Consider the following 115,343-nt stretch of genomic DNA (forward strand, 5'->3'; position numbering starts at 1 on the left):
GGAAGAAGTGGATTCGAAAAAAAGATATATGGATGAAATAGGAAGAAACGCCAGACAAGTTTCGAAAATAATTGATTCCTTAAGAGCTACAGGAAAGCTTCATGAAAAAATACCTCTGCATAATGGTGGAGCTCTCCGAATTGAGTTGAATCATAGAAGTTTCCATCAACTGCAGGAAATTTTCGTGGAAAAGACCAATGATAACAGGATTCTCGCAGTGGCGAAAAATCTTTCGTTGGAAGAGCAGACAAAAGAGGATGGGCGTACCGTCATTTTGGTGAGTAAGGATGCGTTAGTTCGCGTGAAGGCCGATGCAATCGGGTTAATTTCTGAGGACTTTTTAAATGATCGTGTCGTGGAAGTAGATCATATTTATAAAGGATTTCTCGAGATTTATGTTCCGACAGATACCCTTAACACTTTTTATGTAAAAGGAGAAATCAGTGCCGCAGAATTAGCCAATCACCCATTTTATGCCAATCAATTCGTAATCATGAAGGATGCATTGGGCGGTTCGGCTTCAGCAGTTGGTATTATTGACTCCACTGGGAAAAAAGTAAAAAAACTTATTTTTGATCAAGATCATATATGGGGAATTCGACCACGTAACGTGCAACAAACGATGGCGTTTGAAATGCTTTTACGGTCAGATATACCACTTGTTACATTGACGGGTAAGGCAGGAACGGGGAAAACTCTCTTGGCGTTAGCTGCAGGACTTATGCAGACCGAGGATTTGAACCGTTATAAAAAACTGCTAGTGGCACGTCCGATTGTACCTGTTGGAAAAGATATCGGCTTCCTTCCTGGGGAAAAAGAAGAGAAGCTAAGACCATGGATGCAACCAATTTATGACAACTTGGAATATTTATTTAATACAAAGAAACCGGGAGAACTTGATGCTATCCTTGCAGGTATGGGTTCCATCGAAGTGGAAGCTTTGACCTATATAAGGGGAAGAAGCATTCCGGAGCAGTTCATTATTATTGATGAGGCCCAGAACCTAACGAAGCATGAGGTGAAGACCATTTTAACGAGGGTAGGGGAGCGGAGTAAAATTGTTCTGATGGGTGATCCGGAGCAAATTGACCATCCTTATCTGGATGAGTATAACAATGGTTTGACTTATGTAGTGGAGCGGTTTAAGGATCAAAAGTTGGCTGGCCATGTGAAGCTTGTAAAAGGGGAGCGTTCCATGCTTGCAAAGCTCGCCGCTGACCTATTATAAATGATAGTGGTTTGTTATCACCGCTGTTGATTTCCGCAAAAAAAGTACCGCCGTAACTTTTGTCACGGCGGTACTTTTGGGGAGTCCCATCTTATTTTACAATGATTTTATGAACATTTTTAAGTGGTTCTGTATGATTCGAACCGTCCTCGAAATAAATGTGGACTGGCCCATCTTCTTTTAACGGTTTGCCGTTTTTGGAAAAGGCAAGAATGATTTCCTGAGCAGTTGGGATGTCTACTTCTAGTTCAGCATCCGCCCCTACAAATACCACTTTAGTGGAATCAGGTTGTGGTTCTGCATTGTGCAGGAATGGCCCAAATTTAATGCCGAATGTACCATTCAACAGTTTCTCTTTTTCGAATTTACGTTCTGACTTCAAAGTTGGAGGGTGAATGGCACCTTCCCTGATTTCCCGCTCCCAATGTTTCGAAACTGCTTTTGTATATTCTTCAAGCTCATCTGTTTTCTCACGTTTTTGTTCTGTGAAATATGTATCCAAATCAATTCTGCGATCGTCAAAAATCCAAACCCCAGGGTCGAGAGTAATCGAGAAATTGACTTTACCTTCTATTCTGATGATATTTTCCATGTTGTCCCCCTCAATTGTAATCCTTTTCATCATTATATAACTTGAATGTTTTTTTGTCATGTTATCGGGGAATCTATTGGTAGATTCATGTCGGATATTAAGGGGTGTCGCAATTGACATGTAGAAGTGAGGATATTTTACAGTCATTAGTGGAAGAAGCCAGGAAGGTAGCATTTGAGGGGAAAGTAGCAAATTACATACCTGCCTTACAAAAGGAAAACCCAGAGCATTTGTCCTGTGCAATGGTCTATCCAGATGGAAACTGCGTATCAGCAGGGGATATTAAGAAGCGATTTACGTTGCAAAGCATTTCTAAAATAATTACACTAGCACTTGTCCTTATGGATTATGGACCTGACCATGTTTTCCATAGAGTGGGGATGGAACCTACAGGTGACCCTTTCAATTCAATCATCAAACTAGAAACATCTTCAAAAGCCAAACCACTCAACCCAATGATAAATGCGGGGGCGCTTGCCGTCACTTCTATGATGAAGGGCAGTAATGCTGAGGACAAAGTAGAATATATTATGGATTTTGTCAGGAAGCTTACGAATGAACCTGATATAGATTACTGTGAAGAAGTCGCCATTTCAGAATTTACAACATCTTTTCTAAACAGATCTCTTTGTTTTTATATGAAAGGTGATGGAGTAATTCATGGGAATGTAGAAGAAATCATGGAGGTTTATACAAAACATTGCGCTATAAGATTGAATTGTCTTCAATTGGCCGTAATGGGTGCAGTTTTTGCAATGGATGGAATTAATCCCTTAACGAACGAACGGGTGATGCCAAAGGAAGTTGCGAGGATTTGTAAAACATTCATGGTCACATGTGGTATGTACAATGCTTCGGGTGAATTTGCCATCAAAATTGGAATACCTGCTAAAAGTGGGGTATCTGGTGGGATAATGGGTTCTGTGCCTGGACGGATGGGAATAGGGATATTCGGACCTCCTTTAAATGATGTGGGGAACAGCCAAACAGGTCTAAAATTACTAGAATTACTACAGGATAAATATGATTTAAGCATGTTTTAGTATTCAGTTATAGTAAATGCGTTTATCCTCCTTGCAATTTTTTAAAAATAACGATAAAATTTATAGATAAGATAGGCAATTGTACGTAAACGGAGGGATCGATATTGGCATCAGATATCGTGGTCGATCATCGTGATAAAGCTATTACGCTTTTAAAAGCTGATTCAGATAAAATATTGAAACTGATTCAAGTCCAAATGGATAACTTGACCATGCCTCAATGTCCATTATATGAAGAAGTGTTGGACACGCAGATGTTCGGACTTTCTCGAGAAATGGATTTTGCGGTTCGCCTTGGTTTGATTTCCGAAAAGGAAGGAAAAGACATTCTTTCTAAATTGGAAAAGGAACTTTCTGCACTTTACGAAGCATGGGAAAGAAATTAATATTAATAACGCTCAATCATGCGATAGTTGCTGATTGAGCGTTTTTATTAGTAGTCATTAAAATCAGTCTAAAATCAGCAATATTCGCATTTTTTCTACATAATTAGTAAGGATTGTATCGAAAAAGAGGAAAGTTATCGAAAAATAATGTATAATGGCTTTTATAATTGAAAAAATATTCTAAACTTTTCCACGTGAGAAGTAGCTACTAGGGGGAGACAATATGACGAGAAAAATAAACAAGGTTCTTGTTGCGAATCGCGGCGAGATTGCAATTCGTGTTTTTCGAGCTTGTACAGAACTGAACATTCGCACAGTTGCTATTTACTCTAATGAGGATATCGGCTCTTTCCATCGTTATAAAGCAGATGAAGCATATCTTGTAGGGGAAGGGAAAAAACCGATTGATGCATATCTTGATATTGATGGAATCATTGAGATTGCAAAAGCAAACGGTGTAGATGCAATTCATCCTGGCTATGGTTTTCTATCGGAAAACATACACTTTGCCAGAAAATGTGAAGAAGAAGGCATTATCTTCATTGGTCCAACATCCAAGCATTTGGATATGTTCGGAGACAAGGTAAAAGCAAGAACGCAAGCACAGCTTGCCAATATTCCTGTTATACCGGGTACAGATGGTCCTGTTCATTCTTTGGATGAAGTGATGGACTTTGCTGCAACTTACGGATATCCATTGATGATTAAGGCTGCACTAGGTGGCGGCGGTCGAGGAATGCGTATAGTCCGAAGCAAATCTGAATTGCGTGAGTCGTTCGACCGTGCAAAATCAGAAGCGAAAGCAGCATTTGGAAATGATGATGTGTACGTAGAAAAACTGATTGAAAACCCAAAACATATTGAAGTCCAAATACTTGGTGATCAACATGGAGAAATCATTCACTTGTTTGAACGCGATTGTTCCATTCAAAGACGTCATCAAAAAGTAGTTGAAATTGCACCAAGCGTTTCTCTATCGGATGATTTGCGTGAACGAATATGCAATGCTGCAGTAGAGTTAATGGAAAATGTGGATTACATTAATGCAGGTACAGTTGAATTCCTGGTTGCAGGAGATGAGTTTTATTTCATAGAAGTAAACCCTCGTGTGCAAGTAGAACACACCATTACGGAAATGGTAACCGGTGTGGACATCGTACAATCTCAAATTATGATTGCAGAAGGACATGCCTTACATAGCAGCGTACTTGGGATTCCGAAGCAAGAAGACATTAGAGTTCACGGATTCGCGATTCAATCCCGCGTAACAACGGAAGATCCATTAAACGGATTCATGCCTGATACAGGGAAGATCATGGCATATCGTTCTGGTGGAGGATTTGGTGTCCGTTTGGATGCAGGAAACGGTTATCAGGGAGCGGTCATCACACCTTATTATGACTCATTGCTTGTAAAGCTCTCCACATGGGCGTTAACATTCGAACAGGCCGCATCCAAAATGGAGCGAAACCTTAAAGAATTCCGTATTCGTGGTATCAAAACAAACATCCCGTTTCTTGAGAACGTTGTAAAGCACCCGAATTTCATGAATGGGGAATATGATACTTCCTTTATTGATACTACACCTGAGCTTTTTGTCTTCCCGAAACGTAAAGACCGTGGAACGAAAATGCTTACCTATATTGGGAATGTAACGGTAAACGGATTCCCAGGTGTGGAAACAAGAAAAAAACCTATCTTCACGAATCCTAGAATGCCGGAAGTCAGCCATATCGAGGAAGTTCCAAGCGGAACCAAGCAAATCTTGGACGAGCGAGGAGCAGATGGATTGGTCAAATGGGTGACAGAACAGAAGGAAGTCCTATTAACGGACACGACTTTTAGAGATGCCCATCAGTCTTTACTAGCCACACGTCTTCGTACAAATGATTTAAAGCAGATTGCGGAGCCGACAGCTAAGCTATTGCCAAATCTCTTCTCCTTGGAAATGTGGGGTGGAGCAACATTTGATGTTGCGTATCGATTCTTAAGTGAAAACCCTTGGGATCGTCTCTTAACATTACGTGAAAAGGCACCGAATGTTCTTTTCCAAATGTTACTCAGAGCTTCCAATGCAGTAGGATACAAGAACTATCCAGACAACTTGATAAAAGAGTTCGTCGAAAAGTCTGCATATGCTGGAATTGATGTATTCCGTATCTTTGACAGCTTGAACTGGGTCAAGGGAATGACCTTGGCAATTGATGCAGTCCGCGACTCCGGAAAACTGGCTGAGGCGGCAATCTGCTACACAGGAGATATTAATGATCCGAGCAGAACGAAATATGATCTGCAATATTATCGTGATATGGCAAAAGAATTGGAAAGAAGCGGTGCTCACATTCTTGCCATCAAGGATATGGCAGGGCTATTGAAGCCACAATCAGCTTATCGCTTAATTTCTACTTTGAAAGAAACAGTGGACATTCCGATTCACCTTCATACACATGATACTAGTGGAAATGGAATCTATATGTATGCAAAAGCAATTGAAGCAGGCGTTGATATTGTGGACGTGGCCATTAGTTCCATGGCAGGTCTTACTTCTCAACCAAGTGCAAATTCTCTGTACTATGCCCTTGAAGAAATGGACCGCAAGCCGGATGTATCCGTAAAAGCTCTTGAACAACTTTCTCATTACTGGGAGGATGTACGTAAATACTACAGTGATTTTGAAAGCGGCATGAACAGCCCTCATTCCGAGGTTTATATGCACGAAATGCCTGGAGGACAATATAGTAATCTTCAGCAACAAGCGAAAGCGGTAGGACTAGGCGCTCGTTGGGAAGAAGTGAAACAAATGTATCGTCGTGTAAACGATATGTTTGGTGATATTGTGAAAGTAACACCTTCCTCTAAGGTAGTCGGTGATATGGCGTTATTCATGGTTCAAAATAACTTATCAGAACAAGATGTGCTGGAAAAAGGAGAAACAATTGATTTCCCTGATTCTGTTATTGAATTGTTCGAAGGCTATTTGGGACAGCCTCATGGAGGGTTCCCAGAAGACTTGCAAAGGGTCATCTTAAAAGGGAAATCACCTATTACAGTTCGCCCAGGTGAATTATTGGATGATGTCGACTTTGAAGAGGTTCGCAAGAAATTGTTTGAAACATTGAATCGTCAAGTGACAAGCCATGAGATGATTGCTTATGCTCTATATCCAAAAGTGTTCTTGGATTATCAAAAGAAATATGAACAATATGGAAACGTATCTGTCTTGGATACACCGACGTTCTTCTTTGGTATGAGACTTGGAGAAGAGATCCAAGTGGAAATCGAACAAGGAAAAACATTAATGGTCAAGCTAGTTTCGATCGGGGAACCGCAAAAAGATGGTACAAGAGTTGTGTACTTTGAATTGAACGGACAACCTCGTGAAGTGTACATCAAAGACGAAAACGTCAAGTCTGATGTTGTATCAAAACCTAAAATGGATGCGACAAACCCAACGCATATCGGTGCAACCATGCCAGGAACGGTTATCAAGGTATTGGTGGAAAAAGGGGAGAAAGTTTCCAAGGGGGATCACTTGATGATCACAGAAGCGATGAAGATGGAAACGACTGTACAAGCTCCATTCAGTGGTACCGTAAAACAGATTCACGTTGCAGCTGGAGAAGGTATTGCAACTGGAGACTTATTAATTGAAGTAGATAAAGTATAATTAAGACCTTCTATTAAAAGAACCCGAGAGTGATGATCCATCATTCTTGGGTTCTATTTTTAGTAGATAAGGAAGTATAAAATCCTGTTGATTTCCGTTCCAGGCGCTTCGCTTGCCTGCGGGCAGTCCGTGAGCCTCCTTAGGCTTCCGGGGTCTCACTTGTCCCTTCCCCCCTCGGCCGTCTGCGCGCCTTCCACTCTAATCAACAAGGTGACTTCATTAACCTTTAGGATTTTTGAAGATGTAAGGTATTTAGCTGGGTTAACTGTAAAAGCAATAACGTTTCGTTCTAATAATCTAGAACTGGTGATTGGAGCAAAAGGCGAAGACTCCTGAGGGAGATAGTGCTAGGTGGAGACCCCGCAGGCGTAGCCGAGGAGGCTCCAGCAGCGCCCCTAGGAAAGCGAAGCCGTTTGCGGAAATCGACAGCGGAGTATGACCAAGTATCTAAAATGGCCGGTCGGTTTTTATACTAATAAATGATTGTAACCCATCCAAACTTCCTTTCGTTTAGGTATGTACCTATAATGGTGTCTGAGGTGACAAACTTATGACTTTATCAATCATGTGGTTTCGCAGGGATTTTCGCTTGCAAGACAACACTGCCTTATACCACGCGGTAAAGGAAACACAACATAGAAAAGAGCCTTTACTGTTCGTTTACCATCTAGATCCAGTTTTCACTACCAAAGATACACCTAATCACCGCTTTTTCTTTGCTGCGTTGGAACGGTTTGTTAAACGGTGTGAAAAAAAGGGGATATATATTCATTTAGTAGAGGGGACATGGAAAGAAGCATTCTCTCAAGTGTTAGAACAATTCCCTGAAGTGACATCATTATACTATAACCAAGATGAAGTCGGAGCTGGTCAAAAGCGCGATGAAGTGGTGGACAAATTCTTTCTGGAGAGAGGAATTCGGGTTTCTTCATATATGGACTACAACATTCACGGTGCCAATGAAGTGAAAAAGCCGGACAATTCCATTTATAAAGTTTTTACTCCTTATTTTAAGAAGTGGACAGCTCAGCCGAAAATTGATCCATATATCCTAACAAAAGAAGACCTAATGATAGAAAGTATCAAAAAAGATGCAATGTATTCAAAGGGGAAAAATGCTTTATCAAATCTATTGAACATTTCAGGTCAACATCCTATTCCGGATGAAGAGACTGCATTGAATCTATTAAACTCATTCATGAAAGTGAAAATTGATGAATATGATTGCTTTAGGGACATCCCCTCAGCTGAAGCGACTTCAAGATTATCTGTCCATTTAAGAACAGGAACGATTTCCGCCAGAACAGTTTTGTATCATATTCAAGAAAAGCAACAAACATCATATAGTACTGGGATGGATACATTTCTAAAAGAACTGGCATGGCGCGACTTTTACAATATGATTTTTCATCACTATCCTGATAGTAAAACACAAGAAATAGATGAAAAGTATCAGAAGCTCAAATGGAATGATAATCAAAATCTATTGGGACTATGGAAAAAAGGAAAAACAGGATTTCCCGTTGTGGATGCAGGCATGAGACAATTGGCAGAAGAAGGCTGGATGCATAACCGTATAAGGATGATTACCGCTTCCTTTCTCACTAAAGACTTTTTAATGGATTGGCGGTTGGGGGAGAGATATTTTGAACAGATGTTATATGATTATGATGAGGCGTCCAATATCGGAGGCTGGCAATGGGCGGCATCTGTAGGGACGGACGCAGTGCCATATTTCCGTGTTTTTAATCCAATTACACAATCAAACCGGTTTGATCCTAAAGGGGAGTATATAAAAAAATACCTTCCAGAACTAAGTGGAGTTTCCGAAAAGTATATTCATGAGCCTTGGAAAATGGATGATTATGAACAAGAAAAAGCAGGATGTGTGATTGGTAAAGATTATCCGCGACCTGTGGTAGACCATGCCGAGCAAAGAAAAAAGGCAATTCAAATGTTTAAAGAATAAAAGTGACTTTTCATAAAAAAACGAGTGGGCAAAATGCCCACTCGTTTTTTATATGGATTTAGTTGTTTGGTTGTTGACTTTCACTTGATTAGTTTTATTTCGCGTGACTAGCATCAAGAAGTAGCTCAATACTCCGAATAAACAAGAGATAATTAAAGCGTGTAAAAGTGCTACAAAGATATTTAAGTTGGTTATTACAACTAAAGCTCCTGTCGTAGCTTGAGAAATTACAAGAATGGAGCATATAATCCAACCGGCTTTAATGACAGGTTGGTGCTTGTACTTTTTAATCGCAAGGATTGTTACATAAACAATCCACACGACAATTAGTCCGGCCGCAGCCCGGTGTCCCATTTGAATCCATTCATGCATTTGGGTGGGAATCCCAAGCCCGTTCCGTGTACAGCTCGGCCAACTTGGGCATGCTAAGCTTGCGCCAACATGTCTTACTAGTGCGCCACTATATACCACCAGATAGCAGTAAACAATAATACCGACAATATGAAACGACATCCGTCGGTCTACTATCAACGATTCAGCATCAAACTTCTTATCTACTTCAAAAATGAGCAGAGTAAGAAGGAAGACGGAGGCAAATGAAATAAGGGAAATCCCAAAGTGAAGTGCCAGTACTGCAGATGATTGTCCCCACACTACAGCAGCAGCTCCAATTAGAGCTTGTAAGATTAATACCAGAAATGATACTAGGGCCAAAAATTTTGTCTCTCGTTTATGACCAATTGCTTTCCAAGCCCATACTGCTAGAGTCAGAACCATTAGTCCGGCTAACCCTGAAACAATACGATGACTTAATTCAACTATAAGAGCGAAGTCAATATTACTTGGAATTAGTTCGCCGTGACAGAGTGGCCAAGATCTTCCGCACCCCATACCAGAACCGGTTTTTGTAACAAGTGCTCCCCCAATCAGAACAAAAAGCATGATAATAGACGTGCAAACGGCGAACCATTTTAATAATTTATACACTAGATCCACCTTCTCAGAAAGAATTTGTATCTCCCTTATATTAAAAAAGAAACAGAAATGGTAAAATAATAAACGTCCTCCCAATACTACACAATCTTACGGTAATTGACAATATCCTCAAGCAGTTATCCAGGAGGAAATTATTATCGTGAAAAAGGTTGAATAATGGGATGGAGTTTGCTAGTAATATATAAGGGAAGTTTGTAATCAGCCTCTTCACTTTTGTGAAAAGCTTCGACAAATCCTATTATATACCGTTTTCTTACGCACGGGTTGCAATCTCTCTAGGTGACACAAATTAGTCATATTTTCTTCAAATATAATTCACAAAGTATTTAGCAAATATGATTTAATATACAGAGAGAATGTTGCCAAGCACTTATTGCTCAATATGTGCATAAATCTCCGCATTATAATGCGGTAGTGAAAACGTATTCACGTGCTCATTTGTTTTTTTATCAAATGATTGCATTAAGGTTCAAAGGAGGAATATAAATGGCAAATTTGAGGACTTTGGACCAAGCGCCTGCTTCATTATCAGATGAACGTCCTCAAGGTATGGAAGTTGCTCCTTCAAGATGGAAAGACTTCTTAGCGCTAATAAAAATTGGGATTGTGAATTCCAATTTTATCACTACGTTTACCGGCCTCTGGTTAGCTATATATTTTACCCAGACAGATGGTTTTATCGCTAATTTGGATATTGTCCTTTTGACTATGATAGGTTCTTCACTGGTAGTTGCGGGTTCATGTAGTTTAAATAACTATATTGACAGAGATATTGACCATCTCATGTCTAGAACAAAGAATCGTCCTACCGTAACCGGAAGAATGGATCCAAAAGGAGCACTTTATCTTGGGTTGTTTCTTACAGCTCTAGGAACCATCATCTTAGCTTTTACAACCATTACAGCCGCTGTAATCGGACTTATCGGGGCTTTCACCTATGTGGTTTTATATACAATGTGGTCAAAAAGGAAAAATACGCTTAACACTGTAATAGGAAGTGTGTCAGGTGCAGTGCCGCCGCTTATAGGCTGGGCTGCCGTTGACCCAGGACTTTCGTTGATTGCGTGGATATTATTTTTCATCATGTTTGTATGGCAAATTCCACATTTCCTTGCCATTGCTATTAGAAGGTGCGAGGAATACAGAAATGCAGGCATTCCTATGCTTCCTGTAGTTCATGGTTTTGACATTACAAGAAGACAAATGCTTGTATGGGTTGCCTGTTTACTGCCGCTTCCTTTTTGGTTGTTTGATCTTGGAGCGGGATTAATCGTGCTAGCAACTCTATTGAATTTAGGCTGGCTTGCTCTAAGTATTGCTGGTTTTAAGATGAAAGATGGATTGAAGTGGGCAACATTAATGTTTGTCTACTCATTAAATTATCTAACTATCTTATTTGTTTCCATGATCATCGTTACCATCTTCTAAGATCAAGGAATTTATTTGTTCAACAAGAAGAGAGCATGACAGCTATTGCTTATAAAGGGTAGCTGTCTGTTTTCACGCAAAAACACCTCAAAAATTAAGGGTGAAATTACATAACCTGTGGTATAGTAAACAATGGGTGCGAAAATTGTCCTTTTGAGGTAAAAAGTGTATAGCTGATACGGTGAAAACCAGTTGGCTCTATAATTTGTGATTAGATTCTTTCTCAAAGCTTTGAAGGAATTTATCAATACATTCTACTTCACTCACTAAATATGAAAGAGGGGTTTGATTAGGCTATGAAGAAATGGCTACCTAATTGGCGTATAGTATCACTTTTCAGTGTAATGGCGCTATTCTTAGCAGGCTGTGGTAAACCGTTCTTATCTACACTTCAGCCAGTAGGTGAAGTGGCAGATATGCAAAAATCACTGATATTGTTAAGCTCAGCAATTATGATTCTTGTAGTAGTTGTGGTTTCTATTATCTTCGTTTACGTTGTGGTGAAATTCCGCCAGCGTAAAGGCGATAAAGAAATTATTCCAAAGCAAGTGGAAGGAAGCCACAAGCTTGAAATCACCTGGACTGTTATTCCGATTTTATTACTTTTAATCTTAGCAGTTCCAACTGTATCTTACACATTTGACCTTGCTGATGTAAGGGAAATGGACAAGGAAGAGTCTGATGCACTTGTAGTAAATGTTACTGCGCACTTATACTGGTGGGAGTTTGAATACCCAGAGTATGGTATTGTAACAAGTCAAGACCTTTATGTTCCAACAGATGAAAATGTTTACTTCAACTTGGAAGCAAGTCAAGTAAAACACTCATTCTGGATTCCTTCTGCCGGAGGGAAAATGGATACAAATACGGACAACACGAACCGTTTCTGGTTGAATTTTGATTCAGAGCGTGTTGGCCAAGCAGAAAATTTATTCCACGGTAAATGTGCCGAGTTATGTGGTCCTTCCCATGCATTGATGGATTTCAAAGTGAAAACCATGCCTCGTGAAGACTTTGATCAGTGGGTAGAAAAAATGCAAGGCAAAGAGCATGCTGCTCAATCTGATCTTGCGCAAGCAGGTGAAGAAATCTTCAACCAAAGCTGTATCACATGTCACGCGGTTGGTGCAGATGCACAAGCTGATGCTGGGGTTGCACCTAACTTAACAAACTTCGGGGACCGCACTATGATTGCCGGTATTTTAGATCATACTCCAGAAGACTTGGAAAAATGGTTGAAAAATCCTGAAAAAGTTAAACCAGCTAACTTGATGACAGGTACTTACGGTAACTTGAAACAAGAAGAAATTGACGCTCTTGTTGAATACTTAATGTCATTAAAAGTAGACGAAGAATAGATTTCATAGAAAGGGAGGTTACATTGTGAGTACGTTAGCACAGAAAAAAGGCTTTGGCGCAACGGTATGGGACTACTTGACAACAGTAGACCATAAAAAAATCGCCATCCTTTACCTTATTGCCGGCGGTTTCTTCTTTATCGTCGGTGGCTTGGAAGCGATGTTTATTCGTATCCAGCTGGCTTTGCCTAATAATGATTTTTTAGCTGCAGGCCTTTATAATGAAATACTTACTATGCATGGAACAACAATGATTTTCTTGGCAGCTATGCCATTATTGTTTGCGTTTATGAACGCAGCGGTTCCTTTACAAATCGGTGCACGTGACGTTGCATTCCCTTTTATCAACGCATTAGGTTTTTGGTTGTTCTTCTTCGGAGGAGTTTTCCTGAACATGAGTTGGTTCTTAGGTGGAGCACCTGATGCTGGGTGGACTTCTTATGCATCGCTATCACTCGCATCTGAAGGTCATGGTATTGACTTTTATGCGTTAGGACTTCAAATATCGGGTATTGGTACATTAATTGGTGGTATTAACTTCCTTGTTACGATCATCAACATGCGTGCACCTGGTATGACTTATATGCGTATGCCTCTATTTACATGGTCTACGTTTGTAGCATCTGCTTTAATTCTTTTTGCTTTCCCTCCATTAACTGTAGGATTGGCATTAATGATGTTCGACCGTCTTTTCGGAACAGCTTTCTTTGATGCGAACCTTGGTGGTAACACAGTAATTTGGGAGCATTTATTCTGGATTTTCGGACACCCAGAAGTTTACATCTTAATCTTACCAGCATTCGGTATTTTCTCTGATGTATTCTCTACCTTCTCTAAGAAGCGTCTGTTTGGATACTCTTCCATGGTATTTGCAACAGTATTAATCGGTTTCTTAGGATTCATGGTATGGGCTCACCATATGTTCACAACTGGTCTTGGACCGATTGCGAATGCAATCTTTGCGGTTGCAACGATGGCAATTGCCGTACCTACTGGTATTAAAATCTTTAACTGGATGTTCACAATGTGGGGCGGACAGTTACAAATCAATACTGCTATGCTATGGTCAGTAGCATTCATACCTACTTTTGTACTTGGTGGGGTAACAGGGGTAATGCTAGCATCAGCTGCGGCTGACTATCAATACCACGATTCTTATTTCGTAGTAGCCCACTTCCACTATGTTATTGTTGGGGGAGTAGTGTTTGGTCTATTTGCTGGACTTCACTACTGGTGGCCGAAGATTTTCGGTAAAATTTTAGATGAAACTTTAGGAAAGATTACTTTCTGGTTATTCTTCATTGGTTTCCATCTAACGTTCTTTATCCAACATTTCCTTGGACTTATGGGTATGCCACGTCGTGTATTTACATTCGCTGACGGAAATGGTTGGGAACTAGGAAACTTAGTTAGTTCCATTGGTGCTATTTTCATGGCACTTGCAACAGTTGTTTTATTCATCAATATTGTAAAGACTGCTTTAAGCAAGCAGACTGTAGCTGGCGATGCTTGGGGCTATGGCCGTACATTAGAATGGTCCATTCCTTCACCGCCACCAGAGCACAACTTTACACAAACTCCACTTGTTCGTGGACTTGATCCGTTATGGGTTGAGAAGATGGAAGGTAAAAAAGGCATGACGCCTGCAGAACCAATCGGAGACATTCATATGCCAAACGGTTCTATTCTTCCATTCATCATCTCAATTGGCTTGTTTATCGCAGCATTTGGTGTTATGTATAGAAGCGATTACACATGGGGTCTTCCAGTGATGATCATTGGTCTACTAGTAACATTTAGTGCCATGTTCTTCCGTTCTATAATCGACGATCATGGATATCATATTCATAAAGAAGATCTTCTTGCTGAAGATGATGACAAGGGGGCGAAGCTATAATGCATACTGAAGAAAAATTCACAGCAGAAACTTTTCCAGCTTCGCCTGAAAAGGCGACCCTTGAAGGCAAAAACAAGTTCTTAGGCTTCTGGCTTTTCCTAGGTGGAGAGACTGTACTTTTTGCTTCATTGTTTGCTACTTATTTAGCTCTAAGTGGACCTGATTCCATTGTTTCTGGTCCTGACCAAAAAGAATTATTTGATTTAGCATTAGTTTTTGCTGCAACGATGATTCTTTTAACAAGTTCTCTAACAAGTGTGTACGCTATGTACCACATGAAAAACTTTAACTTCAAAAAGATGCAATTGTGGATGGGTATCACATGGCTTCTAGGATTATCATTCTTAATCCTAGAGATCTATGAGTTCAATCATTATATCCATTTAGGCCATACAATTACTAGTAGTGCATTTGGTTCTGCATTCTACGTATTAGTTGGTACTCACGGTGCCCACGTATTCTTCGGTTTACTTTGGATTGGAACTCTTTTAATCCGTAACATGAGACGTGGTTTGGATCTATATAATGCTCCTAAGTTCTATGTAGCTTCACTATACTGGCACTTTATCGACGTTGTATGGTTATTCATCTTTACTGTTGTATATTTAATGGGATTGGTGTGATGACTGATGGCAAATACTCAATCAAATACAGGTAACCCAAAAGTAGACTTAGAATTCCGTCGCAAAAAGAATAAGGAAGAAATGAAATACCAGGTTGTTTCCTTCGTATTGATGATTTTCCTTACTCTACTTGCATTCCTTGCAGTAGGAGCAGAGATGTCCAAGTACTTTATCGTACCTTTCATCATCTTGCTTGCTATTGTACAATGTATCTTCCAACTATACTATTTCATGCACATGAACCATAAAGGTCATGAAACTCCAGCTTTATTCTTATATTCTGGATTGGCAGTTGGATTAATTACAATCTTGGCATTTACTACTATCATCTGGTGGTAAAAACCAAACAAAAAGGCAGCCCATAGAGGCTGTCTTTTTTGTTTGATAAGAATTTGTAATACTGTTGATTTCCGTTTCAGGCGCTTCGCTTGCCTGCGGGCGGTCCGGGAGCCTCCTCACTTCGTTGCGGGGTCTCCCCTGTCCCTTCCTCCCGCGGGCGTCTACGCGCCTTCCACTACAATCAACAAGGTTACTTCGTTCACTTTGGTTTTAAAAACCTTCCAATTGAGTATAAAGAAAAGTCATAACATAGATTTACGTAATTCTTAGCTGTGGATTGAAGCAAATGGCGGAGACTCCAGCGGGGGAGTAACGGTAGCTTGAGACCCCTGAAGCGTTGTGAGGAGGCTCAAGCACCGTCCCGCGGAAAGCGAGGCCATTTGCGGAATGGAACAGCGGGGACTGACCAACCACAAAAAGTTAATATAAGAGGAACATTGTCTAATTCATGACACTTTCTGTTAATCAGGGGTATCCTTTTTGTATCACATTGAACGAGCTTGGTCTTGTATAGTATAATGTGGTTATGCAAAGTGAGACTTATTAGAGTCTCGATAAAATTGAGGTGACAGCATAATGATCGGCAACTTGGACATGTTTGGATTTCAAGCTTTATGGAGTCCGTTTTTATTAATTTTCACTATTCTTACCATAACATTATATTTTTATATAACTGGAAAAGGGAGACACCGTTTCAAGGACTCTGAAGAGATATCAAATAAACAAAGAGTTCTATTCCTTATCAGTATGATACTGTTTTATCTTGTAAAAGGATCTCCAGTTGATTTGTTATCTCATTTGATGTTAAGTGCGCATATGACGCAAATGGCGATACTATACTTGGTTATTCCACCTATTTTACTGATGGGTATGCCTGCTTGGGTTCTTAGAAAAATCATAAATCTACCGGTTGTAAAGCCGGTGTTCCGTTTCTTCTCAAAACCACTTATTGCATTATTCGTTTTTAACGTTTTATTCTCTCTTTACCATATTCCAGTCGTATTTGATACGATAAAGGTTGATATGGTATATCATACAACTTATACATCTGTTATGTTTCTAGGTGCGTTTATCATGTGGTGGCCGCTTGTTAATCCACTTCCTGAAGAACAACGTTTATCAGGAATCAAGAAGATTGGTTATATTATGGCAGATGGAATGTTATTAACACCTGCTTGTGCTTTGATTATATTCGCAGATCAACCTTTATACACTACGTATTCTGAGTTAACTGCATGGATGGCAGCACTTGCTTTATGTGTACCAGCCGGAACCTTAAGCGGCCTGGATCTTGGTGGACCAGAGATGTTCAATGCTTTGCCGTTGATAGAAGATCAACAGCTCGGCGGAGTTATTATGAAAATTATCCAAGAAATTATGTATGGCAGTATTCTAGCCTATGTATTCTTTGGCTGGGCGAAACGCGAACGAGAAAAAGACGAAATTGACCTAAACAAAGCCATGCAACCAAAAGTGGTAGAGTAAAGGATAACAGCAACACTATATTGTTGCTGTTTTTCTATGTAGCATTATTTACAATATAATGAACGTTTGATAAACATGTTGATTGAACGTGAAATGTTTTTTAAAATAAAGATGGAAAAGAAGTACGAGAGGAGAACAAGATGGATCACTCAATTCCAATTATGCCTACAATAAGTACGTTTTTTATTGTACTGAGCGCAATATTTGTCGCGATAGGCTGGTACTTAATTAGTAAACGTAAACTTGAAGCACATAAAAAAGCCATGTTTTTTGCAGCTATCTTCGCTATTATTTTCTTTGTCATCTATGCATCAAGAACTATTTTTGTTGGCAATACCAGCTTCGGAGGGCCTGATGACATAAAAGTGTATTATACGATCTTTTTATTATTCCATATCACTCTTGCTACAGTTGGGGCTGTTATGGGAATCATCAACCTATGGACAGGCTACAAGAATAAGCTCGAAAAGCATAGAAAACTTGGCCCAATCACAAGTATCATCTGGTTTTCAACCGCTATTACTGGCGTTGCAGTCTATTTGCTTTTATATGTAATTTATCAAGGCGGCGAAACTACTTCTGTTTTTAAAGCAATATTAGGTCTATAATAAACAAAAAGGTGGTTGGACAATTGTCCAATCACCTTTTTTACTTGTTATATTTTGAAGTTCATTTTAATAATACCTGCTTCACGTGCAGAGTTAAATGCAATCAATAATAAAGGCCCTACGATAAAACCTAAGATACCAAGTAGTTTTAACCCTAAATACATGGCAATCAAAGTAGCCAGTGGAGAAAGTCCAATATGACTACCCATTACTTTTGGTTCCACAGTCCTTCTAATGACTAGAAGAACGATAGCCAATATGGACAATTGTGTTCCAAGTCCTATATCACCTGTAATAAAATGAAAAATTGCCCATGGTCCCAAGATGACAATGGAACCAATAATAGGGATAAAATCAATTACCCAGATAATGAAAGCCATTAATAATGCCACTTCTGGTGCGATAAATAACAAACCAACCAAGCTTGCGAAAAATATAATGATGCTAACTAGGAATTGTGCTTTAAAGAAACCGAATATGACATAAGATAATCTTGAGCTCATAAATTTGACCTTGGCTGCCGTTTCTTCTTTCAAGTGTGAATATAGACCAGCTTTTAGGCGTGGCATGTCAATTAAAAATAAGAATAGGGCAATCAGGTAGACAAGGAAACTCACCAAATAATTTGGGATGTTTGTGAAGATATTCTTTACATTTTGTATATTAAACAGGTCCGTTAGATAAATTCTCAGATCATAAAGAAATTTGTCTACTTGCAAACTGATTTCAGTAACAAACTCTGGGGGAAGATCCTCAGAAGCATTATTTAGATCTGATTGGAAATCACGCCATACCCTATTGACTTCATTTATGTAAGAAGGGGCATTTTCGACCAAATTGATGCCTTCTGTTATCACTTTCGTTGTTAGGAAGTATCCTCCTACCCCGATACTTGTCAGGAATAAAAGAAAAACAATGAAAACAGAAAGATTTCGTTTCAGCTTTGCTCTCGCTTGTAAAAGCCTAACCAGAGGTTCCAGAAACAAAGCAGTAATCAAAGCAATGATAATGGGAATTGATACGGGCAATATAAAAAATGCAATTATTGCAATAACAGCAATAATGATTAGTATAAAAAGTGTTCGAATACTAAACAGCGTTGACAATGGATGTCTCCTTTCTAATACCATACTCCTATATTAATTATAGTATGGATTTTATTGAAATAACAGTATGTAAGAAAATAAATATGTAATCCTTTAAACAAGCACAGCTTTATCAAAACGGAATAAAATAATAAAACCCCTCAGGTGAAAAGGAGGTATACATGATGTTGGTACTGAAGAAAGGACAGGAAGAGATGAGTAATATGCTCCTACAAACGGTTATAGCCATCTGCATTTCTGATATTGGTGATATTAAACTTCTTCCACCACGGTCAGTGGGAAAATTGTATTCCATTTTAAATAGAGACGAAATAAATCGTGCATTAATCCATTATAATGAGGAAAAAAACCTTTACATCGACCTTTTTGTTGCCATCGTGTACAACAAATGTATTCCGCAAAAATGCAAGGAACTTCAACAATTGATTAAGAAAGAAATTGAAATTATTACCGGACAAACGGTATCAGCGGTTCATGTTTACGTGGATGCGATATGGATTAAGTAAAATGTCAAAAGAAAAAGGTGAAGCTAGGCCTAAATGCCAGCGATTCACCTTCTAGAATGTTGTATTATTTGATTGCATCCATACGTTCTTTAGCTTGTTTTAATAAAGATGTCGATGTGGATACGATATTTGATGGGAATGTTTCTCCTTCTCCATACTCCACACCATGTGGATAATAATGCTTACCTAAAAGCGGAGTCATTAAGTTAATGACAGCATGAGATCCACCAATGTCACCTTCTACAGCATAACCTTGTACACGAAGGTAGAAAATGCCTTCTTTTGTTTCAAATTTACGGTCATAGGTTACTCGCTCATAGTCCCACTGACCAGCAAGGTCAAAACCTAAATCCTCCATAATGTCTGTCAAACGTGTTAAATCTACTCTTTCATTTTCAAAACCTGTATTTTCAATTTTCATGTATGTACACTCCTTTTTCTATCTCTGTGAAACCAAATAAAGTATGCTCCCTGTTTATAATAGTACGAAAGCGGACAACTTTCAATAAAAGGTTCTCAATCTAGCCATAGTCCAGTTAAGTTTTTTGGAAAAATTCATGATTTTGTAGAAAATGGTGAACCTAAAGATGTAGAAGATGATACCTTTATCCTCTTCAAAATAGTTGACTGCTATGTATGAAAAATAACGGAGGTAGAAATATGCAAACTGTAAGAGATGTTATGACAACGAATGTAGACTACTGCACGCCATTGGACAATGTTTTTGAAGTGGCAACTAAGATGAAGGATCTAGATGTAGGAGCTATTCCTATTGTGGAAAACGGGGAGCTTTTAGGAATGATTACCGACAGAGATTTAGTTGTTAGAGGGATCGCAGAAAAACATCCAGGATCTAATCCAGTTACGAATGTAATGAGTGATCACTTAATAACTATTGGTCCAGATACTTCTGTAGCAGAGGCTTCCCATGTTATGGCAGAACATCAAATACGAAGGTTGCCTGTAGTAGAAAACGGACATCTTGTTGGAATAGTATCCTTGGGTGACTTGGCAGTGAGAGATTACTCAGATGACCAAGCAGGAGATGCGCTAAGTGATATTTCAGAAAAATAATCTAGTTTGTATAGATTAGAAAATATAATAGCAAGTTGATCTCCGCTCCAGGCGCTTCGCTTGCCTGCGGGCGGTCCGGAAGCCTCCTCAGGCTTCGCCTTCCGAGGTCTCACCTGTCCCTTCCTCCCGCGGGCGTCTACGCGCCTTCCACTCCAATCAACAAGGTAATTTCACTTACCAAAAGATTAAAGAAAGGTATCTTAACGAATTAGTTGGGTTAGGATAAACGACTATTTAACTTAATTTCTAGCTGTGTATTGGAGCAAATGACGTAGACTCCTGCGGGGGGTAACGGTTGATTGAGACCCCGCAACGAAGTGAGGAGGCTCAAACACCGTCCCGCGGAAAGCGAAGTCATTTGCGAAAAGAAACAGCGGAGGTAAACCAATAACCAAATTTCTCAAGTTGACCGGGTGATTTTTGAACGGTCTTTTTAAATGTGAAAACAAAAGTATTCATTCTTCTTTTATAGGGTATAGATAGAATAAATCTACCAATGTCTACTAAAACATAAAAAAGTGAATGAAAGTGAATCTAGTAAATATAATGATAGAAAAGGGAGGGAAAAGAGAAATGAGGGGTTTATTCTTCTTGCTATTTATTGCATTTTGTTTATATTTATTTGTAAATGTTGAACCACATGAATTGGAACAGCTCATTAAAGATGAGCCACTAACGGGCCAAATTGCTCCAGAGAAAAGAAAATCAGAGGAAAAAGCTTTCGTGCAATCTGAAATACAAATGAATGAAGAGATTGACGGATTAGCTTCTTTCATGGGGCAAGAATCACAAATCTTACTGGACAAGTTAGGGGAACCAGCGAGAAAGGATTTGTCATCCTATGATTACGAGTGGTGGGTTTATAATGAGAACCTAGAAAATTACATGCAATTTGGAGTAAGTGAGGGAAAAGTCGTCACTATCTTTAGCACAGGCAGTGAAAGTAATAACGAACTGTTTAAAGTTGGTCAGTCTTACGAAGATTTGAATAATAAATACAAGTTTAGTGATAATATTACAGTTTCCCATCAAGAAGGCTCTTATCGTTTTCAGTTAAAGCAAGAAGAGTTAGAAACAAGACCCCTAATGAAAGTGAAAGATTTTTATGTGCAGTTATATTTCGATGATTTTGAACAAACACTTTCAAGTATACGTTATATGGATAGCTCCACACTGATCAAGCAACGCCCATATGAACTTGTTTATAGAGGTCCTTTAGTGGAACCAAAGGAACTGAGTGAGGAAGAATGGGCAAAGGTTGAAGAAGGGGATGCAAAACAGATCATCGATTTTACCAATATTATTAGACATCGCTTTAAACTCTCACCAGTAGAATGGGACGAAGATACAGCAGAAGTTGCATACTTACATAGTAAGGATATGAGGGAGGAAGACTATTTTTCCCATACTTCCCCATCAAAAGGAACTTTGACGGATAGATTAACGTTAGGGGAGGTTCCATTTCGTTTAGCTGGTGAAAATATCGCGGCAAAATATGTAGACGGAGTGGATGCGGTTGAAGGCTGGTTAAATAGTGAAGGGCACAGGAATACGCTACTAAATCCAAGATTCACCCACCTTGGTGTAGGTGTGAAAGAAAAATATTACACACAGAATTTTATTGAAACCTGGTAGAAAAGCAAAAAGACAGTCATAGACTTAATGGCTGTCTTTTTTTTTTATTAAATTTATTTCTCCTGCTAGAAATAGTTCTCCGTCCCATCTTCCAACAAACTGCAATATGTCACCGTTACTATAGGAAGGAGGGTGACTTGAAGGAGTAAGTGGCTGCTTATACACTACAGTTGTTATTCCAGTTTGATTTTGTATGCGATAAGTGGTTTCTAGAATATACATTTGGTGATAAAACCGCTTTTTTTCTGTATGTAAGGACAATATAGTTCCTTCCACTCTAGCTTCAGACGGTACCATTGAAACGTTCTTCCAAATTTCTTTCTGTTTTTTTGCCTCTTTTATAGTAATCCAATAAAAATAACCAATCAGAATAGGAATAACAATGGCAGTAACCATTTCATCTTTCCTTTCTAGATTCTTTTAGGAATTACAAAGAAACTGCCTGTAGCATGGGCAATCAGTACACCGTCACTACGAAATACTTTGCCTTCCATAACCAATAATTTCGACCCTTTATGAACCACAGAAGCCACACAGGTAAAATGATCGCCTACGCCTTTTGCAACGTAGTTTACTTTCATTTCAGTTGTAACTGCTGCCTTGTCATCAGGAATCAATTTGAAAGCAAGCGTTCCCATCGCAGAGTCCAGCAATGTGGCTGTTAACCCTCCATGTAAAATATCTAAGGAGTTCTGTAGCAATTCAGTATTTGGTATGGTCATGGTTAATGTGTCCGGCTCTTGAAATTCACTGTTGATTTCCATAAGTGCACCAATATGTGTGCCGTTTGAACCATTTCTTTTACGTTCTAGGCTTTTTAAATATAAGGCAGCGACCTGTTCTTCCTCCTCAGTAGCGTCTGTTAAAAAGTCATTCCACTGTTGCTTGATATCCATCACTCTGTCCTTCTTTCTCGAAAAGTCTATCTACATCTTAACAAGGGAGGGGAAGGAAGAAAAGAAAAATAGGCGAACGCTTTTACTTTTTTCAAATAAAATAAACTAGGCATATTAAGGAGAGAGGGGTGAGAGAATGGCAACTAATCAAAAACATCCTAGTATTGAAAAGTTTAAAGACTTTGTCAAAAGACATCCAAAGCTTTCTCAAGAAGTTAAAAGCAAGAAAAAGACGTGGCAGGAACTATTTGAGGAATGGTACTTGTTAGGAGAAGAGGACGAGAGTTGGAAAAGTTTCCGTGATGAGGAGACACAAGAAAGTACAACAGAAAAAACAACCAAATCCACAGATGTTATTCCTCAACTGCTGCAATCTATAAAGAAGATGGATATGAACCAGATGCAATACCACCTGACAAATGTCAATTCTGCTATTGGGAATATTCAGCAGTTAATTTCACAGTTCATTCCTAATTCAACAAAAGGCAGTTCCCCGACGCAGGGTGTTAAAAATCCTTTTTCGTTTCGAAAAGACTAGGAATGGATGAGACATATGAGAAAAGACGTCTATGAATATATCCAAAAAAAGAAAACGTTAAAAAGCTACTTAAGAGAACAACCAATTTGGTATCGAACTTTGACTAGAAACCCAGAAAAGCTAAACGATTTTGAGCTATCCTCCATGCACTATTATAAGCAAACTATCCCCCACAAAGTGGAGAAATTTCAAAACTCTGTCCAAATGGCTTCCATGATGGTTCATATGTTTCAGACAATGAAGAATATGGATTGAACTCCACACCAAGCGTACCGCTCTTTTAGCGGGCGTTTTTTTTTCTTATTCGAATAGAATATATACTACTTTCTCACACTATAGAAAAAGCTATGAGAGAAAGGAGCAAAAAAATGAAGAATTCAATGATGATAATAATATGCCTCTTTACACTCGCGCTTGGAGGGTGTAAAGAAGATCAGCAAAAGCCTGAAAGTGAAGGTGCATCAGGAGTAGAGGTGATGGAGGTACTATCCACAAATACAATGTCTGATAATAAAGACATCTCCATGACCATCCATCATTCAGTGAAAGGACAGGATATCTTTTTAGAGTGTATCATCACACCTGATTTTGAATTTAAAGAGAACAGAGAGATAAAAAAACAAGGGGAAGGCCAGGTTGTCGTGTACTTAGATAATAAAAAATGGGGCAACTTTGCTAAAGGTGCATTTGTTTTAAAAGACGTACCAACAGGTAAACATAGCTTGACGATCAAATTGCTACATAATGACTTGACCGAATATGGGATCGAACAGACTATCCAAATAGATATTTAATCACCCCCTTATGGTATTATACATCTCTAGAAAAACATGGTATGATGGAATTGGAGGTGTATTCGATGATGATTGCTACTTTTGAGCATGTTCAAATGGTTGAAAAAGCGGAAGAATTAGCGAAAATGATCTGGCAGTCCGAACTTGCTGAAGATTATCATCGCTGTTTATATAATCTACAACATGACGAAGAAGCACAGGATCTTATCCGTGCATTCGATTCTATAAAAGAAAGATATGAGGAAGTTCAACGATTCGGGAAATATCACCCCGATTATCGCAAAGTTACCCTCGAAACTCGTGAGTTGAAACGTAAAGTGGATCTTCACGAAACCATTCACGCTTTTAAACAAGCTGAAGATGCCATACAAAAAACACTGGATGAGATAAGTGTTATGATAGGGCAGGCGGTATCAACCAACGTTAAGGTACCAACAGGTAACCCATTCTTTGATTCCATGTCAAGCTGCGGCGGCGGTTGCGGCTCAGGCGGCGGCTGTGGATGTAAAGCAAGCTAAACCAAAAAAAGAAGTTGCAAAAACTGCAGCTTCTTTTTTTGAATAAGAAAGTTTTTATAATGCGGTTGATTTCCATTCCAGGCGCTTCGCTTGCCTGCGGGCGGTCCCTGAGCCTCCTCACAACGCTTCAGGGGTCTCACCTGTCCCTTCCTCCCGCGGGCGTCTTCGCGCCTTCCACTCCAATCAACCAAGTTTTTTTGATTTCACCTAAGGGATTTAATAAGCCTCCAACCTGGTTAAGCACTAACTTTTCGTACCCATATTATGTAGCTGTTGATTGGAGCAAAAGGCGAAGACTCCTGAGGGAGATAGCGGTAGCTTGAGCCCCCGCAGGCGAAGCCGAGGGGCTCAAGCACTACTCCTAGGAAAGCGAAGCCATTTGCGGAAATCAACAGCGGAGCATATCTAAGAACCAAATTTATTTAACTCTTAACCGAATACAATCATCACAAAGGTTGCCACAACAGAACATCTTTTCCTGAGGAACATAGAAGCGATGTCTGTAAACAAAAAGATTCTCATCCCTTCGCACAAAATGCGTTTCCACCGTTACTTTCTTTTTATGCATTGCTACCTTTGAACAAACTCCAATAAAAGATCTGCCTTTTTCTTCCCAACCGGAAATATGATCAGGATCAACCTCTACATAAAGAAAAGGAATACCGGTCACATGTTTTCTGAAACAGCAAATGACAATTTCATTTTTATCTAGTTCTACTAAAAAAACATCCCAAATCTGTTCCAGTTCCATGGAAAACGCCCTCTCTTTTCATTTTAAAAATTGAATATTCCCTATTGGTGTGTTTAAAGTATGTCATAATATTTCCATTCATGCTAAACTATAATAAAAACGTGGATCAATATTCTTAAAGGGGTAAATTATATGCTATCACAAAGACAAGGCATTGTAGTGTGGCTCCATTCATTAAAGCAAGCCAAATTATTGAGGCGCTATGGAAATGTCATCTATATATCTAAAAAATTGAAATATGTCCTGTTCTACTGTAACAGTGAGGATACGGAAGTATTAGTGGAAAAGCTAAACAGGCAATCTTATGTCAAAAAGGTGGAAGTTTCACATAAGCCTTCGATAAAGACTCATTATGAAAACTCTAGGCCGGACAAAGCAAAAGAATATGACTATAAGATGGGCTTATAAAAAATGCAGTACAAACTTAAGTAATTAGGTTTGGTACTGCTTTTTTTTATAACCAAAGATGTCCGACACTGATATGTTTCATGATTACCTTAAAGCGGGAATATAATGATTTAAGCGAAGTATTCCGATTAAATATTGAAAATAAAGTTCTTTTTCTGCGAAAACTTCAGTAGGTTTTACTTCAAATTGAATGATTTCCTTATCTAATTCTTTTGCCAGCTCCTGAAAAAGATCCGCGCGTTTATTCGGTTGGAATTGGTGATTTGGAATTCCTTCCAAACTGATGTAAAGAGCTTGAAAATCTCCAGGATTTGTTGGTTGCATCACAACAACAAAAGAAGATAATTGCCGTTCATTTTTCACTGTATGGAGCATGATAAGATGTTGCAGTCTATTTTTATTACTTCTTGCCAGCTCCATAAGTTCATATATATCAGAATAGCCTTCTCCGAGTTCTATGAATCGTTGTATCATATTCTTTCTCCTCTCATCGTGCTTTACTCAAACATACTTTATCATGTTCCTTATGAAAATTGAAGAGAATATAATGCTTGAAGGAGGACTGCCGATGCTTTGGTTCACCTTGATTCTAATATCAGGTCTAATCATTTTGTATATTCATGACCATTTTTACGGGAAGAATGTTTCTGCATCCACTAAGGGGCTACCCATTAAAGGGATGCTTGTAACTGGGATTCTTTATTACCTTGTCCAAGAAGGTCTCTTAACCAAGGAAGAAGAAAAACAATTAGAAGAAAGCAGTCTCGAAGAAATAGAAGGTTATGTTTCTGAGAAAGGCATCTTGAACCAAGACGAATGGGGAGAACTTTGTTTATACCAATGTGAGACACATGAGAATGTGTTCGATCTCGACATGCCGACATAAATTACTGGACTAAATTCTGGTATGGAAATGTGCCGGTTTCTAGCTGTTGATTTTAGCCCGAAGACTCCAGCGGGGGAGTAACGGTAGGTTGAGACCCCTGAAACGTATTGAGGGAGGCTCAAGCACCGTCCCGCGGAAAGCGAAGCCATTTGCGGAAATCAACAGCGGTGTCTAATAAGTCAACAAAAAAACCCTGCTCGGATGTCCGGGCAGGGTCCTTCCATCCCTTGAAACTAATCAAGGTTAAGAAGGCAAAGGGAGAGGAGAAACCGGAGGAAGAACTTATGGGGAAACGTAAGTCTTCTCCGCGGTTGGCAACAACATCACACGAAAGGATGTTGTTAACACTAAGTATGAACAAAAAGGTGTAAAGCTATACACAATTGATTAAACTAAAATTGCGGCAGAGAAATACTTTTGAAATTCATGTCGAATATGATAGGATATTGTTGATTAGTAATTTCGAAACAAAGTATGGTGAGAAGATGAGAGTAGTTTCAGGGAAATGGAAAGGTAGACAATTGAAAGCGGTTCCGGGAATGAATACGAGACCAACGACAGATAAAGTAAAAGAGTCCGTGTTTAATATGATCGGTCCATATTTTGACGGAGGTTTGGCACTTGACCTGTTTGGCGGCAGCGGATCTCTCGGCATAGAGGCGTTAAGTCGCGGAGTGGACAAGGTGATTTTTGTCGACAAGGACGGAAAAGCCATTCAGACAATTAAGCAGAATATAGAAACCTTTCAAGTAGGAGAACAGGTTGAAGTTTATCGAAACGATGCAATCAGAGCATTAAACGCTTTAAAAAAACGAGAAATCGAATTTGACTTAATCTTACTAGATCCCCCGTATAAGAAACATAACTTAGAAGAATTAATACATAAAATAAGTGAATTTGAACTTCTGGCACAAAGCGGCCTGATCATGGCAGAACATAGCAATGAAGTGGAACTGCCTGAAATACTAGGTTCATTTCAAAGAACAAGGAAGGAAGTCTATGGGTTGACGGTCATCTCCGTTTACCACCATAGCAGTGGAGAAAAAGGGGGAGAATGACGTGGCAAGTGTAGCAGTTTGTCCGGGAAGTTTTGATCCGGTTACTTTTGGACATCTAGATATCATTAAAAGAGCTTCAAAAGTATTTGATAAGGTGTATGTTTGTGTATTGAATAACTCATCAAAGAAACCTTTATTTACCGTTGATGAGCGGGTTGATATGATCAAGCAGGTGACAAAAGAGTTTGGGAATGTAGAAGTAGAAGAATTCCATGGCTTGCTTATTGACTATGCACACAGCAAAAATGCCAGTTCCATCGTCAGAGGATTGCGTGCTGTTTCTGACTTTGAGTATGAAATGCAAATCACATCCATGAACAGAGTGTTAGATGAAAGTATCGAAACATTGTTTATGATGACCAACAACCAGTACTCTTTTTTAAGCTCAAGCATTGTGAAAGAAGTGGCGAAATATAATGGATCGGTTTCAGAATTGGTTCCGCCGACAGTAGAAGCGGAACTGAAAAAGAAGTTTCATAAAAAAGATTAAAATAAAGCTCTTATGAAAGTTTCATCTAATTTTCATGAGAGCTTTTTTGTTGACCTGATTTAGGCATGTTCATTTTTAACTGCCTTTTTTAACAGAAGCAACAGGTATATCCATAACATTGCAATCGTAAATATAGGACCGTATGTTTGAAACAGCCCAAAAGCGGTTTCCCAAAACCCTTCTGGTAAATAAGGTGAAAAAACGGGCAGGTCTCCGTCAGCTGTTTCAAACCCATTAAATTTTTGATCTAGTGGTTGCCAAAGAATAAATGTGATGACCGCAGCAAATGCACCATGGAGAATACGGGCTAGAAAAAAAGGTTTAAAACGTATATCAGAATCAGCCAGAATGCTTGCAACCTGTGCTTGTACGGAAAAACCACTGAAAGCGAGGAAAAAGCTCGTCACGATAATCTGTTCCATTAAACTGACCCCTGTTACTTCACTTGTCAGTTTTCCGCCAAGTGTAATTTCAAACAGCCCTGATATGAGGGGATAACTAAGATCTTTTGAGATATCGAATATTCCGAGAAATACACTGATAAGGGCTGCTAGAATAGCTGTAACAGAAAATAAAGAAAGCATGCTATTTAACACGGAAAAGAGGATTAAAAATCCTCCGACCATTAATAGTGTCTGTACAGAGGACAATACTGCTTCTCCAAGCAGTTTGCCTATAGGCTTATTGTTTTTTAAGCGTGTTCTGTGCAACTCAGAAAAGGCTCTCCTAATAGAAACTTTTTGAGGAGTTCTAGAAAGGTCTTCTTGACGCTTGGACACATAATAAGGACCATAGAATCTCATAATCAAACCGACACAAATATTCCCTAAATAATGGGCCGCAGCAAGTATTATCCCGACCTTAGGATTGTGGAAAAACCCAACAGCTATAGCACCAAAAATAAATAATGGATTTGATGAATTGGTAAAGGAGACAAGGCGTTCGCCCTCAATCTGAGTAATCTGGTTTTCCTGACGCAGTCTCACTGTTAATTTAGCTCCAGAAGGATATCCAGACGCCATCCCCATAGCCCATACAAATCCACCTACTCCAGGTACCCTGAAAAGTGGACGCATAAATGGCTCTAATATGACGCCGATAAAAGCCACTACTCCAAATCCGATCAGTAGCTCACTGATTATCAAAAATGGCAATAAAGAAGGGAATACTATATCCCACCACATATTAAGTCCTCTTACACTTGCTTGAAAAGAAGCTTGAGGGTTAAGAATAAGGGATAGTGTAAGCAGGGAAATAATAATAGCAAAAAGAACTGTCTTGACTTTCGAATAGTCCAACCGATTAACCCCCTTCATAAGCATAAAAACAAGTAATATATTCACCTATTCAAATAATGAGTGAACTCTCCATTTCTTTTTTGTACAAGAATGATTAGGTTTTTGTTAGAATAATAATAATTACCCTTAGATTGGCAACCAGGTTTGTCCCTTCACCTTACCTTTCAATATACGTAAAAGGGATGGTGGAATAGAACCTAAAATAACCCAAGTCTTCACAGTTTGTTCACCAAGAAAAAGGAATAGCGTATGATAAATTAGAGGAATCAAAGGATAATGGTATAGGACTTGATAATTTGGTTGCTGTAAAGCTTAAGGTGGCTGTACACAGCTTGAGGTGATAACTTGAAGGAACCTATAGTAGGAATTGCATTGGGATCTGGTGGCGCACGCGGTTTTGCCCACCTTGGCGCACTGAAAGTATTGCAAGAAGAGAATATAAGCGTGGATCTTATTGCCGGAAGCAGTATGGGGGCACTTGTAGGAAGCTTCTATGCAATGGGACATGATATGGATCGCCTATATAAAATTGCCACTGCATTCAAACGAAAGTATTACTTGGACTTTACTGTTCCGAAAATGGGATTTGTAAGTGGAAACCGGGTGAAGGAACTTATCCGCATGTTCACTCAAAACAAAAACATTGAGGAATTAGACATCCCCCTTTCCATTGTTACGACAGATTTGGAAAAGGCGGAGAAAGTAGTTTTAACTAGTGGACCTATATCGGATGCTGTGAGGGCCAGTATTTCCATTCCTGGAATTTTTGTACCCGAAAAGGTAAATGGTCGTTTGCTTGTCGATGGTGGAGTTGTAGATCGTGTACCTGCCAGCGTAGCAAAAGAAATGGGTGCGGATATTGTTATAGCAATAGATGTTTCGCAGGTGAAAACAAATGAACCGGTTGATTCGATTTTCGATGTCATTTTGCAAACAATTGATATTATGCAAAATGAGTTGGTCAAACGAAGTGAGACAGAAGCTGATGTTATGATTAGGCCAGCTGTTGCTCACTATAGTTCACGGGCATTTACCAACATTGAGGAAATTATTAGGATTGGTGAAGAAGCGACTAGATTGCAGATCCCCTATATAAAGAAGACGATAGAGGAGTGGAAGGAGAAACAGCAACATGAAAAGTAGATATTTTATGAGGTCCCTTCTTATAGGGATAGTGCTAGCAGTGGTCTTGAATTTTGTGACATTGCCTTATTATGTAACACGTCCAGGGGATGCACAGGAATTAGGACCGCTTGTATCGGTAGAAGGTGGAGATGAGGATAAAGGAAGCTTTATGCTGACCACCGTTAAAATGGGAAAAGCGAACATTTTTACTTATGCTTTTGCAAAAGTAAGTGAATACCAAAATATCTTTCCTATCAACCAGATTCGTGCTGAGGATGAGACAGATGAAGAGTATAACTATCGCCAGTTACATATGATGGAAAGTTCCAAAGAAACGGCTATTAAAATAGCATATGAGAAGGCTGGTAAAGAAGTCGAATTGATTTCCAAGGGCGTCTATGTTTTTAGTGTGAAAAAAGGACTGGCAGCTGAAGGCAAGTTGGATATTGGGGATCGTATCACACATATTGATGGGAAAGAAACAGCGACCGCAGAAGAATTGATGGAAGTGGTCGGGGGGAAATCCATCGGAGACACAATAGAGCTTACTTTTGATCGCGACGAGAAAGAAAAAACAACTTCCATTACATTAGGAGAGCATCCGGAAGATCCAAACCGGGCTGGACTAGGAATCAGTTTATTGACGGATTACGAAATTACGATGGATCCACCTATTACCATTAACTCTGCACAAATTGGAGGGCCATCCGCAGGGTTGATGTTCTCCTTGGAAATATATAACCAGCTTATGGACGAAGACATTTCAAAAGGTTACGAAATCGCAGGCACAGGAGCGATCAATGAAAAAGGAGAAGTCCTTCGTATTGGCGGGATTGCCCAAAAGATTGTTGCCGCCGATAACTCAGGGGTTGATATTTTCTTTGCACCGAATGAAAAAGGTGTGAAAGGCTCCAACTATGAAGAGGCGCTAGTAGCCGCAGAAGATATTAAAACATCCATGAAGATTGTACCTGTAGATACATTTGAAGATGCTATAGAGTATTTGGAGAAATTAGAAACTAAAAGTGAATAAAGGGAAAACGCCTCACCACTAGTGGTGAGGCGTTTTAGTATGAGGAGCAAATTAAGGTTAGGACAAAGTAGTGAATCTTCTTTCGGATTTCGAAATGTCACAATAACAGTCGAAAAAGTCACAATAACAATGAAAAAAGTTACAATCATCCCCTGAAAATTCACAATCCAGATATTTAAGGTGCCCGAGGAAGAATATAAAGCGAAGAATATTTATCAACGTCATGAAAACTATAAAAATATAAACTTTCCCAACAAAAAACTCCCTAGATCATAAATAATCATGAAGGAGTTTTGGTTTTTTTCATCAAATGAACCTATATTCCAGTTCATCGTAACGTATTGGCGGTTTAGAGAACTCTTGTAGCATCCAATCACTCCGTGCAGGCTCTTGAAACTTCATGGCATAGGTATTTGTAGCCCGAATATCCATATCGAGCATCGCATTTTCTACCCCAGATACTTTAGAAAGTATAGGGATATCTGTTTCCTTCTTTATTTGCTTCAAATAAGCCTGTCCACGTTTGGACATACCTAACAAACGAATATACTCACTTTGCATAGAGGCGGAAACTTCCTGCATGGTATTCTTCTTCGTGTTGGTTAGAAGATGTGTACACATCCGTTGCAGCCTCGTCCACGTGTATCTTTTTGTTTTTAACTTGGTCATAAATTCCTGGAAGGAGGAACTTTCTTTCATGGTATGTATTAATCTATGTTCTAATCCTTCCTCGACTTCGTATATCTCTGAAAGCTCTGAGGGTGTGCTGCAGAGAATGCGATACTTAAGGAGAGTGAAATAATCCTCCCATTGATGAAAACTGCCTACATGCTGCTTGTAGTGGCCTAAAAGGTCATAAGTAGGTTTTGGGACAAACCTTTGGACCATCTCAATATTCCCGCTATGTTCAAAAAGGTGTTTTCTAATGCTCGTTGCGCTTGCAATAGGTGAATCATTGAATTCAGGGTCATGATAGCCTGCACCTGTTCGCTCAATAGTACAAGGTTGCATGGAACTTTTTTGATCTTGTATTGCTTTTACATAATGAAACCCAAGAATGTTATTAGGTTTAGTTAAATCCAAAACCTTTTCCTTGTTTTCGGTCAACCTTAAAAAAGCCAACGAAGAAGCTTTCGGAAAGCTGTATCCTTGTGATATAAACTCCTGAACAAACATATCATACGTATTTTTATGTTCGCTCATTAATTGAATCGTACGTTCAAAATCCTGTATATTTCCCTGCTCGCTTCCAAAACAGACATGATCGCATTTTAAACTAGACAAAATTGAGATGGAACCACTAGCAAAAACTTCTGCTTTCTGTGTAGCGAAGGCGTACGGCAGCTCCACTACAATGTCAATGCCGTTAGAAAGCGCCATTTTCGTGCGGGTCCACTTGGAAACAAGTGCAGGTTCTCCCCGTTGAAGAAATTGTCCGCTCATTACAGCAATAACCACATCTGCACCTGTAAGTCTTTTTGATTCGGTCAAATGAAACAAATGCCCATTATGAAAAGGGTTGTACTCCACAATTACACCTAAGGATTTCATTTCACACCCACTCCATCTATATTTCATTCTTCAATTATTTACTTGGATACTTGTTCAAAATACGTTATTATGTCTATAATTATAGTGTAAAGAAAAAATATTGACAAATAAACTTGCGAAAGCTATAATTACTTTTGTTGCCTTGAGGTGAATATCTTGTTGAAATGGACATTATTCCAGTTAAATCAGTTACAACATAAAGGTTTAGAAATCGATGAAACAGTTGATGTAAGTGAAATTACGGCACATAGTGAAATTCGATCTGTCAAACCAGTTCACGTAACTGGAAGAGCTGATTTAAGTTCAAAAAAAGCTACGTTTCATCTAACTGTGGAAGGTAGTATGGTTTTACCATGTTCACGTACGTTGGTTGATGTGGACTATCCTTTTACGATAAAAACAACTGAAACTTATCTTTTTCAGCCTGGCGAGTATGAAACCGACGATGAAGAGTTGCATACGGTCGAAGGTGACGTTATCGATTTAATTCCGATTATCCGAGAAGCGATTATCCTTGAAGTGCCGATGCAAGTGTTCAGTGACTCTCCCGATAAGGAAGAGGCAGCTCCCCAATCCGGAAAAGACTGGGGCGTCATTTCAGAAGAGGAAACACAGGAAAAAGTGGATCCAAGACTTGCTGGACTGGCTAAGTTTTTTGAGAAAGACAAAGAGTAGACATTACATGATGTAGTAGATGCTCATTTTTTAAGGAGGTGGGAAGAATGGCTGTACCTTTCAGAAGAACGTCTAAAACTGTAAAAAGAAAGCGTCGTACACACTTTAAACTACAAGTTCCTGGTATGGTAGAATGCCCAAGCTGCGGTGAACAGAAATTATCACACCGTGTATGCCCGGCATGTGGTACTTACAAAGGGAAAGAAGTAGTAAATAAATAATAAAGAAAGCATGAGGCCAGGTGCCTTGTGCTTTTTTTATTGCGCTGAAACTCTCTCCGTCCGAATCTCGGTGGAGACAGCGGAAACGGTAGGGGAGAAGGGCTCTCTCCGCCCGAAATCCTGTCAGAGAAGTGAAAATGGTAGGAGAGAAGGGCTCTTTGCGCCCGAAACTTGTTCGAGGAGGCGAAAACGGTAGAAGAGGAGCCGTCTCACCGAACAAAACTCGCTCGAAAAACGGCAAACGGTAATAGAGAAACCTGTTCAACACCAACCTCCCTTCCAAACGACCACAAATATCTCCCACACCCACCAAAATTAAGTTAAAATAAACTCAATACTCCAAAAAAAGGTGGTCCGAAATATAATGACAGAATCAAAAGTCCACATTCACATAGATGATGACCAATTTTACTGGTTTACCATCAACCGTCCAGACAAACGTAATGCTATCGATTATGATGTAATGAACGAATTAGAGTCTTCACTAAACCAAGTAAGAGAGAACCATGACATAAGAGCATTCATCATAACGGGCAGTGGAAATCAATCTTTTTGCTCCGGTGGGGACCTATCTGTATTTCACGCATTACATACAAAAGAAGAAGCCTATAGCATGCTTTCTAAAATGGGGGAAATATTATATGACCTTATGACGCTGCCGGTGCCAACCGTAGCTCTGATAAATGGTACAGCGATAGGCGGAGGCTGTGAAATTGCGGCCGCTTGTGATCAACGCTGGGCTGTGACTCATGCAAAGCTTGGGTTTGTACAGGGGAGATTGGGTATAACCACAGGCTGGGGAGGGGCCAGCATGTTAATGGAAAAAGTGCCGCATGCAAGTGCAATCAAGATGCTGTCATCAGCTAATACTTACACTGCTAGTGAAACAATGGAGTTAGGCTTTATCCAAAATGTGGTCTCATTCTTCGATTCCCAATCATTACAAGAAGAAATTGCGGTCTCTTCTGCCGTATTAAGAAGCTATAAAAAAAGTTTCATTTCTAAATGGGAACAGATAGGTTTAAAAGAAAGAATGCTAGCTGAGATAGAGCAATGTTCTATCCTTTGGGAAGAGGATGAACATCATGATGCTGTAAAAGCCTTTCTAGAAAATAAGAAAAAATAAGAGAACATAGGGCATTTTACTCAATGCTTAGTCTATCTTTTCTATTACACGCATATGTATAGGGTAAAAAAGTGTGTTAGGGGGATAGCAATATGTCTACTGTTCGTCAAGATGCTTGGACTCAAGATGAAGATTTATTGTTGGCGGAAGTGGTTTTACGATATATAAGAGAAGGTGGCACCCAATTGACTGCGTTTGAGGAAGTGGGGAAAAAGCTTTCGCGAACATCAGCGGCATGCGGTTTTAGGTGGAATTCTTATGTGAGAAAACAGTATGCTACCGGAATAGAACTAGCGAAGAAACAGAGAAAAGAGTTAAAGAAAGAGCAAGCTGCCCCACAGCCGGTTGCCTTTGAAAATACTTATAGTGCAATTAATAATAAATTGTATGATGGAGATAATCTGACAATCTCGGCTGTAATCAGTTATTTGAACCATCTAGAGCAATTAGAGAATGAATACACCAAAATTAAAGAAGAGAATTATAGTCTGAAAAAGAAAGTGGAACAGTTAGAAGCTGACCTCAAACTTTTAGCAGAGGCTAAGCTTGAGCTGGAATCATCCATGAATTTGGTAGAAGAGGATTATCGTGCTTTAATTGAAATTATGGAACGTGCCCGGAAAATGGTCGTTCTGCAGGATGATGAAAAAAATAAAAAAGTGAAATTTCAAATGGACCGTAACGGAAATTTGGAAAGAGTGGAAAAATAGCATCTTTAAATCAAGACCATCCTTTTCTAGGGTGGTTTTTCAGTTAGTTAATAATAATTATAGTTAAAAGGATACATATTGAAATATTAGTTGTATAATGAAGAAGTAATGGAATGATTTGGATGGTTCCTGAAAGGAGAGTTTTGATGCCTGAAATTCATACTGAGCACCCCATACTTCTTTTTGATGGTGTATGTAATTTGTGTAACTCCTTGGTGACTTTTGTAATAAAACGTGATCAAGAAGCGACCTTTAAATTTGCTTCCCTTCAGTCTGAAGTGGGACAAACCATCCTAAAGGAGCATTCTCTCCCGCTGGATCATTTTGACAGCTTCTATTATGTAGAAGGCAAGAAATTATTTACAAAGTCGACAGCAGCCTTAAAAGTAGCAAAAGAATTAGATGGTGCTTGGAAGCTTTTCTATCCATTGATTATTATACCTAAGCCTTTAAGAGATCTAGTTTATTCTTTTGTTGCGAAAAATCGATATAGATGGTTCGGAAAGAAAAATCAATGTATGTTACCGAATCCAGAAATGAAAAAAAGATTTTTATAGGAGAGGAAGAGAGTAATGAGCACAAAAACACGATTGACTGGCTCGATATTTCTTTCGAAACTAATTACGCAATATGCATTTATCCATGAAAAGACAGTGGGGAAGACTGCAGGAGAATATATTCGCCAAATAGGATTGAGAACAGGTGAGTGGATCGAGGACTTTTACGGTAATAGAGAAGATGATTGGTCTGTAAACAGATATGCAGAAGTGATTGTAGATTTGAAAAATTCTATAGGTGGAGAATTTTATATCTCATCAATCACTCCAGAGTATGTGATTGTTAAAGCAAACCGTTGTCCTTTCGGCGAAATGGTAAAAGATGCCCCTCACCTATGTAATATGACTTCAAGTGTTTTTGGGGGGATTGCCTCAAGAAAATTTGGATACGGAAAAGTTGATTTGAAAAAAAGAATAGCTGTGGGTGATCTTGGCTGTGAAGTGGTTATCTATTTCAATGCTAGTGAACTCGTCGATGGTGATGTGTATGAAAATCTACCTCGCACACCAGAAAATGTAGATCCTTTTCAATGGGAAAATGAAACGATTGTGCTATTGAATGAGGAATTGCGAAAAAGTGATGAACTGGTGGTCAAGCTATTGGACGAACTAGAAAGCCTGAAAAAGCAAGTGCAAATGGGAAAAAATTAGTTTAAATAAAGAAAAGGTAATTGCCTGAATTGCGGCAATTACCTTTTTTATTATTAATCGGTTGTTTCCTCTTGAATGGCAATTCTTTCTTGAGCTTTCACACCTTCTGGGTACCACACAAGCGGATTTTCGCCTAAATCCCGTTCCACGTCATATTGTACAGAAGTAAAACCCATACGGTTCCAGAAGTCAGCTGATTTAATACGAGGGTTTGTTTTGATCGGCAGCCCGAAGCCTTTAGCGAAATCAACTAGTTCTTTTCCGAACCCTTTGCGCTGGTAGTTAGATAATACTTCTAATTTCCATAACTCTAAGTAATCTTGGCGAGGTTCAAAATATTTATCAAGCTCTTTGGAAACCCTGTATAGGCTCATTCTTGCCACAAGTTTTTCACCAAAATAAATACCGTAGAATGGCGATTCGCTGTCATTTTCGATAATGTTATCTTGGAGATCTTCCAACATGGATAGTTCCTGTATGCCGTATTCCCTGAACTGTTTGAACTCTTCCAGTGTTTTATAGTTAATTGATAGTTTTTTAACAGTCATGTACATTTCCCCCTTGGATATCTCTAATTGAAGCGCTTACCACTATACATATTAAGCAGAATGGTTTATTTTAATATTAATTATATAACAAAAAAACAAAAAATTCTGCAATAATTTTAGAAAGCGCTTGCAATTAAAGAAGGAAATCGAGGAATTATGTAGAAATAGTAGTTTGTTAGGGATTTAAATTGCAAGTTCTTTAGAAAGGGGATAACTCCATGCAAAAAATACTGATTGCTAATCGAGGAGAAATTGCAGAACGAATCATACGAACATGTCAACGATTAGGGGTAGAAACAGTTGCTATATATTCTGACGCTGATAAAGATTTGCCATATGTTCAGCAAGCGACAGTAGCAAGACATGTAGGTGAGGCCCCACCTCAAAAATCATATTTAAACGTAGAACGAATCTTGGAAATCGCGAAGGAAGAAAACGTGGATGGAGTCCACCCTGGGTACGGTTTCTTATCGGAAAATGGGGAGTTTGCACAAGCGCTCCAGGACGCCGGACTGACATTTATTGGACCAAGTGTAGACGTCATCAAATTAATGGGAGATAAATTATCTTCCCGGAGAGCGATGATTAAAGCTGGCGTGCCGGTTGTTCCAGGCTCTGAGCAGCCTATCGAATCATTGGAGGAAGCGTTGGTTCTTGCGGAGAAAATTGGTTTCCCTGTTATGTTAAAAGCCAGTGGCGGTGGCGGTGGTATTGGAATGCACCGCTGTGAAAACAAACAGGATATCGAGAATACTTTCGAGCAAACGAAGAAACGAGCGAAAGCATATTTCAAAAATGAAGATATGTTCATTGAAAAATACGTTGGTAATGCCAAGCATATAGAGGTGCAGATCTTCGGAGATGCCCATGGGAATGTCGTACATATGTTTGAAAGGAACTGTTCAGTTCAAAGAAGGAATCAAAAAGTAATCGAAGAAGCGCAAAGTCCGGCGATGAGCGAAGAGGCTCGAATAAAGGTTTGTGAAGCTGCTGTTTTGGCTGCAAAAGAAGTAGGTTACAAGAATGCCGGGACGGTTGAATTTATTATGGATGAAGAGGAAAACTTTTATTTCTTAGAAATGAATACAAGACTACAGGTTGAACACCCGATAACAGAGTGCATCACTGGCCTCGATCTTGTAGAGTGGCAACTTCATGTAGCGGCTGGAGAAAGGCTTCTGTTGCAGCAGGAGGAAATAACAAGCGCTGGACATGCGATCGAGTTCCGATTGTATGCAGAAGATCCAGTCAAATTCTTCCCTTCCCCTGGACTCATCACTAAATGGCATCTTCCAAGTGTTGAAGGAGTCAGAGTGGATAGCGGGTATGGACCAGATTTAAAGGTAACACCATTTTATGACCCTATGATAGCTAAAATAATCGTTTCAGGTGAAACGAGAGAAGCGGCAATTGAAAGGGCGAAGAAGTATTTAATGGCGGCTTCGGTAGAAGGGATAAAAACGAATCTTCCGTTTTTAATTCGTGCCCTTGAGACGGATGAATTTGTCTCGGGTCATTATCATACTGGTTTCATACAGTCGATGAATCCAATAATAACCTAAAAAAATTACAACAAGAGATCAGGAGGAAATTAAGATGAAAAAAGTAGAAGCGGCAATGGCAGGTACAGTTTGGAAAGTGTTGGTGGAAGTGGGCGATGAAGTAACAGCTGGTCAAACTGTTATCATATTAGAATCTATGAAAATGGAAATTCCTGTAGAAGTGATGATGGGCGGGAAAGTCGCGTCGATCTCTACTGCAGAAGGGGAATTCGTAAATGATGGAGATGTGCTGCTGGAATTGGAATAGTTTTTTACAACGTTGAGAAGAAAGCGGGGGATTATGATGATAAAAACCACCAATGATTTAGAACAAGAGTTCCAAGAAACGGTTGAAACAATTAAGAGCGGTGGAAGTGAAAAGTATCATGAAAAATTAAAAGAACAAAATAAGCTATTTGTTCGTGACCGCCTAGCTCTTTTATTTGATAATGGACAATACGAAGAGGATGGACTTTTTGCAAATAATAAAGCAAAAGGTCTTCCAGCTGATGGTGTTGTAACGGCTATAGGAAAAATAAATGGTCAAACAGTTTGTGTCATGGCAAATGATTCTACTGTAAAAGCAGGTTCATGGGGAGCAAGAACGGTAGAGAAAATTATTAGAATTCAAGAAACAGCCGAAAAACTAATGGTTCCTATTCTTTATCTAGTTGACTCTGCAGGAGCGAGAATTACAGACCAACTTGATATGTTCCCTAACCGCCGCGGCGCTGGAAAAATCTTTTATAACCAAGTAAAGCTTTCTGGAATGGTTCCGCAAATTTGTCTATTATTTGGTCCATCGGCTGCTGGAGGAGCTTATATACCGGCTTTCTGTGACATTGTGGTAATGGTAGATGGAAATGCATCCATGTACTTGGGATCTCCACGTATGGCAGAGAAGGTAATTGGGGAGAAGGTAACACTTGAAGAAATGGGTGGAGCAAGAATGCACTGCTCTGTGAGTGGTTGTGGAGATGTTCTCGCCGCTACGGAAGAAGAGGCCATTCAGCAAGCTCGGAAGTATCTTGGATTTTTTCCTGGCAGTTTTCAAGAGAAGACAAAAGAAGTGGATCCAGTAAGCCCTAAAGAAGGGCGAGATCTTATTGATATTATCCCTTTAAATCAAAATGCGCCATTTGATATGTACGAAGCTATAGATCAGCTTATTGATGCAAACAGTTTCTTTGAAATCAAAAAATTATTTGCACCGGAGTTGATCACAGGTTTTGCCCGTATGGATGGGAAGGTAGTAGGGATCATCGCCAATCAGCCAAAGGTGAAGGGCGGAGTCTTATTTGTAGATTCTGCGGACAAAGGTGCCAAGTTCATTCAGCTTTGTGATGCATACCATATTCCTTTACTGTTCCTTGCTGATGTTCCAGGGTTCATGATTGGGACAAAAGTGGAACGTGCGGGTATTATCCGCCACGGTGCTAAACTCATTGCAGCGATGAGTTCTGCAACTGTGCCAAAAATATCTGTTGTGGTAAGGAAAGCATATGGTGCCGGACTTTATGCGATGGCAGGTCCTGCATTTGAACCGGATTGCTGCATTGCACTTCCAACGGCACAAATAGCTGTGATGGGACCAGAAGCGGCTGTCAATGCAGTATACTCCAACAAAATTAATGAAATTGAAGATCCTAAAGAAAGAATGGCTTTTGTACAAGAAAAGCACCAAGAATATAAAGAGCATATAGATATTTATAAATTAGCTTCCGAAATGATTGTTGATGATATTGTGCCTGCAAAAGATTTGCGAAGTGTATTGATTAGTCGATTCCATTACTATTCAAGTAAGCAAATGACCTTTAGTCATCGTAAACACCCGGTTTATCCGGTTTAGTAACCATAAAATATCCTGTGCCAATTGGAGGCACTGGATATTTTTTTGGTTAGGATACTATAAGAGGAAAAGAAATGTACAAACCAAAACGATAAATTGGTACAATAGGAAAAAACGGGACTAAAGAAGGGGAAAAGATGAGAATTGGAATTGTTGGCGGAGGCGCTGTCGGTCTCTTATATGCCTTTCAGTTATCGAAAATTTTTACAGTCACTCTTTATGTAAAACGTGATGAAGCATTACAGGTTCTAGAGAGTCAAGGCATTACAATTTTACATAATGAACATAAAAAGGAAACAAGAAAAGTCGAGGTCATGAAGTGGGAGAGCAACTTCCCTTTTAAGGACGATTTAATCATTGTTGCGACGAAACAATATGGCTTACCAGCCATCCTTCCTGTGCTGAAAATGTGCACAAAAGACCAATCCATCCTTTTTCTCCAAAATGGAATGTCACATATTGACATGCTACAACAAATTCCTAATGCTCAGATTTTATTGGGGATAGTGGAGCATGGTGTGAAGAAAAATAATGATTGCACCGTAATGTGGACAGGAAAAGGTCGTACAAAACTGGCAGGTTATCCTGTAACAAACAATGACCTACAGGCATCTCCCTTCATAAATAAATGGATGGATTCAATCGGTAATAATTTTCCGCTTGAAGTACGCTCTGACTATTATGGAATGATGATGGAAAAATTACTTGTCAATGCCATCATTAACCCATTGACGGCTATATTTGATGTTCGTAATGGAGAGCTGTTAGCAAACCCTTATTATCATAAGTGCATGAAGCAGTTATATAAAGAAATGGATTTTCTGGTGAAAAAAGATAAGAAAGAGCAAATGTGGAAACATATCTGCTCCATTTGCGAGAAAACAGCAGATAACATCTCTTCTATGAAGCGTGATATAAATAACGGTAGAGAAACCGAGGTCGATGCCATATTGGGATATCTAATGAATTTGGCTGAAAAACAAGGAAAATCAGTACCGTTAACAGAATTTATTTATAACGCTGTTAAGGGGCTTCAAAACGACGCAAGCTGTTAATACCTCATATGCTATTTCACCCTGCTTGTAAAATATAAAATAAACGAGTAAGTGAAAAGAGGTATGATGAAAATGTCCGGAATATTAGCATATACTTTCGCTACAATTGTTACGCTTCCTGTATTTGCGCTGATTGTGTTTTACTTTATTGCTAGAGCAGCAACAAGAAACAATAAAAAGTCCTTTCATTTGGCAATTGATGCTTCGACCCTTTTCTTTATTTTAGCCGTACACTTTATCATGATTATCATCTGGGAAACATCGTTTCTTTCGCTCATTTTAACTGTACTGCTTGTAATTGCGACAGTGATGGTTTTGACGCACTATAAATTTAAAGAGGAAATTCATTTTAAAAGAGTGTTCAAAGGGTTTTGGCGTTTAAATTTCCTCCTATTTTTCTTCGCGTATTTTTGTCTTTTGACATTTGGAATTATGAAACGTGTATTTGATGCATTTGCTTAAGCAATATTTTTTGAAACAATGGAAAACAATGCTATACTCATGGAGACATCAACACATATGAACGATTCAGAAAGGACGTACTTTATGAATGTAGTAGAATTAACGCTCCCTACTATTAATAAGTTTTCCTCCGCTTATTTATCACAAAAGGAGAGCATTCTTCCCTTTTTTACATATAATCCGTTTTCTGTAGACACATATTCACAGAGAAACGAACTTTTAAAAAATAGAAGCTTCAGAAGAAGAGAGCTTGTTGCACATCTTCAAGAATTTAATCAAAGGTACCATGCAGATGCACAAACCTTACATAGCATTGAAAAATTAAATGATAGGCAGTCGGTTGTTGTGATCAGTGGACAACAAGCAGGATTAATGACTGGCCCCATTTATACTATCTCTAAAATAATCAGTACAATTAAACTTGCACAAGAACAGGAATTAAAGCTGGGTATACCGGTTGTTCCTATTTTTTGGATAGCTGGAGAAGATCATGATTTTCAAGAAATAAATCATGTCAATCTCCCGAAAGATAACGAAATACAAAAACATGTATTTCAAATGAAAGAAGCCGGCAAAAAAATGGTCTCAGAGCTTCAATATGATAAAGAAAAGTTACGCGCGTGGTTACTTGAGATTATTAATTCCTATGGAGAAAGTCCATATACAAAGGAGTTAACACTAGAATTAGAGCATGCAATGGAAGTATCTACAACTTTTGTGGATATGTTTGCAAGCTTGATTACAAAACTCTTCAAAGGTACTGGTCTCGTATTAGTTAATGCAGCAGATCCTTCACTGCGGAAACTTGAAACCCCTTATTTGCAACAAATATTAATGGAGCATGGTCAAATTCGCAACGGAATGCTTCATTCACAAAAGGAACTTGAGGAGCAAGGGTTTAAGCCGATGCTCGAGATTGACTCAGAATCCATGAATATATTCTTCCACGAAAATGGTGAGCGCGAGCTGCTATGTTGGGACGAAGCAAAACAAATTGCATATATAAAGGGTTCAGGTCGTCAGTTTACATTGGAACAATTAAATAAGTTGATAGAGGAACAACCTGAGAACTTTTCCAATAATGTGGTAACTAGGCCGCTAATGCAGGAGTTTCTATTTCCCACTCTTGCCTTTATCGGAGGTCCGGGGGAGATCAGTTACTGGGCTGAACTTGGTCGATGTTTCCGTTCAGTGGACCTTGAAATGCCACCTGTCGTACCAAGAATTTCTTTGACTTTATTGGAGAGGCACATAGACCGAACATTGGTTGAATTGGACGAAGATATTTCCGATGTCGTGGAAAACGGATTGGAAGAGAAACGAAAGGCTTGGCTGTATAAGCAAGAACTTGAATCTTTGGAAGAAACTTTGATGAAGTATCATGAACAATATGCCAAAGTGCATGATCAATTCCGAGAAGTGGGTAATTCTACGTTGCCTCATCATCGAAAAACATTCGAGAAGAATTGGGATCTGATTGATAAACAATTCACGTATATTCATCGCTTAATTGAGCGCTCGGCATATGAAAAACATGAAAATATGATGAGCAAATATGAACGAGCGGAACTCGCAGTCTTGCCTAAAGGTATGCCGCAAGAGAGAGTGTGGAATATTTACTATTTCCTTAATAAGTATGGACTGGATTTCGTCCAAAGGCTTTGTGAATTGCCATTGGAGCATAACGGTAAGCACAAAATAATAAAACTTTAAGAAAACAGCGGGAAAAATCCTGCTGTTTTTTTATATTCTTTTTCTGACAATGACTTTTAAATAAGGGAGTCGTAAACGAACATATACTGAAGAATGGTAGCTTATTGTGTTTGTACCTAGTCAAAAAAAGCCAAGTTTGACCTAAATTCGTCCTTTTGTCAAAAAATGTTGTAAAAAGATGAAAAACGAAAAAAAAGTAGGCTTAAAGGATTTTCTTTTAGGGAAGAGAATAGTACAATAAAGTAAGTGGAGAGAAGTGGGGGATTGTGGGGGAAAGTAGAAGAAAGGTGGGAGAGCCAGATGTTCATGGGGGAATATAATCATACTATTGATGCAAAAGGGCGTATGATTGTGCCTGCGAAATTCCGTGATCATTTAGGTGAAACCTTTGTTCTTACTAGAGGCCTCGATAAATGCCTATTTGGCTATCCGCTCTCTGAATGGAAAACAGTTGAAGATAAACTGAAACAACTACCACTTACTAAAAAGGACGCCCGTGCATTTACACGTTTCTTCTTTTCTGGTGCTTCTGAGTGCGAACTGGACAAGCAAGGTCGAGTGAACATCGCGACTCCACTTGTTCAATATGCACAGCTTGAAAAAGAATGTGTGGTAATCGGAGTGTCTAATCGAATAGAAATCTGGAGCAAGGACAACTGGAACTCATTTGTGGAAGATTCGGAAGACTCCTTCGCAGAGATTGCAGAAAACCTCGTGGATTTTGACTTATAAAAGGGAATTCATTACATCGAATACTAAGAACAGCTTGGATAAAACAAGATAGTCGGTGAGAAAATACCGATAGAAAAGAAATTGCAGCACCTAAGAGGAAACAGCTTAGAGCTAGAAAGGCGGTGGAAAATGTTTCACCACGTAACAGTACTACTCAATGAAGCAGTAGAAGGTCTTAACATTAAAGAGGATGGAACGTATGTTGATTGCACATTAGGAGGTGCAGGACATAGTTCCGAAATTGTGAAACAGTTATCAGACAAAGGTAGATTAATCGCATTTGATCAAGATGACCATGCTCTAGAACATGCAAAAAATGTGTTACATAAATATCTAGACCGGGTCATTTTCATCAAAAGCAATTTCAAGCACCTGAAAGAGAAATTGTACGAGCAGGGAATTACGAAGGTAGACGGAGTGTTGTTCGACCTTGGAGTTTCTTCTCCTCAATTGGACACCCCAGAAAGAGGGTTTAGTTACCATCACGAAGCACCTTTGGATATGAGAATGGACATGAACAGTCCGCTAAGTGCCTATGATGTTGTAAATGAGTGGCCATATGAGAAACTTGTAAGAATTTTCTTTCAATATGGAGAAGAGAAGTTTTCCAAACAAATAGCTAGAAAAATTGAGGAGTATCGAAAGACAAAGCCTATTGAAACGACATTAGAATTGGTGGAAATCATCAAAGATGGCATACCAGCCCCAGCTAGGAGAACTGGCGGGCATCCAGCTAAAAGGGTTTTCCAAGCAATAAGAATTGCAGTAAATGACGAATTGGGCGTTTTTGAAGATGCTATCCATCAAGCAATTGATGTCTTGAAAGTTGGAGGAAGAGTTTCTGTTATTACCTTCCATTCACTTGAAGACAGGATGTGTAAAGTAGCTTTTAAAGAAAAAAGTCAGTTGCCACAATTGCCGCCTGGACTTCCCATCATTCCAGAAGAATATCAACCAACACTCAAACTCATTACAAGAAAGCCGATATTACCTAGTGAAGAGGAACTAGAAGCTAATAATCGTGCAAGGTCGGCAAAACTAAGAATCGCAGAAAAAGCGAAAGACTAAATGTAAAAAATGTAGACTAGGGGGAAAGAGAATGAGTAACTTAGCTCACAAAATCCAGAGGCAGCATGAAGAACGTACGCAACAGTCACCAAAAAGGCAATTGGTCGTAAAGAAACGTTCAAAAATTACTCTTGGGGAAAAAGTACTTGGTTATATGTTTATCGGTATGCTTGCATTCGGTGCAGTCCACGTTATTACGAACCATGTGAATATCTATCATGTGAATAGCGAAATTCAAACGCTTGAAGGGTCCATTGAATCACAATTAAAGGAAAATCGTGAACTTGAACTTCGTGTAGCGGAAGAAAGCAGCTATGAAGTCATTCTTGAGAAAGCCAAAAACCTTGGTCTGACATTAAACGAAAACAATGTGAAGAACGTAGGGAACTAAATGAGTACCCATAACATCGTTCATAAGAAAAGAATTCACTTAGGAGCAGCAATTCTACTCGGACTTTTTGCGTTGCTCTTTTTTCTATTGATTGGACGATTTTTTTACCTTCAAGCAACCGGAGAAGCACATGGACATAATTTATCAGCAGAAGCTAGTGAGAGATATAATGTAAACAAAACGATTGATGCCACTAGAGGGTCTATCTTTGATAGAAGTGGTGATCCAATTGCAGAAGACACCCCCTCTTTCAACCTTGTAGCTGTGTTGGACGAATCTTTGACAACAGATGAAAAAAAACCTCGTCATGTTGCTGATCCCGAAGAAACGGCTGCAAAGTTGGCTTCTGTTTTGGAAGTAAATCAGAGTGAGATATTAGAAAAATTATTACTTGATCGTAAACAAGTAGAATTTGGGGCATTGGGTAGAGATCTTCCCTTATCTGTCAAAAAAGAAATCGAAGACATGAAATTGCCTGGGATTGGGTTTGTCGAAGGGTCTAAACGCTATTATTTCAACGGCAAGTTTTCTAGTCACGTGGTAGGTTTTGCAAGAGCAAATGATGATGGTGTAGTTACTGGAGTAACAGGCCTTGAAAAGATGTTAGAAGATGAACTAAAAGAGAAAAATGGTTCACTGGCGGTAAAAACAGACAACAAAGGGATCAAGCTTTCTATGGACTCAGATGTATCCTATGTACCTGCGATCAACGGGAAAAATGTGCACCTGACATTAGATAAGACCATTCAGACGTTTTTGGAAGAAGCGATGAACAATGTAGCAGAGGAATACGAACCAGAACGTATTATTGCAATTGTAGCGGATCCAAAGACAGGTGAAATACTTGCCATGGGCTCTCGACCTACTTTTGATTTAAATACAAGAGAAGGCTTGAATGATAATTGGAATAACGATGCAATTTCTTATCGATATGAGCCAGGTTCTACTATGAAAATCTTTTCTTTGGCTGCAGCTATTGAAGAAGGAGTTTATAACGGATCTGAACTCTATCAGTCTGGTTCTTATAGTCTCCCGAAAGATCCTGTTCCTGTATACGACCATAATAGGTCAGGATGGGGAATGATTACGTTTGATGAAGGCGTCCAGCGTTCATCAAACGTAGCATTTGCTTTGCTTGCAGATAAGATGGGTACAGATACGCTTTTGGAATACATCCATGCATTTGGGATGAACGAACCAACAGGAATAGATCTCCCAGACGAGACGACAAGTAACATCAACTTCAATTACTACAGAGACCGTATATCTACAGCGTTCGGTCAAGGTTCGGCATTTACCCCGATTCAACAGATTCAAGCTGCTACAGCAATAGCTAATGACGGGAAAATGATGCAGCCGTATGTGGTGGACAAGATAGTTGATCCTAACACAGATGAAGTAGTTTTAGAGAATAATCCGAAACAAAAAGGCACGCCTATATCTAAAAAAACTGCTGACAAAGTTCTAGAAGTATTAGAATCAGTGGTAAGCTCAGAAAACGGCACGGGCCGTCCTTACAGTATAGAAGGGTATAAAGTGGCAGCGAAAACAGGAACGGCGCAAATCCCTGGACCAGGAGGGTATTTATATGGTCACGGTGAATACATTTATTCCATTACTGGGATGGCTCCTGCCGATGACCCTGAGTTATTGATGTATGTCGCAGTAGAAAAACCAAAGATTGCTCAACATGAAAATGGAGCAGGGCCTGTATCGGGAGTTTTTAATTCTGTGATGCGTCGCAGTTTGCAATATTTAAGTATTCAACCTGATGAAACTCAACAAACCACTCCTAAGAAGAAAAGTGTGGGTATGAAAGTGCCAAACCTTGTTGGTGATAATATTCAGGATATATCTGCCTCCTCTGATGGCCCAGAATATGTGATAGTGGGTGAAGGTTCGAAGGTATTAAAGCAAACACCTCAACCCGGCCGTGAAGTCATAAAAGGAGAAAAGGTTATTTTATTAACAGAAAAATCCCCGGCGCTCCCGGATATGACTGGATGGAGCCTGCGTGATGTTCGGAAGATCTCCAATATCCTCAAACTTGAAACGGAGATTATCGGAAATGGGTATGTTCTAAAACAAAATATCATTCCTGGAACCCCGGTTGAACAGGGCAACAATCTAGTAGTGGAATTAGGCTCTAACAGACCTCTGCCACAAACAGATGAGCAGGAAGAAGAAGTGGAAGAAACAGAATCTGAGGAAGATTCTGAGGATAGTTAATTTAAATGCACTGTTAAAGGCAAAGACCTTTGGCAGTGCATTTTTTATATCCTAAAAGTATAAAAAACGGTTGATCTCCGTTCCAGGCGCTTCGCTTGCCTGCGGTCGGTCCGTGAGCCTCCGCGCCTTGCGCGACGCCACTGAAAAAGTCTATTAATTTAGGTGTAGTTTAGACATCGCTGTTGATTTCCGAAAAAGGCTTCGCTTTCCTAGGGGCGCTGCTGGAGCCTCCTCGGCTACGCCTGTGGGGTCTCCACCTAGCGCTATCTCCCTCAGGAGTCTCCGCCTTTTTCTCCAATCACCAGCTAGAAATCATTTAACTACATGAGATTTCAGTTCTTCAGTGGCTTCACTTCGCCTGCGGGGTCTCACCAGTCCCTTCCTCCCGCGGGCGTCTGCGCGCCTTCCACTCCAATCAACAAGATTGTTTCATTCACCTAGGTTTATAAAAAGGAATCTAACAGAGTTAACTGAAAAAGCATTAACCTCTCGTTCTAGTAGTTTATAGCTGTGGATTGGAGCAAATTACGAAGACTCCAGCGGGGGAGTAACGGTAGATTGAGACCCCGCAACGAAGTGAGGAGGCTCAAGCACCGTCCCGCGGAAAGCGAGTCATTTGTGGAAAGGAACAGCGACGATTAACTAAACAACAAAAAATATATAGTCACAATTAGAGCTTCTCTTGGATTACAGTCCAATACTATGTTCTATCTTCGTTCGTACAAGCATATATTACTACGAATATTAAAGGGGGTTCATAGGATATGCGGGTATCTCATGTGACGGTTCGGAGAAGGTTGACCATTGTGCTTCTTGTAGGAATTCTACTTTTCAGTATTATTGATTTACGTCTAGGATATGTTCAATTCGCATTGGGGAATATGCTAACAGACCGTGCAAAAGATTCTTGGAGCAGAAATATCCCCTTTGAACCTGAACGCGGAGAAATCCTTGATCGAAACGGGGTTCCATTGGCAACGAATATGAGTGCACCGACGGTTTTGGTTGTACCGCGGCAAATTAAAGATCCTAACGACACGGCTGAAAAACTTGCAGCTGTCTTAAATATGTCCAAAGAAAAGGTGTACAAGCTGGTAACCAAAAGCTCGTCTATGGAAAGGATCAACCCAGAAGGAAGGAAAATCTCTCATGAGAAAGCGAAAGAGATAAGAGCGCTAGGATTAAAAGGGGTTTACATCGCCGAAGACTCAAAACGCCATTACCCTTTCGGTAGTTATCTTTCCCATGTATTAGGATTTGCAGGAATCGATAATCAAGGATTAATGGGTTTGGAACTTTATTATGATGAACAATTAAAAGGAGAAAAAGGATACGTACAATTTTATTCCGATGCGAAGGGAAGAAGGATGCCGGATATTCCAGATGACTATGAAGCTCCACAGGACGGGTTAGATTTGAGGTTAACGATAGATTCTAAAGTCCAAACAATCATGGAAAGAGAGTTGGATCTTGCACAGGAATTGTATAACCCTGATGGAATTATTGCAATTGCGATGGACCCGAATACTGGAGAAATTTTAGCCATGTCAAGCAGACCGGATTTTGATCCTGCTGAATTTCAAAATGTTGCACCTGAAATTTATAACCGGAACCTGCCTGTATGGAGCACGTATGAACCGGGTTCAACGTTCAAGATAATCACGCTGGCAGCTGCCTTGGAAGAAAATAAAGTCAACTTAAAAAATGATACTTTTAATGACAGTGGGGCAGCAATGGTAGATGGAGCACGACTTCGTTGTTGGAAGAAAGGAGGACATGGCCACCAAACATTCCTTGAAGTGGTTCAGAATTCATGTAACCCAGGCTTTGTAGAACTTGGCCAACGTTTAGGAACGGAAACTCTTTTTAACTATATAAAGTCGTTCGGGTTTGGAGAGAAAACGGGCATTGATTTAGCTGGAGAAGGTAAGGGGATCCTGTTCAAGCCTGAAAGGGTAGGTCCAGTAGAGCTTGCTACTACAGCCTTTGGCCAAGGGGTATCGGTCACTCCGATTCAGCAGGTTGCTGCGGTTTCAGCAGCAGTGAACGGCGGGATACTCTACACTCCATTTATTGCGAAAGAGTTTGTAGACCCTATTTCAGGAGAGATAGTATCGAGAAAAACACCAGTTGAGAAGAGAAGGGTAATTTCTGAGGAAACCTCTGCTCAGGTCAGGTATGCACTTGAAAGTGTAGTTGCCCAAGGAACTGGTCGTAATGCTTTTGTAGAAGGCTATCGAGTTGGTGGGAAAACTGGAACTGCTCAGAAAGTTAAAGATGGTCGATACATGGAAAATAATCATATTGTATCATTTATTGGTGTTGCACCAGCGGATGATCCTCAACTTGTCGTGTATCTTGCTGTCGATAATCCGAAGGGAACCGTACAGTTTGGTGGTGTAGTAGCAGCCCCGATAGTTGGGAATATAATGGAGGATAGCCTAAATGCTTTGGGAGTAGAAAAGAGAAAAGGACAAATCGAAAAAGAGTTGCAATGGCCGGATGTACCTCTGGTGGAAGTTCCTGATCTAAAAGGTATGACAAGAAAAGAACTTCTCCAACAACTAGTTACTCTCAAACTCGATATTAGCGGGGATGGCGATACAGTAGTTCAGCAGGCGCCGGCTCCTGGTACCAAAGTGGAAGAAGGGTCAACCGTTAGGGTCTACATGTCCGGGAAAAGCAAATCGGATGAAGAATAAATGTAGCGGATTGGTTTAATTTCCCTAAATAGGATAGAATGGTGAGTAAGATAATTTAGAAGGAAATTGACGTTATCTTTCACCATCTATCCTGATAGTTTTTCTTTCGGCATTTAGGTATCCAAGTAAGCCAAAGGGGTTTGATTCGTATGAAACTTCAACAATTAATACAATATCTTCACAGATATGAAGTATCCTCAAAGTATAACCCTGAGATATCTTCCATTGTCATGGATTCCCGTAAGGTCAATGAAGGGAGTTTATTTTTTTGTATCAAAGGGTACACGGTAGATGGGCATCAATTTGCTCAAGAGGCAGTGAATAATGGGGCTGTCGCTATCATCTCAGAAAAGCCATTGGATGTACCAGTCCCGGTCATCGTTGTTCCCGACACGATGAGGGCAATGGCTATCTTGGCGGATGTATTCTTTCAACAACCCACACATAAACTTCACCTGATAGGTGTTACTGGCACAAATGGAAAAACGACCACCACGCATATTATAGAATCCATTTTCCAACATCATCAGCGGAAGACAGGAATGATCGGCACCATCTATATGAAAATAGGAAACAAAACATATCCAGTAAAAAACACCACACCAGATGCTTTAACGTTGCAAGAGTCATTTCACCAAATGATTGAAAAGAAAGTAGACACTGTGGTGATGGAGGTTTCCTCCCATGCACTTCATATGGGGAGGGTATATGGTTGTGACTTTGATGTAGCAGTGTTTACTAATCTTACACAAGATCATCTTGATTATCATAAAACGATGGAAGAGTATCGGTATGCTAAGTCTTTGTTATTTTCTTCATTAGGAAATTCCTATAATCTTGCAAAGCCGAAATATGCCGTCTTGAATGCCGATGATCCTGCAAGTGATATTTATAAAAGAGCAACTGCAGCTCAAGTAATCACTTATGGAATTAACGAAACCAGCGACATCAGGGCGAAGAATGTAAAGACATCCGCTAAAGGCACCACATTCGACCTTGTTTATAATAATAAAACAGTTCCTATCAATTTGAAATTGGTCGGACAATTCAGTGTGTACAATGTTCTTGCTGCAATAAGCGCTAGTTATGTATCTAATATCCCCATGGAAACCATCATTCCAGTAGTTGAAAATATGAGAGGCGTCCCTGGACGTTTCGAAGCTATCGAAGCAGGGCAGGACTTTACGGTGATAGTCGATTATGCTCATACTCCTGACAGCTTGGAAAATGTATTAAAAACGACCAAACAACTTTCTCAAAACAATATATATTGTATCATAGGTTGCGGAGGGGATAGAGATCGTTCCAAGCGTCCCTTGATGGCTGAAGTCGCAGTGAATTATGCAAACAAAGCTATCTTCACATCCGATAATCCTCGCTCGGAAAACCCACTTCAAATCTTTAAAGATATGGAAGCCGGTGTAAAAGAGAGGCATTATGAAATAGTGGAAGATAGGCGAGCGGCCATCTTTAAAGCAATAGATCAAGCAAAATCGGGTGATGTTGTACTTATTGCAGGCAAAGGTCATGAAACATATCAGATCATAGGGGATAAAGTGCTCGAATTTGATGATAGAAAAATTGCTTTAGAAGCCATACAGTCAAAGCAAAGTTCATAGACTGTTAAGGTGTGTAAGATTGTATGTAACATTTAGACCATTGCCTAAGCCTTACAATCTCCCAGAATTTGAACAGAGGATAATAAAAAAGTGTTGTTTTAACAAGAAATATTAAAAAGATGAAAAAAAGTATTTTCATATTAACCAAAAACCGATAAAATTTACTTTTGGTATAACATTTAACTTAAAATGATTTAATAGCTGTTGATTGGAGCATAGGGCGAAGACACCTCGAAAATGCTACGCATTTTCTTCATGCGATGTATCGCTGTCGAAGCCTTCCTTGTCCTAAAGGGAGATAGCGGTTGCTTGAGACCCCTGAAGCGTTGTTAGAAGGCTCAAGCACCGCCCCTAGGAAAGCGAAGCCCAGTGCGGAAATCAACAGCGGTCGTTAACCAGAAAAATAAAATTTAAAAACGGGTATTATCCGCCGGTTATTATAGGTGGATAATACCTCTAATCATGAGATTCAAGAGAGGAGGGAATAACGATGGAACAACAGGTTATCTTATTTGCTATCGTTATGTCTTTTTTAATTACTGTATTAGTATCACCAATATTTATTCCCTTCCTGCGAAGACTGAAATTCGGTCAAAGTATAAGAGAAGAAGGGCCGCAATCCCACCAAAAGAAAACAGGTACCCCGACAATGGGAGGAATTATGATACTCCTGTCCGTTGCCGTAACAACTCTAGTCATTACAGGACAATTTGCAGAAGCTTCTGTTGAAACTTACTTGCTGCTATTTGTAATGGTAGGTTATGGACTTTTAGGCTTTCTAGATGATTTCATCAAGGTTGTTCTTAAAAGAAACCTAGGGTTGACATCTTTACAAAAGTTGATAGGTCAAATTTTAATTGCAGTTATCTTCTATTTTGTTTTTGTCCAGTTTGAATTTTCTACTGCGGTCAGTGTACCGGGAACAAGCATTTCTATTGAATTAGGATTCTTTTATGTTCTCTTTTTGATTTTTTGGTTAGTTGGATTCTCCAACGCAGTCAATCTGACAGATGGGCTTGATGGTCTTGTATCAGGAACTGCTGCTGTAGCATTTGGAGCGTTTGCCATACTTGCTTGGTATCAGTCACAATTTGAAGTGTCCATTTTCGCTGTTGCTGTAGTAGGTGCGTTACTTGGATTTCTGGTATTTAATGCTCATCCTGCCAAGGTTTTTATGGGAGATACAGGCTCTTTAGCGCTTGGTGGTGCTATTGCAACTGTAGCGGTACTATTAAAATTAGAAATTCTGCTTATTATCATCGGTGGAGTGTTCGTTATGGAGACACTTTCCGTTATCATCCAAGTCATCTCTTTCAAAGCGACAGGAAGAAGGGTCTTTAAAATGAGCCCTCTTCATCATCATTATGAGCTTGTCGGTTGGTCAGAATGGCGTGTAGTTGTTACTTTCTGGACAGTCGGACTGTTATGTGCGTTGCTAGGAATTTATTTAGAGGTGTGGATCTAATATGAAGAAAATCAACCATTACGAAGGAAAAAGGGTTCTTGTACTAGGTTTAGCGAAGAGTGGTACTGCAACTGCAGAACTGTTACATAAGTTAGGGGCAAAGGTGATTGTCAATGACAGAAGTCCTCTAGAGGGGAACGAACAAGCTGAATATCTCCTTTCTAAAGGAATGGAAGTTGTTTGTGGAGGACATCCAACAACTATCTTTGACCAGAAAATTGATGTTGTTTTCAAAAACCCGGGCATTCCTTATCAAAATCCATTGGTACAACTTGCTGTTGAAAAAGGCATTCCTGTTCTTACGGAAGTAGAACTTGCCTATCAAATCAGTGAAGCACCAATGATCGGAATTACAGGCTCAAATGGAAAAACCACTACCACTACGTTGATTGATGAAATGTTAGCTGCGGATAATAAATCTCCCTTAATAGCTGGCAATATCGGAAATGTATCGGTAGAAGTGGCTCAGCAAGCGTCTGATAAAGATATCATGGTCACGGAATTATCATCATTTCAATTAATGGGTACTAAAATTTTCCGACCAAAAATTTCTGTCTTTTTGAATCTTTTTGAAGCACACCTGGATTATCACGGTACATTGGATGAGTATGGAAAAGCAAAAGCAAAAATCTTTTCCAACCAAACCGAAAAAGATTATGCGGTTGTTAATGCTGATGATTCACAAGTGATGAAACTTGCTGAAGGAATTCAGTCGATCATCGTTCCATTCTCCACAAACGAAACAGTGGACGGTGCGTATTTGAAAGATAACTTTGTATGCTTCAAAGAGGAGAATATTATTTCTATAGACCAAATCGTGTTGCCTGGAAAACATAATTTGGAGAACATCCTGGCAGCTGTGGCAGCTGTGAAACTTTTTGGAGTAAGCAATAAAGCAATTATTAAGGTGCTCACAAGCTTTTCAGGTGTTAAACATCGTTTGCAATTTATTGGTGAACTTGATGGCAGGAGATTTTATAACGACTCAAAAGCTACCAATATTTTAGCTACTCAAAAAGCTCTATCAGCATTTGAAAATAATGTAGTTCTGCTCGCAGGAGGACTTGATCGAGGGAACGAGTTTGATGATCTCCTTCCGTACTTGAGTAACGTTAAAGTGCTAGTGACTTTTGGGGAGACAGCAGAGAAATTGATGCGCACAGCTCATGAAGCTGGAATAAAACAAATAAAACATGTCGATAATGTGGAAAAAGCCGTACCGGTGGCATATGAAATGTCTGAGAGCGGAGATGTCATATTATTGTCCCCTGCTTGTGCAAGCTGGGATCAATATAAAACATTTGAGCAACGAGGAGACATTTTTATAGACGCCGTGCATAAGCTTAAATAAGGGCTTGGCCACATGTTCAAGAGGCTTTGTTCTGATAGCTTCCCCACGTAATGTTGGGAAGCATACGGACAAAGCCTTTTTCTGGCTATTGGCATGAACGTTTCGTTAACGTTAAGCCTCCATCTGCCCTAATTTTTGTAGTAGAGGTGTTTTCACGTTGGCAAACAAGCGATCAACTCCGGACATAATATTAATCTTAACCACACTGACCCTGCTCGCAGTAGGTCTTATCATGGTTTACAGTGCAAGTGCGGTATGGGCTGATTACAAATTTCAGGATACATTCTTCTTCGCCAAAAGGCAGATGCTATTTGCTGGATTGGGTGTAGTTGCGATGTTTTTTATCATGAACATCGACTATTGGACATGGAGAACTTGGGCGAAATTAATTATTCTGGTTTGTTTTTTCTTGCTTGTCATCGTTTTGATTCCTGGTGTTGGGATGGAACGGAATGGATCGAGAAGCTGGATTGGAGTCGGAGCGTTCTCCGTTCAACCATCAGAGTTTATGAAAATAGCCATGATTGCCTTTCTAGCAAAATACTTAAGTGAAAATCAAAAAAAGATTACCTCCTTCAAAAAGGGTTTGGTTCCGAGTCTTTCTCTCGTATTCTTGGCCTTTGGAATGATTATGTTACAACCCGATCTTGGAACAGGAACTGTAATGGTCGGTACGTGTATTGTCATGATCTATGTTGCAGGTGCAAGGATCAGTCACTTTGTCGGTTTAGGCCTTGTCGGGGTGGCCGGATTTGTTGTGCTGATTCTTTCAGCTCCTTACCGGATAAAAAGAATAACTTCTTTTTTAAATCCATGGGAAGATCCTTTAGGTAGCGGCTTTCAAATTATTCAGTCCTTATACGCAATTGGGCCGGGAGGGTTGCTTGGTCTAGGACTGGGTCAAAGCAGGCAGAAGTTCTTTTATCTACCTGAACCGCAGACAGACTTCATTTTTGCAATATTAGCCGAGGAACTGGGGTTTATCGGAGGAACATTAGTTGTTCTGCTATTTGCCTTACTGTTATGGAGGGGGATTAGGATAGCACTAGGAGCCCCTGATTTGTACGGCAGTTTCTTAGCAGTGGGAATTATTGCCATGATTGCCATTCAGGTCATCATTAATGTAGGAGTAGTAACTGGCCTGATGCCAGTAACCGGTATTACCCTACCTTTCCTAAGTTATGGAGGCTCGTCATTGACCCTCATGTTGCTCGCCGTCGGTATCCTCTTAAACATAAGCAGATACGCGAAATACTAAATAAGGCCGAAACCTGCAGGATGCTGGTTTCGGCTTTTGTGTTACATAACTGGACATAATATGACAAAAAATAAAAATTTGATTACAATAACTAATATTCGTTGCACATCTTTAACAAGGGATATACTATTAAAGTATTGTGCTAACAATGTTTGCACAACTACATTTCATAACAAATACTTTCACCAAAGAAAATATGTAGATGACAAATAATTACAGGTTTATTATCTAAGAACATTAGGGTATGTAAACATAGTCCATTTTTAAATGAATGAATTACATAATTGTCATGAACCAAACTGGAAACCTTCGATGTGATGGGCCGGTGTACCGATATAAATCGAAATGCATAGTATATTAATAATTACTATTGGGCCTACATCACGATAATAACGAAGGACTATCTTTCTACTTTAAAAGGTTATGAAAAATGTTATATGAACGTGGATTTAGGAGGATTTTATATGGATGCGTTAGTTAAAGAACTACAAGAGAAAGAAGTGGGCAAGGTACTCCCTAATGAATCACTTTCCAATCATACGACCATGAAAATTGGCGGTCCTGCAGATATTCTTGTGGAACCGAAAAGTTTGGAAAAACTGCAAGAAACAATGGAGACCATCAATAAATACAAGGTGAAATGGACGGCAATCGGCCGTGGTTCCAATCTATTGGTATCAGATCTTGGTATTGAAGGGGTCGTAATAAAACTTGGAAACGGTATGGATCACTTTGAGTTAAAAGGTAATGAAGTGCATGTTGGAGGAGGTTACTCCTTAATAAAGCTAGTTACCATCATCAGTAAAAAAGGATTGACAGGTCTCGAATTTGCAGGAGGCATCCCCGGATCAGTTGGTGGCGCAGTGTATATGAATGCAGGTGCGCACGGATCTGACATGTCTAAAGTATTAAAAAAGGCTCATATCTTGTTTGAAGATGGGAAGATGGAGTGGTTGACTGCTGATGAATTGAACTTTTCCTATCGAACATCGATTCTTCAAAAAGAGCGCCCTGGAATTTGTTTAGAGGCTGTATTAAATGTGGAACAAGGAAATCGCGAAGAAGTAGTAGCGCAGCTTCAAAAAAATAAAGATTACCGTCGTGATACGCAGCCGTTCTCTTATCCATGTGCTGGTAGTATCTTTAGAAATCCACTTCCGGAATATGCCGGGCAGCTAATTGAAAAAGCTGGGCTGAAAGGTCACAAAATTGGCGGGGCGAAGGTTTCTGATATGCATGCAAACTTTATCGTAAACGATGGTGGCGCAAAAGCTAATGATGTATTGAACCTGATTGAATACATCAAGAAAACGATCCTTGAAAAATACAATGTTCATTTAGAAACGGAAGTTGAAATTATAGGAAGAAAATAGTAGTTTTTTTCCGTTTTTTTCACCCCACATATGATATAATTATGCTAGAAAATTATTGTCAATTACATGCGTAGCTTCAAGGCGCGCGGTGGGGTGAAATTGTTTTTAATGGAAAAAGGGAAAGTAGTGACGCTAGAAGACCGTGTACCTAAAATCAAACAACAGAGAAAACAAAAGGCTAACAGAAGATTGATCATTTATCTTTCTTTATTCTTCATTTTGTTGTTTTTGATCATTTACTCGCAATCTCCACTTAGCAAGGTTTCTGGCTTAACTGTTAGCGGTAATTTGCATGTAACAGATGAGGAAGTCATAACATTAAGTGGTGTGACCAAAGAAACAAGCATCTGGCGTGTGAACGAAGAAAAAGTAGCGGAACTTATTCAGCAACACAAAGAAATTGCATCAGTGGAAGTTCAAAAGATCTTTCCAAACAGTGTAGAGATCAATATAGATGAATATAAGCGGATAGCATATATATATGAAAGTGGAAACTATTACCCTGTCATGGAAAATGGCAAAATGCTCTCCGTTTTAGATGAAGAGGATTCTTTGCCCGATGATGCACCACTTATGCTGAATTGGAAGAATGGTGAAATGGTAGAGAATTTTATCGTTGAATTAATAAAATTACCAGAATCCATTATTTATTCCATTTCGGAAATACATCATACACCAACAGATATCGATCCTTACCATATAACCATGTTCATGAATGACGGTTATGAAGTAAGTGCCACGATCAGAGATTTCTCGGACAAGATGGTTGCCTATCCTTCCATTGTGGAACAGTTGGATCCAGAAGTTAAAGGTGTCATCAATTTAGAAGTAGGTACATTCTTCAAACCATACGAAACAGGTGGAGAGGAAGAGGAAGAAACAGATGAAAGTGACAGGTAAACATGTTGTCTTGTCCTTTGTTTGTCTAGTCCTTGGATTTATCGTCTCTTACTCGTTTCAATTAACAAACGAGGAAGAAGTCGTAGGTACTGACAGGCAGTGGCAACGTGATAGAGCAATCAGGGAAACCTTAATCAGGACAGAAGAACGAAACCTGGAATTGCAAAATGAACTACAGGAAAAACAAGAAGCGATCCAATCCATAGAAGAAGAGCTTGCAGAAGGAGAACAGCTGTTATTCAACTTGGTGGAAGATGTGGAAAAGCTTCGTATGTTCAATGGTAATGTCAAAGTCCAGGGAGAAGGGGTGGAAGTGACGTTAGCAGACGCCTCTTATGTCCCTTCCGAGGAGAATATCAATAATTATATTGTTCATGAAAGTCATGTTTTTAAAGTAATGAATGAGCTGTTTATATCAGGGGCTGCAGCAATAGCCATAAACGGACAAAGAATTACTAAAGACTCCTATATCATTTGCAATGGTCCTGTTATAACCATTGATGGAAATCAATATCCTGCGCCGTTCGTCATAACTGCCATTGGAGACTCCGATGTGCTCATACCGGCGATGAGTATCCTTGGCGGCGTAAAAGATCAACTGGTTGCTGATAATATTACAGTGAAGATGCAAAAAAAAGATCAAGTAGTTCTTGACCCTGTTATTCAATAAGGCTGAATGCATGCTTTGTGGTGAGGTAAGGTGTTCAAGATGGACAAGCGTAAATTTAGTTTTACCATAATTACAATTATCGTAGGATTGATGATTGCCATTCAATTTCAAACTGTACAGCAGCCTATCATTCGGGATACTCGAGATACATGGCAACTTAGGAGCGATTTGAACCGTGAGCAAGAAATTCAATCACAGATTATCCAAGAAATAAGAAAGTATGACAAAATACTTCAAGACTATTCCAAAGAACGAGATGAATCGAAAGAGGCTATCGTTAGGGAAACGCTAGAAGAACTAAAAGTCGAAGCAGGGCTGACAGAGATGAAGGGACCAGGCATTAAGATGACAATCAAACCTTTGTTTGATGAGGATGTCCTGGGTAATATCCAGGAAAATATATCTGCAGATCTCCTCAGAAGGTTTGTGAATGAATTGAATTCCTATGGAGTGGAAGAAATAAGTATTGCAAATCAACGTGTTGTTAGCAATACGATTATTAGAGAAATAAATGGTAGGACGAAAGTAAACAATGCATGGATTCCTAATGCAAACTTTGAAATCATCGTCATCACCAGTGACCCTACAAAGCTATATAATCGCTTGCAAGTATCCCGAGCAATGGATGAATTTGCGATTGAAAACTTACTGCTAGAAGTCTCCACCCCGATAAACGAAGTAACCGTTCCGGCATATGACGAACAGATACGCGTGAAGCATATGGAACCGGTGAAAACCGGGAAGGAGGGGAACTGATCATGTGGCTTCCTCTTCTGGGCTTGATTGTAGGTATTGTTTTGGGCTTATATTCCGAGATCCGGGTACCAGATGAATATTCCAATTATCTATCGATAGCAGTACTCGCTGCGCTTGATACATTGTTCGGTGGAATTCGTGCCCACCTACAAAACAATTATGATGATAAAGTATTTGTATCCGGTTTTTTCTTTAATATCCTGCTTGCGGCAAGTTTAGCTTTTCTAGGCGTACATCTTGGTGTAGACTTATATTTAGCTGCAGTTTTTGCTTTTGGAGTAAGGCTATTTCAGAACATAGCAGTGATAAGAAGAATATTATTGTCAAAATGGTCGCTTTCTAAAGAAAAAAACGAAAAAAAATGATTTTAAAAAAGGGAAAACATCATATTTGTGGAATACTTTCTAATATAATATGTTTTTCACGTGTTGTTCTTAAATAATTGGTTTTTTTAGGAGTAGAAGGAGGTGCCATAGAATGAACAGCAATGAAATATACGTCAGTTTGGACATCGGTACATCCAGTGTTAAAGTAATCATTGGAGAAATGGTAAATGATACTTTAAATATTATTGGAGTCGGTAATGTAAAATCAACAGGATTAAGAAAAGGATCTATAGTAGACATAGATGAAACTGTTCATTCCATCAATAAGGCAATTGAACAGGCTGAGAGAATGGTAGGGATGCCAATAAACAGAGTAGTCGTTGGCGTCACTGGAAACCATGTGCAGCTTCAGGATTGCCATGGAGTGGTAGCAGTTTCAAGTGAAAACAGGGAAATAGGGGACGAAGATATCGCTAGGGTAATAGATGCAGCGCAAGTCTTTTCCATCCCTCCAGAGAGAGAAATCATTGATTGTATCCCAAAACAATTTATCGTTGACGGATTGGATGAAATTAATGACCCACGTGGAATGCTTGGTGTTCGCTTGGAGATGGAAGGAACCCTTATCACCGGGTCAAAAACAGTCTTACATAACTTACTGCGTTGTGTAGAGAAAGCTGGATTGGAAATTACAGATATCTGCTTGCAGCCACTTGCATCTGGTTCAATTGCATTGTCCAAGGATGAGCGCAATCTAGGTGTGGCACTTGTGGACATTGGCGGGGGTTCTACTACCATTGCCGTCTTTGAAGATGGATTCTTAAAGGCAACAAGTGTATTACCTGTTGGCGGAGAGTACATCACTAAAGATATTTCCATAGGTTTACGTACTTCCACAGAAGACGCAGAAAAAATTAAACAAAAACATGGACATGCCTTTTATGACCATGCATCCGATGAAGAAGTATTTAGTGTACCAATTATCGGAAGTGATCAGCATCAACAATTCAGTCAACTCGAAATCTCTGATATTATAGAAGCAAGAATGGAAGAGATCTTTGAGCTTGTACAACACGAGATTAAAAGATTAGGTGTCCGGGAGATTCCTGGAGGCTACGTGTTAACTGGCGGTGTAGTAGCCATGCCAGGTGTTCTGGAATTGGCACAGTTGATACTGAACAATAATGTTAGGAAAGCTGTTCCGGATTATATAGGCGTTAGAGAGCCTCAATATACTACAGGAGTAGGCCTTATCCAATTTGCATATAAAAATGCAAAACTGCAAGGTAGAAAAATTGAAACTACATCAGCACCTAGCGAATACCCGGAAAAACGTAGTGGAAAACAAACTCAACAAAAAGTAAAGCAGGCAAAGCAACCAGTAAACGAAGAAGAAAAAGTAGGCAACAAAGTAAAAAAATTCTTCGGACTATTCTTTGAATAAGAATAAGGGATAACATAGCTGTTGATTGGAGCACAGGGCGAAGACTCCTGAGGGAGATAGCGCTAGGTGGAGACCCCGCAGGCGCAGCCGAGGAGGCTCCAGCAGCGCCCCTAGGAAAGCGAAGCCCAGTGATTAACAGCGGTGTTTAAGACAAAAAGCTTTAGCTTGCAAGTACTTTCGAGAAATAGGAGGAACAGTCATGTTAGATTTTGATAACAGTATCGATCAATTAGCTACCATAAAAGTAATCGGAGTTGGTGGAGGCGGTAACAACGCCGTAAACCGTATGATAGAGCATGGTGTTCAAGGAGTAGAGTTCATCGCCGTTAACACGGACGCTCAAGCTCTTAACCTATCAAAAGCAGAAGTTAAGATGCAAATCGGCGGTAAACTTACTCGCGGACTTGGAGCAGGTGCAAACCCTGAAGTAGGGAAAAAAGCTGCTGAAGAAAGTAAAGAACAGTTAGAAGAAGTCCTTAAAGGCGCGGACATGGTATTCGTCACAGCCGGAATGGGCGGAGGTACAGGTACTGGTGCAGCACCTGTAATCGCACAGATTGCACGTGATCTTGGCGCATTAACTGTCGGTGTTGTAACAAGACCATTTACTTTTGAAGGTCGTAAGCGTGCTACTCAAGCAGCTGGCGGTATCGCTTCCATGAAAGAAGGAGTAGATACTCTAATCGTCATTCCAAATGATCGTCTTCTTGAGATCGTTGATAAAAACACACCAATGTTAGAAGCGTTCCGTGAAGCAGATAACGTACTTCGTCAAGGTGTACAAGGTATCTCTGATTTGATTGCTACTCCAGGATTAATCAACCTTGACTTTGCAGACGTGAAAACAATCATGTCAAACAAAGGTTCTGCATTGATGGGGATCGGTGTTGCTACAGGTGAAAACCGTGCTGCAGAAGCAGCGAAAAAAGCTGTATCTTCTCCACTTCTTGAAACTTCTATCGACGGAGCTCAAGGTGTATTAATGAACATTACAGGCGGTACTAACTTGAGCTTGTATGAAGTACAAGAAGCTGCAGATATCGTAGCATCTGCTTCTGATCAAGAAGTGAACATGATTTTTGGTTCTGTAATCAATGAAAACCTTAAAGACGAAATCGTTGTAACGGTTATCGCGACAGGTTTCAGCGAAGCAGAAATTAACCATACAAAACAAGGTGCACGTCCAGTGTTCGGTGCTCAAAAAGCTCCAGCACAAAAACCACAACAACCACAACGTGAAGTAAGACGCGAAGAGCCAGTTCACCAGCAACAACAAGAACAACAAGAGCCGCGTCGTCAACAACAATCACAGCAACAAGAAGAAACGTTGGATATTCCAACATTCTTACGTAACAGAAATCGCCGCCGCTAATCTAATTAGCTCCCGACTTAAACCAAAAACACCAAACCATTGCAAGTTAAAATGGTTTGGTGTTTTTTTTGTATGGAGAAATATATAATATTAATACTTTTTCGACGGGATGAAGACCTCCATAACGAGGAAAAAGGAGAAGAACGGTCCTCATTGCTACTATGAAGACCTCAGTGACGAGAAAGAATGAGAAGAGCGGTCCTCATGGTCGTCATGAAGACCTCAGTGACGAGATAGAATGAGAAGAGCGGTCCTCATAGTCGTCATGAAGACCTCAGTGACGAGAAAGAATGAGAAGAGCGGTCCTCATGGTCGTCATGAAGACCTCAGTGACGAGAAAGAATGAGAAGAGCGGTCCTCATGGTCGTCATGAAGACCTCAGTGACGAGGAAAAAGGAGAAGAGCAGTCCTCATTGCCACTATGAAGACCTCAGTGACGAGGAAAAAGGAGAAGAGCAGTCCTCATTGCCACTATGAAGATCTCAGTGGCGAGGAAAAAGGAGAAGAGTGGTCCTCATTGCTGCTATGAAGACTCCACTGACTATGAAATTTCATTGAAATGATCATGGGTGAACTGTCCCTTCCTCCAGCGGAAAGCGAAACCATTTGCCTAAATTTATCATCTTTGCTCCCTCTTAATATCCCCTCCGACAAATAAGCAAAAAAACCTTCAAAAATTGTATTCTACCATCGGCAGGAACTGACAGACTTTCTAATAGTAGTGATTTATACTAGTTTCAAACATAAAAAGGTATAAATGAGGGATTAAACTTGACTGTATATTTAGATGCGATCTGGCTCTTGAATTTCGGGTTTGATTTCCTGCTTTTAAAGATTACCGGTATCATCCTGAAGCGGAAAATGGTGTCTTGGAGACTAATGCTGGGGGCATTTTTAGGTTCATTAATTGTAGTCCTCATGTTTACCCCACTACAGTCAATTGTTGTAAATCCTTTCGTCAAAATGCTTTTCTCCCTCACGATTATACTCGCTGCTTTCGGGTTTCATAGGCTCAGGGTTTTTCTGGAAAACCTAATTGTATTCTATGTTACTACCTTTTCAGTAGGCGGAGGCATGCTTGCCGTTCATTACGCCTTGCAAGTGGATCAACGCTTTGCCAATGACACAATTCAAAGCTTGACAAATGGACTTGGAGATCCTGTCTCATGGATGTTTGTCCTCATCGGTTTCCCAGTACTTCTATTCCTATCAAAGAAGCAATTCCATGCAGTGGAAACAAGGAAATTTAAATATGACCAACTTGCCACCATCTCTATTACCATCGAAAAGGAAGTGATCTCGTTACCAGGTCTTTTGGACAGTGGAAACCAACTATTAGATCCGATTACAAAAACCCCTGTTATGATTGTGGAAGTGGATTTTCTTAATGCATTCATCCCTCAAGAAATAATACAAGCTATGGATTCCATTGAACAAACCCAAGGGTGGCCGACGTTTTCAGAGGAAACTAAGTGGGTGGAGAGAATTAGAATTATCCCATATAGGGCCGTTGGGAAAAGTACCAGTTTGATGCTTGCGATAAAGCCGGACAAAGCGGTCATTCATCACGATGGTAAACAGTATGAAACGAATAAATTTCTTCTGGGGCTGACAAAAACAAAGCTCTCTTCAGAAGGAGATTATGTATGCATCCTACACCCGAAAATGTTACAGGGAGAAGTAGTGGAGCAGGTATCATAATTCTTTGTCCATGAACAATAAAACAATCACGAAAAAGGAGGAAATACATTGGGGAAGCTAAAGATAAAAGCCACATATTTATGGTATAAATTATTAATTAAACTTGGATTAAAAACAGATGAAATTTATTATATTGGGGGAAGTGAAGCGCTCCCGCCTCCATTATCAAAGGAGGAAGAGGCACACCTGCTCATCAAACTACCTAATGGGGACCAAGCAGCAAGATCTATTTTAATTGAGCGTAATTTGAGACTTGTTGTGTACATCGCTAGAAAGTTTGAAAATACAGGGATAAATATTGAAGACTTAATCAGTATTGGAACCATTGGACTCATTAAAGCAGTAAATACATTCAATCCTGAGAAGAAAATCAAACTTGCTACGTATGCTTCTCGCTGTATTGAAAATGAAATTTTAATGTATCTTCGCAGAAACAATAAAGTGCGCTCTGAAGTATCGTTTGATGAACCATTGAATATTGACTGGGATGGCAATGAATTACTGCTTTCTGACGTGCTTGGCACAGAAGAAGATATTATTACAAAAGATTTGGAAGCAAACGTAGATCGAAAACTTCTATTAAAAGCGCTAGAACAACTAAATGATAGGGAAAAACAAATCATGGAATTACGCTTTGGTTTGATTGGCGGCGAAGAAAAAACACAAAAAGATGTAGCGGATATGCTTGGAATTTCGCAATCATATATATCCCGGTTAGAAAAACGTATTATTAAAAGACTTAGAAAAGAATTCAATAAAATGGTGTAAAAATATTTTTTTAATGAATAATGCCAGCGGTGATAAGGATTGTAATTATTTGTCAGAATAGATAGATTTCTGGATATGCATATTTTTCCCTCCTGAGGAGATACTTAACTCTGAACAGCAACTCCTGTTAGGAGGGGAAAGAATGACACGTAATAAGGTAGAGATTTGTGGAGTAGACACCTCAAAGCTTCCGGTTTTGAAAAATGAAGAAATGCGGAAGTTGTTTCGCGAAATGCAAAGTGGTGAACTTTCTGCTCGTGAAAAGCTTGTGAATGGTAATTTAAGGCTTGTATTAAGTGTTATTCAACGGTTTAACAACCGTGGAGAATTTGTCGATGACTTATTTCAGGTAGGATGTATTGGATTAATGAAATCCATTGATAACTTTGATTTAGGTCAGAATGTTAAATTTTCTACATATGCAGTACCGATGATCATCGGGGAAATCAGACGTTATCTTCGTGACAATAACCCAATCAGAGTATCGAGGTCGTTACGTGATATCGCCTATAAAGCACTGCAAGTGAGAGAAAGATTGATGAGTGAAACATCTAGAGAGCCAACAGCGGAAGAGATTGCAAAGGTATTGGAAGTGCCTCACGAAGAAATTGTTTTCGCCTTAGATGCTATCCAGGATCCTGTATCATTGTTCGAGCCAATTTACAATGATGGAGGAGATCCTATCTATGTTTTGGATCAAATTAGTGATGAAAAGAACAAAGATATCCAATGGATAGAAGAGATTGCTCTTAAAGAAGGAATGAGACGCCTGAATGACAGGGAAAAGCTTATCTTAAGAAAACGTTTCTTTCAAGGAAAAACACAGATGGAAGTTGCTGATGAAATCGGAATTTCGCAAGCTCAAGTATCTCGCCTGGAAAAGGCAGCAATCAAGCAAATGAATAAAAATATTCAAAGCTAAGGCAGTAAAAATATAAAAATAAAAGTTCCAGTGTCCAAGTATTAAACGGATCACTGGTTCTTTTTTTGGACAAGTATTTAACATTATAGAAAACTTTTTTCTTTTCTCTTCATGAAGACCGGTGCACATATCATATAGTTAAGTATGATAGACAATTTGGGGGAATGAAAATGGTGAAAATATCTGATTTTCAAATGAAAGATGTTGTTAGTGTTTCGGATGGGAAAAAACTTGGAAATATTGGTGATATAGATATAAACCTAACTAATGGGAAAATCGAAGCCATCATCATTACCGGAGGCGGAAAAATGCTTGGATTTTTTGGGAAGGATGAGGAGGTCGTTATTCCTTGGCGCAATATCGTCAAAATCGGCGCAGATGTCATTCTTGTGCGTTATCAAACTAAAGTAGAGACCGCATATGAGGAATAAAACGCGAAAATTACTGTCGAAAGGGACAATATAATTCAAAGTTAGTAGAAAAATGTGGTACAATATGAAAGAATATGAGTGTAACAATAAAGAAGGTGTCATAAATGACGGAGCCATTTGTTCTGGAAAAAGAACAAGCACTGTCTCTCCCTGCTTGGAAAGAGAATACTTCTAACTTGATTGTCGGATTTACGACGAAAAATGGAGGAGTCAGTGAAGGACAATTCAGTACATTAAATATGGGGTTGCATGTCAACGATTCAGTTGAGGCTGTTTGTAAAAATAAAGAAATTTTGGCAAGCCTTTTGAATATGCCCACAGATAATTGGGTAGGATGCGACCAAACACATGAAGATAAGATCATAAAAGTAAACAGCCATGATAAAGGTAAAGGTGTATACTCATACAACACTGCTTTGGCAGGAACAGACGGCATTTATACAGATTGTGAAGATATGTTATTAACACTATGTTTTGCTGATTGTGTGCCATTGTATTTTTATTCTAAAGCCCATTCCCTTGTTGGAATTGCTCATGCCGGCTGGAAGGGCACCGTGAAAAATATTGGCGGCAATATGATCAATCGATGGCTGGAAGAAGGCGTTAACATCGATGCTATTCAGGTAGCCATTGGACCAGCTATTTCCCCACAAGCATATATTGTGGATGATTATGTTGTTAAAAGAGTAATGGATGCACTTCCTGGTGTAGAAATGGGAACATATATGGCAGAAGTTTCTGATGGGCAATATGCTCTTGACCTGAAAAGAGTCAATTACGAACTTCTTTTAAAAGCTGGTGTGAAAGAGAATAACATCCTTTGCAGCTCTTTTTGTACAAGCTCTGACGAATCCTTATTCTTTTCCCATCGTCGGGATAAAGGAAAAACAGGAAGGATGATGAGTTTTATCGGTTTGAAAGGAGCGGATCTTGCATGAACCAACCAGTAGAATTAAATCTTTCAGAAATCCAACAAAATATCAAAGATGCCTGTGACAGTGCTAATCGTTCAGTGGAAGAGGTAAAGATTATTGCCGTCACAAAATATGTATCAACAGAACGTGCTCAAGAGGCCATAGACGCTGGAGTGAAACATCTTGGTGAAAATAGGGATGAAGGGTTTCTAAAGAAGTGGGATACAATTTCCAATGAGGCAACGTGGCATTTCATCGGCACCTTACAATCTAAAAAAGTGAAAAATATCATTGATAAAGTGGATTATATTCACTCCTTGGACCGGAAGTCTCTAGCAGAAGAAATACATAAAAGGGCAGAAAAAGCCGTTAAATGCTTTATACAAGTAAATGTATCAGGGGAAGATTCTAAACATGGGCTAACGCCAGAAGAGGTCCCAGGTTTTATCAAAACAATCTCAGACCTTCATAACATCCAAATCGTCGGTTTAATGACCATGGCCCCTTTCACTGAGGAAGAAGAACTATTACGAAATTGTTTCCGCGGATTGAAGTCTCTGCAACAAGAAATTCAATCGATGAACCTTCCGTTTGCGCCGTGTACAGAACTGTCCATGGGGATGTCCAATGACTACAAGATTGCCATTGAAGAAGGTGCAACATTCGTCCGAATCGGGAGTGCACTTGTAGGAAACGAACAAAATTTGGAGGTGTGAGGTATGACAATAAAATCAAAATTCAAAAGTTTCTTTGCTTTAGACGATGAAGAATATGAGTATAAAGAATCGGAAGTTTATGAGGAAGAAGAAATGGTAGAGGAGCCGAGAAGAACTAGGTCCGGCACCACACAAACAGCTTCTAGACAAAACGTTGTCAGTCTGCAAAGTGTACAGAAAACATCCAAAGTGGTTCTTTATGAACCAAGATCTTATTCGGAAGCACAAGATGTTGCCGACCATTTAAAGAATCGTCGCGCAATCATCGTCAACCTGCAGCGAATTGATATGGATCAAGCAAAAAGAATTGTAGATTTCCTAAGTGGCACCGTATACGCCATAGGTGGAGATATACAGCGCATTGGACAGAATATATTCTTATGCACTCCAGATAATGTGGATGTCTCTGGGTCTATTTCCGAGATCATGCAACAAGAACAAGAAGAATATACAGACAAGAGGTGGTAGGCTTAAATGAGTACATTTTTTGGTTTACTTGATCAATTAGTAACTGTTTATACGATAGCTTTAATTATCTATATTTTTATGTCTTGGTTTCCAGGGGCCAGGGAATCTTCCTTTGGTAGAATTTTAGGAAGAATATGCGAGCCATACTTAGATATGTTCCGCCGTATCATCCCGCCGCTTGGAATGATCGACATTTCCCCAATTGTAGCTATTTTTGTATTGCGATACGCGGTTTTAGGACTTGCAGCATTATTTAGTATGCTTGGCTTATATTAATATTAGAGCAGGGAATCTCGAAGTTAACGAGTTTCCCTTCTTAACTTTTTGTAAGAGTAGAGTGATATGATGAGTATTTATCAACATTTTCGTCAAGAAGAGCATGAATTTATTGATCAAGTTTTGGAATGGAAGAATACCGTTATGGAACAGTATGCTTCCAAACTTTCGGATTTCCTTGACCCACGTGAGCAGGAGATTGTGAAGAGTGTAGTTGGCAATAATGAGGATGTTAAGCTTGCTTTTCATGGTGGAGCGGATGGTGCCGAAAGAAAGCGCGCCCTCTTATATCCTCCCTACCTCGAACCCACTGCAGAAGATTTTCGTTTAAAAGCTTTTAATCTTTCCTACCCAGAGAAGTTTGTGAAAATAGAACACCGCCAAGTGCTTGGGTCCTTGATGGGGATCGGTCTAAAAAGAAGCAAATTTGGTGATATTTATTTTCAGGATACCACTATCCAACTTGTACTGAGTGCAGAAGTGAGTGCTTTTGTTGAGATGCAGCTACAAGAAGTGGGAAAAGCGAAAGTATCTTTGAATGAGATGCCACTTGAGAATTTAAAATCAACCGAGACAATTTGGGAAGAAGCTTCGACGACTGCAGCATCCCTGCGGTTGGATGTTATGATTGCCTCCATCTATAATCTTTCCAGACAAAAGGCGCAATTGTTGATTGGTGCCAAGAAGGTGAAGATTAATTGGAAGCTAGTTGAACAGACAGCCTTTGAATGCCAGGAAGGGGACATCCTTTCTGTAAGGGGATTCGGAAGAAGTAAACTCTTGACTGTCGATGGAAAAACGAAAAAAGACAAATGGAGAATTATTGTAGGAAAACAAAAATAATTTTATGTTCGGCAGGAAAACAAGAGTGCATGTCGAATAATGTTAAGTAACAGTAGAGATTTTAATGGAGGTGGCATCAATGCCCTTAACACCACTTGATATTCACAATAAAGAGTTTAACAAGGCTTTTCGTGGCTATGATGAAGATGAAGTAAATGAATTTCTTGATCAGGTAATCAAAGACTATGAGATGATTCTGCGTGAAAAGAAAGAGCATGAGGAAAAGGTCAAAGAATTGAATGACCGTTTATCTCACTTTAACACGATTGAAGAAACGTTAAATAAGTCCATTTTAGTGGCACAAGAATCTGCAGAGGATGTCAGAAGAAATGCTCAAAAAGAAGCAAAACTGATTATCAAAGAAGCAGAAAAGAATGCAGACCGTATTATCAATGAGTCCTTATTGAAGTCAAGAAAACTTCAGGTGGAGATAGATGAATTGAAGAAGCAATCAAAGATCTTCCGCAACCGTTTCAAGATGCTTGTTGAAGCGCAGTTGGAGCTAATTGATAACGATGATTGGGAACACTTGATGGAATACGAAGAAAAAGATAAAGAATTAGAAGAAAGTGGAGTATAACCTTGACGATATAAGGTTATATTCAGTATAATAACGAAACAAATCAAAGTTTTTTCATACAATAAATAAATGCACTTATTTTTTCTAAACATATTAAAGCGTCGATAGGGACATTAGTTTCTCTTACCACTTATTATAGCGAACCGGGGGCGGTGGAAGCCTGGTATAAGAAGAGAAGTGAAAATCACCCTAGAGCACGGGACTGAACGCATATTGCCTCTAAGTCTTGTCGTCACATTCACGTTACGAATGCTAAAGCGGACTGAAACTGCCATATGCAGCTACGTCAATTTAGGGTGGTACCACGGGAGATCCTCTCGTCCCTTTCATGGGATGAGGGGATTTTTTTATTTGCTTGAAGATTTCCTAGCTGTTGATTGCAGCACAGGGCGAAGACTCCTGAGGGAGATAGCGCTAAGTGGAGACCCAGCAGGCTTGCCGAGGAGGCTCCAGCAGCTCCCCTAGGAAAACGAAGCCCAGTGCGGAAATCAACAGCGGTGTTTAACAAAATTTTATTTATGAAAAAACAAAAAATGTGAAAGTTGGAGGAAAGACCATGGAATACAAAGATACGTTATTAATGCCTAAAACCGAATTCCCAATGCGCGGAAACCTACCAAACCGCGAACCGCAACAACAACAAAAATGGGACGAAATGGACATCTACAAAAAAGTGCAAGAACGCACAAAAGATCGCCCAATGTATGTCTTGCACGACGGACCTCCATACGCAAACGGAGACATCCACATGGGTCACGCACTCAACAAAGTTCTAAAAGACTTCATCGTCCGCTACAAATCCATGAGCGGCTATCATGCGCCATATGTGCCTGGTTGGGATACACACGGTCTGCCGATTGAAACAGCTCTAACAAAGAACAAAAAAGTAAAACGCAAAGAAATGTCCGTAGCAGACTTCCGTAAATTATGTGAAGAATATGCATACGACCAAGTGGATCGCCAACGTGAGCAATTTATGCGACTTGGTGTACGTGGAGACTGGTTCAATCCTTATATCACACTAAAGCCTGAATATGAAGCACAACAGATCAAAGTTTTCGGTGAAATGGCGAAAAACGGATTGATCTATAAAGGCTTGAAGCCGGTTTATTGGTCTCCTTCCAGTGAGTCTGCACTTGCAGAAGCGGAAATCGAGTATCAAGATAAGCGCTCACCTTCTATCTATGTAGCATTTAAAGTAGAAGACGGAAAAGGAGTATTAGATGGTTCTGAAAGCTTCATCATCTGGACGACCACTCCTTGGACTATTCCTGCTAACCTTGGAATTGCTGTGCATGCAGATTTAGATTACAGTGTGGTCGAAGTAAACGGCAGCAAGTTCATTATCGCTGCAGAACTTTTTGAAACGGTATCTAACACACTTGAGTGGGAAGATGCAAAAGTTGTGAAAACACTTAAAGGTGCGGAACTAGAGCATGTAGTTGCCAAACACCCTCTTTATGACCGTACTTCTCTAGTTATGCTAGGTGATCATGTAACAACAGACGCAGGAACGGGCTGTGTTCACACTGCACCAGGTCACGGGGAAGATGACTTTATCATCGGTAAGAAATATGGCCTTGACGTATTGTGCCCGGTTGATGCAAAAGGAAATATGACGGAAGAAGCACCTGGCTTTGAAGGGCTTTTCTATGACGAAGCTAACAAGCCAATCACTGAAAAACTTCAAGAAACAGGCGCGCTTCTAAAATTAAACTTTATCACGCACTCCTATCCGCATGACTGGCGTACAAAAAAGCCGACCATTTTCCGAGCAACTGCACAATGGTTTGCTTCCATCGATAAAATCAGAGACCAATTGCTTGAGGCAGTAGCAGCAACAAAGTGGGTTCCAGCATGGGGAGAAACTCGTCTTTATAACATGGTTCGTGACCGTGGGGACTGGTGTATCTCTCGTCAACGTGCATGGGGTGTTCCAATTCCTGTGTTCTATGCTGAAAACGGCCAAGAAATCATCACAGACGAAACGATTGATCATGTATCTTCCCTGTTCAGAGAGCATGGATCTAACATCTGGTTTGAAAGAGAAGCAAAAGACTTGCTTCCAGAAGGCTTTACACATGAAGGCAGTCCTAACGGTACTTTCTTTAAAGAAATGGACATCATGGACGTATGGTTTGATTCCGGTTCTTCCCATCAATCCGTTCTAGAGGAAAGAGATGATCTGCAACGTCCTGCTGACCTTTATCTTGAAGGCTCTGACCAATATCGCGGGTGGTTCAACTCTTCCCTGACTACAAGTGTAGCTGTAACAGGAAAGGCTCCTTATAAAGGAATCTTGAGTCACGGTTTCGCACTTGATGGGGAAGGGCGCAAGATGAGTAAATCACTAGGTAACGTAGTTCTTCCATCCAAAGTAATGAACCAACTTGGTGCAGATATTCTTCGTTTATGGGTAGCTTCTGTTGACTATCAATCTGACGTACGTGTGTCTGACAACATCTTAAAGCAAGTGGCTGAAGTGTATCGTAAAATCCGTAACACTTTCCGCTTCCTGCTTGGTAACCTTGCTGACTTTGATCCAACAGTAAATGCAGTGGAAATGAAGGATCTTCGTGAAGTGGACCGTTACATGATGGTTAAACTTAACAACTTAATCACAAAAGTGAAAAAATCCTATGAAGATTATGAGTTTGCTGGCATCTATCATGCGGTTCATAATTTCTGTACGATTGAATTGAGTTCCTTTTATCTTGATTTTGCGAAAGATATCCTTTATATCGAAGGAAAAGATCAACATGACCGCCGAGCAATCCAGACTGTTCTTTATGAGACATTACTTGCTCTAACAAAACTTGTGACACCAATTCTTCCTCATACAGCTGACGAAGTATGGTCACACATTGATTTTGTAAAAGAAGAGAGTGTACAACTGGTTGATATGCCGGATGTATTGCCTGTTGAGGGTGCAGATGCGATTGAAGAAAAATGGGATAAATTCATGGCACTTCGCGATGATGTATTAAAAGCGCTGGAGGTTGCCCGTAACGAAAAAGTTATCGGTAAATCCCTTGCTGCTAAAATCACTTTATATCCGAATGCCGAAACGAAGGCATTGCTTGATTCCATTGAAGAAAACGTTCAACAATTGTTCATCGTATCCGGCTTGGAAGTTGCTGGCGTGAAAGAAGAAGCTCCAGAAAGTGCTCATGTATTTGAAGGAGTAGCGATTTCCGTAACATCTGCTGAAGGCGAAACATGTGACCGCTGCTGGGTTGTCACTCCTACTGTTGGAGAAGATAAAGATCACCCAACACTTTGCGTTCGCTGTGCATCTGTAGTGAAAGAGAATTACACAGCATAATATTTGAGAAAAGACCTGCGCTGACAAATGTTGGCGCAGGTTTTATTATTATTAATAATTAAGTTTTGCATTAGCACCAGGTAGTCATACAGGTTGAACGAGGACAATGTTTGGCACTTTTCAATGGGAAAGGTAGTCATACAGGTTGAACGAGGACAATGTTTGGCACTTTTCAGAGGGGAAGGTAGTCATACAGGTTGAACGAGGACAATGTTTTACACTTTTCAGAGGGGAAGGTAGTCATACAGGTTGAACGAGGACAATGTTTTACACTTTTCAGAGGGGAAGGTAGTCATACAGGTTGAACGAGGACAATGTTTGGCACTCTTCAGTGGGAAAGGTAGTCATACGCTTTGAACGAGGACAATGTTTGGCACTTTTACATTGCCAAGGTAGTCATACGCCCCGAATGAGGACAATGTTTCCCAAAATTCAAAGTCACAGGTAGTCATACACTTCCGATGTAAGGATAATGTTTACTACCAGCTTTATTTACCACCCTCTATTTGCTATAATTCTAAAGTACATATAAAAACCTGGGGGTACGTGTTAAGATGTATTATCTTATTGCACTTGTAATTATCATTATCGATCAACTAACAAAATGGTTGGTAGTAAGATATATGGAAATTGGAGAAAACATTCCGATCATACATAACTTTTTGTACATATCTTCCCACCGCAACAGAGGTGCTGCTTGGGGGATACTTGAAGGCCAGATGTACTTTTTCTACATTATTACAGTTGGTGTTGTTATTGGACTTATCGTATACCTGCAAAAGCTGCCCAAAGACCAGCCTTGGATGAAACTTGCATTAAGCCTGATGCTTGGCGGCGCCATAGGGAACTTTATCGATCGTGTATTGCACCAAGAAGTAATTGATTTTATCAACACATTCATCTTCACCTATGATTTCCCTATTTTTAATGTAGCCGATTCCGCATTAGTAATAGGCGTTGGGATTATATTAATCCTAACGATACTTGAGGGCAAGAAAGAGAAGGAGTTATCAAAAAAATGACAGAAACAATGACGATTCAGATTGATGAATCACAAAAAAATGACCGTATCGACAAGGTGCTTTCCACTCAAAATGAAGAATGGTCCCGTTCACAGGTCCAACAATGGATTAAAGACGGTCAAATTCTTGTAAACGGCGAGAAAACGAAGCCAAATTATAAATGTAGTGTTGGGGACGATATTACGGTTACGATCCCAGAACCAGAGGCATTGGATGTCGTGCCGGAAGAAATGGATCTGGATATTTATTACGAAGATGCGGACGTTATTGTGGTTAATAAACCTCGCGGGATGGTCGTTCATCCTGCAGCAGGACATGCAACAGGTACACTTGTGAATGGCCTCATGGCACATTGTAAAGACCTTTCAGGCATTAACGGTGTATTAAGACCGGGGATTGTCCACCGTATTGATAAGGATACGTCCGGATTATTAATGGTCGCAAAAAATGATTTTGCGCATGAAAAGCTTGTTAATCAACTTGTTGCCAAGACGGTTACAAGAAAGTATCAAGCAATTGTCCACGGTGTTATTTCCCATGATGTAGGAACGGTGGACGCGCCAATCGGCCGTGACAAAAAAGATCGCCAAGCCATGACTGTGACAAATGAAAACAGCAGAAACGCTGTGACTCACTTCCGAGTAATCGAACGTTTCAAAGACTTTTCTCACATTGAGTGCCAGCTTGAAACAGGTCGAACGCACCAAATTCGCGTGCACATGAAATATATTGGTTATCCTTTGGCTGGTGACCCGAAATACGGTCCGAAGAAATCGCTTGATATAGAGGGACAGGCTCTACATGCAGGGACCCTTGGGTTTATTCACCCTCGTACGGAAGAATACATGGAATTTGAGGCGCCTCTTCCGTCAGAATTCGAGCGCGTTTTAAAACATTTAAAAAACCATTGACAGATTAATATTATTTTGAGATAATCATCTCAGTTGAATAAGACCTTTAAACGACAGTCCCGTGAGGCTGAGAAGGTAACGGCATATGCGAATGGAGAAGCTATAATTATAGCCACCCCTCTATTTTCGTGTACAAAAACCTCTCATCATACGGTGAGAGGTTTTTTGTTTCTCGTTACAAGTAAGGGCAAGAAAGGGTGAGTGAAATGGCAGAAAAAGCTTTGATCTTAGATGAGCAGGCAATAAGAAGAGCGTTAACTCGCATCGCTCATGAAATTATCGAACGCAATAAAGGTGTGGAAGATTCCGTACTTGTGGGAATTAAAACAAGAGGAATTCACTTGGCTAAAAGGTTGGCCGAACGCATCAATCAGATAGAAGAAAAAGATATTGCGGTAGGAGAATTGGATATCACCCTTTACAGAGATGATTTGACAACGAAAACTTCTGATAACGAACCGCTTGTAAAGGGATCTGATATTCCGGTGGACATTAATAATAAAAAAGTAATCTTGGTAGATGATGTCCTGTTTACAGGAAGAACGGTCCGAGCGGGAATGGACGCTCTGATGGATTTTGGAAGACCTTCTCAAATCCAGCTTGCAGTCCTAGTAGACCGAGGACATAGAGAATTACCAATAAGAGCGGATTTTGTAGGGAAAAATATCCCTACAGCAAGCACTGAAAAAATAGTAGTGGAACTATCGGAAATTGATAATAACGATCAAGTAAGCATTCATGATAAATAAATAGACCCTTTTAATTGCAGTCCCGTGAGGCTGGCAAAGGGGTACATTGGTTTTAGGATCCGCTGCTGGCGGAACTTCCTGGGATCTCTCTACCTCTTTGTGCCATCACGCTGCACAAAGAGTTTTTTTTATGGGGAAAATACGGGAGGTAATTATATGAGAGAGAAACCAGTTCTAGACATACATGAAGTACCAAGTAAACCGAAGTGGTTGATATTAAGCTTGCAACACTTATTCGCCATGTTCGGCGCGACCATCCTCGTTCCACTTTTGGTCGGATTAAGTCCAGCAGTAGCATTAGTTTCAAGCGGACTTGGAACGCTCGCATATCTGCTCATTACGAAAGGGCAAATTCCTGCATACCTAGGTTCATCCTTTGCCTTCATCGTACCAATTGTTTTGGCAACTGAAATAGGAGGGCCCGGTGCTGCGATGATTGGAAGTTTCATGGCAGGACTAGCATACGGAATAGTTGCATTGTTAATTAAACAACTTGGCCATCAATGGATCATGAAACTCTTACCACCTGTGGTAGTGGGACCAATCATCATCGTTATCGGCTTAGGTTTAGCTGGAGTCGCGGTGGATATGGCCATGTACGAAAACCCGGGAGCACCGGAAACTGAATTAATATACAGCGTGAAACACTTGTTGGTTGCAATGGCCACTTTAGCCATCACCATCGGAGCAATCATTTTCTTAAAAGGGGTCTTCAGCCTGATCCCCATCCTGATTGGAATAGTTTCCGGATACTTGATTGCGTATTTTACAGGCCTGGTAGACTTAACACCTGTTAAAGAAGCAAGCTGGATTCAAGTACCAGATTTCATCATCCCATTTGTCAGCTATACACCAAGCTTCAATGCATCCATCTTCTTCATCATGGTGCCGGTGGCTATTGTAACCTTATCAGAGCATATTGGACATCAAATGGTATTAAGTAAAGTTGTAGGAAGACCTTTTATCCAAAAGCCCGGACTGCATCGTTCCATCCTTGGAGATGGAGTAGCAACCATGCTTGCATCCCTAATCGGAGGACCCCCAAATACAACATACGGGGAAAATATTGGAGTACTTGCGATAACAAGAGTGTTCAGTGTGTTTGTAATCGGAGGAGCGGCAGTGATTGCCATCACATTCGGCTTTATCGGAAAAATCGCTGCATTGATCAGTACGGTACCAAGTGCTGTTATGGGCGGGGTAAGCATCCTGCTCTTCGGAATCATTGCATCAAGCGGATTAAGAATGTTGATTGATAACAAAGTAGACTTCAATATAAAAAGAAACTTGATCATCGCAGCTGTCATTACGGTCATCGGAATCGGCGGGGCATTCATCAAGATTGACAATTTCCAAATCCCTGCAATGGCAATGGCCGCAATTATCGGGGTAGTCTTAAACCTTGTCTTGCCACAGGATGAACAAGAAAAAACAGAGCAAAGAAAATACGAAGAAAAACAAAATACAGTAGCTTAACCTTTTAAAAGAAGTCCAGAGAGGCTGAGAAGGGTGCAAGGCGATCACTTAGTGAACAAGGAAGATTCTGCAATTAGTATCCTCTTGTTTACCTAAGCGTGAGCGAAACACCCTTCCGGCAAAATGGAAAGGGTGTTTTTTTATGAAACGGGAGGGATGGAAATGAGACACTTACGAACGATGAGTGACTTGGCAAACGAGGAAATTATGGCACTGATTGAAGAAGCAATAGAATTTCAACAAGGAAAACAATGGACACCAGAAAAACAGACATTCGTTGCAAATCTCTTCTACGAGTCAAGCACTAGAACAAAATGCAGCTTTGAAGTGGCAGAAAGAAGGCTTGGTCTGCAAGTACTGCCATTTGAAGTTAGCACATCAAGTGTCAACAAAGGTGAAAGCTTGTACGATACAGCTAAGACTCTGGAATCCCTAGGCGTAAGTGCACTTGTCATTCGCCATCCTGAAGAGGAATATTTCAACCAGTTACATACTATCGGAGCAGCAATCATCAACGGAGGCGATGGTTGTGGCAATCATCCAACCCAATCGTTATTGGATCTGATGACAATTTTCCAGGAGTTTGAACGCTTCGAGGACTTAAAAATAACCATCATTGGCGACATTCGCCATAGCCGGGTGGCAAGATCCAACGCAGAAGTACTCGAGCGACTGGGTGCAAAAGTACGATTTGTTGCACCTGATGAATGGAAGGATAATAGTTATCCAAGAGAGGCTTACATCACTATGGAAAACGGGATACAAACAAGTGATGTGGTGATGCTCTTAAGAATCCAACATGAAAGGCATCACAGCGGTAAAGCAGGATTGGATGATTACCATGAGCAATACGGTATGACAATTCAACGAGAAAAAGAAATGAAGCCGAACAGCATCATCATGCACCCGGCACCGATCAACCGCGGGGTGGAAATTGCTTCAGAGCTTGTGGAATGCGAGCGCTCAAGAATTTTCAAGCAGATGGAAAATGGCTTATACATGAGAATGGCTGTACTGAAAAGGGCACTAACAAACAATGAAGGAGGAAAAGAGCATGACAACATTATTAAAGAATGGGAAATGGCTTAATTCTGAAGGTGATATGGAAAAAGTGGATATCCTGATTGAGGGTAAAAACATCAAAAGCATCGCCTCCAACATTGATGATAAAGGGATAGAGGAAGTAATCGATCTTGAGGGGAATCTTATATCCGCAGGGTTCATTGATGTACATGTACATCTAAGGGAACCTGGTGGAGAAAAGAAAGAAACAATTGAAACAGGAACGATGGCTGCAGCTAAGGGAGGATTCACCACCATATGCGCGATGCCTAATACAAGACCGACACCTGATACAAAAGAACAGCTAGATTGGTTGAATAATAGAATCAAAGAAACGGCAAGTGTCCGCGTCCTTCCATATGCTTGCATCACAACAAGACAGCTTGGTCAGGAACTTACCAATTTTGCTGAGTTAAAAGAAGCGGGTGCATTCGCTTTTACAGATGACGGGGTTGGCGTGCAGGATGCCTCCAAAATGCTTGAGGCAATGAAACGAGCGGCGGCTCTTGATATGGCGATTGTTGCTCATTGTGAAGAAAATACACTGATAAATAAAGGTTCTGTACATGAAGGGACGTTTTCCAAGGAACATGGTTTAAATGGAATTCCTTCCGTATGTGAATCTGTTCATATCGCACGCGACATTTTGCTTGCGGAGGCTGCGGGCTGCCACTATCATGTCTGTCATATCAGTACAAAGGAATCAGTCAGAGTGGTAAGGGACGCAAAACGAGCTGGAATTAAGGTGACTGCCGAAGTCAGCCCGCATCATCTGTTGTTATGTGAAGAGGATATCCCGGGACTTGATCCGAATTTCAAAATGAACCCCCCATTAAGAGGAGAAGCGGACCAAGAAGCTTTAATAGAAGGTTTGCTTGACGGAACCATTGATTTCATCGCGACTGATCACGCTCCGCATACTGCTGAAGAAAAAGCAGAAGGTATGGAAAAGGCACCATTCGGTATTGTAGGTCTAGAAACCGCGTTTCCGTTACTCTATACAAACTTTGTGGAAACAGAGAAATTCACACTGAAACAATTAGTAGATTGGCTTACTGTTAAGCCTGCAGAAGTGTTCAAACTGCAAAGTGGAAAAATAGAAGAAGGAGCTACAGCAGACCTTACCGTTATCGATTTGAATAGCTTATCAACTGTTAATCCGGAGAGGTTCCTTTCCAAAGGGAAAAACACACCTTTCACAGGTTGGGAATGCAAAGGATGGCCAGTAATGACAATAGTAGAAGGAAAACTAGTTTGGCAGAAAGGTAGTGTTCAAGTATGAATAGACAACTAATTTTAGAAGACGGTACTTTCTTTGTAGGAAAGGCGTTTGGCAGCTTAAAGGACTCTATTGGCGAAGTGGTTTTTAATACAGGAATGACAGGTTATCAAGAAATTTTATCAGATCCATCCTACTGCGGGCAGCTAGTTACCCTCACATATCCGCTGGTCGGGAATTACGGAGTGAACAGAGATGACTTCGAATCCATTCATCCTGCCATTCATGGTTTTATTGTAAAAGAAGTGAGTGATTATCCATCAAACTTCCGTAATCAATGGACACTGGATGAATTTTTTAAAGCAAAAGACATTCCTGGAATAGCAGGAATTGATACGAGAAAACTTACAAGAATCATTCGTCAGCACGGAACACTTAAAGGAGCTTTATGCGGACTTGATGTAGACCGCGATGAAGTGATTCAACAACTGAAAACGACGACACTTGCAACCAACCAGGTTCATCAAGTGTCTACAAAGACAGCCTATCCTAGCCCGGGACGCGGTTACCGAGTGGTTCTTGTAGATTTTGGGATGAAACATGGTATTTTGCGCGAATTGAACAAACGTGGATGCGACGTGGTCGTGGTTCCTTACAACATCACTGCAGAAGAAATTATGCAGCTCAGCCCAGACGGTGTGATGCTGTCTAATGGACCTGGGGATCCAAAAGACGTTCCGGAAGCGATCACGATGATTCAAGGTCTTCTTGGAAAAGTACCGGTATTCGGCATCTGCCTTGGCCATCAGCTTTTCGCCCTTGCATGTGGAGCGGACACAGAAAAAATGAAATTCGGCCATCGAGGCTCCAATCACCCGGTAAAAGATTTGAAAACAGGTAAAGTGGCATTAACTTCCCAAAACCATGGCTACACCGTAACGGAAGAGTCATTAGGGAATACAAGACTAGAAGTAACGCATATCGCATTAAACGACGGTACGGTAGAAGGTGTCAAACATAAAGATTATCCGGTATTCACGGTCCAATACCACCCGGAAGCAAGTCCTGGACCAGAAGATGCGAACTACTTATTTGATCAATTCATGGAACTTATCAAGGAAGCAAAAAAGGAGGAACTTGTATGCCAAAACGTCTAGACATCCAATCCATCTTAGTAATCGGGTCCGGTCCAATCGTGATCGGCCAGGCAGCAGAATTTGATTATGCAGGTACACAAGCGTGTATCGCCCTTCGCGAAGAAGGATACCGCGTCATTCTAGTAAACTCCAATCCTGCAACCATCATGACAGATCAAGAGATGGCGGACAAAGTATACATGGAGCCATTAACGGTCGAATTTGTGAGCAGAATCATCCGCAAGGAACGCCCTGATGCCATCCTTCCAACTCTTGGTGGTCAAACAGGATTGAATCTTGCTGTAGAACTGGCGGAAGCGGGTGTCCTGGAGGAGTGTAACGTCCAAATCCTTGGTACAAAACTTTCTGCCATCCAAAAAGCAGAGGACCGCGACCTGTTCCGTACCTTAATGAATGAGCTGGGAGAGCCGGTACCACAAAGTGAAATCATCACAAATCTTGATGAAGCTTATGAATTTGTAAGTGAAGTAGGATACCCTGTAATCGTAAGACCTGCTTATACGCTTGGCGGTACAGGTGGAGGAATTTGTTCTGACGAAGAAGAATTGATTGAAATTGTGACTAGTGGTCTGAAAAATAGTCCGGTAACACAATGCCTACTAGAAAAAAGCATCGCCGGTTTTAAGGAAATCGAATACGAAGTGATGCGTGACAGCAATGACAATGCAATAGTGGTCTGTAACATGGAAAACATCGACCCGGTGGGAGTACATACAGGAGACTCCATCGTAGTGGCACCAAGTCAAACGCTAAGCGACAGGGAATACCAGTTATTGCGAAATGTATCCTTGAAAATCATCCGTGCCCTAGAGATCGAGGGTGGATGTAACGTACAGCTTGCGCTTGATCCACACAGTTTCAACTACTATATTATCGAAGTAAACCCAAGGGTAAGCCGTTCATCTGCACTTGCTTCTAAGGCAACAGGTTATCCAATCGCTAAGCTTGCAGCGAAAATCGCGGTAGGCTTGACACTGGATGAAATGATGAACCCTGTTACAGGAAAAACTTATGCATGCTTTGAACCGGCGCTTGATTATATCGTCACAAAAATTCCTAGGTTCCCGTTTGATAAGTTCGAATCCGCAAACCGCCGTCTTGGAACTCAAATGAAAGCAACCGGGGAAGTAATGGCAATCGGAAGAACCTTTGAGGAATCCCTTCTGAAAGCAGTTCGTTCCTTGGAATCGAACATCTCCTACCTAGAGCTTGAAGGAAGCGAAGGGTTTTCAGATGAATTAGTGGAAAAACGGATCAGAAAAGCTGGAGATGAAAGATTGTTCTATATTGCGGAAGCAATGAGAAGGGGCGTCACCATCCAAACTATTCATGAATGGTGTGAGATTGATCTGTTTTTCCTGCAAAAACTTCATAAGATCTTGGCGATGGAAGAGTTTATCACAAGCAACAATGGTTGCATCTCCACACTGATCGAAGCGAAAGAAATGGGCTTCAGCGACGAGACGATCTCCAAACTTTGGTCGACAACCGAAAGAGATATCTATGAACTTCGTCTTCAAGAAAATATCGCACCTGTCTATAAAATGGTGGATACTTGCGCAGCTGAGTTCGAATCCAGCACTCCTTACTACTATGGAACGTATGAAGAAGAAAACGAATCTGAAGTTACCGAAAAAGAAAGCATCGTTGTGCTCGGCTCCGGTCCAATCCGAATCGGCCAAGGTGTGGAGTTCGACTATGCAACGGTTCATTCTGTATGGGCGATCAAGGAAGCGGGTTATGAAGCAATCATCATCAACAACAATCCAGAAACTGTATCAACAGACTTCAGTATCTCAGACAAGCTTTATTTTGAGCCATTAACGATTGAGGATGTCATGAATATCATCAATCTTGAAAAGCCAAAAGGAGTCGTGGTGCAATTTGGTGGCCAAACGGCAATCAACCTTGCAGCGGAATTAGAAGCAAGAGGAGTTAAGATTTTAGGTACTACCTTGGAAGACTTGGATCGTGCGGAAAACCGTGATAAATTCGAACAAACATTGAACAACCTTGAAATTCCACAGCCTAAAGGGAAAACAGCCATCTCTATCCCTGAGGCGATAGAAATTGCCGAAGGAATCGGCTACCCGGTGCTTGTGCGTCCATCCTATGTTTTGGGCGGTCGTGCGATGGAAATCGTCTATAAATCAGAAGAACTTTTACACTATATGAAAAACGCGGTAAAAATTAACCCTGAACATCCTGTACTGATTGATAAATACATGACAGGCAAAGAAATTGAAGTAGATGCGATCTCAGATGGAAAAGATGTATTCATCCCAGGAATCATGGAGCATATCGAACGCGCAGGTGTTCACTCCGGTGACTCAATAGCGGTCTATCCTCCGCAAACATTGAGTGCGGCTATCAAGGAGCAAATCATTGATTACACAACAAGGTTGGCGCAAGGCTTGAACATTATTGGTCTACTAAACATTCAATTTGTCATCTACAAAGAGGAAGTTTATGTAATCGAAGTAAACCCAAGATCAAGCCGTACCGTGCCATTCTTAAGTAAAATAACGCATGTACCGATGGCCAAGGTTGCTACCAAGATCATCTTAGGTGAAACACTGGCATCACAAGGATATGGATCTGGACTACAGTCAGAGACAAAAGGAGTTTTTGTAAAGGTTCCGGTATTCTCTTTTGCAAAACTGCGAAATGTCGATATCACGCTTGGCCCTGAGATGAAATCGACTGGGGAAGTGATGGGGAAAGATATCACCCTTGAAAAAGCACTGTATAAAGGCCTGGTTGCTTCCGGAATTTCCATAAAAACTTACGGTTCTGTGTTGTTTACCATTGCCGACAAGGATAAAGAAGAAGCACTTCAACTGGCGAAAAGGTTCCACCGTATTGGGTATAAACTTTTGGCAACAGCAGGAACTGCCGAGTTCTTCGGTGAGTCGGACATCCCGGTAACGGTTGTGAATAAAATTGGGGGAGAATCACCGAACCTGATAGATGTGATTAGAAAAGGGCAAGCACAATTTGTTATTAACACTCTGACTAAAGGCAAACAGCCTGCACGTGACGGGTTCAGAATCCGCCGCGAATCTGTGGAAAATGGGATACCGTGCCTGACTTCTCTTGATACAGCAAAAGCAATCTTGAGAGTACTAGAATCGATGACATTCTCCATCGAATCGATTGAAACCTTGGAAAGCTCAGAAAAAGAGGCGGTGTACAGCTAATGAAAAAAGACTGGATGACCATCATCTCTCAAACTAACATTGCGCGTAATATCTATGAAATGACCTTAGAAGGAGAACTCGTCGATCTGATGAGTTCCCCTGGTCAGTTCGTCCATATCCGCGTGACAGAAGGGTTCGACACCCTTTTAAGGCGACCAATCAGTATCTCTTGCATAGATAAAGAGAATAGACAATGTAAGATCACATACAGAGCTGAGGGAAAAGGAACCATGCTTTTAGCTTTAAAACAGCCCGGTGACAAACTGGACGTATTAGGGCCGCTCGGAAACGGTTTTACAGTGGATGAATTACAATGCGGGGACCATGCCTTGATTGTTGGAGGAGGAATCGGTGTCCCTCCACTGCTAGAGTTAACCAAACAGTTAAACCGCAGAGGAGTAAGTACCACCCACGTACTTGGTTTTCAATCGAAAGAAGACGTTTTTTATAAAAACGATTTTGCTTACTTTGGTGACACCTATGTGGCGACGGTTGATGGGACTTACGGAACAGAAGGCTTCGTTACAAATGTGTTGGAGGAGATTCAACCTCCTTTCACGACACTTTTTGCATGCGGACCAACCCCGATGCTTGGCGCACTAGAAAACTTATACCCTGATAAAAACGTCTACCTCTCTCTTGAAGAGCGGATGGGCTGTGGCATCGGTGCGTGTTTCGCATGTGTCTGTCATGTTCAAAACGATCCAGAAGGGTATTCTTACAAAAAAGTTTGCACAGATGGTCCGGTATTCCGAGCAGGGGAGGTTGTACTATGAGTTGTTTATCAATTAAATTGCCAGGCCTAGACTTGAAGAATCCGATTATGCCTGCATCCGGATGCTTTGGCTTCGGAAGGGAATTTGCCAACCTTTACGACTTGAATGTTTTGGGAGCAATCATGATTAAAGCCACCACGGCAGAGCCTAGGTTCGGAAACCCAACTCCAAGGGTAGCTGAAACGAACGCCGGGATGCTGAATGCAATTGGCCTGCAAAATCCAGGCTTGGAAAAAGTGCTTTCTGAAGAGCTGCCTTTCTTAGCAAACTACGATGTTCCCATTATTGCTAATGTTGCTGGCTCCTTGATTGAAGATTACGTCAAGGTTGCAAAAGAAATTTCTACTGCGCCGAATGTCCATGCACTAGAATTGAACATCTCCTGTCCAAACGTCAAAACAGGGGGGATCGCATTTGGAACAGATCCTGCTGTGGCTTTTGAGGTAACGAAAGCAGTAAAGGAAGTTTCAGAAGTACCGGTTTATGTAAAATTATCCCCCAATGTCGCGAATATCTCTGAGATTGCTGTGGCGATTGAAAAGGCTGGAGCTGATGGCCTGACGATGATCAATACACTGCTTGGTATGAGAATTGATCTTAAAACGGGACGTCCAATATTGGCAAATGGTACAGGCGGATTATCCGGTCCCGCAATTAAGCCGGTAGCTATCCGCATGATTCATGAAGTGAGCCAAAAGGTATCCATCCCCATCATCGGCATGGGTGGGGTCCAAACGGCTGAAGACGTCTTAGAATACCTTTTTGCAGGGGCAAGTGCCGTAGCAGTCGGAACAGCGAATTTTGTGGATCCTTTTGTATGTCCTACCATCATTGAAGAACTTCCTTATAAAATGCACGAATTAGGGTTTGAGCATATTTCAGAGTGTATCGGAAGGAGCTGGAAGCAGCATGCAAAAATCGCTTATAGTCGCGCTTGATTTTTCTGGAAGAGAGGAAGTTTTGGGATTTCTAGCACATTTCGGTGAGGAAAAGTTGTATGTTAAAGTTGGTATGGAACTGTTTTACCAAGAAGGTCCTAGGATAGTAGAATACTTGGTTTCCGAGGGACACGATGTATTTCTTGATTTAAAACTTCACGATATCCCCCATACGGTATATCAGGCAATGAAAGGGCTTGGGAAGTTAGGTGTCACGATGACCAACCTTCATGCAGCAGGCGGTAAAGAGATGATGAAGGCCGGATTAGAAGGGTTAATGGAAGGTGCAGGAGACCGACGTCCAAACTTGATTGCTGTCACCCAGCTTACTAGTATGACGGAAGAACGTATGCAAAGGGACCTTAAAATTAGTGCTCCGCTTAACGAAGTAGTTCTGCACTATGCGCGGAACGCGTTTGAGAGCGGCTTGGATGGTGTGGTGTGTTCCTCACTAGAGGCAACTATGCTTCGGGATGCGTTAGGTGCGGAATTTAAAAAAGTGACGCCCGGTATCCGTTTGAAAGAGGACAGTGTGGATGACCAGAAACGAGTGGTAACTCCATTCGAGGCACGTATTTTTGGCGCAACTGAAATCGTCGTAGGACGCAGTATCACACGTGCTGCTGACCCACGCAGGGCTTATGAAGCAATTTTACAACAATGGCAGGGAGTGGAGATAGGATGAACGAGCTTATGAACAGAACAGTGGCAGAAGACTTATTGGAAATAAAAGCAGTATTTTTTCAACCGAACGATCCATTTACATGGTCCTCAGGAATTAAATCACCCATTTATTGTGACAACCGTTTGACCATTTCATATCCACGTGTTAGAAAGAACATCTCAGAATCTTTGTCCCGATTAATTGTTTCAAAATTTCCAGATGTGCAGGTGGTAGCTGGTACCGCAACAGCAGGTATCCCTCACGCCGCATTAGTGAGCAACGAACTGAACTTGCCGATGTGCTACGTTCGCAGCAAAGCAAAAGCACATGGAAAAGGCAATCAGATTGAAGGAAGAGTAGAAGCCGGCCAGAAAGTTGTTGTCGTGGAAGATTTAATTTCCACAGGCGGTAGCGCTATTGCAGCCGTTGACGCACTAAGAGAAGCTGGATGCGAAGTGCTAGGTGTGGTAGCAATTTTTACATACGGTCTGGAAGTTGCGGATGATAACTTGTCCAATTACGAGATCGAAGCGCATGCACTTTGTGACTATCAGACTTTGATGGATGTGGCAATCGAGAAGGACTACATTGGAGAAGGTGACCGCAAGAAGCTTTCGAAGTGGGTGGAGAACCCGACAAGCGAGACTTGGATGGAGTTTTAAGGATTTTATTGAGGGATCCCTTGGACTGTTGGTGGTCTGGGGGATTTTTGTTTTGGGAGTAGAATATCGGAATAGAGTATCACCTTTTTTGGGAATCGTATAGCTGAGGAGGAGTTAAAGTGTAGAATATGAGAGCTTAGTTGTCTAAGTGCGGTTGGGAAATGTACAAGCTGATCCGGGAAATGTAGAAGGTCGCATGTGAAGTGGTAGAAGGTTGGGATATAACTGTAGAAGGTGGATTGAAGGGGAGGGTAGTTACCGTTGGAAACATAGATTTCCCTGCTTTCCTAAGCAAGAAGCCTCATTCTATTGAAAGAAGCTGAGCGAAGTTACCAAGAAGGTAAAAGATTACCTACTTTTGAAAATTAGGTAGCTGAAAAAGAGCGAAAATGTAGAATAAGAGAGTTTAGAGGTCGAAGTGTGGCTGGTAAATGTACAAGCGGATCCGGGAAATGTAGAAGGTCGCACTAAAAGTGGTAGAAGGTCACGATTTAACTGTAGAACCTCACGTAGAACACCTTTCCGAACATTAAATCCACTAATTTAAATTAAAAAATCCCAAAAAAATATAACAAATTTCTTCATGCAAAACAGGAACTCCACAGACGAATGTCGAAATGTGCAACTAAACCAAACCTAGAAAGGTGTGAAAAATTGATTAAACAAACATACCGTCGTTCAATCATGCAGTGCAAGCTTGATGCCTTACTTAGAAGACTGCCACCGCAGCATGAAAAGTACTCACAGATTGAGAGTGAATTAGGCAAAAGACGTTCTGGAGATTTTGGCGAAAACTCCATCGATTATTATTTATCGCAATTAAGTGGAATTCAGGATTATATTGTAGTTAAATGTGCTAGACTACTCCTTAATAACCATCACTTCCAAATGGATACTCTTCTACTGTTCCCTTCATTTTTTATCCTCTTAGAAACTAAACACCTAACTGGAACGCTACTTTTTGATCCTGATTACCAACAATTCATTCAGATTAAGAAAGAGGATATAAACCATGAAATTTCCAGACAAGATCCGATCCTCCAAGTGAAAATGCAATATAATCAATTTAAGCGGTGGTTAGCCAACCGGCAGTCAACCCGCTCCACCATATATTCCCCACGTGAAATTTCCTTACTAATAACCAACCACCATGTTCCAAGAGACGTAAATATCCTTAAAGATTACAATATAGATCCTACAGAAATATTGACAGGAGTTGCTTGCCCTAATTGTAACAAACTGGCTATGGAGAAACACCCAAGAGAATGGAGCTGCCCCTATTGTAAACACCAATCAAAGAATGCTCACACTCAAACACTAATTGATTATTATTTTTTATATGGCACACCAATTTCAATTCGAGAGGTGGGCAAAATTTTACACATTAAATAATGTACGTACTGCAAGAAGAATGATAAAAGAGTTATCACTCAAGCGAATTGGAACCACTTATAACTCTAGATATTGCCTGAAAAGCCTCCAAGAACAACAAAACGCACCCATATAAACGGGTGCGTTTGTCCAATACATAAAATTAGATTAGTTTCTCAATTTCACTGTCTTTTTTTAGATCTTCTACAAGAGTTTGTAGTTTCTTTTGTGTTTCTTCTTGTTCAAGTTGGCCGCGGATTTGATCTTCCACTTCCGCAAGTTCTGGGAATTGATTTTCAGGAGCTTCTTCTCCTTCAGGAGCTTCCGCTTGTTGAGCTTCACTTTGCTCTTTTGCTTGGTTGTAGTATTCTTTGATCTGCTCGTCCGTTACTTTTGTTTCAGGAAATTCTTTTTCCATATATTTTTGAAGTGCCAATTCTTCAGAGATTTGCGCCTTTAAAGTTTCCATAGTTAGTGGGCTTGCTTCAAGTGCCTCTTCGAATTTTTCTTCACTTTCGTAGTTTGCTTTTATGTCCTTAATGTAATCTTCAATTTCTTTTTCGCTTGTTTTATAGCCTTTGCTTTCCACTTCTTGAGAAAGTATTTTTTGATCGATTAATGCGTTTAGTGTTTGGTCTTTCATTGCTTTAGCGTCTCCGCCTTGACCGAACTGCATCATCATCATTTGAGTTTGCTGAAGCATCTCATTATATTCTTGGCCTTTAATTTCCTGTCCGTTGACCTTTGCTACTACTTTTTCAGGATCGACTTCTTCAACTTCAGGGGTTTGCTGTTCTTGTCCTTCTTGAGCTTCTTTGTTTTCATTGCCTTCTTTAGAAGCATTGTTTCCATCAGACCCGCAGGCAGCTAATAGAACAGCTGTTAACATTGCTACTAGAAAAATCATCAATTTCTTTTTCATGTTGTTACCCTCCATTTGAAAAAAAACATTTAAAACTATTTTTCCATTTAAACATGGTTTTTATGAGGAAGCAAATAATTACCCTTCTTTTTGTAAAAATAAACCTAAATTGTGACTATATTTAAATAATTCATTAGAGAAGCACCTGCAAAAATAATCAGGTGCCCATACTATTTCCTTAAACCAATAATCAGTTCTTCATCAGGTGTCACATAAACGGTCTGTTGTTGTTCGTAGATAACAAAGCCTGGTTTGGACCCGGTCGGTTTTTTTACATGTCTTACTTTTGTGAAGTCAACCGGTACGGAGCCGGAATGACGCGCTTTGCTGAAATATGCCGCAATGGTAGCTGCTTCTTTGATGGTCCCTTCAGATGGCTCATCACTTCTAATGACAACATGAGACCCAGGAATGTCTTTTGTATGCAACCATATGTCATCACGTCTTGCAACGCGGTTGGTTAAATGATCGTTTTGTTTGTTGTTTTTACCGACTAGAATCTCGGTTCCATCGCTTGCCAGGTAGGTTTCAAGAACCGGCTTTTGAGGTTTAACCTTTTTACGCTTTTGCTTCATACGCAAATAGCCTTCTTCCGTTAGTTCCTCACGGATTTCCTGGATATCTTTTGGCGAAGCAGTTTCTACCTGTTGGTTCAGCATATCAAAATATTGAATTTCTGCTTTAGCCTTTTCAATTTGATCCTGTACGATAGCCAGTGAGTTTTTCGCTTTTTGGTATTTGTTAAAGTAACGCTGTGCATTGCTAGATGGAGAACGTTGGGGATCCAGGGTGATGGTGATGGTTCCTGAGTTCTCGTCATAATAGTTCACGACAGTTACTTCTGTATCTCCTCTTGAAATCTGATAGAGGTTGGCGGTCAGAAGTTCGCCGTATAGTTGGAATTTTTCAGCGTCCCTAGCATCCTCTAACGTTTTCTCTAGTTTCACAATCTTCTTTTCATTTTTTTGTATTTCATTCGTGATAAATCGCTCCAGGTCATTTGCTTGTTGTTTGACTCTGTCTCTTGATGCTTTACCGAAGTAAAAGCGATCAAGGGTTTCGCTCAGTGAGGAGTAAGATTTGCTTTCTCCTTTAATGTGTTGCAAATCAAGTAAGTAGAAAACTTCTTTGTTTCCATCCGTAATGATTTGAGGGGCGAGATCCCCAGTTTTTATTTTTTCCACTAATTCTATAAAGCTTTTCGGTAAGGTGTCTCTATTGGCGAGGCCAGCGCGGTGAACAGCTTCTTTAGCAAACAAAGGAGAAATCCCAGCAAAAGTGTTTACTAACTGTTTATCGAGTTTTCCTCCGATATAATCCAGTTTTCTTTGTACGGTTTCTTCGGTAGCGTCAAGTGGATTAATTTTATCTTGTGCGGGCGGGAGCACATAGGTCTGGCCTGGTGTTAAACTCCGATGTCTGTTTTGTGCCATCGGGACATGTTTGATGCTGTCCAAAATCATCTGCTTTTCTTTATCCACAAAGATGATGTTGGAGTGGCGTCCCATAATTTCTACGATAAGCTGTTTATATGAAACATCCCCGATTTCGTTTCGTGCTTTCACATCAAAAACGATGATCCTGTCCATATCAATTTGATGAATCTGTGTGATGATACTTCCCTCTAAATGCTTTCTTAGCAACATGCAAAACATCGGCGGCTCAGATGGATTTTCATAAGATTCTTCTGTCAGGTGCATTCTTGCATAGCTTGGATGCGCGCTGATTAGCAACTTATGATTGGTTCTTCCTGAGCGGATGGTTAGAATAAGTTCGTTTTTATAGGGTTGATAAATCTTTGTGATCCTTCCGCTTTCTAGCTTATCTTTCAATTCTGCCGTCATGGCGTATGTAAAAATACCGTCAAAACTCATATATGTAAACTTCCCTTCTTGTTCCAAAACTAAAAATTTCTCTTTTATCATTATATCTTAACAATCTCGATAACACTCAAAAAGTATATCATTTTTTTGGACGAGTCCGAATAGACTTTCTTAGATAGATTTTGTGCAAAGGTTGTGAGGTGGAACAGATGAAATGGCATGAAATGAGAGCAGAAGAAGTCGAAGAAAAGATCAATTCTGATTTTGAAGCGGGTTTAAGTGAAACAGAAGCAAAAAATCGTCTGTTGCAATATGGGACGAATGAACTTCAAGAGGCCGAGAGACCGAACGCCTTTTTAGTGTTTTTAGAACAGTTCAAAGATTTCATGGTAGTGGTGTTACTTGCTGCAACATTGATTTCCGGTTTGCTTGGGGAATATATCGATGCAGTTGCCATTATTGCCATTGTAATCATCAATGCATTTTTAGGTTTTTTTCAGGAGAGAAAAGCAGAAAAGTCCTTACAGGCATTAAAAGAACTCTCGGCACCACAGGTAACGGTGCTTCGTGAAAAAGAATGGCGGAAAGTTGCCTCTAGAGAAATAGTGGTAGGAGATATAATTAAATTTGGAAGCGGAGACCGTATTGGGGCGGACCTTCGAATTGTACAGGCCAGTTCACTAGAAATTGAGGAGTCTGCTTTAACAGGGGAATCCGTTCCAGCTGTAAAAAGTGATAAACCTGTTCATGGCACGGATATCTCCATTGGAGATCAGGAAAACATGGCCTTTATGGGGACACTTGTGACGCGTGGTACAGGCGTAGGCGTGGTAGTTGCTACTGGTATGAATACGGCAATGGGCCAGATTGCAGACCTCTTGCAGACTGCCGAGACAACCATTACCCCGCTGCAGAGAAAATTAGAGCAGCTTGGGAAGATTTTGATCACCGTTGCATTGATATTGACCATGCTAGTAGTCGTGGTAGGAGTTATGCAAGGCCACAGTCTATACGAAATGTTCTTAGCAGGAGTTTCTTTAGCGGTTGCGGCCATTCCAGAAGGTTTACCTGCTATTGTGACGGTTGCACTCTCGCTTGGTGTTCAGCGAATGATCAAAAAGAAGTCCATTGTCAGAAAGCTTCCTGCAGTAGAAACGCTGGGTTGCGCTTCGGTCATTTGTTCTGATAAGACAGGGACATTGACGCAAAACAAAATGACCGTTACACATGTCTGGTCAGGAGGATCCACTTGGAATGTAACCGGTAATGGCTATGAACCAAAAGGGGAATTCTTGATAGATGGAGCAGACAGCGCAAGTAAGAATAAATCACTTCAACAATTGCTGACATTCGGTCTTTTATGTAACCACGCGAATATCATACAGAAAAAAAACCAATACATCCTTGATGGAGATCCGACAGAAGGGGCACTTGCTGTTGCAGCCATGAAGGCTGGCTTCACTAGGGAAGGTTTACTAAATGAATTTAATATTATTAAAGAGTACCCGTTTGATTCGGAGCGAAAGATGATGAGTGTGGTAGTAAAAGATAAGCAAGGGAAATTGTTTGTCATCACAAAAGGAGCTCCGGATGTCATTACAAATGTGAGTGACACATTACTATGGGAAGGGAAGCGTGAGCTGTTTTCTTCCAAATATGAAGAGATTGTGGCAGGAATGGTCCATAAACTGGCTTCACAGGCTTTAAGAAATATCGCGGTGGCTTTCAAACCGATTTCGAATTTTCATGATGGCATGCAGGAGAAAGAGATAGAAAAAGACCTTGTCTTTATTGGTATTCAAGGAATGATTGATCCACCAAGACCGGAAGTGAAACAGGCGGTCCGTGAATGTAAAGAAGCAGGAATTAGGACAGTGATGATCACAGGGGATCACATTGTAACGGCAAAAGCGATTGCAGCTGAAATTGGCATCCTTCCAATGGGAGGAAAGGTACTTGAAGGAAAAACACTTCAAAAGATGAGCCAGGAAGAACTAGAAGAAATGGTGGATGACGTTTATGTATTTGCCAGAGTGTCTCCTCAGCACAAACTTTCCATCGTAAAAGCACTGCAGAAAAAGGGTCATATTGTCGCCATGACAGGGGATGGAGTGAATGATGCCCCTGCAATAAAAGCATCTGATATCGGTATTGCTATGGGTATTACCGGGACGGATGTTGCGAAGGAAGCAAGTTCACTTGTTTTATTGGACGACAATTTCGCCACTATAAAATCCGCAATCAAAGAAGGCCGGAATATATATGAGAATATTAGAAAATTCATCCGATATCTACTGGCTTCCAATGTGGGCGAAATTCTTGTGATGTTGTTTGCGATGTTATTGGCACTGCCGCTGCCGCTTGTTCCGATTCAGATCTTGTGGGTGAACCTTGTAACGGATGGCTTGCCGGCAATGGCGCTTGGTCTTGATCAAGCAGAAGGAGATGTCATGAAGCGTAAGCCAAGGCATCCAAGGGAAGGTGTTTTCGCCAGGGGGCTTTGGTGGAAAATAGTATCTCGCGGTTTCCTGATTGGACTTACCACCTTGCTTGCATTCATCATCGTGTACAAACAGCATCCGGACAATCTCATTTATGCACAAACCGTGGCATTTGCAACACTTGTGATGGCGCAACTTATACATGTGTTTGATTGCCGAAGTGATAGATCGATTTTTCATCGTAACCCGTTTCAAAACATGTACCTTGTCGGAGCAGTTATCTCGAGTATCATTTTGATGCTGATTGTAATCTATTATCCACCTTTACAAGGAATCTTCCACACTGTTGCACTGGAACCGAAAGAGTGGCTACTGATTATGGGTATGGCATCTTTACCAACATTCTTGTTGGTTGGTACCCTTTTTACGGGAAAAGCAAAAAAGAATATGGTATAGTTTATCTCAGGTAGTAGAGGTGTACTCTATTGCCTTTTCTTTTTTTTACATCCATGCAGTCTCCTCTTAAATTTCTATAAAAATAGCTTTCAAATTAGAGGAAACAATGCTAATATAGTGGTTGCTTAGCATCAAGAATGGCCAGTTTTCCGGCTCTTTTTTTTAACTTTAAGAACGGAAGTGAGTGTAATATGGTGAAAAGTATGACTGGCTTTGGCCGGGCAGAAGCAAAACAAGGTTCCTATCAGGTTCTTGTCGAGATGAAATCTGTCAACCATCGCTTTTGTGAGATTAATATCCGGATGCCTAAGCAGTTCCTAGCAATGGAAGAGAAAATGAAAAAAGTCGTTAACTCTTATTTGCAAAGAGGAAGAATAGAAATGTTCATTACGATCGAGGGCCAAGACATACATGATAAGCATTTGAATGTAGACTGGGAGCTTCTTTCGGCATACATAGATTCTATACATAAGGTAAAAGATAGATACCAAATTTCCGGTTCCATTGAGATTAATGATATACTTAAATTAGAAAATGTGTTTACCATCATGGAAACACAAAAAGAGATGGAAGCAATAGAAGAATTGTTGCAAGAACAAGTCCATTCAGCGTCCAAGCAATTAGTTGCCATGCGAGCGGCTGAAGGAGAACAGCTGAAAAAGGATATTATCACCCATCTAACCTTTATTGAAAAAATGTCGGAGCAACTTGCAAAATTAGGTCCTACTGTTGTAGAAGCGTACCGGTTGCGTTTGGAGAAAAAACTGAAGGAATATTTAGGTTCCCAGATTGATGAACAACGTATACTCGCAGAAGCTGCTATTTTTGCTGATAAGGCTGACATTAATGAAGAGTTAAAAAGAATTAACAGCCACCTTGGTCAATTCACTCAATCCTTGCAATCTTTAGACCCTGTAGGCAGAAAGCTTGATTTTCTCGTTCAGGAATTGAACAGGGAAGTGAATACCATCGGATCCAAGGCTAACGACGCAAATATCGCAAATCTGGTAGTCGAGATGAAAGCTTGCCTGGAAAAAATTAAAGAACAGGTGCAAAACATTGAATAATCGTTGATTACTAACCATTGAACACGGTTAGAATAGAGTTTGTAACTAGAGGTGGGAACCATGAGTATAAAGTTGATTAATATTGGCTTTGGTAATATCGTATCAGCAAATCGTATCATATCTATTGTTAGTCCTGAATCTGCTCCGATCAAACGGATTATCCAAGATGCTAGAGATCAAGGAATGCTAATAGATGCAACTTATGGAAGACGAACAAGAGCAGTACTAATAATGGATAGCGATCATGTTATCTTATCTGCGGTGCAACCTGAAACTGTGGCACAACGCTTGGTAAATAAAGATGATATGTCTGATGAAGGGTAGGTATTTGTAAATACAATGAGAGATAGAGGATTATTGATTGTCCTTTCCGGGCCTTCTGGTGTTGGGAAAGGGACAGTAAGAAAAGCGTTATTTTCAAAAGATGATGTTAGTTTGCATTATTCCATTTCCATGACAACACGTAACCCACGTGAAGGGGAAGTGGACGGAACGGATTACTTCTTCAAATCTAGAGAAGTATTCGAACAGCTAATAGAAGAAGATAAATTTATTGAATGGGCAGAGTATGTTGGCAATTACTACGGTACTCCTGTTGATTATGTAGAACAGTGTTTATCAGAAGGAAAGGATGTCTTCCTTGAGATTGAAGTTCAAGGTGCCATTCAAGTTAAAAGCAAATTCCCTGAAGGTGTCTTCATCTTCTTGATGCCGCCAAGCCTTTCTGAACTTAAGAACCGAATCACTACAAGAGGTACAGAGACAGAAGACTTAATCAATAACCGCATGACAGTTGCCAAAGAAGAAATCGAAATGATGGACGCTTATGACTATGTGGTGGAAAATGATCAAGTGGATCTTGCTTGTGACAGAATACAAGCAATTGTACAGGCGGAACATTGTAAACGTACAAGATTGCGTGAAAAATATAAACAAATGCTGGAGGCTGAATAATATGCTATACCCATCTATCGATTCACTAATGCAAAAATTAGATTCAAAATATACACTTGTAACTGTGTCTGCACGACGCGCTCGTGAATTGCAGCAAGTAAACGACCAAATGATCGAAAAAACGGTTTCTCACAAATTTGTCGGAAAAGCCCTTGAAGAGATTGATGCAGGCCTATTATCTGCCAAGACAATCAAAACTGCTGAAAGAAGCGAAGGCATCCTAAATCACAAGTAAAGATAACAACCTAGAAATAGGTTGTTATTTTTTTAAAAAGAAAGAAAGTGTATAGTACTTTTGATTTCTGTTCCAGGCGCTTCGCTTGCCTGCGGGCGTCTACGCCCCTTCCACTACAATCAACGAGATCTTCATTTACCTAAGGGTCTATGAAAGGCTCCTGACCGTGTTACATGGAAATGAAGTAACCTTTAGTTCAAGTTACTTCGAGCTATGGATTGGAGCTAATGGCGAAGACTCCTCGAAAATGCTACGCATTTTCTTCGTGCGAAGTATCGCTGCCGAAGCCTTCCTTGTCCTACGGGGAAGTAGCGGCAATGTTGAGACCCCGCAGGCTTGCCGAGGAGGCTCAAGGTCGCCCCGTGGAAAGCGAAGCCATTAGCGGAAAGGAACAGCGGCGATTAACCAAACCGCAAAAATTTTCACAATAAAAAGGACCGGGCGGATCTTGCACGGTTTTTCTTAATGAGACAAGTGACTTAAGGGAAAGAGGATTAACGGGGTAAAGTAGAATTTCTAGTACATGACGGGGGTTGTGAAATGAAAAATAAAAAAATCCTATTATGTGTGACAGGCGGAATAGCTGTCTATAAAGCGGTAGCATTAACAAGTAAGCTCGTTCAGCAAGGTGCCGAAGTGAAGGTAATCATGAGCCAGTCTGCCTGCAAATTTGTTACACCATTGTCTTTTCAAGCTTTATCAAGAAACGAAGTATTTACGGATACATTCGAAGAAAAGAATCCTGCCGTTATTTCTCATATTGATCTTGCAGACTGGGCAGATGTAGTACTCGTGGCACCAGCAACCGCAAATGTAATGGGAAAGCTTGCAAACGGGTTGGCGGATGATATGATCACGACAACTTTATTGGCAAGTACAGCTCCGGTATGGATCGCACCTGCTATGAATGTACATATGTATGACCATCCTGCGGTAAAACATAACATGGAAAGACTTGTTTCTTTTGGATACCGTTTCATTGAGCCTGGAGAAGGTTTTTTGGCATGTGGCTATGTCGGAAAAGGTAGATTGGAAGAACCTGAAACGATTGTGGAAGGACTCAAGCGATATTTCCAGAAGCAAGAGGAGATGACGCTAACGGGGAAAAAGGTACTTGTAACCGCTGGACCTACTGTTGAAAAAGTGGACCCGGTACGTTTCTTTACAAACCGTTCAACAGGCAAGATGGGTTATGCCATTGCAGAAGCGGCTGCAAGTCTAGGTGCGGATGTTATCTTGGTATCAGGCCCGACAAATCTTCCGAACCCACCTAAAGTACAAACAATACGAGTGGAATCTGCTGAGGAAATGTTTGAAGCAGTGATGGCTCACTATGAAAAAACAGATGTAGTCATAAAATCCGCTGCTGTTGCAGACTACCGTCCTAAATTTGTATCAGATATCAAGATGAAAAAGCAAGACGGAGACAGTGTTTTGGAGCTAGAGCGGACTAAAGACATCCTTAAAACACTAGGAGAAAGAAAAGAACACCAAGTGCTAGTGGGATTTGCAGCCGAAACAAATAATGTAGAGGAATATGCTAAAGGTAAACTGGCAAAGAAAAATCTAGATTATGTGGTTGCAAACAATGTGACAATCTCGGGAGCGGGATTTGGAACGGATACGAACCTGGTAACCATCTATAAAAAAGATGGTACAAACATATCTTTGCCGATGATGTCAAAACAGGATGTGGCTTATGCACTGCTTGAGGAAGTCGCTAAAGCCCTTGAGGAAAAGCAATGACCTATTATGCTAGTGTGATTGTTGATGTCCCTGCCAAACAAACGGACAGAGCCTTTGATTATGAGATTCCTGTAAAATGGCATGGATTTATACAACCTGGAATGAGGGTAAACGTACCTTTTGGCCCAAGGCAGATTCAGGGGTTTGTAGTGGATGTGAAAGACAATACCACCGTACCAAAGACACGTCCTATCACTTCCCTGATTGATATCCAGCCAATCCTTACACCAGAACTTATGCAACTGGCCGACTGGCTAAGAGATCATACGCTATGTTTTACCATTTCTGCCTATCAAGCAATGTTACCGGCTGCTTTAAAGGCGAAATATGAAAAATGGTTAATTGCCAGAGACCTAGGGGGAGTCCCTGTAGAACTTCAACCCTTCTTTCATGCAACAAACCGTGTCAAGTTTGAAGAGATGGCAGGGACAAGTCACTTTAAAACAATCAAACAGCTGATTGAAGAGGATGTTTTAGAAGTTTATTATGAAGTAAAAGATAAACTTTCCAAGAAAACGAGAAAAGTAATTGAGTTACAAGTGTCAAAAGAGACTGCACGAGAAGAAAAAGAGAAAATTTCTGCACGCGCTGCTGCTCAGCATAAGCTGTTGGACTTTTTCTTAGACACAGATACGATAAAGATGGATAAAAAATCTTTGTTAGAAGAATTGCAGATTGGGACAACTGCGATCGGGGCTTTAGTGAAACTAGGAATACTAAAAGAAAAAGATGAAGAAATTTATAGGGATCCATATGAAAACAGGGAGTTTAAAAAGTCTCAAGCCCTTTCATTAACTCGGCAGCAACAAGAAGCGATCATTCCTATTCTAAATTCGATTGAACAACACGCGCATGAAGCGTTTGTTATGTTCGGGGTAACAGGAAGCGGGAAGACGGAAGTGTATATGCAGGCTGTGGATGCCGTCTTAAAGCAAGGAAAAGAAGCGATTGTCCTTGTACCCGAGATTGCATTGACTCCACAAATGGTCAACCGGTTTAAATCTAGGTTCGGTTCTGATGTGGCTGTTATGCATAGCGGTCTTGGAATGGGTGAGAAGTATGATGAATGGAGAAAGATACACAGAAAGGAAGTCAAAGTTGTAGTAGGCGCCAGGTCCGCAATCTTTGCTCCTTTTGAAAACCTAGGTATCATTATCATTGATGAGGAACATGAAACAAGTTATAAACAAGAGGACACCCCGCGTTATCATGCCCGCGATATTGCTTTAGAAAGGGGCAGATATCACCAATGCCCTGTTGTTCTTGGCAGTGCCACCCCCACACTTGAAACCTTCGCCCGAGCATCCAAAGGGGTGTATAAACTTCTGACGATGGACAAAAGAATGAGTGAGCAAGGCATGCCTGCAGTGGAAATTGTCGACATGAGAGAAGAATTGCGGGAAGGCAACAGGTCCATGTTTTCCAGAAGTCTCCTCGAAAAGCTCCAAGCCAGACTAGAAAGAGGCGAACAGTCCGTTTTATTTTTAAATAAAAGGGGTTATTCTTCTTTTGTAATGTGTCGAGACTGTGGTTATGTGGTGGAATGTCCACATTGCGACATTTCATTAACCTACCATCGAAGCAGCAACCAAATGAAATGTCATTATTGCGGATACGAGGAACCTGTCCGCTCTACTTGTCCTTCTTGTGAGAGTGAACATTTCCGTTTCTTTGGCACAGGTACCCAAAAGGTGGAGGAAGAACTAACAAAGCTCCTTCCACATGCTAGGGTTATAAGGATGGATGTGGATACAACGAGCAGGAAAGGGTCCCATGAGAAGCTTCTGCAGCAATTCGGGGACAGAAAAGCGGATATTTTACTTGGCACCCAGATGATTGCGAAAGGACTTGATTTTCCGTATGTGACGCTAGTCGGAGTCTTGACGGCGGATACAATGCTTAATGTTCCAGATTTTCGCTCTTCTGAGAAGACTTTTCAGCTGCTCACACAAGTAAGTGGAAGAGCAGGCAGGCATGAACTGGCCGGTGAAGTGGTGGTCCAGACATACAGCCCGGAACATTACAGCGTTGAGCTTGCCGGCACGCATAATTATCTGGAATTCTACCAAAAAGAAATGCAAATCAGAAAGCTACATCAATATCCGCCATTTTATTTTCTGGCGCTTGTTACCGTGACACATCAGGAATTAACCAAAGTGGTCACCGTGACAGAAAAAGTTACCCATTTCTTAAACATGCAATTATCAGATGAGGCTGTTATACTTGGACCGGTTGCTTCTCCGATAGCGAGAATAAAAGACCGCTACAGGTATCAATGCATCATTAAATATAAACGAGAACCAAACTTACACGAAGCATTAAAGGCGGTCATTGAAAAGTACCAAACGCAAATGGATCAAGAAAAGTTAGCTGTTCATATTGATCTAAATCCTTATATGCTTATGTAACTGATGGAGGAATCAAGATTGACTATATTAGATATCGTGAAATACCCGGCTCCTGTGCTGGAGCAAAACTGTGAGACGGTTACCATATTCGATAAAAGGTTAATTCGACTCTTGTCCAATATGTATGATACGATGCTCGAGGCAGACGGGGTCGGACTCGCAGCTCCTCAGGTCGGAATTGCAAAAAGAATCGCCATTGTAGATATTGATGATAAACATGGAAAGATAGAACTGATTAATCCTGAAATAGTAAAAGAAGAAGGAGAGCAGGTCGGACCTGAAGGATGCTTAAGCTTTCCTGACTTGTACGGGGAAGTGAAACGCGCCGATTATGTGAAGGTACGTGCCCAAAACCGAAAAGGGAAATGGTATGAGCTGGAGGCGCGAGGATTTCTTGCCCGTGCCATTCAACATGAGATTGACCATTTAAACGGTGTATTGTTCACATCTAAAGTGTTAAGATATTTTGAACCAGATGAGTTGGAAGTAGAAGGGTGATAGAGATGAAGAAAATTGTATTTATGGGGACACCGGATTTTGCAGTCCCTGTGTTGCAACAAATAATAGAAGACGGATATGAAGTAATAGCAGTGGTAACCCAGCCTGACCGTCCGAAAGGCAGAAAAAAGGTGTTAACACCACCACCTGTAAAAGTTGAGGCGGAAAAGCATAACATCCCAGTGTATCAACCGGAAAAAATAAAAGAAGCTGCAGAGTATGAAAAAATCACTACATTAGAGCCAGATTTAATTGTAACTGCAGCATTTGGGCAAATTTTACCTAAGCCTCTTCTTGACGCACCGAAATACGGCTGTATCAATGTTCATGCTTCCTTGCTTCCAAAATTGCGAGGCGGTGCACCAATTCATTACTCCATCATACAGGGTCACGAGAAAACCGGTGTAACCATTATGTATATGGTAGAGAAATTGGATGCGGGGGATATGTTAACACAGGTGGAAGTGGAAATTGAAGAGCGTGACCATGTCGGTACCCTGCATGATAAATTAAGTGTTGCCGGATCTAAGCTGCTCTCAGAAACCCTTCCGCAACTTTTTGACGGGAAACTGCAAGCAGAAGTCCAAAACCATGAAGAAGCAACATTTGCATCCAACATCAAACGCGAACAGGAGAAGATTGACTGGGCGATGGCTGGAGAGAAAATCTATAACCATATTCGTGGTTTGCATCCATGGCCGGTTGCTTATACAACCATGGAAGGACAAGTGATGAAAGTTTGGTGGGGAGAGAAAACCCAAACTGACAAGGATGCTGAACCTGGGACCATCATTGGGATAGAGGATGATGGGTTCATCGTCAAAACAGGCAATTTAACAGCGATTAAAATAACAGATTTGCAGTTGGCTGGTAAGAAGAGAATGACTGGAACGCAATATTTAAACGGGGCAGGAGCTTCTTTATCAGAAGGCACAAAGCTAGGAGACTAAAATGAAAAATGTAAGAGAACTTGCTTTAGAGGCATTGTTAAATGTGGAAAAAAAGCAGGCCTACAGTAACTTATTGTTAAACAACTACCTAGATTCAGGAAAGTTATCCAAAAAAGACGCCGGGCTTTTTACCGAAATCGTGTATGGTACTATTCAACGAACCATCACCTTGGACTATTACTTGGCTTCTTATATAGAAAAACAAAAAAAGCTGCAGGATTGGGTAAAAGTCCTGTTAAAGATGACTTTGTATCAAATGTTGTATTTAGACAAAGTTCCGGCACGAGCAGCTATTTATGAAGCGGTAGAAATTGCCAAAAAAAGAGGCCACAAAGGTGTTGCATCTGTTGTCAATGGCGTGTTAAGGTCCATACAGCGTAACGATGTGCCTGACCTTGAAAAAATAGAAAACGATGTGGAGCGCATTTCCATTTCTACAAGCCACCCAAAGTGGTTGGTGGAAAAATGGATCGAACAATATGGGGTGCATGATACAGAAAGAATGTGTGAAATGAACCTTGTTCCACCACATCAATCAGCCAGAGCAAATACAGCAAAGGCAGATGTGGAAGAAGTATTGCAAATGCTCACCACTCAAGGATTTAATGTGGAAAAAGGCGAGCTTGCAAAAGAAAGCATTGTCTCTTTAAAAGGAAATATGGCCTATTCTAATGCCTATAAAAATGGCTATATGACCATTCAAGACGAGAGTTCCATGCTTGTAGCCCGAGCGCTCGGTGTAGAAAAAGACGATGTTGTCTATGATTGCTGTGCAGCTCCTGGAGGGAAAACAACACATATCGCCGAATTGTTGAAGGATAGTGGTAGAGTCATTTCCACGGACCTTCATGAGCACAAGGTAAAACTTATAAAGGATCAAGCAGAGAGACTTCAGCTTTCCAACGTTGAAGCACAAGCCCTTGACAGCCGGAAGGCCCAAGAAATTTTCAAGGAAGAACAGTTCGATAAAATCTTGGTAGACGCACCATGTTCAGGTTTTGGTGTTATTCGCAGGAAACCCGATCTGAAATATACGAAGTCCATGCAGGATATCAAGCAACTAGCTTCTATTCAATTGGCTATACTAAAGGAAGTGGCACCTCTTGTAAAAAAAGGTGGAACTTTGGTATATAGTACATGTACAATTGATAAAGAAGAAAATGCTGATGTTATTCATGCATTTCTAGAAGCAAACAAAGAGTTTGAAATAGATTTCAACATTAAAGAATTACTGCCAGAAAAGGTAAACAGCTATGTTAAAGAAGGTATGCTCCAACTATTGCCTCACTATTTTGGTACGGATGGATTTTTTATTGTTAGACTAAAAAGGCAGGTGTAAAAGATGGAACATAAAACTAAAGAACAACTCAAACAAGAAGAAGCAACGCGTAAACCGTCCATCTATTCTCTACAATTACACGAATTGGAAGAATGGTTACTAAGTATCGGAGAGAAAAAATTCAGAACGACACAGATTTTTGAATGGCTTTATCAAAAGCGAGTGACATCGTTTGAAGAAATGTCCAATCTCTCCAAAAACTTAAGAGAAAAACTAGAAGAAACCTATGCACTTACGACATTAAAAACAATTGTTCAACAAACATCTTCTGATGGAACGATGAAATTCCTATTTGAACTACATGATGGATATTCCATTGAAACGGTCCTAATGAAGCATGAATATGGAAATTCTGTTTGTGTAACGACACAGGTAGGATGCCGAATCGGTTGTACATTCTGTGCCTCAACTCTTGGTGGATTAAAACGTAACCTTGAAGCAGGAGAAATTGTTGCGCAAGTAGTAAAGGTTCAACAGGCTCTTGATGAAATGGATGAACGTGTCAGCCACGTGGTAATCATGGGTATTGGGGAACCATTCGATAATTTCGACGAGATGCTCGACTTCTTGAAAATTATCAACCATGACCAAGCGCTTAATATTGGTGCACGCCACATTACCGTTTCGACAAGTGGGATTATCCCTAAAATTTATAAGTTTGCGGATGAAAACATGCAAATTAACTTTGCTGTTTCCCTGCATGCTCCAAATACAGAAATTCGTTCAAGACTTATGCCTATCAATAGAGCATATAAACTTCCAGACCTAATGGAGTCTATCCGTTATTACATCAATAAAACGGGACGTCGTGTGAGTTTTGAATATGGCTTGTTCGGTGGGGTCAATGACCAAGTAGAACATGCCGAGGAATTGGCACAGTTGCTTAAGGGCATGAAATGTCACGTGAACTTAATTCCGGTGAATTACGTTCCAGAGCGTGACTATGTGAGAACACCAAAAGAACAAATTAATTTATTTGAAAAAACATTGAAAAATCTTGGGGTCAATGTAACAGTTCGTCGTGAGCAAGGCCACGACATTGATGCTGCATGCGGACAGCTGCGTGCGAAGGAGCGGAAAGAAGAGACGAGGTGACAATGGTTAATGGTCTTTTTAACAGATAGAGGGAGAGTTCGTTCACATAATGAAGACAATGGGGGAATTTTTGTTAATAAAGACGGCACAAAACTAGCAGTGGTTTGTGACGGTATGGGGGGCCATCAAGCAGGTGAAGTGGCAAGCGAAAGAGCAGTAAGCCACATCAAAGAAGTGTGGGAAGAGACAACCAATATCTCTTCCCCTGAACCTGCTGAGATCTGGTTGAAGACATTCATTCTTCAAGCCAATCAAACACTCTTTGACCATGCAAATTCCCATGAGGAATGCAATGGGATGGGAACTACAATCGTTGCTGCCATTATTGGCGATGGTTTTGTTACCCATGCACATGTCGGTGACAGTAGGATTTATCTTGTTTCAGAGGAAAGTGCCAAGCAATTAACAGAAGATCATACATTTGTTAATGAACTTGTTAAAACGGGGCAAATATCAAAGGTAGATGCAGAACATCATCCTAGAAAAAATGTTATACTACAGGCTTTAGGGACAGAAAAAACAGTGAAAATAGATATAAAAACCATTACATATGATGATCCAGGATATATTCTCCTTTGTTCAGACGGTTTGAGTGACAAAGTGAAAGACCGGGAGCTAGTTGAGGTTTTAAACAACGGGAACCATGCTTTGTCTGAAAAAGCAGAGGAATTAATAAGACGCGCCAACCATTACGGTGGGGAAGATAATATCACGGTTGCCATCTTGGAATTATCTGTCTCCGAAGCTGGGAGTGGGTGAAATAGGTGTTAATAGGTAAAAGATTAAATGATCGCTACAAAATTATGGAAGTCATTGGTGGCGGTGGAATGGCAAATGTTTACCTTGCCCATGACATGATTTTGGATCGTGATGTAGCAGTAAAAGTATTACGTTTAGATTTTGCAAATGATGAGGAATTTATTCGCCGCTTTAGAAGAGAGGCTCAATCTGCAACAAGCTTGGACCATCCGAATATAGTAAGCATTTATGATATTGGGGAAGAAGATGATATTTATTATATTGTGATGGAGCATGTGTCAGGAAAAACATTAAAACAGTACATTCAACAATATGCACCTGTGGAACAATATAATGCAGTGGAGATTATGAACCAGCTGACATCAGCTATTTCGCATGCCCATGAAAATGGTATAATCCACCGGGACATTAAACCGCAAAATATATTGATTGATGATTATGGTACTGTGAAAGTGACGGATTTCGGTATTGCCATGGCCTTGAGTTCTACAACGATTACTCAGACCAATTCCCTTTTAGGTTCTGTTCATTATTTATCTCCTGAACAGGCTAGAGGAAGTTTGGCAACGAAAAAATCTGATGTCTATGCATTAGGTATTGTAATGTTTGAATTGTTAACAGGAAGATTGCCGTTTTCCGGGGAATCTGCAGTTTCCATTGCTTTAAAGCATTTGCAATCACAAACGCCATCTCCAAAGCGTTGGAATCCTACTTTGCCTCAAAGTATGGAGAATGTTGTATTAAAAGCGATGGCTAAGGATCCGCTTCACCGCTATGCCTCTGTTGACGAAATGCAGGCAGATGTCATGACGGCGCTTGAACCAAGCCGTATGAATGAACCTAAATTTTATATACCTGATGACGATGAAGAGGCAACAAAAGCTATTCCAATTATTAAAGGCAGTTTAAATAATATTACAAATGAAGATGAAACTAGAATTCGTCCGCCAGAAACCAACCCTGTAAGCGAAAAAACAGAAGAACCACCGCCTCCAAAAAAGAAGAAAAAGAAAAAATGGGTCATTGGGATGTTACTCCTATTTTTACTGCTTGTTGGTGGTGGAATAGCTGCATTTACTCTATTACCATCCATGCTTCTTCCTAAAGATGTCACAGTTCCTGATGTGACGGATAAAGAGTATGACGATGCAGTCAAAGAACTGATAGATTTAGGTTTTGTTTTAGAAGAACCAAAAGAGGAACCTAGTGATGATATTGAAGAGGGAAGAGTAACGAGAACTTTCCCTGAAGCAGGAGAGGTAGTTAAAGAAGGCAAAGCAATTACCATCTTCCAAAGCTTAGGCAAAGAAAAAGTCGAAATGGCTGATTACACGGGGCTTCCAGTCAATGAGGCTATTAATCGGATACAAGCAGCCAAATATGACGACCATGAAATTGAGGAAATTCACTCTGATGAAGTACCTGAAGGACAAGTCATCCGACAAGAACCCGAGGCTGGGGAGAGTGTAGTCCCGGAAGAAACAATAGTAAAGCTAATTGTCTCTATGGGTTCAAGTCCTATTGAACTGGACAATTATCAAGGATCTTCCATTGAGTTTGCACAACGACATCTTGCGAGCTTAGAATTAGTTCCAGAAGTGACAAGAGAGTATAATGATTCTGTATCTGAAGGGAATATTATTAAACAGGATCCTGCACCAGAATCCCAAGTGAAAAAAGGGGATACCATTAAACTTATCGTTTCTGATGGGCCACAACCTGGTGATAAGACAGTGGATATACCACTTGAAGTAACATATGATCCGGAAGAAGAAGGCGCAGAGCAGACAGTTGAATTATATTTAGAGGACCTTAATAACACAATGGAAGGTGAACCAAAAGAAACCTTTATTATTACGGAGGACTTGATCACCAGTTTCACGGTAACAGTGGCTTATAAACAACAGGCTAAATACAAAATTGTCGTAGATGGGAAAGAAGTAGAAAATAAAACCATTAACTATGACGATATAGAGTAATTATTAAGGAGTGAGTGTATGCCAGAAGGCAAGATTGTCAAAGCATTGAGCGGCTTTTACTATGTTTTGACAGCGGATGGCGATATTACCCAATGCAGGGGTAGAGGGGTTTTCCGAAAAAATAAGATAACCCCTCTTGTTGGGGACTCAGTTGTATTTCAAGCAGAAAACGACCAAGAAGGATACATTATGGATGTACTTCCTCGTAAAAACGAGCTTGTAAGACCGCCAATCGCTAACATTGATCAGGCAATCCTTGTGTTTTCTGCGATGGAACCTGAATTCAGTACGGTTCTTTTGGATCGATTCCTTGTGCTGATTGAGTCAAAAGGGGTCAGTCCATTGATTTGTATTTCTAAAATGGATCTTCTTGATGAAGATGCCAACCTCCTGGCGTTTGCGGATTATTATCGTTCGATAGGTTATGAAGTTCTATTAACTTCTACCAAGGAACCAGAGCAGCTTAAAGAAATACTGCCATACCTGAAAGATAAGACATCCGTAATTGCGGGACAATCAGGAGTTGGAAAGTCATCTCTTTTGAACGTGTTACGCCCAGAGTTAGAATTAAAAACAGATAATATTTCCTCCCACTTAGGACGAGGAAAGCACACGACAAGGCATGTGGAGCTGATGGAAATCAACCATGGCTTTGTTGCGGACACGCCAGGTTTCAGTTCACTAGAATTCCTTGAAATGGAAGCGGAAGACGTAAAAGATTGTTTTCCAGAATTCGTAGAAAAAAGCCATGATTGCAAGTTTCGAGGATGTACTCACCTTAAAGAACCAAAATGTGCGGTTAAAGAAGCAGTCGAAAACGAAGAAATTGCTTCCTACCGATATAAACACTACGTTTCTTTTGTAGAAGAAATAAAAGACAGAAAGCCGAGGTACTAAATATGATAAAAATCGCCCCTTCCATTCTAAGTGCGGACTTTGCCAACTTAGGAAAAGACATTCTAGATGTGGAACAAGGAGGAGCAGACTATATTCATATTGATGTGATGGACGGACATTTTGTACCAAACATCACCATTGGTCCTTTAATCGTCGAAGCAGTTCGCCCCATCACAAAGCTGCCTTTGGATGTGCATCTGATGATTGAAAATCCTGATGCATATATTGCTGATTTTGCCAAAGCAGGTGCTGACATCATTTCCGTTCATGTGGAAGCATGTCGTCATCTTCACCGCACCATCCAGCATATTAAGTCACAAGGTGTAAAAGCTGGTGTAGTTATCAATCCTGCAACACCGGTTGAGAGCATCATTCCTATTTTGAATAATGTGGATTTGGTGCTTTTAATGACAGTCAACCCCGGATTTGGCGGTCAGGCTTTCATCCATGATGTATTGCCGAAAATTAAGCAGGTAGCTTCCTTGGCGAAAGAAAGAGGATTGTCCATTGATATTGAGGTTGATGGTGGCGTGAATCCTGAAACAGCTAAGCTATGTGTGGAAGCAGGTGCAAACGTTTTGGTTGCCGGATCTGCCATCTACAACAAAGAAGATCGTAAACAGGCAATCTCCTCCATCAGAAGCAACTTATCATAATTACTGGATTGCTGCGGCATGCTAAAGGTAAATGGTGAGGGAGGAACTTCTAAGATGAATATTTCGAAGGATGACCAGGCAATACTTGAACAAGCATTGCACTCCGCATTGGCCAATAGCACAGACTATAACGAAATTGACATGTATGAACAGTTGCTGAAGAAGTTTTCTTCAGGTGAAGTAGTAAATAAACAACTGGACGGATTTCGTTATGACTATGACGACTCCTCCAGCACGTAAAAAGTCTTCGTTAATGAAGGCTTTTTTACGTTAAAAAGTTTTAAGGGGAGATGCAAATTGATTATACATATTGTTGCAGGGGGACCGATAGAGCGGATTCCTGAATTGCAAGATTGGCAGGATGAAGATGTGCTTTGGGTGGGGGTAGATAGAGGGGTTGCTTATTTACTTGAGCATAATATCTTACCAGCTAAAGCTTTTGGTGACTTTGATTCCATTACAAGTGAAGAACTTCATACAATAAAAGCACAACTCCCTCATGCAGAGGTCTTTCCTAGTGAAAAAGACGAGACAGATACAGAAATTGCAGTGAACTGGGCGCTTTGCCAGGATCCAGCAATTATCAGAATTTTTGGAGGAACGGGTGGCAGGCTGGATCACTTTTTAGGGAACATACAGCTTCTGTTAAAAGGACTGGAGAGTGGGGTGTTAATCGAAATCCACGATATTCAAAATCAACTTTTTGCCCTTAGGGAAGGTACATACTCTATCAAGGAAGATGAGTCTCTGCCATTTATTTCATTTATGCCTATCACCCCTGATGTGAAAGGTATCACGCTCAAGGGATTTAAATATCCTTTAGAAAAAAAGCATATTCGCTTTGGGGACACACTATGTATTAGTAATGAACTTGAAGTGGAAAGTGGTACTTTTTCATTTGATGAAGGCATATTAATGGTGATAAGGAGCCGTGATTATCATCCATTATCTTAAGACGGTCCCAGCGATCCGCTAATTTGCAACCTGATTTAATAAAAAGGTAAAAGTTCGGAGGAGGGAATGTAATGAAATTTTATACAATCAAACTACCTAGGTTCTTGGGGGGAATAATCCGGGCTATGCTTGGGTCGTTTAAAAAGGAGTAAGGCACCTGGAAAGGGTGCTTTTTTTATAAATGAATAGTGTTTTGATTGAAAATGATGCCTGATTCAGAGGTGGCAAGGTATGTAAGTTGGGCAAATGTCCGAAGATTTGTTGATTTTGACCGAAGTTTTCCGAAAGTTGACCGAAGATTTTGCAAAGTTGGCCGAAGTTTCGGATAAATGACCGAACCAATTTTTCAATTGACCGAACACCACTATAAAATTGACCAAACATTCAATCGATTTGTCCGAACCCTATTGAAAAAAGTAGGGAGAATGACCGAACCTGTTAAAAAATTGACCGAACCAATTTTTACTTGATAAAAAAACAACTATAACATAGGAATTACAACAATTTTTTGCGATTTTACAAAGATGTATACGGTAAGATAGTTATGTAAACCAATATCAATACCAAATCAACCAACACCAAAACTCAACCAAAAGTAAAAAGCGACAAGGATCATCTCCCTGTCGCTTCTTTATGTGCGCAAATATTAATTAAACGCGCTCAACTTTACCTGATTTTAAAGCTCTTGCAGAAACGTATACACGCTTTGGCTTACCATCTACTAAGATGCGAACTTTTTGAAGGTTTGCACCCCAAGTACGACGAGTAGAGTTCATTGCGTGAGAACGTGCGTTTCCAGAACCAGTCTTTTTGCCTGTAATTACACATTTACGTGCCATGTTCAATTCCCTCCTAACTACAAAGAAACATCATTCAATATTTTCATTAGTAATAAGAAAGTACCTTCTTATTATTGCGAGAAGAACCATACATAAGGTCTACGTCTAAAGAAGTACCCTTCTGCATCGTTTTTCTTTACCAAAATAATCTCTTGAAAATACTTATATAATTTAACATACTACCCCACACTTTGCAATAGTTCTAAGGAAAGCTTTCAAGAAAAAAACCTTGACATACATGTTTTTAGCATTCAGTATAATAATAGTATTATTAGAATAGTACCCGCCTGCTTTTAAAATGAACGTTTTTATAGTAAAATAGCGTGTAGACAAGGTGAAAAATCCAATTGAAGGGGGAACCTTTATGTCCATCGAACTAAAAACATCCTATGGTCAAATAGATATTTCTAACGATGTAGTTGCTACTATTGCTGGTGGAGCTGCAATTGATTGTTACGGAATAGTAGGCATGGCCTCTAAAAGCCAATTGAAAGATGGGTTATCCGAAATACTTAGAAAAGAGAATTTCACAAAAGGTGTGATCGTGCGCCAAGAAGAAGACCAGTTACATATCGACATGTACATCATCGTAAGCTACGGGACAAAGATTTCCGAGGTGGCTCACAACGTACAAACGAAAGTGAAATATACCTTGAATCAAATGCTCGGTCTTTCCGTTGATTCTTTAAATATTTATGTACAGGGAGTTCGAGTTACGAACCCGTAATAAGGAGGAAATTTTAGTGTCAGTAAAAGTTCTAAATGGGAAACGTTTTGCACAAATGGTTATCCAAGGTGCAAATCATTTATCAAACAACGCCAAAACAGTAGATGCGTTGAACGTTTTTCCGGTTCCGGATGGAGATACGGGAACAAATATGAATCTTTCTATTACTTCAGGAGCGAAAGAAGTAAAGGGTAATGTTTCTGAGCATATCGGAAAGGTTGGTTCTGCTCTGGCTAAAGGCCTACTTATGGGTGCAAGAGGTAACTCAGGGGTAATTTTATCCCAATTATTCCGAGGATTCTCTAAACATATTGAAGCGAAAGAAACAATTACAAGTAAAGACTTTGCACAAGCTTTGGAAGCTGGAGTTCAAACAGCATATAAAGCCGTTATGAAGCCTGTGGAAGGAACTATTCTTACTGTAGCGAAAGATGCTGCAAAGAAGGCGGTTGCTGTAGCGAAAAATGAAGAAGACATCATTGTATTGATGGAAGAAACGTTAAAAGAAGCAAATGCTTCCCTTAAACGCACACCGGACCTTCTTCCTGTCTTAAAAGAAGTGGGAGTAGTGGACAGCGGCGGCCAAGGTTTAGTTTACATTTATGAAGGATTCCTTGCAGAGCTAAAGGGGCAAAGAATCGAGGATATCGTTCCTTCTACTACCATGAACGAGCTTGTTAATGCAGAACATCATAAAAATGTTCACTCTGCTATCAATACAGAAGATATTGAATTTGGCTACTGTACAGAGTTTATGGTTAAGTTTGAAGAAGAAAAAGTGCAAGCTAATCCTTTTACAGAAGAAAACTTCCGTAACGACCTGTCTGAATACGGGGATTCTCTGTTAGTTATTGCCGATGAAGAAATCGTTAAAGTACACATTCATGCAGAACAGCCTGGTAATGTTTTGACTTATGCTCAAAAATATGGAAGCCTGATTAACATGAAGATTGAAAATATGAGAGAACAGCACAGCAACCTTCTTTTTGAAGAAGATGCTTACCCTGCTCCAAAACCTGAAATGAACAAAAAACGCGAGAAATTTGGGATAATCACGGTAGCAATGGGTGAAGGAATTGCCGAGCTTTTTAAAAGCATCGGAGCAAAGGCAGTCATTGAAGGCGGCCAAACAATGAACCCAAGTACAGAGGATATTCTAAAAGCAATTGATGAAGTGAATGCTGAAAATGTGATCATCTTGCCAAATAACAGCAACATCATCATGGCGGCAAAACAGGCTGCAGAAGTTGCGGAGCAAAATGTAGCGGTTGTTGAAAGTAAAACAGTCCCACAAGGGATGGCAGCAATTCTTGCATTCAACCCGACTGGGGAGCTTGCTGACAACGAAGTGACGATGAAAGATGCTTTAAGTTCAGTAAAAACAGGACAAATCACATTTGCTGTCAGAGATACGAATATTGATGGCGTTGAAATACAGAAAAATGATTTCATGGGAATTGCTGATGGTAAAATTGTTCTTACTAACAAAGACAAAAAATCAGCTGCAAAGGAACTTCTTACATCCATGATGGACGAAGACTCCGAAATTCTTACTGTCATCTATGGTGAAGATGTATCAGAAGAAGATGTAGAGGAACTTGTTAGTGAATTAGAAGAATCCTATCCGGATGTGGAAGTAGAAGTCCATAACGGAAAACAGCCACTATATTCCTTTATCTTTTCGATCGAGTAGGCTAAAATTATATTTGAAAATAAAAGAAGGGGTAACACCCTTCTTTTGTATGTGAAGAAATAAAAAAAGTTTCTGGGGTAAGTTACAGTAAACCGACATAGGGGAGTGGGCAGGCATGAAATATAAAAGTGTATTTGATATTATTGGCCCCATCATGATAGGACCATCAAGTTCCCATACAGCTGGCGCTGCTAGAATTGGCCGTGTGGCAAGAAGTCTATTCGGAAGGCAGCCAAAGTGGGCGAACATATCATTTTTCGGTTCGTTTGCTAAAACCTATAAAGGGCATGGTACAGATGTAGCGATTGTAGGAGGATTACTAGATTTTGATACATTTGATGAAAGAATCAAAACCTCTCTTCAAATTGCAGATTCTTTAGGAGTTTCCATTACCTTTCATGAGGAAGATGCCATCACAGACCATCCGAATACGGCAAAAGTGGTAATCGGAGATGAAAATGGGGAATTAGAGCTTGTCGGCATTTCGATAGGCGGAGGGAAAATTGAGATTACTGAGTTGAATGGGTTTGCATTAAAACTTTCAGGAAATCACCCGGCATTGCTTGTTGTGCATGATGACCGTTATGGTGCGATCGCAGGTGTTGCGAATGTGTTAGCGAAGTTTGCCATAAACATTGGCCATATGGAAGTTTCCCGCAAAGAAAAAGGACAACAAGCCTTAATGACCATAGAAGTGGATCAAA

At 40.3% G+C, this 115,343-nt stretch carries 112 protein-coding genes and 1 other annotated feature (2 of these 113 cut by a window edge); of the genes, 98 read left to right on the top strand and 14 right to left on the bottom strand.

The features are described 5' to 3' along the window. A protein-coding gene (locus LC091_RS06000) for a PhoH family protein (protein ID WP_226681081.1) crosses the window boundary here: on the top strand, window positions 1-1,228 show its 3' portion. Its footprint begins 101 nt before the window's first position; 1,228 of the gene's 1,329 nt are visible here — the last part of the coding sequence; the start codon falls outside the window, past its left edge; its stop codon occupies window positions 1,226-1,228. Between the two features lie 91 nt (window positions 1,229-1,319). Here the strand turns inward: LC091_RS06000 and LC091_RS06005 are convergent, their stop codons facing one another. Beyond that, on the bottom strand, window positions 1,320-1,820 hold the full coding sequence (locus tag LC091_RS06005; RefSeq protein WP_226681083.1) for a molybdopterin-binding protein: 501 nt from the start codon (window positions 1,818-1,820) through the stop codon (window positions 1,320-1,322). Between the two features lie 113 nt (window positions 1,821-1,933). Here LC091_RS06005 and glsA point away from each other — a divergent pair, with 113 nt between their 5' ends. The 4 genes from glsA (at window position 1,934) to LC091_RS06025 (ending at window position 8,885) form a co-directional block, all read left to right on the top strand. Next, window positions 1,934-2,863: a glutaminase A gene (gene glsA, locus LC091_RS06010; RefSeq protein ID WP_226681085.1), complete on the top strand. Its 930-nt coding sequence runs from the start codon at window positions 1,934-1,936 to the stop codon at window positions 2,861-2,863. 104 nt (window positions 2,864-2,967) lie between these two features. After that, window positions 2,968-3,249, top strand: a complete 282-nt coding sequence (locus LC091_RS06015; RefSeq protein WP_010192813.1) for a YlaN family protein — start codon at window positions 2,968-2,970, stop codon at window positions 3,247-3,249. A 223-nt stretch (window positions 3,250-3,472) separates the two neighbouring features. Beyond that, window positions 3,473-6,916, top strand: a complete 3,444-nt coding sequence (gene pyc / locus LC091_RS06020) for a pyruvate carboxylase (RefSeq protein ID WP_226681086.1) — start codon at window positions 3,473-3,475, stop codon at window positions 6,914-6,916. Between the two features lie 550 nt (window positions 6,917-7,466). Beyond that, window positions 7,467-8,885: a cryptochrome/photolyase family protein gene (locus LC091_RS06025; protein WP_226681088.1), complete on the top strand. Its 1,419-nt coding sequence runs from the start codon at window positions 7,467-7,469 to the stop codon at window positions 8,883-8,885. A gap of 48 nt (window positions 8,886-8,933) precedes the next feature. Here LC091_RS06025 and LC091_RS06030 read toward each other — a convergent pair whose 3' ends face one another. Beyond that, complete coding sequence (locus tag LC091_RS06030) at window positions 8,934-9,872, bottom strand: COX15/CtaA family protein (protein ID WP_226681090.1); 939 nt, start codon at window positions 9,870-9,872, stop codon at window positions 8,934-8,936. 495 nt (window positions 9,873-10,367) lie between these two features. Here LC091_RS06030 and cyoE point away from each other — a divergent pair, with 495 nt between their 5' ends. The 7 genes from cyoE (at window position 10,368) to LC091_RS06065 (ending at window position 17,619) form a co-directional block, all read left to right on the top strand. Further along, window positions 10,368-11,309 (top strand): heme o synthase, encoded by a 942-nt coding sequence (gene cyoE / locus LC091_RS06035; protein ID WP_404819660.1) that lies wholly within the window; start codon window positions 10,368-10,370, stop codon window positions 11,307-11,309. A 296-nt stretch (window positions 11,310-11,605) separates the two neighbouring features. Further along, on the top strand, window positions 11,606-12,667 hold the full coding sequence (gene coxB / locus LC091_RS06040) for a cytochrome c oxidase subunit II (RefSeq protein ID WP_226681092.1): 1,062 nt from the start codon (window positions 11,606-11,608) through the stop codon (window positions 12,665-12,667). 25 nt (window positions 12,668-12,692) lie between these two features. Further along, on the top strand, window positions 12,693-14,564 hold the full coding sequence (ctaD, locus tag LC091_RS06045; protein WP_226681094.1) for a cytochrome c oxidase subunit I: 1,872 nt from the start codon (window positions 12,693-12,695) through the stop codon (window positions 14,562-14,564). After that, window positions 14,564-15,187 carry a cytochrome (ubi)quinol oxidase subunit III gene (locus LC091_RS06050; RefSeq protein WP_010193000.1) on the top strand — a complete coding sequence of 208 codons (624 nt, stop codon included), beginning with the start codon at window positions 14,564-14,566 and terminating at the stop codon, window positions 15,185-15,187. Before ctaD ends, LC091_RS06050 begins: the two co-directional genes overlap by 1 nt. A gap of 6 nt (window positions 15,188-15,193) precedes the next feature. Beyond that, a complete protein-coding gene (ctaF, locus tag LC091_RS06055) occupies window positions 15,194-15,526 on the top strand; it encodes a cytochrome c oxidase subunit IVB (protein ID WP_223493216.1) in 333 nt (110 codons plus the stop codon). A 576-nt stretch (window positions 15,527-16,102) separates the two neighbouring features. Continuing rightward, window positions 16,103-17,011, top strand: a complete 909-nt coding sequence (gene ctaG, locus LC091_RS06060) for a cytochrome c oxidase assembly factor CtaG (RefSeq protein ID WP_226681095.1) — start codon at window positions 16,103-16,105, stop codon at window positions 17,009-17,011. Window positions 17,012-17,151: 140 nt separating this feature from the next. Continuing rightward, window positions 17,152-17,619 (top strand): DUF420 domain-containing protein, encoded by a 468-nt coding sequence (locus LC091_RS06065; protein ID WP_226681097.1) that lies wholly within the window; start codon window positions 17,152-17,154, stop codon window positions 17,617-17,619. Window positions 17,620-17,666: 47 nt separating this feature from the next. On the opposite strand, the gene ytvI is transcribed toward LC091_RS06065, so the two are convergent. Continuing rightward, complete coding sequence (ytvI, locus tag LC091_RS06070) at window positions 17,667-18,725, bottom strand: sporulation integral membrane protein YtvI (protein ID WP_226681098.1); 1,059 nt, start codon at window positions 18,723-18,725, stop codon at window positions 17,667-17,669. A 161-nt stretch (window positions 18,726-18,886) separates the two neighbouring features. On the opposite strand from ytvI, the gene LC091_RS06075 reads away from it, so the two are divergent. Beyond that, a complete protein-coding gene (locus LC091_RS06075) occupies window positions 18,887-19,231 on the top strand; it encodes an Asp23/Gls24 family envelope stress response protein (RefSeq protein ID WP_226681099.1) in 345 nt (114 codons plus the stop codon). 64 nt (window positions 19,232-19,295) lie between these two features. On the opposite strand, the gene LC091_RS06080 is transcribed toward LC091_RS06075, so the two are convergent. Then, window positions 19,296-19,652, bottom strand: coding sequence for a YugN family protein (locus LC091_RS06080; protein ID WP_226681101.1), 357 nt, complete (start codon window positions 19,650-19,652; stop codon window positions 19,296-19,298). Between the two features lie 239 nt (window positions 19,653-19,891). Between LC091_RS06080 and LC091_RS06085 the strand changes: the two genes are divergently transcribed. Together LC091_RS06085 and LC091_RS06090 are read left to right on the top strand one after the other, a co-directional pair. Continuing rightward, window positions 19,892-20,305 carry a CBS domain-containing protein gene (locus LC091_RS06085; protein WP_226681102.1) on the top strand — a complete coding sequence of 138 codons (414 nt, stop codon included), beginning with the start codon at window positions 19,892-19,894 and terminating at the stop codon, window positions 20,303-20,305. Between the two features lie 573 nt (window positions 20,306-20,878). Beyond that, complete coding sequence (locus tag LC091_RS06090) at window positions 20,879-21,940, top strand: CAP domain-containing protein (RefSeq protein ID WP_226681104.1); 1,062 nt, start codon at window positions 20,879-20,881, stop codon at window positions 21,938-21,940. A gap of 24 nt (window positions 21,941-21,964) precedes the next feature. On the opposite strand, the gene LC091_RS06095 is transcribed toward LC091_RS06090, so the two are convergent. Both LC091_RS06095 and LC091_RS06100 read right to left on the bottom strand, forming a co-directional pair. Beyond that, the gene (locus LC091_RS06095; RefSeq protein ID WP_226681105.1) at window positions 21,965-22,336 is read right to left on the bottom strand and encodes a hypothetical protein; all 372 of its coding nucleotides are present in this window, start codon (window positions 22,334-22,336) and stop codon (window positions 21,965-21,967) included. A 14-nt stretch (window positions 22,337-22,350) separates the two neighbouring features. Further along, entirely contained in the window at window positions 22,351-22,836 is a 486-nt protein-coding gene (locus LC091_RS06100; protein ID WP_226681107.1) for a PaaI family thioesterase, read from the bottom strand. A 136-nt stretch (window positions 22,837-22,972) separates the two neighbouring features. On the opposite strand from LC091_RS06100, the gene ylbD reads away from it, so the two are divergent. From ylbD to LC091_RS06120, 4 genes are all read left to right on the top strand, one after another. Continuing rightward, window positions 22,973-23,374: a YlbD family protein gene (gene ylbD, locus LC091_RS06105; protein WP_226681109.1), complete on the top strand. Its 402-nt coding sequence runs from the start codon at window positions 22,973-22,975 to the stop codon at window positions 23,372-23,374. A 15-nt stretch (window positions 23,375-23,389) separates the two neighbouring features. Next, complete coding sequence (locus LC091_RS06110; protein ID WP_088018023.1) at window positions 23,390-23,629, top strand: YlbE-like family protein; 240 nt, start codon at window positions 23,390-23,392, stop codon at window positions 23,627-23,629. Between the two features lie 125 nt (window positions 23,630-23,754). Then, a complete protein-coding gene (locus LC091_RS06115; RefSeq protein WP_226681111.1) occupies window positions 23,755-24,168 on the top strand; it encodes a hypothetical protein in 414 nt (137 codons plus the stop codon). A 68-nt stretch (window positions 24,169-24,236) separates the two neighbouring features. Then, complete coding sequence (locus tag LC091_RS06120; protein ID WP_226681329.1) at window positions 24,237-24,686, top strand: YlbF family regulator; 450 nt, start codon at window positions 24,237-24,239, stop codon at window positions 24,684-24,686. A 418-nt stretch (window positions 24,687-25,104) separates the two neighbouring features. Here the strand turns inward: LC091_RS06120 and LC091_RS06125 are convergent, their stop codons facing one another. Further along, on the bottom strand, window positions 25,105-25,437 hold the full coding sequence (locus LC091_RS06125) for a hypothetical protein (protein WP_226681113.1): 333 nt from the start codon (window positions 25,435-25,437) through the stop codon (window positions 25,105-25,107). Between the two features lie 132 nt (window positions 25,438-25,569). Here LC091_RS06125 and LC091_RS06130 point away from each other — a divergent pair, with 132 nt between their 5' ends. Further along, entirely contained in the window at window positions 25,570-25,845 is a 276-nt protein-coding gene (locus LC091_RS06130; RefSeq protein ID WP_010193017.1) for a YlbG family protein, read from the top strand. A gap of 84 nt (window positions 25,846-25,929) precedes the next feature. Here the strand turns inward: LC091_RS06130 and LC091_RS06135 are convergent, their stop codons facing one another. Beyond that, on the bottom strand, window positions 25,930-26,319 hold the full coding sequence (locus LC091_RS06135; RefSeq protein ID WP_226681115.1) for a DUF7147 family protein: 390 nt from the start codon (window positions 26,317-26,319) through the stop codon (window positions 25,930-25,932). 94 nt (window positions 26,320-26,413) lie between these two features. On the opposite strand from LC091_RS06135, the gene LC091_RS06140 reads away from it, so the two are divergent. The 3 genes from LC091_RS06140 (at window position 26,414) to coaD (ending at window position 28,279) form a co-directional block, all read left to right on the top strand. Continuing rightward, a complete protein-coding gene (locus LC091_RS06140) occupies window positions 26,414-26,731 on the top strand; it encodes a hypothetical protein (RefSeq protein WP_226681116.1) in 318 nt (105 codons plus the stop codon). 485 nt (window positions 26,732-27,216) lie between these two features. After that, a complete protein-coding gene (gene rsmD / locus LC091_RS06145; RefSeq protein ID WP_226681330.1) occupies window positions 27,217-27,789 on the top strand; it encodes a 16S rRNA (guanine(966)-N(2))-methyltransferase RsmD in 573 nt (190 codons plus the stop codon). A gap of 1 nt (window position 27,790) precedes the next feature. Continuing rightward, a complete protein-coding gene (coaD, locus tag LC091_RS06150; protein WP_226681118.1) occupies window positions 27,791-28,279 on the top strand; it encodes a pantetheine-phosphate adenylyltransferase in 489 nt (162 codons plus the stop codon). A 59-nt stretch (window positions 28,280-28,338) separates the two neighbouring features. Here the strand turns inward: coaD and ylbJ are convergent, their stop codons facing one another. Then, on the bottom strand, window positions 28,339-29,595 hold the full coding sequence (gene ylbJ / locus LC091_RS06155; protein WP_404819669.1) for a sporulation integral membrane protein YlbJ: 1,257 nt from the start codon (window positions 29,593-29,595) through the stop codon (window positions 28,339-28,341). Between the two features lie 327 nt (window positions 29,596-29,922). Between ylbJ and LC091_RS06160 the strand changes: the two genes are divergently transcribed. Next, window positions 29,923-30,720: a patatin-like phospholipase family protein gene (locus LC091_RS06160; protein WP_010193026.1), complete on the top strand. Its 798-nt coding sequence runs from the start codon at window positions 29,923-29,925 to the stop codon at window positions 30,718-30,720. After that, complete coding sequence (locus LC091_RS06165; RefSeq protein WP_226681122.1) at window positions 30,710-31,735, top strand: SepM family pheromone-processing serine protease; 1,026 nt, start codon at window positions 30,710-30,712, stop codon at window positions 31,733-31,735. Before LC091_RS06160 ends, LC091_RS06165 begins: the two co-directional genes overlap by 11 nt. Before the next feature lie 306 nt (window positions 31,736-32,041). Here the strand turns inward: LC091_RS06165 and LC091_RS06170 are convergent, their stop codons facing one another. After that, window positions 32,042-33,286 carry a nucleotidyltransferase gene (locus LC091_RS06170; RefSeq protein WP_226681124.1) on the bottom strand — a complete coding sequence of 415 codons (1,245 nt, stop codon included), beginning with the start codon at window positions 33,284-33,286 and terminating at the stop codon, window positions 32,042-32,044. A gap of 159 nt (window positions 33,287-33,445) precedes the next feature. On the opposite strand from LC091_RS06170, the gene LC091_RS06175 reads away from it, so the two are divergent. From LC091_RS06175 to LC091_RS06200, 6 genes are all read left to right on the top strand, one after another. After that, window positions 33,446-33,961, top strand: coding sequence for a YceD family protein (locus LC091_RS06175; protein ID WP_226681126.1), 516 nt, complete (start codon window positions 33,446-33,448; stop codon window positions 33,959-33,961). Between the two features lie 47 nt (window positions 33,962-34,008). Further along, window positions 34,009-34,182, top strand: a complete 174-nt coding sequence (gene rpmF / locus LC091_RS06180) for a 50S ribosomal protein L32 (protein ID WP_010193033.1) — start codon at window positions 34,009-34,011, stop codon at window positions 34,180-34,182. Between the two features lie 364 nt (window positions 34,183-34,546). Further along, the gene (locus LC091_RS06185; RefSeq protein ID WP_226681128.1) at window positions 34,547-35,308 is read left to right on the top strand and encodes an enoyl-CoA hydratase/isomerase family protein; all 762 of its coding nucleotides are present in this window, start codon (window positions 34,547-34,549) and stop codon (window positions 35,306-35,308) included. A 92-nt stretch (window positions 35,309-35,400) separates the two neighbouring features. Further along, window positions 35,401-36,018 carry an RsfA family transcriptional regulator gene (locus tag LC091_RS06190; RefSeq protein ID WP_226681130.1) on the top strand — a complete coding sequence of 206 codons (618 nt, stop codon included), beginning with the start codon at window positions 35,401-35,403 and terminating at the stop codon, window positions 36,016-36,018. 146 nt (window positions 36,019-36,164) lie between these two features. Beyond that, on the top strand, window positions 36,165-36,575 hold the full coding sequence (locus LC091_RS06195) for a thiol-disulfide oxidoreductase DCC family protein (protein WP_226681131.1): 411 nt from the start codon (window positions 36,165-36,167) through the stop codon (window positions 36,573-36,575). A 15-nt stretch (window positions 36,576-36,590) separates the two neighbouring features. Further along, window positions 36,591-37,226: a methanogen output domain 1-containing protein gene (locus LC091_RS06200; RefSeq protein WP_226681133.1), complete on the top strand. Its 636-nt coding sequence runs from the start codon at window positions 36,591-36,593 to the stop codon at window positions 37,224-37,226. A gap of 53 nt (window positions 37,227-37,279) precedes the next feature. On the opposite strand, the gene LC091_RS06205 is transcribed toward LC091_RS06200, so the two are convergent. Next, window positions 37,280-37,780: an N-acetyltransferase gene (locus tag LC091_RS06205; RefSeq protein ID WP_404819662.1), complete on the bottom strand. Its 501-nt coding sequence runs from the start codon at window positions 37,778-37,780 to the stop codon at window positions 37,280-37,282. 212 nt (window positions 37,781-37,992) lie between these two features. Here LC091_RS06205 and LC091_RS06210 point away from each other — a divergent pair, with 212 nt between their 5' ends. The 46 genes from LC091_RS06210 to LC091_RS06435 all read left to right on the top strand — a co-directional run bounded on the left by LC091_RS06210 (window position 37,993) and on the right by LC091_RS06435 (window position 90,222). Further along, complete coding sequence (locus LC091_RS06210) at window positions 37,993-39,336, top strand: acetyl-CoA carboxylase biotin carboxylase subunit (RefSeq protein WP_226681136.1); 1,344 nt, start codon at window positions 37,993-37,995, stop codon at window positions 39,334-39,336. A 34-nt stretch (window positions 39,337-39,370) separates the two neighbouring features. Beyond that, window positions 39,371-39,583: an acetyl-CoA carboxylase biotin carboxyl carrier protein subunit gene (locus LC091_RS06215; protein ID WP_226681138.1), complete on the top strand. Its 213-nt coding sequence runs from the start codon at window positions 39,371-39,373 to the stop codon at window positions 39,581-39,583. A 33-nt stretch (window positions 39,584-39,616) separates the two neighbouring features. Beyond that, entirely contained in the window at window positions 39,617-41,164 is a 1,548-nt protein-coding gene (locus tag LC091_RS06220) for an acyl-CoA carboxylase subunit beta (protein WP_404819663.1), read from the top strand. Window positions 41,165-41,301: 137 nt separating this feature from the next. After that, a complete protein-coding gene (locus tag LC091_RS06225; protein ID WP_226681140.1) occupies window positions 41,302-42,219 on the top strand; it encodes a 2-dehydropantoate 2-reductase in 918 nt (305 codons plus the stop codon). Between the two features lie 72 nt (window positions 42,220-42,291). Continuing rightward, complete coding sequence (locus LC091_RS06230) at window positions 42,292-42,681, top strand: DUF3397 domain-containing protein (RefSeq protein WP_226681142.1); 390 nt, start codon at window positions 42,292-42,294, stop codon at window positions 42,679-42,681. A gap of 57 nt (window positions 42,682-42,738) precedes the next feature. Further along, window positions 42,739-44,394 (top strand): bacillithiol biosynthesis cysteine-adding enzyme BshC, encoded by a 1,656-nt coding sequence (bshC, locus tag LC091_RS06235; protein ID WP_226681144.1) that lies wholly within the window; start codon window positions 42,739-42,741, stop codon window positions 44,392-44,394. 300 nt (window positions 44,395-44,694) lie between these two features. After that, on the top strand, window positions 44,695-45,126 hold the full coding sequence (gene mraZ, locus LC091_RS06240; RefSeq protein ID WP_223493248.1) for a division/cell wall cluster transcriptional repressor MraZ: 432 nt from the start codon (window positions 44,695-44,697) through the stop codon (window positions 45,124-45,126). Between the two features lie 129 nt (window positions 45,127-45,255). Further along, window positions 45,256-46,194, top strand: coding sequence for a 16S rRNA (cytosine(1402)-N(4))-methyltransferase RsmH (gene rsmH, locus LC091_RS06245; RefSeq protein WP_226681146.1), 939 nt, complete (start codon window positions 45,256-45,258; stop codon window positions 46,192-46,194). Between the two features lie 31 nt (window positions 46,195-46,225). Then, a complete protein-coding gene (gene ftsL / locus LC091_RS06250; RefSeq protein ID WP_226681148.1) occupies window positions 46,226-46,585 on the top strand; it encodes a cell division protein FtsL in 360 nt (119 codons plus the stop codon). Next, window positions 46,586-48,814 carry a penicillin-binding protein gene (locus LC091_RS06255; protein ID WP_226681150.1) on the top strand — a complete coding sequence of 743 codons (2,229 nt, stop codon included), beginning with the start codon at window positions 46,586-46,588 and terminating at the stop codon, window positions 48,812-48,814. Between the two features lie 764 nt (window positions 48,815-49,578). Continuing rightward, window positions 49,579-51,516, top strand: a complete 1,938-nt coding sequence (locus LC091_RS06260; RefSeq protein ID WP_226681151.1) for a stage V sporulation protein D — start codon at window positions 49,579-49,581, stop codon at window positions 51,514-51,516. A gap of 149 nt (window positions 51,517-51,665) precedes the next feature. Continuing rightward, window positions 51,666-53,135: a UDP-N-acetylmuramoyl-L-alanyl-D-glutamate--2,6-diaminopimelate ligase gene (locus LC091_RS06265; protein WP_226681153.1), complete on the top strand. Its 1,470-nt coding sequence runs from the start codon at window positions 51,666-51,668 to the stop codon at window positions 53,133-53,135. Window positions 53,136-53,625: 490 nt separating this feature from the next. Further along, window positions 53,626-54,600 (top strand): phospho-N-acetylmuramoyl-pentapeptide-transferase, encoded by a 975-nt coding sequence (gene mraY / locus LC091_RS06270; protein ID WP_226681155.1) that lies wholly within the window; start codon window positions 53,626-53,628, stop codon window positions 54,598-54,600. A 1-nt stretch (window position 54,601) separates the two neighbouring features. Continuing rightward, the gene (murD, locus tag LC091_RS06275) at window positions 54,602-55,951 is read left to right on the top strand and encodes a UDP-N-acetylmuramoyl-L-alanine--D-glutamate ligase (protein ID WP_226681157.1); all 1,350 of its coding nucleotides are present in this window, start codon (window positions 54,602-54,604) and stop codon (window positions 55,949-55,951) included. A gap of 157 nt (window positions 55,952-56,108) precedes the next feature. Next, window positions 56,109-57,209 (top strand): stage V sporulation protein E, encoded by a 1,101-nt coding sequence (gene spoVE, locus LC091_RS06280; RefSeq protein ID WP_226681159.1) that lies wholly within the window; start codon window positions 56,109-56,111, stop codon window positions 57,207-57,209. Between the two features lie 464 nt (window positions 57,210-57,673). Beyond that, window positions 57,674-58,582 (top strand): UDP-N-acetylmuramate dehydrogenase, encoded by a 909-nt coding sequence (murB, locus tag LC091_RS06285; protein WP_226681160.1) that lies wholly within the window; start codon window positions 57,674-57,676, stop codon window positions 58,580-58,582. Between the two features lie 93 nt (window positions 58,583-58,675). Beyond that, window positions 58,676-59,482, top strand: coding sequence for a cell division protein FtsQ/DivIB (locus LC091_RS06290; RefSeq protein WP_404819664.1), 807 nt, complete (start codon window positions 58,676-58,678; stop codon window positions 59,480-59,482). Further along, window positions 59,466-60,152 (top strand): DUF881 domain-containing protein, encoded by a 687-nt coding sequence (locus LC091_RS06295; protein ID WP_226681162.1) that lies wholly within the window; start codon window positions 59,466-59,468, stop codon window positions 60,150-60,152. The genes LC091_RS06290 and LC091_RS06295 overlap by 17 nt, the downstream gene beginning before the upstream one ends. A gap of 39 nt (window positions 60,153-60,191) precedes the next feature. Further along, window positions 60,192-60,908: a DUF881 domain-containing protein gene (locus tag LC091_RS06300; protein ID WP_226681164.1), complete on the top strand. Its 717-nt coding sequence runs from the start codon at window positions 60,192-60,194 to the stop codon at window positions 60,906-60,908. A gap of 2 nt (window positions 60,909-60,910) precedes the next feature. Next, on the top strand, window positions 60,911-61,273 hold the full coding sequence (locus tag LC091_RS06305; protein WP_010193065.1) for a small basic family protein: 363 nt from the start codon (window positions 60,911-60,913) through the stop codon (window positions 61,271-61,273). Window positions 61,274-61,385: 112 nt separating this feature from the next. Then, window positions 61,386-62,678, top strand: coding sequence for a cell division protein FtsA (gene ftsA, locus LC091_RS06310; RefSeq protein ID WP_226681166.1), 1,293 nt, complete (start codon window positions 61,386-61,388; stop codon window positions 62,676-62,678). Window positions 62,679-62,877: 199 nt separating this feature from the next. Next, a complete protein-coding gene (gene ftsZ / locus LC091_RS06315) occupies window positions 62,878-64,050 on the top strand; it encodes a cell division protein FtsZ (RefSeq protein ID WP_226681168.1) in 1,173 nt (390 codons plus the stop codon). A gap of 771 nt (window positions 64,051-64,821) precedes the next feature. Then, complete coding sequence (gene spoIIGA, locus LC091_RS06320; protein WP_226681169.1) at window positions 64,822-65,751, top strand: sigma-E processing peptidase SpoIIGA; 930 nt, start codon at window positions 64,822-64,824, stop codon at window positions 65,749-65,751. A 48-nt stretch (window positions 65,752-65,799) separates the two neighbouring features. Then, the gene (sigE, locus tag LC091_RS06325; protein WP_226681171.1) at window positions 65,800-66,519 is read left to right on the top strand and encodes an RNA polymerase sporulation sigma factor SigE; all 720 of its coding nucleotides are present in this window, start codon (window positions 65,800-65,802) and stop codon (window positions 66,517-66,519) included. A gap of 142 nt (window positions 66,520-66,661) precedes the next feature. Further along, window positions 66,662-67,441, top strand: a complete 780-nt coding sequence (sigG, locus tag LC091_RS06330; RefSeq protein ID WP_047970787.1) for an RNA polymerase sporulation sigma factor SigG — start codon at window positions 66,662-66,664, stop codon at window positions 67,439-67,441. 170 nt (window positions 67,442-67,611) lie between these two features. After that, on the top strand, window positions 67,612-67,872 hold the full coding sequence (locus tag LC091_RS06335; RefSeq protein ID WP_064101185.1) for a YlmC/YmxH family sporulation protein: 261 nt from the start codon (window positions 67,612-67,614) through the stop codon (window positions 67,870-67,872). Window positions 67,873-67,976: 104 nt separating this feature from the next. After that, window positions 67,977-68,810, top strand: a complete 834-nt coding sequence (gene pgeF, locus LC091_RS06340) for a peptidoglycan editing factor PgeF (protein WP_226681172.1) — start codon at window positions 67,977-67,979, stop codon at window positions 68,808-68,810. Beyond that, entirely contained in the window at window positions 68,807-69,502 is a 696-nt protein-coding gene (locus tag LC091_RS06345; RefSeq protein WP_226681173.1) for a YggS family pyridoxal phosphate-dependent enzyme, read from the top strand. The genes pgeF and LC091_RS06345 overlap by 4 nt, the downstream gene beginning before the upstream one ends. Before the next feature lie 3 nt (window positions 69,503-69,505). Then, on the top strand, window positions 69,506-69,970 hold the full coding sequence (locus tag LC091_RS06350; RefSeq protein WP_226681174.1) for a cell division protein SepF: 465 nt from the start codon (window positions 69,506-69,508) through the stop codon (window positions 69,968-69,970). A 6-nt stretch (window positions 69,971-69,976) separates the two neighbouring features. Beyond that, window positions 69,977-70,246 carry a YggT family protein gene (locus LC091_RS06355; protein WP_226681175.1) on the top strand — a complete coding sequence of 90 codons (270 nt, stop codon included), beginning with the start codon at window positions 69,977-69,979 and terminating at the stop codon, window positions 70,244-70,246. A gap of 69 nt (window positions 70,247-70,315) precedes the next feature. After that, window positions 70,316-71,089, top strand: coding sequence for a YlmH family RNA-binding protein (locus LC091_RS06360; RefSeq protein WP_226681333.1), 774 nt, complete (start codon window positions 70,316-70,318; stop codon window positions 71,087-71,089). Window positions 71,090-71,168: 79 nt separating this feature from the next. After that, window positions 71,169-71,669, top strand: coding sequence for a DivIVA domain-containing protein (locus LC091_RS06365; RefSeq protein WP_060665826.1), 501 nt, complete (start codon window positions 71,169-71,171; stop codon window positions 71,667-71,669). Between the two features lie 92 nt (window positions 71,670-71,761). Then, window positions 71,762-71,997: a binding site (T-box leader), on the top strand. 228 nt (window positions 71,998-72,225) lie between these two features. After that, complete coding sequence (ileS, locus tag LC091_RS06370) at window positions 72,226-74,994, top strand: isoleucine--tRNA ligase (RefSeq protein WP_226681177.1); 2,769 nt, start codon at window positions 72,226-72,228, stop codon at window positions 74,992-74,994. A gap of 554 nt (window positions 74,995-75,548) precedes the next feature. Next, window positions 75,549-76,016, top strand: a complete 468-nt coding sequence (gene lspA / locus LC091_RS06375; protein ID WP_226681179.1) for a signal peptidase II — start codon at window positions 75,549-75,551, stop codon at window positions 76,014-76,016. Continuing rightward, window positions 76,013-76,927 carry an RluA family pseudouridine synthase gene (locus tag LC091_RS06380; RefSeq protein ID WP_226681180.1) on the top strand — a complete coding sequence of 305 codons (915 nt, stop codon included), beginning with the start codon at window positions 76,013-76,015 and terminating at the stop codon, window positions 76,925-76,927. The genes lspA and LC091_RS06380 overlap by 4 nt, the downstream gene beginning before the upstream one ends. A gap of 206 nt (window positions 76,928-77,133) precedes the next feature. After that, the gene (pyrR, locus tag LC091_RS06385) at window positions 77,134-77,676 is read left to right on the top strand and encodes a bifunctional pyr operon transcriptional regulator/uracil phosphoribosyltransferase PyrR (protein WP_226681182.1); all 543 of its coding nucleotides are present in this window, start codon (window positions 77,134-77,136) and stop codon (window positions 77,674-77,676) included. Between the two features lie 156 nt (window positions 77,677-77,832). After that, window positions 77,833-79,152, top strand: coding sequence for a solute carrier family 23 protein (locus LC091_RS06390; RefSeq protein WP_226681184.1), 1,320 nt, complete (start codon window positions 77,833-77,835; stop codon window positions 79,150-79,152). Between the two features lie 162 nt (window positions 79,153-79,314). Then, window positions 79,315-80,241, top strand: a complete 927-nt coding sequence (locus LC091_RS06395) for an aspartate carbamoyltransferase catalytic subunit (RefSeq protein WP_226681186.1) — start codon at window positions 79,315-79,317, stop codon at window positions 80,239-80,241. Further along, window positions 80,207-81,496 carry a dihydroorotase gene (locus LC091_RS06400; RefSeq protein ID WP_226681188.1) on the top strand — a complete coding sequence of 430 codons (1,290 nt, stop codon included), beginning with the start codon at window positions 80,207-80,209 and terminating at the stop codon, window positions 81,494-81,496. The genes LC091_RS06395 and LC091_RS06400 overlap by 35 nt, the downstream gene beginning before the upstream one ends. Next, window positions 81,493-82,590 carry a carbamoyl phosphate synthase small subunit gene (locus LC091_RS06405; protein ID WP_226681190.1) on the top strand — a complete coding sequence of 366 codons (1,098 nt, stop codon included), beginning with the start codon at window positions 81,493-81,495 and terminating at the stop codon, window positions 82,588-82,590. Before LC091_RS06400 ends, LC091_RS06405 begins: the two co-directional genes overlap by 4 nt. Then, window positions 82,575-85,790, top strand: a complete 3,216-nt coding sequence (gene carB / locus LC091_RS06410) for a carbamoyl-phosphate synthase large subunit (protein ID WP_226681192.1) — start codon at window positions 82,575-82,577, stop codon at window positions 85,788-85,790. Before LC091_RS06405 ends, carB begins: the two co-directional genes overlap by 16 nt. Further along, the gene (locus LC091_RS06415) at window positions 85,790-86,566 is read left to right on the top strand and encodes a dihydroorotate dehydrogenase electron transfer subunit (RefSeq protein ID WP_226681194.1); all 777 of its coding nucleotides are present in this window, start codon (window positions 85,790-85,792) and stop codon (window positions 86,564-86,566) included. The genes carB and LC091_RS06415 overlap by 1 nt, the downstream gene beginning before the upstream one ends. Beyond that, window positions 86,563-87,504: a dihydroorotate dehydrogenase gene (locus tag LC091_RS06420; RefSeq protein ID WP_226681196.1), complete on the top strand. Its 942-nt coding sequence runs from the start codon at window positions 86,563-86,565 to the stop codon at window positions 87,502-87,504. Before LC091_RS06415 ends, LC091_RS06420 begins: the two co-directional genes overlap by 4 nt. After that, window positions 87,476-88,189 carry an orotidine-5'-phosphate decarboxylase gene (pyrF, locus tag LC091_RS06425; protein ID WP_226681197.1) on the top strand — a complete coding sequence of 238 codons (714 nt, stop codon included), beginning with the start codon at window positions 87,476-87,478 and terminating at the stop codon, window positions 88,187-88,189. Before LC091_RS06420 ends, pyrF begins: the two co-directional genes overlap by 29 nt. Before the next feature lie 8 nt (window positions 88,190-88,197). After that, window positions 88,198-88,830, top strand: a complete 633-nt coding sequence (gene pyrE / locus LC091_RS06430) for an orotate phosphoribosyltransferase (protein ID WP_226681334.1) — start codon at window positions 88,198-88,200, stop codon at window positions 88,828-88,830. A 654-nt stretch (window positions 88,831-89,484) separates the two neighbouring features. After that, on the top strand, window positions 89,485-90,222 hold the full coding sequence (locus tag LC091_RS06435) for a nuclease-related domain-containing protein (protein WP_226681199.1): 738 nt from the start codon (window positions 89,485-89,487) through the stop codon (window positions 90,220-90,222). Between the two features lie 142 nt (window positions 90,223-90,364). On the opposite strand, the gene LC091_RS06440 is transcribed toward LC091_RS06435, so the two are convergent. Continuing rightward, window positions 90,365-91,123, bottom strand: coding sequence for a SurA N-terminal domain-containing protein (locus LC091_RS06440; protein ID WP_226681201.1), 759 nt, complete (start codon window positions 91,121-91,123; stop codon window positions 90,365-90,367). Between the two features lie 170 nt (window positions 91,124-91,293). Continuing rightward, window positions 91,294-92,997, bottom strand: a complete 1,704-nt coding sequence (locus tag LC091_RS06445; protein WP_226681335.1) for an Rqc2 family fibronectin-binding protein — start codon at window positions 92,995-92,997, stop codon at window positions 91,294-91,296. Between the two features lie 158 nt (window positions 92,998-93,155). Between LC091_RS06445 and LC091_RS06450 the strand changes: the two genes are divergently transcribed. From LC091_RS06450 to spoVM, 18 genes are all read left to right on the top strand, one after another. Further along, window positions 93,156-95,843 (top strand): calcium-translocating P-type ATPase, SERCA-type, encoded by a 2,688-nt coding sequence (locus LC091_RS06450; protein ID WP_226681203.1) that lies wholly within the window; start codon window positions 93,156-93,158, stop codon window positions 95,841-95,843. Between the two features lie 191 nt (window positions 95,844-96,034). Further along, complete coding sequence (locus LC091_RS06455) at window positions 96,035-96,910, top strand: YicC/YloC family endoribonuclease (protein ID WP_226681205.1); 876 nt, start codon at window positions 96,035-96,037, stop codon at window positions 96,908-96,910. Between the two features lie 60 nt (window positions 96,911-96,970). Further along, window positions 96,971-97,234: an extracellular matrix/biofilm regulator RemA gene (remA, locus tag LC091_RS06460; RefSeq protein WP_010193107.1), complete on the top strand. Its 264-nt coding sequence runs from the start codon at window positions 96,971-96,973 to the stop codon at window positions 97,232-97,234. 15 nt (window positions 97,235-97,249) lie between these two features. Next, window positions 97,250-97,864, top strand: coding sequence for a guanylate kinase (gene gmk / locus LC091_RS06465; RefSeq protein WP_226681207.1), 615 nt, complete (start codon window positions 97,250-97,252; stop codon window positions 97,862-97,864). Between the two features lies 1 nt (window position 97,865). Then, window positions 97,866-98,099, top strand: a complete 234-nt coding sequence (rpoZ, locus tag LC091_RS06470; RefSeq protein ID WP_060665844.1) for a DNA-directed RNA polymerase subunit omega — start codon at window positions 97,866-97,868, stop codon at window positions 98,097-98,099. Window positions 98,100-98,639: 540 nt separating this feature from the next. Then, the gene (gene coaBC, locus LC091_RS06475; protein WP_226681209.1) at window positions 98,640-99,845 is read left to right on the top strand and encodes a bifunctional phosphopantothenoylcysteine decarboxylase/phosphopantothenate--cysteine ligase CoaBC; all 1,206 of its coding nucleotides are present in this window, start codon (window positions 98,640-98,642) and stop codon (window positions 99,843-99,845) included. Then, the gene (priA, locus tag LC091_RS06480) at window positions 99,842-102,253 is read left to right on the top strand and encodes a primosomal protein N' (RefSeq protein ID WP_226681211.1); all 2,412 of its coding nucleotides are present in this window, start codon (window positions 99,842-99,844) and stop codon (window positions 102,251-102,253) included. Before coaBC ends, priA begins: the two co-directional genes overlap by 4 nt. An 18-nt stretch (window positions 102,254-102,271) precedes the next feature. Beyond that, window positions 102,272-102,751 (top strand): peptide deformylase, encoded by a 480-nt coding sequence (def, locus tag LC091_RS06485; protein ID WP_226681213.1) that lies wholly within the window; start codon window positions 102,272-102,274, stop codon window positions 102,749-102,751. Window positions 102,752-102,756: 5 nt separating this feature from the next. Beyond that, on the top strand, window positions 102,757-103,701 hold the full coding sequence (gene fmt / locus LC091_RS06490; protein ID WP_226681214.1) for a methionyl-tRNA formyltransferase: 945 nt from the start codon (window positions 102,757-102,759) through the stop codon (window positions 103,699-103,701). Window position 103,702: 1 nt separating this feature from the next. Further along, a complete protein-coding gene (gene rsmB / locus LC091_RS06495) occupies window positions 103,703-105,040 on the top strand; it encodes a 16S rRNA (cytosine(967)-C(5))-methyltransferase RsmB (protein WP_226681216.1) in 1,338 nt (445 codons plus the stop codon). A 3-nt stretch (window positions 105,041-105,043) separates the two neighbouring features. Then, a complete protein-coding gene (rlmN, locus tag LC091_RS06500; RefSeq protein WP_226681218.1) occupies window positions 105,044-106,135 on the top strand; it encodes a 23S rRNA (adenine(2503)-C(2))-methyltransferase RlmN in 1,092 nt (363 codons plus the stop codon). A gap of 9 nt (window positions 106,136-106,144) precedes the next feature. Then, window positions 106,145-106,894 (top strand): Stp1/IreP family PP2C-type Ser/Thr phosphatase, encoded by a 750-nt coding sequence (locus LC091_RS06505; protein WP_226681221.1) that lies wholly within the window; start codon window positions 106,145-106,147, stop codon window positions 106,892-106,894. 5 nt (window positions 106,895-106,899) lie between these two features. Further along, entirely contained in the window at window positions 106,900-108,873 is a 1,974-nt protein-coding gene (gene pknB / locus LC091_RS06510; protein ID WP_226681222.1) for a Stk1 family PASTA domain-containing Ser/Thr kinase, read from the top strand. Between the two features lie 18 nt (window positions 108,874-108,891). After that, complete coding sequence (gene rsgA / locus LC091_RS06515) at window positions 108,892-109,770, top strand: ribosome small subunit-dependent GTPase A (RefSeq protein ID WP_226681224.1); 879 nt, start codon at window positions 108,892-108,894, stop codon at window positions 109,768-109,770. Window positions 109,771-109,772: 2 nt separating this feature from the next. Then, the gene (gene rpe, locus LC091_RS06520) at window positions 109,773-110,426 is read left to right on the top strand and encodes a ribulose-phosphate 3-epimerase (protein ID WP_226681226.1); all 654 of its coding nucleotides are present in this window, start codon (window positions 109,773-109,775) and stop codon (window positions 110,424-110,426) included. Between the two features lie 54 nt (window positions 110,427-110,480). Next, window positions 110,481-110,666: a hypothetical protein gene (locus LC091_RS06525; protein WP_226681227.1), complete on the top strand. Its 186-nt coding sequence runs from the start codon at window positions 110,481-110,483 to the stop codon at window positions 110,664-110,666. A 57-nt stretch (window positions 110,667-110,723) separates the two neighbouring features. After that, on the top strand, window positions 110,724-111,380 hold the full coding sequence (locus LC091_RS06530) for a thiamine diphosphokinase (RefSeq protein WP_226681229.1): 657 nt from the start codon (window positions 110,724-110,726) through the stop codon (window positions 111,378-111,380). 71 nt (window positions 111,381-111,451) lie between these two features. Further along, complete coding sequence (spoVM, locus tag LC091_RS06535) at window positions 111,452-111,532, top strand: stage V sporulation protein SpoVM (RefSeq protein ID WP_060665857.1); 81 nt, start codon at window positions 111,452-111,454, stop codon at window positions 111,530-111,532. 498 nt (window positions 111,533-112,030) lie between these two features. On the opposite strand, the gene rpmB is transcribed toward spoVM, so the two are convergent. Further along, window positions 112,031-112,219, bottom strand: coding sequence for a 50S ribosomal protein L28 (rpmB, locus tag LC091_RS06540; RefSeq protein ID WP_010193132.1), 189 nt, complete (start codon window positions 112,217-112,219; stop codon window positions 112,031-112,033). A gap of 364 nt (window positions 112,220-112,583) precedes the next feature. Here rpmB and LC091_RS06545 point away from each other — a divergent pair, with 364 nt between their 5' ends. The 3 genes from LC091_RS06545 to sdaAB all read left to right on the top strand — a co-directional run. Further along, window positions 112,584-112,946: an Asp23/Gls24 family envelope stress response protein gene (locus LC091_RS06545; RefSeq protein ID WP_226681230.1), complete on the top strand. Its 363-nt coding sequence runs from the start codon at window positions 112,584-112,586 to the stop codon at window positions 112,944-112,946. A 16-nt stretch (window positions 112,947-112,962) separates the two neighbouring features. After that, window positions 112,963-114,639, top strand: coding sequence for a DAK2 domain-containing protein (locus LC091_RS06550; protein ID WP_226681232.1), 1,677 nt, complete (start codon window positions 112,963-112,965; stop codon window positions 114,637-114,639). Between the two features lie 115 nt (window positions 114,640-114,754). Then, on the top strand, window positions 114,755-115,343 hold the 5' portion of the coding sequence (sdaAB, locus tag LC091_RS06555; protein WP_226681234.1) for an L-serine ammonia-lyase, iron-sulfur-dependent subunit beta. It continues 74 nt past the right edge of the window; 589 of the gene's 663 nt are visible here — the first part of the coding sequence; the start codon lies at window positions 114,755-114,757; its stop codon lies off the right edge, out of view.

It is taken from the genome of Sutcliffiella horikoshii (assembly GCF_020524325.1).
Taxonomy (GTDB): domain Bacteria; phylum Bacillota; class Bacilli; order Bacillales; family Bacillaceae_I; genus Sutcliffiella_A; species Sutcliffiella_A horikoshii_D.

Coding starts and splice junctions, on each gene's coding strand:
- LC091_RS06005 (WP_226681083.1), bottom strand. CDS start 1,820: ATGGAAAATATCATCAGAATAGAAGGTAAAGTCAATTTCTCGATTACT.
- pyc (WP_226681086.1), top strand. CDS start 3,473: ATGACGAGAAAAATAAACAAGGTTCTTGTTGCGAATCGCGGCGAGATT.
- LC091_RS06025 (WP_226681088.1), top strand. CDS start 7,467: ATGACTTTATCAATCATGTGGTTTCGCAGGGATTTTCGCTTGCAAGAC.
- cyoE (WP_404819660.1), top strand. CDS start 10,368: ATGGCAAATTTGAGGACTTTGGACCAAGCGCCTGCTTCATTATCAGAT.
- coxB (WP_226681092.1), top strand. CDS start 11,606: ATGAAGAAATGGCTACCTAATTGGCGTATAGTATCACTTTTCAGTGTA.
- LC091_RS06050 (WP_010193000.1), top strand. CDS start 14,564: ATGCATACTGAAGAAAAATTCACAGCAGAAACTTTTCCAGCTTCGCCT.
- ctaF (WP_223493216.1), top strand. CDS start 15,194: ATGGCAAATACTCAATCAAATACAGGTAACCCAAAAGTAGACTTAGAA.
- ctaG (WP_226681095.1), top strand. CDS start 16,103: ATGATCGGCAACTTGGACATGTTTGGATTTCAAGCTTTATGGAGTCCG.
- LC091_RS06065 (WP_226681097.1), top strand. CDS start 17,152: ATGGATCACTCAATTCCAATTATGCCTACAATAAGTACGTTTTTTATT.
- LC091_RS06075 (WP_226681099.1), top strand. CDS start 18,887: ATGATGTTGGTACTGAAGAAAGGACAGGAAGAGATGAGTAATATGCTC.
- LC091_RS06080 (WP_226681101.1), bottom strand. CDS start 19,652: ATGAAAATTGAAAATACAGGTTTTGAAAATGAAAGAGTAGATTTAACA.
- LC091_RS06085 (WP_226681102.1), top strand. CDS start 19,892: ATGCAAACTGTAAGAGATGTTATGACAACGAATGTAGACTACTGCACG.
- LC091_RS06090 (WP_226681104.1), top strand. CDS start 20,879: ATGAGGGGTTTATTCTTCTTGCTATTTATTGCATTTTGTTTATATTTA.
- LC091_RS06095 (WP_226681105.1), bottom strand. CDS start 22,336: ATGGTTACTGCCATTGTTATTCCTATTCTGATTGGTTATTTTTATTGG.
- LC091_RS06100 (WP_226681107.1), bottom strand. CDS start 22,836: ATGGATATCAAGCAACAGTGGAATGACTTTTTAACAGACGCTACTGAG.
- ylbD (WP_226681109.1), top strand. CDS start 22,973: ATGGCAACTAATCAAAAACATCCTAGTATTGAAAAGTTTAAAGACTTT.
- LC091_RS06110 (WP_088018023.1), top strand. CDS start 23,390: ATGAGAAAAGACGTCTATGAATATATCCAAAAAAAGAAAACGTTAAAA.
- LC091_RS06115 (WP_226681111.1), top strand. CDS start 23,755: ATGATGATAATAATATGCCTCTTTACACTCGCGCTTGGAGGGTGTAAA.
- LC091_RS06120 (WP_226681329.1), top strand. CDS start 24,237: ATGATTGCTACTTTTGAGCATGTTCAAATGGTTGAAAAAGCGGAAGAA.
- LC091_RS06125 (WP_226681113.1), bottom strand. CDS start 25,437: ATGGAACTGGAACAGATTTGGGATGTTTTTTTAGTAGAACTAGATAAA.
- LC091_RS06130 (WP_010193017.1), top strand. CDS start 25,570: ATGCTATCACAAAGACAAGGCATTGTAGTGTGGCTCCATTCATTAAAG.
- LC091_RS06135 (WP_226681115.1), bottom strand. CDS start 26,319: ATGATACAACGATTCATAGAACTCGGAGAAGGCTATTCTGATATATAT.
- LC091_RS06140 (WP_226681116.1), top strand. CDS start 26,414: ATGCTTTGGTTCACCTTGATTCTAATATCAGGTCTAATCATTTTGTAT.
- rsmD (WP_226681330.1), top strand. CDS start 27,217: ATGAGAGTAGTTTCAGGGAAATGGAAAGGTAGACAATTGAAAGCGGTT.
- ylbJ (WP_404819669.1), bottom strand. CDS start 29,595: ATGAAGGGGGTTAATCGGTTGGACTATTCGAAAGTCAAGACAGTTCTT.
- LC091_RS06165 (WP_226681122.1), top strand. CDS start 30,710: ATGAAAAGTAGATATTTTATGAGGTCCCTTCTTATAGGGATAGTGCTA.
- LC091_RS06170 (WP_226681124.1), bottom strand. CDS start 33,286: ATGAAATCCTTAGGTGTAATTGTGGAGTACAACCCTTTTCATAATGGG.
- rpmF (WP_010193033.1), top strand. CDS start 34,009: ATGGCTGTACCTTTCAGAAGAACGTCTAAAACTGTAAAAAGAAAGCGT.
- LC091_RS06185 (WP_226681128.1), top strand. CDS start 34,547: ATGACAGAATCAAAAGTCCACATTCACATAGATGATGACCAATTTTAC.
- LC091_RS06190 (WP_226681130.1), top strand. CDS start 35,401: ATGTCTACTGTTCGTCAAGATGCTTGGACTCAAGATGAAGATTTATTG.
- LC091_RS06195 (WP_226681131.1), top strand. CDS start 36,165: ATGCCTGAAATTCATACTGAGCACCCCATACTTCTTTTTGATGGTGTA.
- LC091_RS06200 (WP_226681133.1), top strand. CDS start 36,591: ATGAGCACAAAAACACGATTGACTGGCTCGATATTTCTTTCGAAACTA.
- LC091_RS06205 (WP_404819662.1), bottom strand. CDS start 37,780: ATGTACATGACTGTTAAAAAACTATCAATTAACTATAAAACACTGGAA.
- LC091_RS06210 (WP_226681136.1), top strand. CDS start 37,993: ATGCAAAAAATACTGATTGCTAATCGAGGAGAAATTGCAGAACGAATC.
- LC091_RS06215 (WP_226681138.1), top strand. CDS start 39,371: ATGAAAAAAGTAGAAGCGGCAATGGCAGGTACAGTTTGGAAAGTGTTG.
- LC091_RS06220 (WP_404819663.1), top strand. CDS start 39,617: ATGATGATAAAAACCACCAATGATTTAGAACAAGAGTTCCAAGAAACG.
- LC091_RS06225 (WP_226681140.1), top strand. CDS start 41,302: ATGAGAATTGGAATTGTTGGCGGAGGCGCTGTCGGTCTCTTATATGCC.
- LC091_RS06230 (WP_226681142.1), top strand. CDS start 42,292: ATGTCCGGAATATTAGCATATACTTTCGCTACAATTGTTACGCTTCCT.
- bshC (WP_226681144.1), top strand. CDS start 42,739: ATGAACGATTCAGAAAGGACGTACTTTATGAATGTAGTAGAATTAACG.
- mraZ (WP_223493248.1), top strand. CDS start 44,695: ATGTTCATGGGGGAATATAATCATACTATTGATGCAAAAGGGCGTATG.
- rsmH (WP_226681146.1), top strand. CDS start 45,256: ATGTTTCACCACGTAACAGTACTACTCAATGAAGCAGTAGAAGGTCTT.
- ftsL (WP_226681148.1), top strand. CDS start 46,226: ATGAGTAACTTAGCTCACAAAATCCAGAGGCAGCATGAAGAACGTACG.
- LC091_RS06255 (WP_226681150.1), top strand. CDS start 46,586: ATGAGTACCCATAACATCGTTCATAAGAAAAGAATTCACTTAGGAGCA.
- LC091_RS06260 (WP_226681151.1), top strand. CDS start 49,579: ATGCGGGTATCTCATGTGACGGTTCGGAGAAGGTTGACCATTGTGCTT.
- LC091_RS06265 (WP_226681153.1), top strand. CDS start 51,666: ATGAAACTTCAACAATTAATACAATATCTTCACAGATATGAAGTATCC.
- mraY (WP_226681155.1), top strand. CDS start 53,626: ATGGAACAACAGGTTATCTTATTTGCTATCGTTATGTCTTTTTTAATT.
- murD (WP_226681157.1), top strand. CDS start 54,602: ATGAAGAAAATCAACCATTACGAAGGAAAAAGGGTTCTTGTACTAGGT.
- murB (WP_226681160.1), top strand. CDS start 57,674: ATGGATGCGTTAGTTAAAGAACTACAAGAGAAAGAAGTGGGCAAGGTA.
- LC091_RS06295 (WP_226681162.1), top strand. CDS start 59,466: ATGAAAGTGACAGGTAAACATGTTGTCTTGTCCTTTGTTTGTCTAGTC.
- LC091_RS06300 (WP_226681164.1), top strand. CDS start 60,192: ATGGACAAGCGTAAATTTAGTTTTACCATAATTACAATTATCGTAGGA.
- LC091_RS06305 (WP_010193065.1), top strand. CDS start 60,911: ATGTGGCTTCCTCTTCTGGGCTTGATTGTAGGTATTGTTTTGGGCTTA.
- ftsA (WP_226681166.1), top strand. CDS start 61,386: ATGAACAGCAATGAAATATACGTCAGTTTGGACATCGGTACATCCAGT.
- ftsZ (WP_226681168.1), top strand. CDS start 62,878: ATGTTAGATTTTGATAACAGTATCGATCAATTAGCTACCATAAAAGTA.
- sigG (WP_047970787.1), top strand. CDS start 66,662: ATGACACGTAATAAGGTAGAGATTTGTGGAGTAGACACCTCAAAGCTT.
- LC091_RS06335 (WP_064101185.1), top strand. CDS start 67,612: ATGGTGAAAATATCTGATTTTCAAATGAAAGATGTTGTTAGTGTTTCG.
- pgeF (WP_226681172.1), top strand. CDS start 67,977: ATGACGGAGCCATTTGTTCTGGAAAAAGAACAAGCACTGTCTCTCCCT.
- LC091_RS06345 (WP_226681173.1), top strand. CDS start 68,807: ATGAACCAACCAGTAGAATTAAATCTTTCAGAAATCCAACAAAATATC.
- LC091_RS06350 (WP_226681174.1), top strand. CDS start 69,506: ATGACAATAAAATCAAAATTCAAAAGTTTCTTTGCTTTAGACGATGAA.
- LC091_RS06355 (WP_226681175.1), top strand. CDS start 69,977: ATGAGTACATTTTTTGGTTTACTTGATCAATTAGTAACTGTTTATACG.
- LC091_RS06360 (WP_226681333.1), top strand. CDS start 70,316: ATGAGTATTTATCAACATTTTCGTCAAGAAGAGCATGAATTTATTGAT.
- LC091_RS06365 (WP_060665826.1), top strand. CDS start 71,169: ATGCCCTTAACACCACTTGATATTCACAATAAAGAGTTTAACAAGGCT.
- ileS (WP_226681177.1), top strand. CDS start 72,226: ATGGAATACAAAGATACGTTATTAATGCCTAAAACCGAATTCCCAATG.
- lspA (WP_226681179.1), top strand. CDS start 75,549: ATGTATTATCTTATTGCACTTGTAATTATCATTATCGATCAACTAACA.
- LC091_RS06380 (WP_226681180.1), top strand. CDS start 76,013: ATGACAGAAACAATGACGATTCAGATTGATGAATCACAAAAAAATGAC.
- pyrR (WP_226681182.1), top strand. CDS start 77,134: ATGGCAGAAAAAGCTTTGATCTTAGATGAGCAGGCAATAAGAAGAGCG.
- LC091_RS06390 (WP_226681184.1), top strand. CDS start 77,833: ATGAGAGAGAAACCAGTTCTAGACATACATGAAGTACCAAGTAAACCG.
- LC091_RS06395 (WP_226681186.1), top strand. CDS start 79,315: ATGAGACACTTACGAACGATGAGTGACTTGGCAAACGAGGAAATTATG.
- LC091_RS06400 (WP_226681188.1), top strand. CDS start 80,207: ATGACAACATTATTAAAGAATGGGAAATGGCTTAATTCTGAAGGTGAT.
- LC091_RS06405 (WP_226681190.1), top strand. CDS start 81,493: ATGAATAGACAACTAATTTTAGAAGACGGTACTTTCTTTGTAGGAAAG.
- carB (WP_226681192.1), top strand. CDS start 82,575: ATGCCAAAACGTCTAGACATCCAATCCATCTTAGTAATCGGGTCCGGT.
- LC091_RS06415 (WP_226681194.1), top strand. CDS start 85,790: ATGAAAAAAGACTGGATGACCATCATCTCTCAAACTAACATTGCGCGT.
- LC091_RS06420 (WP_226681196.1), top strand. CDS start 86,563: ATGAGTTGTTTATCAATTAAATTGCCAGGCCTAGACTTGAAGAATCCG.
- pyrF (WP_226681197.1), top strand. CDS start 87,476: ATGCAAAAATCGCTTATAGTCGCGCTTGATTTTTCTGGAAGAGAGGAA.
- pyrE (WP_226681334.1), top strand. CDS start 88,198: ATGAACAGAACAGTGGCAGAAGACTTATTGGAAATAAAAGCAGTATTT.
- LC091_RS06440 (WP_226681201.1), bottom strand. CDS start 91,123: ATGAAAAAGAAATTGATGATTTTTCTAGTAGCAATGTTAACAGCTGTT.
- LC091_RS06445 (WP_226681335.1), bottom strand. CDS start 92,997: ATGAGTTTTGACGGTATTTTTACATACGCCATGACGGCAGAATTGAAA.
- LC091_RS06450 (WP_226681203.1), top strand. CDS start 93,156: ATGAAATGGCATGAAATGAGAGCAGAAGAAGTCGAAGAAAAGATCAAT.
- LC091_RS06455 (WP_226681205.1), top strand. CDS start 96,035: ATGGTGAAAAGTATGACTGGCTTTGGCCGGGCAGAAGCAAAACAAGGT.
- remA (WP_010193107.1), top strand. CDS start 96,971: ATGAGTATAAAGTTGATTAATATTGGCTTTGGTAATATCGTATCAGCA.
- gmk (WP_226681207.1), top strand. CDS start 97,250: ATGAGAGATAGAGGATTATTGATTGTCCTTTCCGGGCCTTCTGGTGTT.
- rpoZ (WP_060665844.1), top strand. CDS start 97,866: ATGCTATACCCATCTATCGATTCACTAATGCAAAAATTAGATTCAAAA.
- coaBC (WP_226681209.1), top strand. CDS start 98,640: ATGAAAAATAAAAAAATCCTATTATGTGTGACAGGCGGAATAGCTGTC.
- priA (WP_226681211.1), top strand. CDS start 99,842: ATGACCTATTATGCTAGTGTGATTGTTGATGTCCCTGCCAAACAAACG.
- fmt (WP_226681214.1), top strand. CDS start 102,757: ATGAAGAAAATTGTATTTATGGGGACACCGGATTTTGCAGTCCCTGTG.
- rsmB (WP_226681216.1), top strand. CDS start 103,703: ATGAAAAATGTAAGAGAACTTGCTTTAGAGGCATTGTTAAATGTGGAA.
- rlmN (WP_226681218.1), top strand. CDS start 105,044: ATGGAACATAAAACTAAAGAACAACTCAAACAAGAAGAAGCAACGCGT.
- LC091_RS06505 (WP_226681221.1), top strand. CDS start 106,145: ATGGTCTTTTTAACAGATAGAGGGAGAGTTCGTTCACATAATGAAGAC.
- rsgA (WP_226681224.1), top strand. CDS start 108,892: ATGCCAGAAGGCAAGATTGTCAAAGCATTGAGCGGCTTTTACTATGTT.
- rpe (WP_226681226.1), top strand. CDS start 109,773: ATGATAAAAATCGCCCCTTCCATTCTAAGTGCGGACTTTGCCAACTTA.
- LC091_RS06525 (WP_226681227.1), top strand. CDS start 110,481: ATGAATATTTCGAAGGATGACCAGGCAATACTTGAACAAGCATTGCAC.
- spoVM (WP_060665857.1), top strand. CDS start 111,452: ATGAAATTTTATACAATCAAACTACCTAGGTTCTTGGGGGGAATAATC.
- rpmB (WP_010193132.1), bottom strand. CDS start 112,219: ATGGCACGTAAATGTGTAATTACAGGCAAAAAGACTGGTTCTGGAAAC.
- LC091_RS06545 (WP_226681230.1), top strand. CDS start 112,584: ATGTCCATCGAACTAAAAACATCCTATGGTCAAATAGATATTTCTAAC.